Below are 115,343 nucleotides of genomic sequence, written 5' to 3' on the forward strand. Positions count from 1 at the left end.
GCTTAGATGTGTATAGCTCATGGTTGCAATCTCACTTTGGTCGGTGGATAAAAACTTTGATGCTAGCGCATCTAGGTCTTTTTTTCACCTTGCATTTGGTATTGCACTTCATGTGTTAATCTAAGCTTTAATTGGTAGCGCGATATTAGTACCAAAAAACCTAAAAAAATCTATCCCTGCAACCTTCAAAGAGCAATTACAAGTCATTGTAAAACCGCAATTACTACTGGTCTATTTAATGACTATTCTCGGCTATGGCGGTACGTTTACGGCATTTACCTACCTAGCACCTATCTTAGAACAACAAACCAAATTTGCGCCATCAGCCATCGGTATTATCATGCTCGTATATGGCGTGTCCGTTGCTATCGGTAATATCTGGGGCGGCAAACTTGCAGATAAACGTGGCCCTATTAGTGCGCTTAGCATTATATTTAGCGCCTTAAGCATTATTCTTTTATTATTCACCTTTACTATGCAATCCAAGATCGCTGCTGTACTCACTATTTTGGTATGGGGTGCGTTTGCCTTTGGTAATGTACCGGGCCTACAAATCTACGTGGTCAAACAAGCTGAAAAATATACACCGAACGCTGTCGATGTCGCTTCTGGATTGAACATTGCTGCATTTAATATCGGTATTGCACTGGGCTCAGTCATCGGTGGTAGCGTGGTTGAAAATATGTCACTGCAAGATACAGCTTGGATCGGTGCTGTTATCTCTTTAATGGCATTAGCGGTAACACGCTATTCAGGTCTACTTGATAAGCGTGCCCTGCAAACATCATAGAACCTTTCAATGTAAAACTTTTCAATATACAACCTCTCAACATAAGGGTCTCAAACTGTCTATACAGTATGAGACCATATAAGTGTTATGAAAAAGCCGTATCTATATCACTTAACTTATACTGTCGCTGTGTTTGCCATATCTGCGTCATTAAAGGCCGTCTCATCGTTCGAAACCGTTTCGTTTTTTAAGACCGCACTTGGTAAATCGGAAAAATGCAGCGTGTCAATATTGTTAGGCTTCACCGCAGTGACTTGAACCACACCGATGGTACGCTCCAAGAATCCCCCTTCGCAGTAACAGAAATAAAACGCCCATAGGCGGATAAAGGCATCGTCATAGCCAAGCGCCTGAATCTCTGCACGCTGTGCCATAAATGCAGCACGCCAATCACGCAGCGTGTATGCATAATCAAAGCCATAATCATGTAGTTGCTTGATGACCATGTCCGTCTGCTCAGTAAACTGTGTCGTCAGCTCTTGATTGGATAGCAGACAGCCCCCTGGAAAAATATGCGTTTGGATAAAATCGACCGAATCGATATAGTCTTGATAATTCTGATCATTAAAAGTGATGGCCTGCAATACCATAAGACCTGTCGGTTTGAGCAAGCTATTACATTTAGCAAAGAACGTCGGTAAGTACTCATGTCCCACCGCCTCAATCATCTCGATACTGACTAGCTTGTCATATTGACCTGTCAACTCGCGGTAATCTTGTTTGAGTAGCGTGATCTTATCAGACAATCCTGCCGCTTCGACTCGTCGCTTCGCTTCATCATACTGAGCATCAGAGATAGTCGTGGTGGTCACATGGCAGCCATAATGAGTAGCTGCATAAATCGCAAAACCACCCCAGCCTGTACCAATCTCAATGACACTATCATCAGCACTCAGCTGTAAACGTTGGCATATGAGCGACAGTTTGTGCTGCTGAGCATCGCTAAGCGTCACGTCAGGCGTAGGATAGACTGCCGATGAGTACATCATCGTATCATCCAAAAAACGCTGATACATATCATTGCCCAAGTCATAATGCGCTAGGATATTGGATTTAGAACCAGATTTGTCATTACTACGTAGCTGATGCTTTGCTTTCTCAAATGCTTTACTAACGCCCGCAAAACGATTTTCTAATTTATTAAGCACTTCCAAATTACGCGCCGCCAAACGGATCAGGCCCGTCAAATCATCCGTGTCCCATTCGCCATCGATATACCTGTCTGCCAAAGCGATAGAGCCACCAAGCAGCAGTTGACGATAAACCGCACTATCATGAATCTCTAACGTGACGTTTAGAGAATGTCGACCTACTGCTGAACTACTTGCTACCTGAGGAGTGACTTTGCCAAAGCTAGTTGTCTTTGCTGTTTGCTCACCAAAGGTCTCAATCAAAGTAAGACTGCCAAACTGGATATGCTGTAATGCGCGAAATATAAGCTTTCTAGCTAAATGATTCATCCCATCGCTGACGGGTTGTAGTACGGCACTTTCGTTAACCACTTTACTCATGCGAGCGGTTAATTTCTCTAATTTTGTCACTGGTGCTCGGTCGGTCGGTCGTACTGACATCGTATGGTTGTCCTTGTCTAGGTTCTTTTGTTTTGAAATTGACTATATAAAATGTGTTGCTGATTTTTGGATTTCTAGATTATCAATCGTTTAAAGTTTCGCTTTTTAAAGAGGCAGATGTTTTCTGATTACTGTCGGCTAGCTTTTCATCATAATTGATATAAGGCACCTTTTTGATCGCATAGAGTTTAAAGGCTTGCCCATAAATACGTGCTAACGAGGTCATGTTCATCAGTGGGTTTTTTCGCAAGCTATTGCGAACGGTGGTTTCTGTCAGCGGCACCCCTGATATCTTTATACCCGTTTTTAGGACCTCACCGCGCTTATCACTGATATCAATAGCGATACGAACTTGCAAGCCTGTGCTTGGCTGCTTATCTACCGTATGTTGTTGTGTACGTTTTACCGTCACCTGCCAGCGGTATAGCTGATCGATAGGATTAAAAGGTGACACATGAAAGTCCTTGTCATGACAAAACTCAGTCTCTTCTCCTTCTAACAAAAACCCATAGTAATGACGCTTGTCCCAAGGTGTATTGGATACTTCAGCCAATAAGTGCGTCGGCGTCTGCTGCTCATTAAACCCTAAGTAAAAATTGACTGGGCTAAAATACATACCCGCATTACGGCATACGAGTAATCCCACCATATCTCCTGTAGGACTGCTACCTGCATGTTTGATAAATGCTTGGCTCAGACGCTGCTCTAGCGCTTGATTAGATGGTAAGTTGATATCAATATCTTTATTGTCACTTATGTTCTCATTGTCATTTAGGCTCTCATTGTCATTTAGGCTCTCATTACTACTTAGGCTATTGAAACCCTCTAGATAATCATTAGGGCAAAATTGTTGCAGCGCTTTTGTCTTAGCTGAAAATAAAGGCAATCCCTTTGCCAATAACTTCTTTGGTAATATCTTGCTCAGGTGTGATACGCCTAAAACCTTATGCTCACCAAAAGCTGCCGTGTCTATTTCTGGAAGATCCTGTCCTGCCGCCAATGCACTGATATTGATGCCCCAATAGCGATACGGATAAACAAAATTATTCACATTAGGTAGCAACCGACTATGCCATGTCGTGCCCTCAAGCAATTGATGCGCTAATGCAGTAGTATCACAAGCTAGCTCATGACGTAACATATCATTAGTAGGTTTGGTGGACACGGTCATAGACACTCTCTTCGGTAAAGGCACATGATGATAGAAAAATTTGCAATATTGCTCGCAAGGCTATTTGGCTTTACGGCGAGCAAATAAACCACGTTTTTTATTTTGGGAACTATCATGATCCTCACTCTGTAAGCGCTCAGCATAATCAACCAGCTCCTGGTTGGTGGTCGCAGTGTTAATCTGACTCTTATCAAGGGTGCGTGCTTTTGTGTCAGCTTTTACTGGCAAGTCTTTATAACGAAACGGCGTATGTGCGCTATCCGCATTAGGCAAATACGCTGGATCAACCTCGTCTTTTATATCCATATCATGACCGAGCGCCTGACACACACGTAGACCGCTGCGTACGCCATCTTCATGAAAGCCATTAAACCAATATGCTCCGCAAAAATGCGTATGCAACCCTGTGCCAGAGATACTTGACCATTTGGTTTGCGCCTCAATCATCTTTAGATCGAACACTGGATGGCTATAATCAATGCTTTTGACGATTTGCTGATCATCGACTTCATGGTTAAGCGTAACCAAATAATTATGCTTCTTGGTCAGACGCTGCAAGATATTCATATGATACGTTAGCACGGGTTTTGCAGGTGCTTGTGTATTTACGCTAGCTTGATTCTTGTCTGTCACATTGTCTGAAGTCTTTCTATCAATAAGGTAGTTCCAGCTTGCCCATGCCAGTGGCTTCTTGGGTAAGACGCTCGTATCGGTATGCAATATCGCCGTGTTTTCGGTGAAGCGGAAGTGACTCAGCACCTCAGTTTCAGTGGTACTGGCATCTGTTAGAATCTTCAGTGCGGTGTCTGCATGACAGGCAAAAACAACCTCGTCAAATACAAGGTTCTCGATGTTGTTAGCATTACCTTTGTTCTGAACCGTCAACAGCACTTTCTCACCATCACGTGTCACAGACTGTACTGGACTATTGACTCGCACTTTGCCACCCGCTTTGATAAAGCGTGGAATCAGTTTATTAACGTATAGTTTTGAGCCGCCTTTAATCGTGAACCACTGCGGACGATTGACCACATCGAGCAAGCCATGATTGTCAAAAAATTGCGCAAAAAACACCAGTGGGAAATCTTGCACCTCATCCAGACTGGTTGACCAAATGGCAGATACCATGGGCAGTAGATAGTTATCAGTAAACAGCTGACCATAGTTTTTTTGTGCTAGATAACCACCGAGTGTCTGCTCAGTAAATCCGCTAATGTCTTGCCCCGCAGCACGCGCACTATCATACTCTTGACGGAGCTGCTTAATGTGTTTATTAAACTGCAAGATATCTTTGATAAACTGCCAGAACTTTGGATTGAGTACGTTTTTGCGCTGCGATAATAAGGTGTTGAGCGTATGCCCATTGTATTCAAAACGACGTGCGGTATTTTTGACCGAAAAGCTCATATCCGTCGCCTGAAATGGCACTTGCAGATCGTGGAGCAAACGGAAGAAATTGGGATAAGTACGCTCATTAAAAACAATAAAACCGGTATCTATGGCGCTACTCTCTACGTTACTAGTCTTTGCTTTTTTGCCGTCCTGTAGTGCCACATCAATGGTATTTACATGCCCGCCGATATAATCATTGGCCTCAAAAACGGTCACCTCATGTTGCGCGCCTAAGTAATGCGCACAGGTCAGTCCTGACACACCCGAGCCAATAATGGCGATACGTTTTTGCGCTGCCTGATGGTCAGCATTTTTGGCATCATTGCTGTCCGTAGTTTTTTGGTTATTTGCACGCTTGAAACGAATAAACGGCATAAAAGCATTCCCTGTTATATTTTTGCGGTTGTTATCGTGGATGATCTGCTTATCAGTAAGTTATTTCTTATTGAGTTTCTCACTCACTTGCTGCCAGACCAAATCAGGCAATGTGCCCAATGCTTTTAGTGGCATCGTTAATTTTTTGGGGAACTCAATAACCTCGTGCCCGCTTTCTATGCCATCACGGATGGCTTGACTGGCCTGCTTTGGCGTCTGGATAAACGGCATAGGAAAATCATTTTGCTCAGTCATTGGCGTTTCAACAAAACCCGGTACGACCAAGCTCACCGACACATCGTGTGGTGCGAGGCTAATCTGTAATGTTTTCATCAGATAATGGATAGCAGCTTTTGAGCTACCATAAGCTTCAGCACGGGCAAACGGCACGTAAGCAGACGCTGAACCGATACCGACTAGTCGACCTTTAGACGCAATGAGCTTTGGCAATACGCCTTCGATGGCATGAGACAACGTACCCATATTGACTGACATCACTTTCATAAATACCTCGCTATCGAAGTTTGGCATATCTAAATACTCACACATGCCAGCACCGCAAATCGCCAAATCAATGGTGTCGACCTTTTCAAACGCTGCAATGACTTTTTCACGATCCATCAGGTCCAAATCAATCGTCTCTGCGCCGAGCGATTTTAGCTCAGCCAGCGCCTCGTCATCACGGCCGACAGCATACACGGTATGGCCCTCTAGCAGATAATCCTTGGTCAATTGATTGCCAATACCAGAGGTCGCACCAGTAATAAGAATGTGTTGTTTTTCAGCAGAATCTGTCATCGTGAATATCCTTTTTAAATGTTCTTATAATATGAAAAGCGTATCGCTCAACAAAGAGCTGAATAGAGCTGTTTTTAAATTCGGATGCAAGCTTTCATCTGAGCGTATTTGTGCTCTGTTATATGGCTTGTTTTTATTAACCTATACGCCATCTTATTTAACAAACCTAAATAGTTATAGTAGTCGGCTATAGGTTTATTGTTGTGTCTTCGCAATTGCCACAACGAAACCATCTTATCTTTGCTGTGGTCTTCATATTTATACAGTGAGTCATGCTAAAAGACAGTCTGCAATGTTTTGTTATCGGGGTAATAAGACAGCGCTATATCAGCATGCTACAATATTAAAATAGCCGCGCAGACATGGATGAGCGTCTCATTTATGATCGAATTGTGGCTATCTTCACGATAAAATGAGGTGATTGTCTAAACTGCCTGATATCTTGTCCTGATAGTGATAAAAGCGTTATATAATTAATATCGATTTTTACCAATCCCACTTCCATATAAAAAAGGATCTCTCATGAGCGAGTTGCAACTGTCTGACCGCGTCAATAGCATCAAACCCTCTCCTACGCTAGCGATTACCAATAAAGCAAAAGAACTAAAAGCAGCTGGCAAAGACATTATCGGTTTGGGTGCAGGCGAGCCTGATTTTGATACCCCTGACCACATCAAAAAAGCAGCAATCGATGCCATCAATAATGGCTTCACCAAATATACTGCTGTTGATGGTACGCCAGAGCTAAAAACCGCCATCATAGAGAAATTCAAGCGTGACAATGACATCAGCTACGAGCCAAACGAAATCCTAGTATCGGTCGGTGGTAAGCAGTCATTCTTTAACCTTGCCCAAGCGTTTATCAATCCTGGCGACGAAGTCATCATCCCAGCACCATACTGGGTGAGCTATCCTGATATGGTTATCATCGCAGAAGGCGTACCAGTCATCGTAAAATGCCCCGCTGAGCAAGATTTCAAAATCACCGCTGAGCAGCTAGAAGACGCCATCACTGAAAAAACCAAACTGTTGGTATTGAACAGCCCTTCTAACCCGACTGGTATGATTTATACCTTGGATGAGCTAAAAGCCATCGCTGAAGTATTGAAAAAGCATCCACACGTGTATGTGGCATCAGACGACATGTACGAGCACATCCGCTGGACGGGTGATAAGTTCTACAATATCCTCAATGCCGCGCCTGAGCTAAAAGACCGTGCCATTATCCTAAACGGTGTGTCTAAAGCCTATGCGATGACAGGCTGGCGTATTGGCTATGCTGGTGGCCCTGCCAAACTCATCGGCGCGATGAAAAAAGTACAGTCACAGTCTACTTCATGCCCAACCTCCATCAGCCAAGTGGCTGCAGAAGCAGCCATCAGTGGCGATCAGAGCGTACTTGAGCCAATGGTAGCGGCATTTGAGAAGCGCTGCGACCTAGTCGTTAATGGTCTAAACGCCATCAAAGGGATCACTTGCTTGCGCCCTGACGGTGCGTTCTACGTGTATCCTGAAATCAAGCCACTCATCAAAGCCGCTGGCCTATCATCATGTACTGAGTTTTCAGCATGGTTACTAGAAAAAGTCGGTGTCGCGGTCGTACCTGGTGATGCTTTCGGTCTTGGTGGCTATATGCGTATCTCTTACGCGACTGATGAAGCCACATTGCAAGATGCCTTGTCACGTATCGAAAAAGCCATTGCTGACTTGGACGTTGCCGAATAAGTCACAAAGCATCGTTAGCCTTACAAGTGCTTTAACAAAAAAGACGCCGCGTCGTTTCTATGCGGCGTCTTTTTTATGGTTGTTTTTGCTATTTATCCGTAAAAGCCCTCTCCCTCATCATTAAAGTGATATTTTTTACGAGTTATGAAAAAAAACGCTTGACGTATTTTTTATCTTTGCTAGAATACGCCCCACTTAGCAAGAACTCGTTAGAGACTTCTAAGGCTCGTTGTAAGCGATTAGTTACTTACAACCTATTCTCCAATAGCTCAGTTGGTAGAGCAACGGACTGTTAATCCGTGTGTCCCTGGTTCGAGCCCAGGTTGGAGAGCCACATTTTAGTAGTAAACCTTTTGAGTCACTATAGATTCAATTATGGCATTTGCCAAAACCCCCATCAGTTTGATGGGGGTTTTTTTATGGCTTGTATTTGAAAGCAACTCTGCACTGACTCTACTGTCTTAATTAGCTTGGCAGCATAGGCAGCCAAACAACCAAGGCCAAAAGCGTCACTAGTAACACAGGAGGCGTAATCAGCAGGCCTATTTTTATATATTGTCCCCAGCTAATTTTGTAGTTTTTTTCTGCCAATACATGCAACCATAATAACGTCGCAAGACTGCCAATCGGTGTAAACTTAGGGCCCAAATCGTTGCCGATTACATTGGCATAAATCATCAGTTCTCGCGTCGCAGCGGGCACTTGCGCCTGATCAATCGCGAGCGCACCGACCAAAGTCGCTGGCATATTATTCATGATAGACGCGACAATGGCAGATAAAAACCCAGTCCCTACTGTGGCAATGACTGCGCCCTGCCCTCCTAGCCAGTTAAGCACGCGCGCGCCATAGGCGGTAAGACCTGCATTGCCCAAGCCATACACCACCAAATACATACCAATCGAAAACAGGACGATTTGCCAAGGAGCTTTGCGTACGACATCACTGACAGAAATCACCGCGCCGCGTCCGCCTTGCCACAAACGACCAGCGATGGCCATTAGCAACAATGCGATAGCGCCAGTGACAAGTGAAATAGGTAACCCTAGCGGCTCGGTCGCAAAATAAGCAACCAGTAGCAAACCCAACAATGGAAAAGCGGCGCGAAAGACCAATGGATCGGTAATAGCGGATGCAGGGGCACTTAGATTATCGACTGGATAGTGCTTAGGAATATGACGGGCATAGACCATCCACAATACCAGTAGCGTCGCCAATACGGACACAATATTCACGGGCACCATAACTGCCGCATAACGCCCAAAACCAATATCAAAATAATTGGCGCTAACGATATTAACTAAATTTGAGGTGACCAAGGGCAGACTTGCTGTATCAGCGATAAAACCCGTCGCGATGATAAAAGCTAAAGCGGAAGGTGGTGCAAAATTTAGGCGCAGCAAGATCGCAATCACAATGGGCGTCAGTAATAGCGCCGCCCCATCATTGGCAAAAAACGCAGAAATAAACGCACCCAATATAACAATCATCGGAAACAGCAGTCGCCCTTGCCCATTGCCAAGGCGTGCCACATGCAGCGCTGCCCAACCAAAAAATCCTGCTCTATCCAAGATAAGCGAGATGATGATCAGCGCCACAAAAGTAAAGGTCGCATCCCAAACAATATCCCACACGATACCGACATCTGATAGCTGCACGACGCCAAGCGCTAACGCGACCAAGGCGCCGCCCATCGCACTCCAACCGATACCCAACCCTTTCGGTTGCCATATGACCAGCACCAGAGTGACAACAAAAATAGCGAACGCAAGCATGGCACAGCCTTACTTAGATAATAATATTAATGTGATTGTATTGGGGTGACAGTCTTAGCGTATCCGTATCAAAGCGACTTTTGATTGACGCGGTTCGATACTTCTTCAGCGCTCTCGACGCGTTCTGAATAGCGATCGGTAAGATACGCTGAGCGTCCGCGGGTAAGCCAAGTAAATTTCACCAACTCTTCGCAGACATCGACAAGACGCAGATATAACGGCGACATATCCATACGATTGTTATCGTTAAATTCTAAAAAGGCTTTGGGTATAGAGGACTGATTAGGGATAGTGATCATCCGCATCCAACGTCCAAGAATACGCATCTGATTGACCGTATTAAAGCTTTGACTGCCGCCACTGACTTGCATTAGTGCTAAGGTTTTACCCTGTGTTGGACGCACGCCACCCAAAGACAGCGGAATCCAATCGATTTGCGCTTTCATGATACTGGTGATACTGCCATGACGCTCTGGACTCACCCACAGCATCCCTTCTGACCACTGCGCCAACTCGCGCAATTCTTGCACTTTGGGATGATCTGAATCTACATCGTCAGGCAGTGGCAAGCCTGATGGGTCAAACATCCGCACCTCACAACCATACCAGCGTAACAGTCGGCTCGACTCTTCCGCGGCCAATCTAGAGAATGAGCGCGCGCGGACAGAGCCGTACAACACCAATATTTTGGGCGCATGACGTGGGTCATTGGGCGCGATTAACGACTCAATATCGATGGGTTGAATATTGTCGACATCGATATTGGGTAAATCGTCAAAGCTAGAATTTGCTGAAGCAGTAGACTCCATTATTGATGCTGGTTCGGCCTTAGTGTTTGCCATGATAAATGACCTCTCCATCTTCTTTTGTGAAGCTACTGACAGGGTTTGCTAGCAGTTCAAACACGCGCTCTGAAGGACGACATAAGGCCGCACCTTTATCAGTCACCACGATCGGACGATTGATCAAAATAGGATGCGCGATCATGGCATCGATGATGTGATCATCAGAGAGCTCAGGATTGTCTAGGCCAAGCTCATCATTAATCGCCTCTTTGCTTCTTAGCAACTCTCTTGGAGAGATTTGCATTTGGGCTAATAACTCAACTAAGCGTGCTCGTGTTGGTGGGTTTTTTAGATATTCCACCACTTCTGGCGTCTCTCCTGATGCTTTCATAATGGCAAGTGTGTTGCGAGAGGTTCCACAATTAGGGTTATGAAAAATTAAAGGTTTCATCGTCATCTTACCTATTTTATCAGTATGTTTATTGAATCGATTATTGGTTTAATGATTATCTTGCTCAGCAGATTCACTTACCCTGCAGCCACTTAAACTGTCGATGAGTGAGGCACACAATTCTGGATGGCCTGCACAGCAGTCTTGTAGTAAAAACTGAATGACGCTATCCATATGTGAGAGCGACGCCCGATAGATAATTTGCCGACTCTGTCGCTGTGAGACCACCCACCCTGCTCGTGCCAGCACTGCTAGATGCGCCGACATGGTATTGTGCGGCACAGAGAGCTGACGGGCTATTTCACCCGCAGGGAGTCCTTCAGGCTCGTGGCTGACCAACAACCTAAAAGCCTTTAGACGAGTGTCTTGAGAAAGTGCTGCAAAGCTTGCAGTAGCAGTAGTTATTTCCATATGTCCAATTATATAGACATATGGAAATAATTCAATGATTTTTGGATGAAATTTTTTCTTTTGGAAGTATCAAAGAACACTCACCATCGTTCAATGAACCAAACTACTTCTAGCACTAATAGCTATTATCCTTAGGAGTAATACTGGATAAATTGATTGTATTTGTATTTATAGTTACAGCTTATGGGTTATAACAAGCGCGGTATTACCTAACGCTATAACTTACCGCTGATTTGATAGGTTGTATACTCGACCGACATGAATCAAGCTGATCAGCTTGATCAGTGGCTTTATAAGTAGCTGTGCACTACCAAGAATAAACAGCCACGTCCCATCTGTGGTGAGCGACTCTTTTAAAAAGAAAGACCTACCAATCAAAAACTAAATAGCGATAAGTAAATCATTGACTGCGCCCAACGCATCGTAACGTCGCTGTATCACAATATGATCTTGTCCAACCCCTAAATCTAGCTTTTTACTATCACTCAAAATGCATCCCTTATATATCTATATTTATTAGGCAAACAGATATATCAGGCTGCAAATGCCGCTGTCAACAGAAGGCGCTGTAAGGCGTACGAAAATAAAGAGATTAATACCTGCTATGGCTTATTTATCCAATAATTTTAAGACTAATTTTTACTTATATTACATATTACTGAAAATAGTGGCAAAAAGGATTTTCGATTGATGATCGTGCTATCGTGGGTGGCTCATCTGCAATATACCAAAATATGATGACATTAAGCAAAAACACCTAAACACAAAAAAACCCCAAGTAAACTAATACTTGAGGCGAAACTTGCTTAAACTTTACAGTCTAAATTCGTTTTAAATATGGCGCAGCGGACGGGACTCGAACCCGCGACCCCCGGCGTGACAGGCCGGTATTCTAACCAACTGAACTACCGCTGCTTAGGTCGTCTTAGCTTCTTGCTCTTATTTAAAGAGCCCACTTGCTAAAAAGTGGTGGGTGATGACGGATTCGAACCGCCGACATTCTGCGTGTAAGGCAGACGCTCTACCAACTGAGCTAATCACCCTGAGAACCGTTAAAAAATTGCACTGCAATTTTAGGTTCGCAAGAGAAAATTCCTTAAAGGGAATTTTCTGAAGCTTTTAAAGCAATCAAGCTTTTCAACTTCTAAAGCTATCATCAGCTGTCACACTCAATGTTAACTTAATCAGCTGGGCTTATCTAAGTAAGTCCTCTTGCTGTGGGTGTGTATTATATAGATTTACACTTGGCTGTCAAACGCTATTTTTCAATTTTTTAAATATTTTTCAATTTTATATCGAAATTTTTAGCAAGCATATGTTTTTATTGATTTTATATTTTCATAAAAAATCATTTTTTTTAGACTCGATACTTACTTATTGGTTAATGCTTGCTCAATGTCTTTTTTGATGGCATCTGGCTTGGTCGTTGGCGCATAACGATCGATGACCTGCCCTTTGCTATCGATTAAAAACTTGGTGAAATTCCATTTGATGCCATCTGTCAGTAGGCCACCTTTTTGGTCTTTAAGCCAGTCATAGATAGGATGAGCGTCTGCACCATTGACATCAATTTTCGCCATCATAGGAAAGCTGACACCATAGTTTTTTTGACAAAACGCGCCGATCTCGTCATTGCTACCGGGATCTTGGCTGCCAAATTGATTACAAGGAAAGCCGATAACGACTAGCCCTTGATCTTTGTATTGTTGATATAACGATTCTAACCCTTCGAACTGCGGAGTGAATCCACATTTGCTTGCCGTATTAACGATTAGCAATACTTTATCTTTATACTCAGAAAACGCTTGCGAGCTGCCGTCCATACGCTCAGCGGTGAAGTCATAAATAGTACTCATCATCTATCCTTAAATTGAGAATTTTATTATTTGTTTCAATAACGCCGTTTTCTTTATCACATGAATATTAGAAACCCTTGAAAAGGAAGCACTCTGTACTTCCCCTCTCACACTTCTAAAATCAGATAAAGGACTTACTTCTCAGATTTATCCAAATCAATAGATACTGAGTTGATACAATAGCGCATACCTGTCGTCTCACGTGGACCATCAGGGAACACGTGCCCTAAATGTGCACCGCAGTTGCTACAGGTGACTTCGGTACGAATCATACCCAATGAGTTGTCAACATGCTCGTCTATCGCGCTGTTATCAATCCCTTGATCGAAACTTGGCCAACCACAACCCGCATCAAACTTGTTGCTTGAATCAAACAAACTGGCACCGCAGCCTTTGCAGCGATAAACACCATCATCAGTTGCATCGTTATAAACGCCTGTAAATGGACGCTCTGTGCCCTTTTCACGCATCACATGATACTCGTCAGCGCTCAAACGCTCTTTCCAGTCAGCTTCGGTCAATTGGCTGATTTCTTCTTTACTCAATTGATTGTCTTGCATAATGTACCCTTATTCGATTATTTATTATTGATAACTATTTTATCGCCATATTATTATAAAAACGATGAGTTATATGTGAAGGTTCACAACTCACTATTCAAGGCATATTTAAAAAGAGTACTGCCAACGCTATGTGATTTACAGTGCTTTGGGCAGCACCCTTTGAATAAAATACAGTCAATAATATTCGCTTATCTATAGATGTGAGCAAGATATGAGCATCCAGGAAAGGGGAAAAGACACAATATTGCAAGTTATTCTTGCATTTTATAAAAAGCGTTTCTATCTCTTGCAATATGTTTTGCAATGCAATAATATCTTGCATTGGTAAGTTATGAAAACAATATTCAATTTTGTATCATCTATACACGTTCACTGATTGATAAAGGCTCAAATAACAATGTCCGATAGCAATAGTAAAAGCACGCAAGCAGAGCGGCTAGTACAGCTACGCCGAGACAAAGGATTTACCGCAGAGCAGCTAGCACAGGCAATGACAGCCGCTGGTGCAAAGGTCAGTCGCGGCGCTATCTCCAACTGGGAGCGCGGCACTAATGGTATTGTCTCATCCAAGCTACCGACACTGGCTCGTATTTTAGGTTGTAGCGAAGGCTATCTCTTGCGCGGTGATCTTCAAAGTGAAGATACTAATATGTTTTTATCCGAAGACAACTATTTATCTCAAAGTATGGATTTAGAGACAGCTCCCGCTTCAGCTAGCTCATCAGACAATGGGGCAGCTAAGACTCAGCTTGAGACTTTTCCCGACACCGATAAACATTCACAAACCTACCCGACAAAGGGTCACGCTATGAACACCATAAAAAAATCCGATAAATTACAAAACGTCTGCTACGACATTCGCGGCCCCCTACTCCAAACTGCCAATAGAATGGAAGCAGAGGGTAAGCGCATACTGAAGCTAAATGTAGGCAATCCAGCGCCGTTTGGTTTAGAAGCGCCTCATGAAATCTTGCGTGACGTGGCAATGAATTTATCTGAGGCAACGGGTTATTCGGACTCACAAGGGATTTTTTCGGCGCGCAAAGCCATTTTGCAATATTACCAGTCTAAAGGCCTCTTATCAGCAGTTGATGTGCGTGACGTCTATCTGGGTAATGGTGTCTCTGAGTTGATTGTGATGACCATGCAAGCATTAATGAACGATGGCGATGAAGTGCTGATTCCGATGCCAGATTACCCACTTTGGACAGCAGCGGCTAACCTCGCTGGCGGCACCGCTGTGCATTATCGCTGTAATGAAGCGGACAACTGGCATCCTGATGTTGAGGATATTAAATCTAAAATCACTAGCAAAACAAAGGGCATCGTGGTTATCAACCCCAATAACCCGACAGGCTCCCTTTATAGCGATGAGTTATTAAAACAAATTATCGAAGTTGCTAAAGAGCACAACTTAATCATCATGGCGGACGAGATTTACGATCGTATTCTCTATGATGATAATGTACATACACCGATGAGCACCTTGACCGATGAAGTACTGGTACTCTCATACAATGGCTTGTCAAAATCACACCGTATTGCCGGATTTCGCTCAGGCTGGATGATGGTGTCTGGACGCAAGCAACACGCGACTGACTTTATTGAAGGCTTGGATATGCTGGCATCCATGCGCCTTTGCTCGAATGTTCAAGGACAGTATGCCATCCAAACAGCGATGGGCGGTCATCAGAGTATGCAAGACTTGACCTCCGAAACAGGTCGCCTATATAAACAGCGCGAAATGGCGGTTTCACGTCTCAATGCGATTAAAGGCATTTCTTGTACCATGCCGCAAGGTGCGTTTTACTGTTTTCCAAAAATGGATCCAGAGGTTTACCCTATCACGGATGATATGGACTTTATGATGGACTTACTCGTCGAAGAAAACGTGTTGATGGTGCAAGGCACAGGCTTCAACTGGGACAAACCCGATCATTTTCGTTTGGTCTTTTTGCCTAACTTGCTTGATTTAGAAAATGCGATGGATAGATTGGACCGATTTTTTGCAAAAAAACGCCAGCAGTTTGGCACTGAGTAAATATTCATATGACATTAAAAAACGCTTATCGGCATCATGCTGATAAGCGTTTTTTATGGCTCTAGAATAAGCTTTAGTGCAGAGCTCTAGCGCCTTAAGATTAAAAAATATTGCTCAATACAATATAGCTGATTGCTGATAGACCAGCAGCAACTGGCAAGGTGATGACCCATGCCAAACCGATTGGTTTCATGAGCGCCCAATTGGTATCTTTATTGACCATACCAATACCCAATACAGCCCCAACCAAGGTATGCGTGCTTGATACAGGAAGACCCATCGTTGATGCGCCCATAACGACAGCAGCAGCGGCCAGCTCAGCTGAGAATCCAGAAGCTGGATGCATCTTCGCTAGATTGGTACCGACAGTTTGAATGACTTCTTTACCGATAAACCAAAGACCAACAATCAGTGCCACACCAAAAGTCAGCATAACAGCAGGTGGTACAGCCGCTTCGGTCGAGATGCTATTGGTACGAATGACATCCATAATCGCAGCAAAAGGACCAACCGCGTTGGCAATATCGTTTGAGCCGTGACTAAAAGCAAATGCTGACGCGGTAAAGACCTGCATCCAGCTAAACATAATAAAGGTGGCTTTGGTCAGATCCTCTTTGTGCTTGCCGCGGATACTCTTAGTATAAATATAAGTCGCAAGCCATACTAACGCTGCTATCATCCCCATGATTAAAAAGCCTTGCAGCGTCGTCATACCGTTATTGACGTTTTTCAAACCTTTAAAGATAACCAAGGAGGCCATCACTGCACCGCCCGCAGCCGCAATAATAGGCACCCATTGCTTCAATGCTTTTAAGGTATCGAGGTTGCTGCGCTCGTTTTCAAGCTTATAAAGTTCTTTGTAATAATCCGTCTCTAAATCTTCAACCAAGCAATCATCATCTTTATAGATTTCTTGATCTCGTAGCATCGCTGACGTATAAGCCAACTGCTCTGACTCGGTTAGACCATCCAAAAACTCTTTATGGTTTTGCTTTAATACTTTTTTATTGGCTTTTAGCTCAGCAATATGCGCTTCTGTTCTATCATTATATTCAATGATATTTTTATTGATTTGGCCATATAGTAGATAAGACAAAACGCCGCCTAGTAACGGTGATAGAACCCAAGAGATAGCGATAGTGCCAATCTTGCTCCAACTTACCGTTGATAACGCCATTTCAGTACCACCTAACGTGATACCCAACACGATGGAGCTACCCACCACGCCGCCAATAATCGCATGGGTGGTCGACACTGGCAGACCTTTTTTGGTAGCAAATAACAACCAAAACGCAGCAGCAAACAACGCTGAGAGCATGACATAAATAAACTGGTTGGGCTCGACTGAGAGGCCGTCTAAATCGACAATACCGCTTCGGATGGTATCGGTTACTTCACCACCTGCCAGTACGGCGCCCGACACCTCAAATATCGCTGCGATACCCAATGCTTGCGGGATAGTCAGCGTTCCTGCACCCACTGAAGTACCAAAGGAGTTGGCGACATCGTTACCACCGATATTGAATGCCATAAAGACACCAAACGCGGTCGCTATAATAAACAGCGTCGTTTGCTGACGCATGGTGTAATCTAAACCCCACCACAAAAAGTAGATGGTCATCGCAATCAATAAAATGGCAAAAAATAGATTTACTTTCGTAGAGCCGACTGATTGGGTTGGCCCTGTAGAACTGTTGCTAATACCCATACGTTAATACGTCCTGCGTAAGCTGATTGAAATTATATGCGATTAGTAACATTGCGCAGCCATACATGTGAGTTTTAAAACCACACACTAAAGTAGCATGATGATAAATGCGCAACGTGCTTTTTAAACAATGAATGCTAAACGATAATGTTTAGCGGATTTTGCTGCCGTACCTTAGAATCATTCATCTATGCTTGATTCAGGGCGTTGATAGGCTTCTCTGTAAAAACACATCACATATCAAAAAGCCGCAAAGTATATTGCCCAATCATTTGATTACAGCATCTTGCGGCTTATCTTTCTGGTGATGTTACGGTCTTTATCAGTACATTTTTTATCAATAAAGTGTTTATCAATACTTAGATACGGCGATAATGTCTTTTAAATATCTGTACCCATCATAAAATATGCATCTGTCAGCACATTTTATGACAGGGTAAAGACAATTGCGGCCCTATTATATTAAATATAATCACATAATGCATAATGATATTGCAAGATTTGTAACTGTGAGCGTGTCCACAGAACTCATCCTTTATCAATGACAGATTAAATTTCGTATGTTTCCCTAAGCAAAATTGGGAAAAAATGGTTTTTTAAAAGTATAAATAACCTGTAAATCTTAGTTATTTTGTGATAGCTATTTGCCATCAGATGCTTCCGATAACTGCTGTATCGCATGATCTAAGACGTCTAAACGCGCTTGTCGCTTTTCATTGGTCGCGATAATACACCATGGCGCTGTTTTTGTATCGGTGCGTGCCAGCATATCTGCTGCAGATTGCACGTAATCTGACCATTTATCACGATTGCGCCAATCATCATCAGTGAGTTTGAATTGCTTGTGCGGTGTGTCTTTACGAGCTTCAAAACGCTTGAGTTGCTCTTTTTTATCAATCGCCAACCAGTATTTAATGACCAACGTTCCAGCTGTTGTTAAGTCGGATTCAAAACGGTTGATTTCATCATACGCGCGTTGCCACTCCTCATCGGTGGCAAACCCCTCAACACGCTCAACCAATACTCTGCCATACCAAGTGCGATCGAAGATAGCGATACGGCTAACACGGTTGGTTTGTTCATTGGGCAGTTTGGTCCAAAAGCGCCATAAATAAGGGTGCTGAGTCTCGTATAACATTGGTGCGCCAATATTGTAAATTTGATATTCACGTGGATCGAGTGCGGCAACTAGCCTTTTGATTGCGCCTCCTTTCCCAGCCGCATCCATGCCCTCAAAGGCAAAGACAACATGACGACCTTGACGCGCCCGTAGTAATTCAGCGAGACGTGTTTGCTTCTTTGCCAAAGCATCATTATATTCAGACTTACTGATCTTTGAATCATCAATATTGGTCAAGCTTTTCGGTATCTTTACCGGTTCAAACGGCGCCTGTTCAACTTTTGGTTTGGATTTTTTTGTCTTGGACGGTGGTTTTTTTTCTGCAGATTCAGTTGTACTGGTACGACTACTAACGAGCGCCATTTGCATCGCATGTAAGACTTCATGACAAAAATCATCAGCCGCTGCCGATTTATCATCACCATCAATGATGATCCAGTCATCTTGTTGCCGTAAGAGAGTGGCTGCAACCTCATTAAATTTTTCGATCACTGTTTTGCTGTTCCAGTCAATTTGATACAAAAACTGCGGATCAGCCTTACTATCTTGTAGACGGCTATGCAGTGTTTCCATATCCACATGGAACCAGCATTTCAGTAGCCGAGTGTGATTGGCTATAAGATCCTGCTCAAATGCTTTGAGCTCAGCTAACTGCTGCTGTAAATAGGCTTGCCATTTCGCAATAGGAAGCGCATTTTTATCGATATGTTTTTGATTTTTTGACTGCTTCTTTTTATCTTCTTTATCTTCATTATTTGATGTTGCTATGCGCATGACGTTGTATAACAAGTCAGCATACCAATTACCAAAATAAACCATCACATCGCCATGGCGCGGCATCGCGCCGGTATGAACTTGCCAAATAGGCTGATAGCTTAGCGGCGCATGGCCGACGGTTGCCTCAACTTTAAGCAATCTTGGATCGACCCATTGCCTCAATTGCTTAACAGCGGTACCCTTGCCTGCCTGCTCCATCCCATTAACGAGTACCAGCAGCCCCGTTGGTTTATTGAGCGTTGGCGGTGTCTGTTGCCGGGTGGCTCTTAGCGCATACTGCGCCGTAACCAAGGCGAGCCTAAGGGCATCCTTGTCCATAGAAAACTGACTCAAAGGATTGGGCGTTAGGCGCTCCTCGACGACTTGCTCACTAAACTGCGAACTGACCGCTTGTGGTGCCTCTGGTTCAGTAGTATCATTTTTTTGGGACATGATTGGACTCACTGTTATTGTTATTGAATGATATTGTTATTACACTGCTTTGCCATTGAACAATATTAGATACTCTCGCTCGGCAGACTCTTTTTGACACTGCGTTTTATGCTAGAGTAATTTCATAAAGCTATTTCATCATAGCATTGCGCCAATCGAGTAAATAATATTGCTATGTAACAGTTTGGCATTTGTATTCTCATTTATTTTCTTTTATGGTGAACACAATTTTTAATACTTGCTAAAATAGCTATTCAAAAGCCTATGCGGTTAAACAACCACAATAACGCTGCCTCAAATTTTCAATATTATCTATTTTTATTATAGGATTTACTGCCATGACCGCTCTAGCCGACTTGCAACAGCATTTGACACGTTTTTGGGCTCTGCCTCACCATGAAAATGACGTATTGAGAGCCAAGCTCAACGAAGTACAAACATGGCAACAAGTACGTATCCGTCACACCCATCGTGCTCTGTTTGAACAACCCAAAAACCAGCTAATGGCAGATTATTTTTTAACGAAGCTATATGGTGGTGATGAGTTCGAGATACTAGCAAAACAACTGGCCCGTATCCTGCCAAAAGCCAAAAAACTAGAACGTCTTGCCAAAGAGTCTGCATTAGAGGCTGGCAGCATGGGTATTCAAGCAGCAATTTTGGCCATTGAGCTGGATCTACATTTGGCTGAGTGGCTACTCGATCAAAACTTACCAGTGAACGCAGACAATATGCTAGCTGCCTACCGTGCGGTTGATGAGGAAGCTGAACGCCGAGTACAGATTGCCAACCTAAAAGACGTTTGTTACCGCACTGACAAACACTTAAATACCTTTATGCTCAAAAAGGCCTTTGCATTGGCAAAAAGTGCTGCTTATCGCAGCAATTACCAGCCACTTTATGATTTCATCGACGCAGGCTTCAAAGCTATGAAACCTTTAAGTAGTGTAAGCAGTTTTATTGAACCGTTTTGTGAACGTGAACTGCTAATTGTTGATGAAGTACATAATGGCGGTAAGCCAGTAGGGTTTGGTGTATCATAGAATCAATACGCTAAATAGCCAATTAATTCTTGGCATATCTCAGGCTGTACATAGCCTAATAAAAACAAATCTTAGGATAATGTGATGACCGACACATCAAGTAATAACAACGCTCATTTGCAGAACAAATTGGTAAAAGACAGTATCGATCACAACCAAGATATCAGCGCGCAAATATTACGCGCGCAGACAGCTGCATCTAATAAAGATAACAGCAATAATGACTTTACTAAAGTCCAAGACCTACCAACTGGAACGCCACAAGGCCAACAAACGACTATGCCAAATACCGAAAAACCAACCAGCACGGATACTTCAGTACGCACAGAAAGGCAAGCGCTTTTCAATCAGCGTGATGATATCAATAACCCACATACGCCTGAAACTGATGGCAATGAGCAAACTCACTTTGGCTATAAGACGGTCAACAAAGCCGAAAAACAAGCACGTGTGGCTGATGTATTCACCTCTGTCGCCAAAAAATACGACATCATGAATGATTTCATGTCATTTGGTATTCATCGTCTATGGAAGCGCTACGCCATTAGCCTATCAGGGGTTCGTGCCGGTCAGCATGTACTCGATATCGCGGGCGGTACAGGCGACTTAGCCAAAGTATTCAGCCGTGAAGTCGGTAGAAATGGCCATGTTGTATTATCTGATATCAATGCTGCCATGCTAGAAGTGGGCCGCGAGCGCTTAATCAATGCTGGCTGCAATAACGTTGATTTTATATTGGCGAACGCTGAGACGTTGGCACCATTTGATGACAACAGCTTTGATTTGGTCACCATCAGCTTTGGTTTACGTAATGTCACCGACAAAGATGCAGCGCTGCGTGCGATGTACCGTGTCCTAAAGCCGGGTGGTCGCTTATTGATTTTAGAATTCTCAAAGCCCGTGTTTGAGCCATTATCTAAAGCATATGACTTGTATTCATTCACAGCGCTGCCAATGATGGGCAAGCTGATTGCTAATGATTCTGAAAGCTATCAATACTTGGCAGAGTCGATTCGCATGCATCCTGATCAGCAGACGCTCAAACAGATGATGCAACAAGCAGGATTTGAGAACTGTGATTATCATAACTTGACTGCTGGCATTGTCGCTGTACATCGTGGCTTTAAAGCGTAAAGTACGATTAGCAATACTATATTAAACCAAACATACTACGCGCTGACTCAAAGGCGCTCACTTAATGATGCGAGAGCCTTATGCTGACTGTCTTACTATTGGCTGGTGCCGAAAAGCTGATTAACATTGCTATTGCGAGTGACGAGATTACCAAGGCAGGGTTAGCGCCGCTTGCTGGTAAAGTACTGCGTCTCAACATGGGTATGCCTGACATTCATTTGGACGTGTTGTTCACTCATGAACGGTTGCGTTTTGAGCCAGTCACGACAGACAGTGTCTTTGAGCCAAGTGGTCAGATGAATGAGCGCCAAAAAGCCAGTATGGAGCGCGCCCGTTTTGGTCATAGCCGTCCGGACTGTACCATTACAGTCGATAATCCAGCGCAGCTACTCAATCTGATGCGCGGCGCGGAGGGTAACTTACCAATCGCGGGCGATTACAAAATACTGATGCAGCTCAAACAGCTGGTGGCTGGCTTCGATCCTGATTTGGCTGGGCAGCTTGAGCCATTAATCGGCAAACCAATGGCCAGTCAATTACATCTTCTTATCTCTCAGCTTAAAGGTAGCTGGCGTCATAGTGCCAAACGTGCATTTGATGATGTCAGCGATTGGGCTAATGATGTGGCAGGCAATAGCGCGCCTGACCCTATTGAGGTCGCTGAAGTCAACGATCTCAAACAGCAGATTCTAAAGTTGCGTGCTGATGTCGAACGTGAAGAGGCCAAACTTGCGGCTATCAAAGCAGAGCAAGCACTTTCCCACAATAACTCGTTTCACCAGTAGTTTGTTTTATTAGTAGCTTGTCTTATCAATGATGAGCACACGCTATTACTGATAGCATTGTCTATAATGACGCATAGCGCCTACCCTATTTTCGTTTTTGTCCAGAGTACCCAATCCCATGCTATTATCTCACCGCGCCCGTCTACTAGAGCTTTGGCGTATCGCCGCAACTTATCGCCTTGATACCCATTTATCTGTCGAAGAAGCGCCGCAACTGCAACCTTTAGCACGCTTAATTCGTACGCATCCAGCAGCATGGGGTAAAAAGCATCAGCCAAATGGAATCAAGTACGCGCTTGAAGAGATGGGTACACTGTTTCTCAAATTGGGTCAATTACTCTCAACGCGTCGCGACTTGGTACCGCCTGAGATTATCGCTCAGTTAGTACAGCTACAGGATAAAGTTAAACCTTTCGACGCTGATATTGCTGTCGCTCAAATTGAGCATCCAAAACATGGCCTCGGTCAGTCCATCGATACATTGTTTGCACGATTTGATATTAAACCACTAGCGGCAGCCTCTATCGCCCAAGTCCATACTGCAGCTCTGCATGATGGGCGTGAAGTGGTGGTTAAAGTCGTGCGTCCTGATATTCGCACGGTGATTGTCTCTGATTTTGAATTATTGCGAGAACTGGCAAGTTGGGCATCGGCGCGTATCGAAGCGGCGCGTGCTGTTCATATCATCGATATTGTTGAAGACTATCGACAAGTAATGCTCAATGAGCTGGATTTGACCCTTGAGGCGGACAACACTACCCAGATGCGCAATAACTTCTTGGGTTCAGCATTGATGTATGTGCCTGAAGTATATGATGCTGCCAAAAACGTGATGGTCATGGAGCGTATCCAAGGCGTTCCCATCTCACAAGTTGAGGTGTTTGATCAGTTGGGTTATGACCGTGCCGCGCTTGCAGAGAAAGGCTTGACGATATTTTTCACCCAAGTCTTTCGGGATAACTTTTTTCATGCTGATATGCATCCGGGCAATGTGTTTGTTGAGACGCCACCTGTCAAAACATTACATGCAGATATGGCAGCGGTTGATTTGGGTCATCAGCCACGCTATATCGGGCTTGATTGTGCCATCATGGGTACCCTGTCAAAAGATGATCAGCTTATCGTGGCACGTATGTTACTTGCAGTCATGAATAACAACTTTACCGCGGTCGTCGACATCGTTAGCCGTGCAGGTTGGATACCACCAAATGCTGATAAACATGCGCTGATGCGTGATATGAAGCGTACCGTAGGCCCCATGCTACAAAAATCAATCAACGATATCGATTTTGCTGGTGTGCTGATGCAGATTTTAGACATTGCTCGTCGCCATCATATGAGTATCCCGCCGCAGCTGATGCTATTACTCAAAACCTTGGTACATGTAGAAGGGCTCGGTCGTGACCTCTATCCTGATCTTGATATCTGGTCACTTGCCAAACCAATCTTGAGTAGCTGGATTAAAGAGCAGTTAGACCCGATGCGTAACTTACAACAGTTGCGCCAACAGTTACCTGAGCTACTCTTGTCTACTACCGACATTCCAAAGCTACTGGATCAAGGGCTACAAAGCCTTGCCTCACAAGGCTCACGGCAAGACAGCCAACTGCGTGAAATACAACAAATACGCGCCGATATGCTCAACGACCGTCGCCGCGACTGGTTGGCATTGGCAGGATTCGGAATCAATATTGGCATTGCGACTCAAGTAGGCTGGTTTGCACCTTTCTTTTATTTGTTAGCTATTGTGGTGGTCATTTGGCGTATCCTAGCTTAATTACCATAGGACAAATTCCTGTCAATGACACATATTAAATAGATATTGAATATGCTTTAATGCTAAATAGTCGCATTATCTATAGGATTCATCATGTCATCACTACCATTGTCACAGACTCATAATACTATCAAGCCAGATCATAGCTTGGCTATTACAGCCTTACAGGAACGTTTTGGCAAACAACTGAGTGTGAATTCGACAGTGCGTGAGCAGCATGGCCATACAATGACGTGGCTCACCAATCAGCCACCAGATGCAGTATTAACGGTACAGGACAAACAGGAAGTAGCAGCGGCGGTCGAGATTTGTAATCAGTATGAGATGCCAGTGATTGCTTTTGGTATCGGTTCATCTTTGGAAGGCCAGCTCAATGCACCTTATGGTGAGTTATGCATCGACATGCACGCAATGAATGCCATTTTGCAGGTTCATAATGAAGATTTGACCGTTACCGTTCAGCCTGGCGTGACGCGTGAGCAACTGAACCATTATCTGCGCGATGCAGGGCTGTTTTTTCCGATAGATCCCGGCGCCAATGCCAGTATCGTTGGTATGGTCGCCACTCGTGCGTCGGGCACCAATGCGGTACGCTACGGTACCATGAAAGATGTGGTACTCGCACTAGAAGTCGTGACCGCAAGTGGCGATATCGTAAGAACAGGCACACGAGCCAAAAAATCTGCCGCAGGCTATGATTTAACACGGCTGAAATCAAAACATACATAGAGTCAAAGCAATAATCAAAAAAAATGCGCCTGCTTTTAATTAGAAGCAGGCGCATTTTTAATGCTCATTGTCATAACATTTGATCAATTGCCATCTGTGTTAGCACCCGTCCACGAGCAGTACGCAATACATACCCTTGTTGAATAAGGTAAGGCTCAATCACGTCCTCAAGCGTACCTCTATCCTCAGCCATTGCCGCTGCCACGGCTTCGACCCCAGCAGGACCACCATCAAAGCGCTCGTGTAATATCTCTATATAGCGTCTGTCTAGATGATCGAGTCCTCGTCTGTCCACTGCCAACATATCTAGCGCACTACCTGCAATCGCACCATTGATACTACCATCGCCTTTTACCTCAGCATAATCACGCACACGGCGTAACAGGCGGTTAGCAATCCTTGGTGTACCGCGTGCACGGCGGGCAATCTCTATAGCGCCATCCTCACTCATTGGTACACGCATCAAACGTGCTGCTCGGCTCACAATTGTTGTGAGATCCGCAATATTATAGAACTCTAAACGCTGGACAATACCAAAACGATCACGCAGCGGTGAGGTCAATAGCCCTGCTCTGGTAGTTGCTGCCACCAATGTAAACGGTGGCAGGTCAAGTTTAATAGAACGTGCGGCAGGCCCTTCACCAATCATAATATCCAGCTGAAAATCTTCCATCGCTGGATAGAGTATCTCTTCAATGACCGAGCTCAAACGGTGGATCTCATCAATAAATAATACATCACCCTCTTCCAGATTGGTCAGCATAGCAGCCAAATCCCCTGGACGTTCAAGCACAGGCCCTGAGGTAGAGCGCAGATTACCCCCCATTTCACGAGCAATGATATTGGCAAGGGTCGTTTTACCCAGCCCTGGTGGACCAAATATCAGCGTATGATCTAAGGCTTCATCACGGCCTCTCGCCGCACCGATGAACACCTCCATTTGCTCACGTACCACTGGCTGACCAATATACTCAGCCAATAATGCTGGTCGAATATTGGCATCAGGTGCATCATTTGCGCCTTCTAGCGGATTAATTAAGCGATCTTGCATCATAGAATTTATCATTATATTAAAAAATTAGGTAATAAATAGCATAACCAAACGCTGCGCATAAGTCATGCAAAACCTCATAAAGTAGAGGCCAAAACGAAAATAAGCGACACTCAATGTCGCTTATCTGTTAAATGCACTATTTTGTTATTATCGATAGATAACTTTGGAACGTGAGCTTAAAAACCAGATAGCTGTTGCAATGTGGCTTTTAACAACCCCTGAGTGTCTACAAAGGTGTCACCCTTACTTTTAGCCGCTTTGATGGCGAGCTGAGCTTCTTTTTCTTTGTAGCCCAAGCTAATCAGTGCCCCTTCTACTTCAGCAATGATACTGCCGTCGTGAGAAACAGCGGTTTGCTGAGGCATGAGCTCAAACGAACCGTTGTCCACTTCGATATTCTTTAGCTTATCTTTTAGCTCGATAAGTAAACGTTGCGCCGTCTTTTTACCAATACCCGGTATGCGCGTCAATGCCGCCTCTGACTCTTGCTCAACATGCATTTTTAGCTCAGCCGCTGACATTGCAGACAGCATCGCTAGCGCCATTTTTGCCCCAACGCCATTGATCTTAATCAATTGGCGAAAGACATCGCGCTCTTTACGGTCAATAAAACCATAGAGCAGTTGCGCATCCTCACGTACATGAAAATGTGTCCAAATACTCGCCTGCTCGTTAAGGTGCAATTGACAAAATGACGGCAATGGCAGCTCGATATCATAACCCACACCAGCGGTTGTCATGATACAAGCCGTTGGCGCCATTAAGTATTGCACCTGTCCGGTAATCAATCCAATCATCACTCACCTCTGTTGGTTATTATAAAGTTAAGTCCGCTGCCATTCATTATGCAAGACCACCTTTCACTAGCATATTCTATTGATTATATACGCCTAGCCTTATTGGTAAAAATCGACCATGCCTTCGAGGCTAATTGGACGAATTTTATGCGCTTGACCAGCGGAACCAAACGCTTCAAAACGATTGGTGCAGATGTCTGACATCGCGACCATAGAGGCTTTGAAGTATTTACGTGGATCGAATTCGCTTGGATTATTTGCCAAGAACTCACGGATAGCGCCTGTTGATGCTAGACGCAGATCGGTATCGATATTTACTTTACGCACACCATGCTTGATCGCTTCTACGATCTGCTCAACCGGTACACCATACGTTTCGCCAATATCACCGCCGTTTTCATTGATGACTTTTAGCCATTCTTGCGGCACTGATGAAGAGCCATGCATGACAAGATGGGTGTTAGGGATACGGGCATGAATCTCTTTTACACGCTCAATCGACAAAATATCGCCTGTCGGTGGACGCGTGAATTTGTAAGCACCGTGACTCGTACCGATAGCAATCGCTAGCGCGTCAACATTGGTGTCTTTTACAAATTGCTCAGCTTCATCAGCACTGGTCAAAAGCTGCTCGTGATCTAATACGCCTTCTGCGCCAGAGCCATCTTCTTCGCCTGCCATACCGGTCTCAAGGCTACCTAGGCAACCGATTTCGCCTTCTACAGAGACACCGCACGCATGTGCCATTTTGACCACTTCACGAGTGACGCTGGCATTGTAATCATAATCCATTGGCGTTTTGCCATCTTCACCAAGTGAGCCGTCCATCATAACTGATGAGAAACCAAGCTGAATCGAGCGCTGGCAGATAGCTGGTGACATACCGTGATCTTGATGCATCACCACTGGAATGTGTGGCCATTCTTCGATAGCAGCAATAATCAAATGACGCAAAAATGCCGACCCTGCATAGTTACGTGCGCCCGCACTGGCTTGAACAATAACAGGTGAATCACAAGCATCCGCAGCCATCATGATTGCGCGCATTTGCTCTAAGTTATTGACGTTAAAGGCAGGAACACCGTAGTTGTGTTCAGCGGCATGATCTAGAAGTTGACGTAAGGATATTAGGGCCATAAGACGCTCTCTGATTGGATTTTGAATAGTATTTTAAATGCAGCTTTGTAACAATCATTCCGCTATCTGCTCGACCATACTGACTGTATATATATCAGTCAAAGTCTGACTCATTTGGGATATGATTATCACGCGGTGATTATAGCAAAAATTGTGCTGTCTTCGTAGCAGTTGCCTGACTATTTGTCAGTCTAATCAGTCTCTTTCTCTCATTGGTGTCTACGACAACTGAACCATTTTATCTATCATACTCATAGCACAGAACGCAAAAAGCCTTGGCAATCACCAAGGCTTTTCTAGTATTTCGAGGCTTATAGAGCAATGACTATGATAGTGGATGACTTATAATAGTATCCAAAAAGTCAGTCATTTAATTGCTTAGTACTGTTGCTCTGCATCAACTGCAACATCGTTAGCACCATCAGCAACAGCATTGGCACCATCGGCAACTGCTTCAGCAGTATTTTCAACTGCTGTGTTAGTACCTTCAGCGATAGCATCACCAGTGTTCTCTAGAGCCTCTGTTGCAGCTGCACCCGCAGTGTCTGCACTTTCAGCAACTTCAGCACCAGCGTCTTGTGCAGCAGCTTCAGCTTCGGCAGCAGCAGCGTCTACTTCAGCAGCAGCAGCATCAGCGTTTGCAGCAGCATCATCGCCAGCTGACTCAACAGCAGCTTCAGTGTTCTCTTCTGTTTGTTGGCTACATGCAGTAACTGCAAAAGTACCAGCAAGTATGCTAGCAAGTAACAAATGACGTTTTAACATAATAAACCTCTCGTAAATAATGCATGTCAAGATACATGGTCGCGCTATTTTATAGAGTGCGAATGAGACATGCAATAATAATTTTCAGTGTAGAAACAAATAATTACTGCTTAATAATCGATGACTATAAATTTTAGCTATACCGATATAAATAAGCCAAATGAAAGTCAAAATATTATTTTCACAGACTACCTTAGATGTTTACCGTTAGTTGTACGTCTAGTGTTACGAAAATACTGAGTAACGTTAATTAGTTAAGCGTTAATTTGCAACGCAGCAACTGCTGGAAGCACTTTACCTTCTACAAATTCTAAAAATGCACCGCCGCCCGTTGACATATAACTGACGCCATCAGCGACTTGATATTTATCAATAGCCGCCAAGGTATCACCACCACCCGCAATTGAAAAACCGTCGCTGTCTCTTACAGCTGTTGCTAGTATTTGTGTCCCTTGACCAAAAGCATCAACTTCAAAAACACCGACTGGACCATTCCACAAGATGGTTTTTGCATTGATAATAGCATCGGCAAGTTCCTTCGCGCTTTCTGGCGCGATATCCAATATCATGTCGTTATCACCAATAGCATCAACAGACTTGATTGTCGCAATTGCCTTTTGCAATGAACCAGTAAAGTCAGCAAAATCGATGTCGTCTTTATCAGCAACGACCACATACTCAGGTAGTAGTATCTCAGTCTTGGTCATGATATCGCGCGCAGTATCGATCAAATCTGCTTCGTATAGCGACGCGCCCACACTATGCCCTTGCGCCGCTAAGAAAGTATTGGCAATACCGCCACCAACGATAATTTGTGTACAGACTTCAGCTAAGCTATGTAGCACTTCTAACTTGGTAGACACTTTTGAGCCGCCAACAATGGCAAGCATAGGCAGAGCTGGTGTTTCAAGCGCCAGGCTCAAGGCATCAAGCTCAGCTGCCAACAAAGGCCCTGCACAAACAGTTTTTTCTGCTTGACGCATCGCTTGCGTCACGCCTTCTGTTGATGCTTGCGCACGGTGCGCGGTACCAAAGGCATCCATAACAAAGACATCACATAAATCTGCGTACTTCTTCGCTAACGTCGCATCGTTTTTCTTTTCACCATCGTTAAAGCGCACATTCTCTAGTAATACGACTTCGCCAGGTTTTACAGCAGCGCCTTGAGTCAGGTAATCATTATTCAGGCGCACTGGTGACGCTAATTGCGAGCCCAATTTGTCTGTCAAATAATCAGCAACTGGTGCCAATGAATAAATAGACTCAGGATTGCCTTCTGTTGGGCGTCCCAGATGTGAACAAACAATAACAGCAGCACCCTTCTCTAGCGCCATCTCAATAGTAGGTAGACTTGCTTGTAAGCGAGCATCACTGGTGACTTTACCGTCTTTAATAGGGACATTTAAATCTTCTCGGATCAATACCACTTTGTCGGTTAAGTTCAGCTCGCTCATACGCAAAAAATTCATTACCTGCTCCTATGCATCAATATATCTATTAATTTACGATTACTATCATGATTGATATGACGGATAATTTTTTAACTATCATCTACTATATATGCTCTAACAATGAGCCTCATTAGACTGCACACTTGCTATCTTTCTCTGTCTTCATCACTGAGTCTTTATACTAACTATCACACCAAGTTACTGGAACCGATAAGTGAGTAGAAATCAGTGGCGGTGTATTCTATCAGTTTTCTATGAGATGCTCACAAGCAAACTTTCACGATTTTTAAAAACATGAAAATATTGAGTAGGCAATTTTACTCCAGCATTGATAGGAAACGGTTGTAACTGCTAGCTTTGAACTCATTCAATAATCAGTAACATTTCGTGGTGGTACTCAGCAGTCAGGCTCTTTATGATAGAAGCGTTGACAATAACAATAACTTTTTAGGAGAACACAATGAGTATCGACTTAGACACTGCAAAGCAAAATCTATTAAAACTAAAAGATGAGTACGAGTCTCGCATTGACAAAATCGAAGATCATATCCAAAACCCACAAGATGATCTCAATGAGCACTGGGAAGATCAGGCTATATCCTATCGTCAAAATGATATGCGCAAAAATTTAATGAGCGAGGCACGTCAGAGCCTCATCTATGTCGAAAATGCCTTAAGTCGTATCGAAAATGGTACTTATGGCGAGTGCGAGGTTTGCGGTGAACCGATTGAAGAGCAACGTTTAGAAGCGCTGCCCTACGCTACTTTGTGTATGGAACATGCTGAATAGCTAATAAATTTCATCTAGAACACATTTTATACAGCAGGTGTTTTCCATTTAGAAAGTGCCTGCTGCCATTGATAGCAACGCTCGGCGATTTTTTCTACAGGCAAATCCATAATATCGCCTACTACCGCCACAAGCGCAATTGGTATGCCTGCCAGCTCTGAAATATTTTCTGCAGTTAATCCGCCTATCACACATATAGGTATGTCTTGTTGACAGCCTTCAATCAACTTCTGACGCGAGATAATATCAGCATTCGGTTTTGTGGTAGAATTAAATATGGCACCCATCGCAGCGTAGCTTGCGCCATCATCCTTTGCCTCTTTGACTAATTCAATATTCCCATGGCAAGTTCGACCAATTATTTGAGTCGATTCAAGAGACTGCAAAGCATCACCAATTTTGCCATCTGTTTGCCCAAGGTGTACACCAATACCAAGCTTGGCTGCTATTGCAATATCATCATTCATAACGACTGGAACGTCATGTGCTTTGGCCAGCTTAACAATCTGTTTGGCTTCTTCATAAAGCGTTATGTGACCATCTGGCAGACTAAGTGTTTGCTTGCGCCGAATCTGCAACAATGCGATTAGCCCTGTTGATAAGGCGGCATCTAACTTTTGATACAACAATTCAAATTCATCATCATTGGTCAGCAAATATAGCTTGGGTATCGCAGATGAGGTTGATGACTGGTTCATAAGGCAGATCCTTAATCTTAAACTCAACACAATAAAAAGGCTGTTATATGGTATAACAGCCTTTTTTACATATTTAAAACAGCGCGTCTATACGGTACGACGTGTCGCCAAGCTGTTTAGAATGTTTTTAGCATCGCCCCAACGTGTTGCTGAGCTGTTTGCCCCTAGGATGACGATAATTGCAGGGCGATTATTGACTCGCGTTTCCATCACAACACAGCGCCCAGCTTCGTTAATAAAACCTGTTTTTGAGATACCGATTGGGTAATCACCTGCACGAACCAAGCTACTAGTGTTGTTGGCTTTATAAGTGCGATTACCACTTGAGTAGTTTGAAACAAAGAAGTCATAGCTCTTGGTGGTAGAGAAGCGACGAATCACATCGTAGTTGCCAGCAGCACGAACCATTTTTACCAAATCATTCGATGAAGCAACGTTACGCTTATCAAGACCCGTTGGATCACCGAAAAATGCAGTAGTCATACCTAGATCTTGTGCTTTTCTGTTCATCGCACGGATAAAGGCATTGTAGCCGCCTGGATAGTTACGTGCCAAGCTCTTTGCGGCTGGGTTTTCAGACTTCATCAAAGCCATCAATAGCAACTCGGCACGGTTTAAACGATCGCCTGACTTTAAGCGTGAGCTGGCGCGCTTAGGCCCTACAAAGTCTTCTGGATCAAGCGTGATTTCTTCACGCATATCGAGACCTGCATCTAGCACAACCATGGCTGTCATTATTTTAGTAATACTGGCCATAGGACGCGCGATGTCAGCGTCTTTTTCGTAGATAGATTCGCCCGTTTCAGCATCAATCACCGCGACACTGCGCGAGTCTGTACTGATTGGGATCATATCACTGCTACCAAATGCGCCGCGATAAGTCGTATTGTATCGAGCGGTATTGTTACTGCTAGCAAAACTGCTGCTATTTGTAATATTGGTCGTACCATAGCCGTTGTCGACTTTTTTGATAGCAGAGCCACTAGACTTGTACATGATGTTACGCGCTTCAGACAAGCTATCAGCACCGCCCCAACTCAAGCGTGCACTAGAAGCTGTCTCAGTGCTACCATTAATTGTAAGTGCGGCTTGTGCAACACTGCCCAAACTCAATGAAATCATAGCAGCGATCAATTGCTGTTTGGTTAATAGTAGTTGCTTCATTATGCCTCCTGCTGTCGCTATCACGCCAGTTACATACTGCCTGACGCCAAGAACGTACGTAGCGTTTATAGATGTGTTTGTAAGTACTCACATAGAGCTTTTGTATTTTTAGTGTATCATGGTTTACATTTAAGTTTAATCTATCAAACTGATTTAATGATTTTTTTTAGCTTCATTCAAACTTTGATACAACTGATTTATATTTTAGAAACACTGATTAACAATACAGCAATATAACTTAACTTAGAATGTTATGATTCTTTGTACTTTATTATATTAAATGAAGATATTGATACAGCATATTAGCCGTATCCTATGTATTTAAAATAAAAAACTGTATTTAGAATCAAAAAACGGCTGATGCTAACGTTGTTTTTTCTGTTATTTAATCGTTGTAAAAACATTCATTCTGACAAACGATAAAGAGTATGGTTATGATTAAAGTGTTGGTGGTCGATGATCATGATTTAGTACGGATGGGTATTAGCCGTATGTTGTCAGACAGCCCCGATATCGAAGTAGTGGGGGAAGCAGATAGCGGTGATATGGCAATCAAGCAGGCCAAGCAGTTACGTCCTGACGTGGTATTGCTAGATGTCAACATGCCCAATATTGGTGGTCTTGAAGCGACCAAACGCTTGATTCAGCTCGATATGGGTATCAAGATTTTAGCTGTTAGTAGTATGTCTGCACAGCCCTACCCCTCAATGCTCATCAAAGCTGGTGTCAATGGTTATATCACAAAAGGTACGCCGCTTGATGAGATGATACGCGCGGTCAAAAAAATCTATCAAGGTGGTCGCTATTTTAGCCAAGACGTTGCTGAGCAATTGGCGGACGTCTTATTGTCTGATAATGCCAGCTCGCCTTTTGATTTGTTAAGTGATAGAGAAAAGCAAGTGGCTATGATGGTGGTCAATTGCCAAAGCCCGCAGCAGATTGCTGACCAATTATTTGTCAGCGTCAAAACCATCAATACGTATCGCTATCGTATTTATGAAAAAGTTGGCGTTGATAGTGATGTAAAATTAACGCATTTGGCCATTCGCCATGGTTTGATTCAACCATAAGTTGCTTAGTATCTCCTTTGTCATCATGGTCAATTTATGAAACCTGCTGCCACCACCATCATTTCTGCCATCAGTCGCTATTTACACCACGATGATACACTTCCTTTGCCGCAGCTGCGCAGACTAGGCATTATTTACAGCAGTTATCGTTTTGTCGTCAGTATATTTTCTATGTTGATGGTATATATATCTGCACGCGCCGGTGATAGCGCCTCTCTCCCCAGTTTTTTACAGCAAACAGCCCTGAGCTTTTATGTGATGCTGAGCTTGATTTTGCTCGGGCTGTTTTACGTTGTCACAAAGCAGATGCGCCGACAGTTAGCGTTTGGGCTCGTATTAGACGTTATTATATTAAGCTTATTGCTGTATACAGCAGGTGAGCCGGACTTACAACTGACCATGCTCTATATGGTCGTTGTCGCCGCTAGCTTTATGCTATTGCATGGTTCACAAGCGCTAGTTATCACCTTGTTGGCTATTATTTTTGTTATCTATCAGCAGTTTTTTTATGCCATTGCCAATAGTATGAATTTGGCCAATTTGGGTGATGCTTTGCTGATGTCAGCAAGCTTCTTGGCAGTAGGGGGTTTGAGTTGGTCTATCTCACAACGTTTGGTACAGCTTGAGAAAGTTGCACAAAGTCATGCCAAAGAGGTTGAACGACTCAATGTCATCAATCAAGAAGTTATTACACAAATGGTCAATGGTGTGATTGTCATCGATAAACAGAATATCGTCCTTGCAAATCTTGCGGCCCACCAACTGCTCAGTATCACACAAGATTCATCATTGCCTGCATCTAGCACTTCAACCAATATAAAAGAAATGAGAGGCGATACGCCTCATGCCATTCTATCTAACTTTAAACAACAACTTAGCAAACAGCATTCTCAGCTACTCCAAGCTTGCTTGTCAGTGGCAACAGGACAATCGCGTACGTTTACGTACGATGTGCCTGAGGTGGCAAACGCTTCGATATTTGGTAAGCTACGCGTACAAATCATCCCGCTAAAAGATGATAGCAAATTAATCCTATTGGAAGACTTACGCCGTGAGCAGGCCAGCGCCCAACAATTAAAACTGGCGTCGTTAGGACAACTCACTGCCAGTATTGCTCATGAAATTAGAAACCCTCTAGCCGCCATCTCACAAGCCAGCCAACTACTGATGGAAGACTTGACCGAAATTGAGGCAAATGCATCAAATGTCAACATGACGGGCAATCATGAGCTCTATGAAATGATATTTTCACAAACCAAACGCGTCAACCGTATTATTGAAGATATTTTAAAACTGTCTCGTCAGCAAGCGGCCTCTCAGCAAGCCATTGTTTTGGCTGAGTGGATGCCAGTATTTTTGGATAATTATTTTCAAGGGCACGACATTTTTCTGCATCTAAAAACCCAACCAACCATATCATTTGATCCTCACCAGTTAGAACAAATTTTGATTAATTTGATCAACAATGGCTTGCGTTATAGCAGCTATAGCCATCCTCACGCTTACGTAGAAATCGAGATTTACTGTGCAGACAGCGATGTTATAATTGACATATTGGATGATGGTGATGGTATTAAAACTGAGGATTTAAAACATTTGTTTAATCCATTTTTTACAACAGACAAAGCTGGCACGGGCTTGGGACTATATTTATCGCAAGCCTTTTGTGAAGCCAATCAGGCACGTTTGCTCTATATTCCTGAACATGAAAAAACGTGTTTTCGTTTTATTTCGCCTGCTATTGACTCTGAAAATATCTTGCAAGCCGTGGAAGAAAATCTTTATTAATCCCAGTCATAAATCAAAATACTACTTAATCACAAATGTTTGAACATTACCTATTGGTAGCTAATAGCCACCGTACATGATTGATTTACAATTTTTTTTGTAAAAGAAGTTTACCCCTATTTAGACCTAGCTATTAATACTTTGCAGCCATTGAATTTGACGAGATAATGTATGACAACAAGCGCGCTAGTCGTTGATGACGAAGTGGATCTATGCCGATTGATGCAAATCACTTTGACTAAAATGGGCATCAAAAGTGATGTGGCCTATACTTTGGCGCAAGCAAGATCATACTGGCAAGACAATACTTATGATTTTTGCCTCACTGACTTGAAACTACCTGACGGCTCAGGGTTGGAGCTGGTCAAAGAAATCAGCAACAGCTCGAATACACCGATAGCCGTCATCACTGCTCATGGAAGTATGGATCTGGCCATTGAAGCACTGAAGCTTGGTGCTTTTGACTTTGTCAATAAACCACTTGAGCTACCAAGATTACGTCAATTGGTAGAAAACGCTCTAAAGGTTATTCATCAGGATAATGGGGCACAAGCCACGCCTGAATCCTCACCTGAGCAAAAGATGCTGGACGCTAGGCTAATCGGTGATTCTGCGGTCATGCACCCTCTTAAAAACACCATATTAAAATTGGCACGCTCACAAGCGCCTGTTTTTTTATCTGGTGCGTCTGGTACAGGTAAAGAGGTCGTCGCTAGACTGATTCATGATTTAAGTCCGCGACGAGATGGCAGCTTTGTACCAGTAAACTGCGGTGCAATACCTTCTGAGCTGATGGAGTCAGAGTTTTTTGGTCATAAAAAAGGCAGTTTTACAGGGGCTGTGGCTGACAAGCAGGGATTGTTTCAGCAAGCCAATGGCGGTACTTTATTTTTAGATGAGGTGGCAGACTTACCATTAGCGATGCAGGTGAAGCTGTTGCGTGCTATTCAAGAAAAGACCGTGAGGGCTATTGGTGACACCAAAGAAGTACCAGTAGACATCCGCATTTTATCCGCTACTCATAAAGATTTGAGCCGCTTGGTACAGGATGGCGCATTTCGACAAGATTTGTATTATCGTATCAATGTGATTGAGCTTAAGCTACCGACATTGAATGATCGACGTGATGACATCCCTGTATTAGCAGAGCATTTTTTAGCCATGATTTCTGCTGAGTGGCAGCTAGAAATACCCCCATCTCTCACGCGTGAAGCCAGCGAACGTTTGCAGCGTCATGACTTTGCCGGTAACGTTCGTGAACTACGTAATTTACTTGAGCGTGCGGTGACGTTGGCGGAAACTTCGGACATTGATATCAGTCATTTAGGCCTACCTGATGTTAGTCACGACCTTAAAGATACGCAAGCTCACAGCAATGCGCAACAATCTAACCATTACGCAAATGAGCAAAACCAATCTCAACCAACTACCAAAACAATGTCTAAAGCAATAGAAAACCGTGAACAGACTCTTCAATCTGACAGTGAGATAACGGCTGTAAAGCACAAGCAAGAAACAACCAACTTGCACCCTTATCGTACTAATACCCAACACTACCCTTCAATGATACAGCGCTCAGTGCCCAATAATACAGAACCATCAACCAGCTCAAGTGATACGAATGAGAAAGTACCCCTCCATCGTCCTATTCAACCAAAAGAGAATGAGACTACAAGCCTGCAAGAACCGCTTGATGATCAATTGCCAGCCCAAGGGTTGGAGCATTATCTACAGGAACAAGAAAAGCAATTAATCATCACAGCCCTCAAACAAACTGGCTGGAACAAAACCCAAGCAGCAGAACTACTTGGGACGACTTTTCGCTCATTACGTTATCGTATGAAAAAGCTAGAAATTGCAGAAGATCAATCTGAGTAAGTCTTCTATCGGGCCATTGGATTTTTATTTCAGAGATTCAATGGCTGTCTGACGGTATATTGTTAAATCTATCAACAATATACTAATTTGCAGTAGTTTTTCGAATGAAGCGGATGCCAGAATCGAGCGCGCGGGGTTTTAATAAATCCAGCGCCTGCTGCTCCCATGAGCTCTCACTTCCTGACAAAGTAATGTCAGGCTCAACGCCGATGACATCGATCTGCCTGCCTGATGCTGTCATATAGTTAGCTACTGTCAACTTGACTGCTTGCTCGTCATTGAGTGGTATGACTGACTGTACTGAGCCTTTACCATAGCTTACTTCACCGATGATAGTAGCGCGTTTTTGTGCCTGTAAACTACTGGCCAAAACCTCTGCCGCTGATGCCGAGTAGCGATTTTGTAGAACAACCATAGGTAGAGGCTTAAGTATCGCATCCCCTTGGGTGGTTAGTACGCGCGATTCGTCTTGACGTGCTTGTACTTGTACCACATCGGTATCATTCATAAATAAACTGGCAACGCTCACCGCCGATGTAAGAACACCGCCCGGATTGTCACGCAAATCAAGTAAAATACCTGAGATAGGTGCATCTAAATTAATCAAACCTTCCAACAGCTTTTCACGGCTATTGTTCTGGAATGCAGGTAGTTTAACAATCGCAATGCCATCGACGAGTTTTGTCTCGACAATTTGAGGGTGACTGTTATTCCGCTGCAATGTCGTTGTATGCTTACGGCGACCCGCTTTAGAAGTGATGATATCTACTTGGGTACCAGCAATCCCTGTTAATAGCTGCTCAACGTCATTACTTTGCCGATTTTCGTCAAGTTTGAATTCACCAACTTGGTGTAAATAATCGCCCACTGCGATGCCTTTTTTATCTGCAGGCGAATCATCAATAACTTCTGTGATGATCCAATAGCCTACCTCTGGCTCATAAGTAACTTGGATACCGATATCACCTACGTCCCCTTCGGTAAAAGCACGTAGGTTTTCATAGGCCTCCGCATCCAAAAACTCAGCATGGCTATCGAGCTTAGTTAACATACCGCTCATTGCATTATTAAATAACTCCTCATCATTGACCGCGTCAACATACTGACGGCGCACTAAATCAACAACAGCAACAAAGGTCTTTAATGTCTGAGGAGAAATTGCATTCAATGATACTTGCGCAACCTCTGATGGAATACTGGTATCGATATTATCATCATCGTCCATTACCGCACTCTCGTCTGGCATACTGTCTATTGAGTCATATGATTCGTCGGCAGCATTCAGCATCTCAGTATCATCTTCAGCCACTATATCATCGGCATTCAAACTGATAAGCTGTAGGCTTGATGTCGGACTAGCATCATCGACTGAGGGCACTGCTGCTTGCGCGTCCATACTGACAACACACAATCCAAGCAAACCTATTGCTAGACTGAGCTTAAAGCCTATAAACTTGAAGTATACGGGTTTGGACATAATGGTCGCTAGCGACGACTTCATCACTCGTTGGCCTAATTGTTTAGACAAAGATGCGCACACAAAAGAGATAGGATGCATAAAAAACTCATTTAAATAATAGAATGTATAAAGTTATTGTTATGTATTACCGTATAAGTTAACACCAAAGGCCTCTCTCAAACTAGGGCAGTTTTGCAACTCATCAAGCAAAATCCATCATAAAAAAAGGGAAAGGTAATAGCTACCCCTCCCTTTTCTAGTTTATATCATTCATCTAACAAGCCATGTCTTTACAGATTATCCGATGTACGGATAATCTGAGACAACTGGCTTAAGATGCTGAAACCAATAAACTCTCACCAGTCATTTCGGTGGGTGCATCAACATTCATTAGTGCCAAAATAGTCGGTGCCACATCACTGAGCTTACCGCCACGACGTACCTGTAGTTTTTGTGTGCCTACGTAAATCAGCGGTACATGCTCTGTCGTATGCTGAGTATGTACTTGACCACTTTCGTAGTCTTGCATTTGCTCACAGTTACCGTGATCAGCTGTGATCAGCATATCGCCGCCAGCCGCTTTTACTGCCGACTCGACACGGCCTACACAGACATCCAACGCTTCGACCGCCTTTACCGCAGCATCGAAAACCCCTGTATGACCTACCATATCTCCATTGGCATAATTGACAACGAGCACATCATATTGGCCAGATTCAATCGCTTCTACTAATTTATCCGTCACTTCAGGCGCGCTCATCTCAGGCTTCAAATCATAAGTGGCAACATCTGGAGAAGGTACTAGGATACGCGTTTCGCCTTCATACTCTTCTTCACGGCCACCACTGAAGAAAAACGTCACATGCGCATACTTCTCAGTTTCCGCGATACGTAGCTGTGTTTTACCTTGATCCTGCAGATACTCTCCCAAGGTATTGGCCAAAGACGTTGGATAGTAAGCGATGCTGGTTTTTGGATTATCCGCCAATACATCAGAATACTTGGTCAACATCACAAAGGCGGCAAGTTTTGGCTGCTTTTGACGGGCAAAACCTGAAAACTCATGATCAGGTAAAACAAAGGCTTGGGCAAGCTCACGGGCACGGTCGGCACGGAAGTTCATAAATATCAGCGCATCATTGTCTTCGACGGTATAAGGCACCTCATCACGTCCGATGACAGTCGTCGGGCTGATAAATTCGTCAGTCTCACGTGCCTTATAAGCCGCTTGGACAGCACCGTCCGCACGTGTCGACAAGCGATCTGCCTTACCTTCAGTGATCAGCTCATAAGCTTTTTGTACGCGATCCCAGCGGTTATCGCGATCCATTGCATAGTAGCGACCAATAATGCTGGCAATCTGTACGCGCCCGCCTTCATAATGAGCATTCAATTTATCGATATAATCGCGCAAACGATTGATGTATTTATCTGCAGATTTAGGCGGGGTATCACGGCCGTCTAAGAAGCAATGGATAAAGACGTTTTTGGCACCATGAACCAATGCTGAATGACACATACCCTCGATATGGTCTTGATGTGAGTGAACACCGCCATCAGAGAGCAGACCCATAATATGTACGTTGCCGCCAAGCTCATTGGCCGCTTTTACTGCGTCAACCAATGCTTCGTTTTTGTAGAATTCGCGATTGGCAAGCTCATTTGAGATGCGAGTCGAGTCTTGATAAAGAACACGGCCAGCACCCAAATTCATGTGGCCAACTTCTGAGTTACCAAACTGACCATCTGGCAGACCCACATCTTCTCCTGAAGCAGAAATCAGTCCATGAGGGTATTTTTGGTAAATCCTATCTAGATTTGGCATATTTGCCGCAGCAATGGCGTTATCTTTATCTTCTTCACGATAACCAAAGCCGTCTAATATCATTAAGACATGCGGCGTTTTTTTATTCTGTGCGCCGTCTTCTTGCTTACTGCTGAGCTGCTGCGCCTGATTGTCGCCAATAGATTCTGATGCTTGCTGGGTACTGGTCATATATTACCGCTCCTCGAGTGAATGAACGCCTTCAATGCTATGTTAGGGTATGGAAAGCCCTATATATTAACACATATCTTAAAATAGCTGAAAAACTGACAATTTTTCACTAAAAAATGATGGGGTTTGTATCGTTATCAAAAGCTCAAAACCTACCACAGATACTAGGTAACAATACTGCGTATCAATCTGTAAATCCTACTTGCAATCATTCATCTCATTGGTTAAGATGAGTCTATTCTGAAGTGTTGGCTAGTAGATGTTTATTCCCTGAGCCGATAATGCTTTACCAGGATGTGGTACCTATCGTCTCATTGTGTATGCCTGCACCGCTTGCGGTGTATCAGGAAACCTGCAGAGAGGATGACGCATCCGCCCTGAACTTCACGGTTCATGGGTCACCATCTTACAGCGGCACTTCGGTTGTTTTATTCGGTTTGTAAATATGTTCTTTATAATTAATGTATTTACTGCCACCAAAAAGCCCCTTTCGTTATTAGCGAAAGGGGCTTTTTCTATGCCTAATGAATGACTAAATCATCGTTACTCGTCATTAGCAGATTTGGTAATTTTTTTCACATCTTTAGGGATGTTTTTGGCCGTACCATCAACAGTCGTATGCTGTTTAAATACGTCACCAAACGGGTTTTGCTGTTGCTGACCAAATGGATTTTGGTTATTCATACCGCCTACGCCACCGAATGGATTCTGACCACCCATTCCACCAAATGGATTTTGGCCGCCCATTTGACCACCCATCTGTTTTGCCATCATTTCCATCATTTTTTGCTGATTGTTCATGACATAGTTATTGGCAAAGTCCTTGAGTTTCTTTTGTACTGGTGGCAAGATCACGAGTAGTGCGAGCACATCACTCAACACACCTGGAATAAGTAGCAAGATACCCGCGACTGCCATGGCTATGCTCTTAATCATGGTAGACTCTGGTGGACGCATTGCAGGATTCATCATACCACCTGCTTTCATCTGCTGAGCCATTGGATTCAAAGAAGCCATACCTTTACGCACAAGAGAAATACCGATCACTGCTGCGACAATAAACCACATGAATACCCACCAGCCGCTCATGAATTGAGCAAGCAAATACCACAGTAGCATCTCGATAATAAACCAAACGATGGCTATACCAACTATCTGACCCATAAAGTGTCGTCCTATAAAATAAAAACCAATAAATTGAGCGCCATGCAAATTAAAATGGCTAACATATGATGTATATGGGGATTGGTTGCTATACTATCAAACTTACGGCTGATTTTTAAGCCATAAAACAAAATGTAAGCAAGACGGAATACTATGGCAATTATTATCGGGATCGACCCAGGGTCACGCATGACGGGTTATGGAATAGTCCAGCAGACGGGTGATAAGCTCACTTATATCGATGCAGGCACGATTCGCACAGATACCAAAGAGATGCCTGAACGCCTTAAGCGTATTTTTAATGGATTGACCCGCATTACGCAGCATCATTTAAAATACGCTGACGAGCCTATCTATACGGCGATTGAACAAGTCTTTATGGCAGAAAACCCTGATTCTGCACTCAAGCTTGGGCAAGCACGAGGCGCGGCTATTGCAGCGATGGTCGCCTTGGATTTAGAAGTGTCAGAGTATACTGCTCGGCAGATCAAACAAGCGGTGTGCGGCTATGGTGCTGCTGCTAAAGAGCAAGTGCAGGAGATGGTTTGCCGCATACTACAGTTAGAAGTCGTACCACAGCAGGATGCAGCCGATGGTCTTGCCTGTGCTATTTGTCATGCGCACTCAAGCCATTCTATGAATAAAATACTACTTAATAGCTCTATGCGAGGACGCGGTGGCTCTAAGAAAAAAGGTCGTTGGCGTTTGACCGAAGAAGATTTGGGTAACTTGCGTTAAAGATAGGCGTTAAAGCAGACAAGCTTTAAAACCAATAGGCATTAAAATAGTGAGACAATAAAAAAACACGCTATTCGATGCGTGTTTTTTTATGAGTACCAGCACTGTCACTTTATCATTTGCAAGACGAAATTATAGCGGACTACTCTACAACTGCACTTTCAATGACAGCATCGAGTACATATGCATACTTTTCATCATCATTATCATTTTCTGTTGTCTCATCTGACTCTATTAATTCGTTAGTCTCTAATCGGTAGCGCTGCAATCTTAGTACTTCTTCGTGCATACCGTCATGCTGGTATCCATCTATTTCTCCCGCAAATACTCTCCACTTCCCTTCACGAACTTTGACACCTTGGTCGTTGTAAGTGACGGGCCTAACTTGGAGACACTGCTTTTCACCATTCATATCACAATTGACTTCTTTGGCATTCACTGCCCAAAATACCGTCTCGCCCTTACTATTGTATTTCGCTTGAGGTGTGAGTTTGCCACTCCATACCAAAGTGACATTATCGTTGGTAAACTGAGTCAATACTGGGCTGTCACCTTGCTCTATTTTTAACTCACTATTTCCTAGCATCAATGCATACAATTTATTTTCTGCCATATCAAGATCGCTACAAGACATTTTGGTGCTCATTCCTTCCTCGATACTCAATGTATGTCCTTGCAGCTGATAAGCAGCGCTTATTGTATTACAACCGACACTATAGATAAGTGTTTCTGGATTAAATACCAGAGTCCCCTGACCATCGATATCTGTAAGCTCACTTATAGGCTGCTCATTGGCATCCGTTGCCCTAACCAAGCTCCAACGATGACGAGACAAAGTATTCATCAGCTTTTCTTCGGGAGTAAATGTCGTCGAGCCAGATTCAGTAGTTGCTGAGTTGGTATCCGAGGCCCTATCCTCAATCGCTAGTGAGTCTATTTTTTCACCGGTATTGGAGATACCTGATCCTTCATTGTCGTGAGCCGTGTTTTCTTTTTGACAAGCGCCTAGTATGAGGCTCACCGCCACAATACTTGGCAATAAAAACGTTGTCAGTGCTGATTTTTTGGCTCTACCTACCATATTACGAACCTCTTAGTAAGCGTATATCAATTTTCTCGATTACTTATTTCTATATACTTTCTGGTCTTGCATGTTTTGAAAAAACATTTAATTAACTGTTCTGGAATATCGTTATTATAATCACGTTAAATTAACCACTATAGACCGAGCATTATTAGCTTATGTAATAAAATGTTGATTTTTATTATGTTTGAAATTCTTTTATTACTCTGCTATCTAATGTCGTTAATTTCATGGACAAAAAAAGGATAGCTAATACATATTAGCTATCCCCGATATTATCTTTAATGAGCAAGCATCTAAAAACAATAGAACTTGCGATGTATCTCTTTATCTAATCATTGATTTCCGCAGGCTTAGCTTTAGCCATGTTTTTGATACTAAAGCGCTCGTTCATCATTTGATAAAAACGGGCTAGGTTTTTGCCTTGCTCATTCGGATCAACTTTGAGCACTTTACCAAAATCTAAGCCCAAATATAGCACGATATCTGCAAAGCTTAGCTGCTCACCCACCAGATACTCACGACCTTCTAGGATTGTCTCAAAATACTCCATGGCTTTGACAGCACGGGCAATTGATGGCGCAACAAATTCTGGCACTTGTTCAACACGCTGGGCTTTAGACGGATGACTGTGCTGAAACGCTAGCATTAAATTATACATCACCTCAAACTCAGCAATACGGCGCATCGAGCACACTTGGGCACGCTGTATCACGTCATTGCCCATAACAGAACGCTCACCATAGACGCGATCCAGATACTCGCAGACTGCTTGTGAGTCATTGAGCACGGTGCCATCGTCTAGTGTTAAGACAGGCACTGTCTGCATCGGATTTATTTTGGTAAATTCGTCTGACATCTGCTCATTTTTGGCAAAATCAATATCAATCACATCAATGTCATCCATATCATCAACATCAATCCCTTTTGATGCCAATAAAATAAGGGCTTTGCGCGGGTTGGGTGCTATACGGGTGACGTATAATTTTTTCATGATGAACTCCTTGTAAGAATGATTGAATAGAAATTTAGCGCTGATACGCCTTATTATGATGGTGGCACTAATGAGCACCCTATCTATTGATACTCCATACCATAGTTATAGCCTACTCTGACCGTCATGGCAAAGGCTTATTACTCATGAGGTAAAAATAGCAAAAGCCCCATAACTTTAAGTCACGGGGCTTTATTTAATCATATTTATGCAACCAGTCCAGTTATTTATTAGGGGCTGGGGTCGTACGTAGGTACGGCTTGATTTCTTTATGACCTTTTGGGTATTTGGCAGCAATATCTTCGTTTTTGACACTTGGTGGAATGATTACGTCATCACCGTCCTTCCAATCTACAGGCGTCGCGATGTTATATTCATCCGATAGTTGTAGCGCATCAATAACACGGATAATTTCATCGAAGTTACGACCACAGCTGGCCGGATACGTCAGTGTTAGACGCACCTTTTTATTTGGATCAATGATAAACACGCTGCGAACTGTCGCGGTGTTATCAGCATTTGGGTGAATCATATCATACAAATCCGCAACCGTGCGATCAGAGTCTGCAATGATAGGGAATTTCACCGCAGCGCCTTGTGTCTCTTCGATGTCGCTGACCCAGCCTTTGTGATCTTCTAAGCCGTCCACTGACAAAGCAATCGGCTTGACATTGCGTTTTTGGAACTCACCGCCCAATGCAGCGGTGCGGCCAAGCTCAGTAGTACAAACTGGCGTATAGTCGGCAGGATGCGAAAACAATACCACCCAGCTATCACCCGCCCAATCATAAAAATTAATATCACCCTCTGTGGTGCTTGCATCAAAGTTTGGTGCGGTGTCGCCTAAACGTAAATGTGCCATACTAAATTCCTTATTTATATGAATGATGAGCGCTGAGCTTACTGTCTTATGCGCACTATTATTATAAACCGATTATTGCAATGTGCGAGACGGTTTGATCATTTGCTTATCCCGTCTAGTGCATCAATAAAACTCACTTTATAGTACCAAACTGGTTATGAATGTCTTGTGAAGGATTGTAATGCGTTTATTCCATTTATCACTAAATAAACCAGTATATAGGTAGCATAGCGCATTAAACTACCATGCCTGTATCCCACAAGCAAAGTTCATAAAAAACCCACCCCTAGCGCACTAGAGATGGGTGAGTATAAAAGAACAATGATTTGACATAATAATTTGACGTTAAGCCCTAAGGGCAAGCTCAAAGGCTATGCATTAAGCTGGCTTATAACTATCGCGCAAGCTAACGATTTGGTTAAAGACTGGCTTATCCGTGCTATGATCTTCACTATCGGTGATAAAGTACCCTTCACGCTCAAACTGGAAACGCGTACCAGCATCAGCATGGGCTAAAGATGGCTCAACGACAGCATCCAGCTCAGTGAGCGAGTCCGGGTTTAGTGCTTGATGGACATCAGCGACGCCACTTGGGTCTTCAGCACTGAATAGCTGCTCATACATGCGCACGGTCGCTGGTACACCTTGACTGGCTGATACCCAATGAATCACCCCTTTCACCTTACGGCCTTCAGGATTGTTGCCTAGCGTTGCGGGATCAATTGTCGCTTTTAACTCAACAACATTGCCATTTTCATCAGTGATATGCTCAGTGACGGCTAGCACGTAAGTGTTACGCAAACGAATCTCTGGCTTTTCTGGAGACAGACGCTTGTAGCCTGCTGGCGGTTCAATCTCGTAATCACCTTGATCGATATACAAAGTCTCGGTAAACGGAATCTCACGCTCACCCATATCGACGTTAGGATGGTTCGGCTGCGTCAACCAAAGGGTCTGCGTGGCATCGTCAAAACGCGCATTAACACTATCGGCTTTTTGCGACTCCCAGCTACTAACCGCCTCGCTAAAGTTAGTAATCGTCACTTTTAATGGCTTTAGTACCGCCATGCCGCGACCAGTAGTCGTCTCTAACGATTGACGAACGCTAAACTCTAGTAAACGGAAATCAACCACGCTATCGGCTTTGGTCACGCCCACACGCTCACAAAAGTCACGCAAGCCCGCTGGCGTATAACCACGGCGGCGCATACCAGCGATAGTCGGCATACGGGGATCGTCCCAACCACTCACGATACCTTCATCAACGAGCTGCTTGAGTTTACGCTTACTGGTCAATGTGTGATCCACGTTTAAGCGGCTAAACTCATATTGGTGTGGCGGTACATCAAAGCCGATCTTGGCGATGACCCAATCATAGAATGGACGATGGTCTTCAAACTCAAGCGTACATAGTGAATGGGTAATACCTTCGAGCGCATCAGAGAGTGGATGCGCAAAGTCATACATCGGATAAATGCACCATTTATCACCAGTCTGATGATGAGATTGATGCATCACGCGGTAAATGACAGGGTCACGCAGGTTCATGTTCGGGCTTGCCATATCTATCTTGGCGCGCAATACCGCCTTACCTTCAGCGTACTTACCGTCTTTCATATCATTAAAAAGGGCTAGGTTTTCCTCGACACTGGCATCACGCTGCGGAGATGGCGTTCCCGCTTCATTGAATGAACCACGGTTATCGCGAATCTGCTCAGGCGTTTGCAAATCGACATAGGCATCGCCTTGCTCGATTAACTGTATTGCCCATGCATGTAGCTGATCAAAATAACTTGACGCGTGATACGCCTCGCCTGCCCACTCAAAACCGAGCCATTTCACATCATTTTCGATATTGTCAATATAATCTTGTTTTTCTGCAGTTGGGTTGGTGTCATCAAAACGCAGGTTACACACACCGCCGAACTCTTTGGCCACACCAAAGTTTAGGCAGATAGATTTTACGTGACCTAAGTGCAAGTAGCCATTTGGCTCAGGCGGAAAACGTGTGACAATTTGCTGGTATCTTTGCGCATTGACATCGTCACGAATGATATTACGAATAAAGTCGTTTTTTACTTCGTCTTTTTGTGCATTGTTGCTTGAGTGCTCACTCATCGGATATTGCTCCTAACGCAAATTGTCAATTTGTGATACGTGCCATCACGCATCACAAAACGTTCAAAATAAATTATTAAAATAAATTGGGATATAAAAACTCAGATAACGCGTCCGCATTATCACAATTTGTCAAAGCTGATCAAAAATGGCTAAAGTTGCGTTATTCTATCAGCTTTTGCAAACGCATTAACAGCCTGATACATGACACGGGATAAAAAAGCCGTTAGACTACCCGTAACTTTTTAACAACCAACTTTTAACCACCACTTGACAGCGTCATTTAAGGCGCTGCAATCAAAAAGGAATATCCCATGGTAGACATGCCACCAGTAGTAGAACTTGACACCAATATGGGTGCGATCGTTATCGAACTCAACGAAGAAAAAGCGCCAAAGACCGTAGAAAACTTTTTGAACTACGTAAAATCTGGTCAGTATGACGGTACGATTTTCCATCGCATTATTGATGGTTTCATGATTCAAGGCGGCGGAATGGACGCTGAGATGAATGAAAAACCAACCAACGCGCCTATCGAAAACGAAGCGGACAATGGTTTGAAAAACGACAAAGGTACTATCGCAATGGCGCGTACCCAAGATCCGCATTCAGCGACTAGCCAGTTCTTCATCAACGTAAAAGACAATGATTTCTTAAACCACACTGGCAAAAACATGCAAGGTTGGGGTTACACTGTATTTGGTAAAGTCACCAGCGGTATGGATGTGATCGAAAAAATGAAAGGCGTCCCAACTGGTCGTTTCGGCATGCATGCTGATGTGCCAAAAGAGCCAGTTGTTATCAACTCAGCAACCATCATTACTCAGTAATAGTCATTCAATAGCAGCTAGTCAGTAGTCAGTAATAGTTACTTAGCGATAGCTGTGAATGAGCGAGCATTTTCTAGTAGAACTTACTAAGTAATGCTCGCCATACGATAAGTCACGAGGATCAAGATAAATGCAACGTTTTAATCACTTAATCACGACCCGCCCTCATCAAGTGCGGCAAGTATTGATTAGCGATTTGCATTTATCGCCTCAGGAGCCTGCCTTAGTGCAGGCTTTTTTGGCGCTGCTCGATGACTGTCTTGCTCTGCCTGCGCTTACACGCCTCTTTATATTGGGCGACTGGTTTGAGGTATGGCTGGGTGATGATATGTATTTGTCCCTATTAAAAGGAAAAAGGTCAGAAGACGAGCAGATGGCGCATTGGCTAACCCCATTGATTGCAAAGCTAAAACAGCTACGTATCAATGGCTGTGAAATATTAGTCATGCACGGCAATCGCGATTTTTTGTTAGGACAGCCGTTTTGCAATCTGTTCGGTGGTGAGCTGATAAGCGAGCCGTATACTTTGACTGTTGGTCAGCAGAATTATCGTTTAGAGCACGGTGACGCACTCTGTACCGATGATAAGAAATATCAACTCTTTCGCAAAATTATGCGCAACCGCCTGACTCAGTGGTATCTGCTTAATAAGTCGTTAGAGAAACGCTTAGCCATCGCAGACAACATGCGCAAAAAAAGCCAGCAGAACAATGCTACTAAAGCGGCTTATATCATGGATGTGAATGATGAGGCCGTACGTCAGGCCATTACTGACAGCGATGCTTTATTGCACGGACATACGCATCGTCCAGATATTCATCAGGCGACTGCTGATAAAAAGCGCTACGTGCTTGGTGATTGGCGCTTGCTAGATAAAGACACTCGCCAGCCGAAAGTAAGCGCTGTAATTGGTGCAGTGACAGACGACGAGTATTCAAATGACCGTTTGAATAGTAATAATTTAAGCAGTGATGATGCTGAGTTTGGATTATTTGAGTTTGAATTTTTTATTCGCTGAATGGCGTTTTAGACAACGTATCTTAAGAAATATCTCTTCAGTTAAAAAAGGGTCTGTTGATAGTTCAACAGACCCTTTTTACGTTTACTACAATCTTGAACTGCTTATCGCTCGCTATCTAATCCATCAATTTAAAGAAATGCTGACGATAATGCTTTAGCTCACGAATAGAGTCGCGAATATCATCCAATGCTAAATGACTGCCCCCTTTTTCAAAGTTCTTTAAGATATCAGGACGCCAGCGGAAACACAGCTCTTTAATTGACGATACATCAAGGTTACGATAATGAAAGAAGCGCTCAAGCTCTGGCATTTGGCGCGCCATAAAGCGGCGATCTTGACAGATAGAGTTGCCGCACATTGGCGATTTACCACTATCGACCCATTTACTCAGAAACTTGATGGTTTCAGCTTCCGCTTCCGCCAATGTCATCGTGCTACGACGCACACGGTCGACCAATCCTGACTGACCATGTTGCTTGGTATTCCAGTCATCCATCTTATTTAAGACTTGATCCGATACCTTGATCGCAAACACAGGCCCTTCAGCAAGCACATTCAAATCTTCGTCAGTCACGACAGTGGCAATCTCGATAATCTCATCGTTTAAGGTATCAAGTCCGGTCATTTCTAAATCAATCCACACCAGCCCTTTTTTGCCTTGATTTTTGATTTTAATCTTATTGGGATGGTCACCGGTAGCCATAAAGTATCCTATCATTCATAATTTTGAAAAAACAACTTTAAAAAAAACAACTTTAGAAAAACTATTGAAAAAACGTATTACACGTAGACACCCGTGCTCAGACAGTATTGCAACACGCTACTTGGTTTAGAAAACCTATAAAGTCGTACAATATTACAAAACCCCTGTCTGCCGCAGACGCTTTAGGCTGTATGTTAGCAAATTTTCACGCTACACTTAGCAATATTTTTATAATAGGTCAAAACCCATGGCATTAATCCGGCAACGCAAACTGACCAAACAACAGATTCGTCGCATCGACAAGCAGCAATTGTTAAGTCAAGACAGCATCGATGACAGCTTGATGGATGGCGTGGTCATGGCGCATTACGGTAAGCAACTAGAAGTACAAGTCACAAGCCTACCTGCGGTGATACCTGAGCAGCCAGAGATTGCGCCTGATGATCCAGAGCCATTTTGGCAAGCGCTTGCGCTCGGCGATATTTGGCGCTGCCATGTACGCACTAACTTGCCGATGCTAGCCGCTGGTGACCAAGTGCGCTGGAGTGCCGACTCCAACACAGGCTTTGGCCGTATCGAAGCCGTCAAACCGCGTACCTCATTGGTCTCTCGCCCTGACCGTTATCATAAGCTCAAACCTGTTGCCGCCAATGTTGATATTCTGGCCATCGTCTTTGCGCCATTGCCTGCCGCCGCTCCTACTTTGATCGATCGCTATCTGGTCGTCTGCCATCACGCGGGCGTCAAACCACTGCTCGTCCTCAACAAAGCCGATCTGTTGGCACAAGAAAACGGCGTCGATACGAGTGAATTATTGGCACAATATGCTGCGCTCGGTTATGAAAGTGTTCTGACGTCGGTCGATTGCCCTGAAAATATCGCCGAGAGTGACGAGCAAGAAGGCCTCGATGAGCTAAAACGCTACATAGACAAAAAGCTGGTCATCTTTGCAGGGCAGTCTGGTGTTGGCAAAAGCAGCCTTATTAACGCCCTACTTCCTGAGTCTGGTCAAAGCGTCAATATCATCTCGCAAAACTCTAAGCTTGGTCAGCACACCACGACAACTAGTAGACTGCTGCCATTTAACCCCGAGGATTTGACGCAAGGTGGTATCGTCGATACACCAGGTATTCGCGAATATGGTATTTGGCACCTCACACCTGACGATATCATCTCAGGCTTTATTGAGCTGGCGCCACTAGCTGGCAGTTGCCAATTCCGTGACTGTCGTCATACCCATAACAGCAAAGGCTGCGCGCTGTGGCAAGCCGTGGCTGACGGTACCGTATTACAGCGCCGCGTTGAAAATCTCGTGACGCTACGAGAGGAAGCTGATACTAAGCTTTATTAAGCTCAATTAACATCATTTCAAAGGCAAAATGATAGATTGATTATTGACCGTGTCATCGCCCGTTTACTATAGATGACCTTATCGGTATAATAGCGCCTTGTTCACTATCATTGGGCTGGCTTCTCAGCTCAATAGAACACCTATTTTTTTGGAGGTATGGTTTGGATCGTGCGCTGGAATTTGTGGGCAACCACCCGTTTTTATTTGGTATATTAGCCGTACTTGCTATCCTGTTTTTTACCATTGAAAACAAACGTAGCGGTAGAAAAATATCGCCCAACACCCTTGGCATGATGGTCAACTCTCAGAACGCGCAGCTGATCGATATTCGCGCCAAGAAGAAGTTTGAATCAGGCTATATTCAAGGCAGCCGCAACATACCGTTCACTGATCTCAAAGACCGCTTAGCAGAGATTCGTGCGATTGAGCAGCCAGTGATTATTATCTGCGATATGGGTGTGCAAGCAGGCGCTGCGATTCAGATGATTGGTAAAGACAGTGTTTATCGCTTAGAGGGCGGTATTGGCGGCTGGCAAGGCGCTGGTATGCCATTGGTTGGTGTAAAAGACGCTAAATCAAAAAACAAAGCTAAGACCAAGCCTAGTTTAAGCAAATAATAGATTGGCTAAAATATAGCTTCTGACTAAAAAAAGCATCCGATTAACGATAGCAAAATAAAAAGACACCTTAGCAATAGGTGTCTTTTTTTATATCCTGTTTATACTGCTACTGAGGGTTTTAAACTAAGACGGCTTGAATTTGTCATGCTCATCCCCACTGTAGTAATGAGCACAGTTGAATACATGTGCACTTTACTCATTGATAACAGATTCTATCAATACTTAGACTATGATAATTTATCAGGCTATCTATAATAAGTTTGTTATCTCATAAATTTATAAATAAGGATTTACCATGACTGTATCTGTTAAAGTTTATACGACCCCTATCTGCCCATACTGCTCAAACGCCAAACAACTACTAAAAACCAAAGGCGTTGATTACGAAGAAATCAGCATGCATGACATGAGTAGTGAAGATCGTCAAGCGCTGATGAAAAAAACCAATAACTATCGCACTGTGCCACAAATTTTCGTTGGTGAAACCTTTGTAGGTGGCTTTGATGAGCTCAACCAAATGAACCAGCAAGGCAAACTTGACGAGCTATTAGCGGGTTAATCTGCTACCTTGCTTTACTGTCTGTCTTTATTGGTTTGAAGATGGACAGTGGCAGACTCAAAAGCCATAGTGAGACGTAACCATAAAAAACATCGAGATTTGATCTTGGTTTATATTACAATGCTTTTTTAAAATCGTAGTTTGACCCATTATTTGATTTAATTTTAGAGGATTTATCATGGCTGAAGAACAAGCACAACCACAATTGGCACTAGAGCGTATCTATGTAAAAGATATGTCACTTGAAGTACCAGGCGCAAGCGTATTCACCAAAGAGTGGAACCCAGAGCTTGATATCAATTTGTCTAGCAATGCTGAAAAATTAGATGACGATCATTACCAAATCGTCCTAACCGTTAGCGTCACGGCAAAAAATGCTGAAGAAGCGGCATTTATCGCTGAAGTACATCAAGCAGGTATCTTCTTGTTAAAAGACATCCCAGAAGATCAAATCGGTCAAATCTTGGGTGCATACTGCCCTAACGTGCTGTTTCCATATGCCCGTGAAGTCATCAGCGACATTGTAACGCGCGGTAGCTTCCCGCAATTGCTACTAGCCCCTGTCAACTTTGATCAAGCGTACGCGCAAAGCCAGCAACAAGCACAAGTTGATGCCCAAGGTAATGCGTAAGGGATACTTGAAGGTATATGAGCCTATTGCGTCATATATTTTGATGAGAAAACCGTTTACTTATAATGAGTAAGCGGTTTTTTTGTGGGTGATTTTCAATCATGAGTCAGCAATATGCTGAATGCTTTTTATAGAAGATAAAATTATCCAATATATAAATATTAGCCATAAAAAAACCCTGCTATTAAACAGGGTCTTCAACGACCACATCGACTGGCTAAATTAATTAGCTAAAATCGAACATTAGCCTTTTAACGCAGACAAAATCTGCTGCTTAACCTCTTCGATATCTTGCGTGCCATCAAACTTATCGTAGTTTGGTGAATCTGCGCCCTCGGCGGCTTTTTCTTGATAAAAACCAACCAATGCAGAGGTTTGCTCATGGTAAGTCGACAGACGGTCGCGAATGGTCGCTTCTTGATCGTCTTCACGCTGGATAAGTGCTTCGCCCGTTACGTCATCTATGCCCTCAACCTTTGGTGGGTTGTGCTGCACATGATATACACGGCCTGAACCTGGATGTTGACGACGACCAGACAGACGATTAACGATCTCATCATCGGGCACACTAATCTCTACCACGTGATCGATGGCAACATCAGCATCGGCAAGGGCTTGCGCTTGAGGAATCGTACGTGGAAAACCATCAAAGATACACCCGTTGGCACAATCAGGCTTTGCAATACGCTCTTTTACGAGATTGATAATGAGGTCATCAGAAACCAGACCACCAGCATTCATGATATCTTTGGCTTTTTTGCCAAGCTCGCTGCCTTCTTTGATAGCAGCACGTAGCATATCACCCGTCGATATCTGCGGAATATCATATTCCTGAGAAATAAACTGGGCTTGAGTACCTTTACCGGCGCCTGGTGGACCTAGCAAAATAATACGCATCATTACACGACTCTCCTGAATTCAATGGGATTTTGGGATTACTACAACTTAGGGATTAACTGATTGCCAAGACACCTTACCTTGTGACCTGACAAACCTCAAGTTTTTTTCTAATTAAGGTCATAAGCTGCCATGACTTATCTTTCCATATAACACTGCTAAGCCTTTTGTGGCCAACAGCATTTATATGAAAAATACTCACAATAACTAACCCTAATACTAGGGAATTTGTTGATTGATTTCTACATTGACCTGATTTTGGTCAGCACGAATCACAACAGGATTACCTGATAAATCTCCTGACTCTGCGATAGCTGTACCGCTGTGACTAATGTGCGCAATGACAGCCAACTCAACCTTATCAGAACGGGCTGATCTTAGGGTACGCTCTGGCATCATCGCATCAATATCGCTTAGGCTAATAGTAGCCTCGCCCTGCTTAATCGCACTAATTGGCAAACGCTTGGCAGCAAATGGCGGGCCACCATTCACATCACGAATCGCCACAAACAGCACGTCATCCGCTTTGACCAATGGCAGTAGGCTTGAGTTGATCTTAACGGTCACCTCAATGCCCTCAGACGCTTGTTGCTGCTGCATAGTCACATTGGCACTGAGCTCATCTAGACTGGATAGCGCCTGCGTATGGTCGCCTGGTTTGGCAGAAATACTGTCACGCAAGCGTTTGATCCAGCCTTGTGCTTGATCAAAGTTATTTGCTCGCGCCTCACCCATTGCCATGAGCATTTGCGCGCCTTCATGCTGTGGGTTTTTGGCCAATACAGTTTCTAGCACTCGGCGACTATTTTCGTCTAGCTGACCCTTATTAGCAAAGAAATTAATCTGCGCGTAAGTAATCGCAATCTCTTCATTATCAGGTGACAAACGATAAGCACGTGATAAGGCCTCTAGTGCTGAATCGGTCGCCTCTAATGATAAGAACAACTCTGATAGGCGCATCCAACGATTGTAATCGTACGCATGGCGATAGACGTTGGTCTGCATGGCACTAATCAGCTGATTGCCATCTTCAATCGCCCAAGCAGGTGGCTGGTCAATCTTGCCAGTTAATAAGTCATCCGCCACTTGACCTACTTTGTCTTCGCTTGCCCAAAGCTCAAAAACAGGCGTGCGATCTCCGACCATCAAGTACGCCATGGCAGACAGCACAGGTACCCAAAAGACAATGATCAATCGGCTTTTGATACCAGGCGTGACCATAGGTGCGACTTCACGCTGAGCATCCAAAAGCTGGCGTTCAAGCTCAAGTTTTTGGTTTTGATAGTGATGCTCATCAATGATGCCACTGTCTTTATCTGTTTTCAGCTCTGCTAAGCGCTCACGAAATACAGCAACGTTGATACCTAATAGCTGATTGTCCAAAGGCTTACTATGCGTACGCGGTGCTCTCAACCATGGTTTGATAGCTATAACAGCAAGCAATAAGGCGGTCAGTAAGCTCAGCGCAATAAATAAGCCAACCGTAGAAAATATGGTCATTTTTTGCCCCCAAGGCTTGTAATATCGTGAACGTCTTTATTATCAGCACGTGACAATAAGCGCTCAAGCTCCGCTTTTTCGGCAACAGATAGCGCCTCAGCGGTATTATCTGCTGTCATGCCGCTTGCACCACTGGCAACAAGCTGACGTCGTTTACTTTGCCAAAACCAACCTACTAACAAGATGATGAGCAATAATGGTGGGAAAAACCATAAGATCCATGTTGAAGGACGCACTGGTGGCTTATAGCTGATAAAGTCGCCATAACGTTCCTGCATATAGGCACGAATCTCACCATCGCTACGACCATCTTTGACCAAATCGTAGGTTTTTTGCTTTAAGTCTTGGGCAATTGGGGCATCAGAGCCTGCTAGGTTTTGGTTCTGGCATTTTGGACAGCGCAGCTCTTCGATAAGACCACGATACTGTGCCTCTTGCTGTACAGAGTCAAAATCATAGACATCAATAGCAGCAAAACTGGCCATACTGAATAGACAAGCGATAAGCAAGCTTGCTAACTTTATCGTAACGGATTTTATTTGATATGCTATCATTGACACGCCTCCTCAACCTGACTTGGCTCTAAACTGACGCCATTATTATTGGCATCATTAAGCACCATCAAGCAAGGCGCAATACGGCTTTGCCAGTTGCTCTCATTGACCTCACCGATAATATGCTGACGAATAATCCCTTCACCATCGACGACAAAAGTCTCAGGCGCGCCAGTCAGTCCCAAATCTAAAGCAAACTGCCCCGATAGATCCTGAATAGACATCGAAAACGGGTCGCCGCCTTTATTCAAATATCCTAAGGCATCCCCAATATCATCTTTATAGTTGACACCGACCAAATTGACACCGCGCTCCTCCAATTTCATTAAGAAAGGATGCTCGATGATGCAAGTAGGACACCATGATCCCCAGATATTCATCAAGAACGGCTCATCAGGCAGGTTATCATTGGTCATGATACGACTGGTATCTGACAATAGCGGCAACTCAAAAGCCGGTACTGGGCGCTCAAGTGCTGTGTTCGTCACGATATCCGTCGGTTTGCCCAAGCGCATATACAGCATGGCAACCAGACCAATAAAAATCACCAGCGGAATCAAAAAACCTAATTTAAGCGACTTTTTGCGTTTGGTATTCTTATTGCTTTGCTGAGCCTGTTTATCAGGTGCATTGTTTGAGGTCGTCATATTACTGATCCCCTGTCTTGATAGCTTGCGATTCCAAATCTGCCACCGTAGCAAAGCCTGATTTTTTGGCAGCGATTTGCGCAGGTGTTCTGGTTTTCTTAATACGGTAACGATTGTCTAGCATACTGAGCAATGCACCAAATGCCATAATCAGCGCACCTAGCCATATCCAGCGAATGAGCGGTTTGACATAGATACGAAATGCCCATTCGTTGCTGTTTTCGGCGATCGGCTCACCAAGAGCGACATACACATCACGCATAAGACTGGCATCAATCGCCGCCTCAGTCATCGGCATCATACTGATAATATAGTTACGTTTTTCAGGATGTAGCGTCGTCACCGTTTGACCGTTTTTACTGACCGTAACCTCAGCTTGTGTGGCGTCAAAGTTACTGCCTTTTACTTCGCTAAAACCTTTTACGGTAAAGTCATACCCTTGGACATTGACACTATCATTTGGTCCCAGCGCCACATCACGCTCAATACTGAGCGTACTGGTAAAGGCTACCCCAATAACTGCAACGATGACCCCAATATGGGCGATTTGTTGACCCCAATAGCTCAAACGCAGCTGACGTAATCCGTTTAATCGACTCGGTGCATTTTTGGTTTTATCTTTAAAATCGATCCCCATCCATAATAGCACCCAAAAGCTCACTGCCAACGTGACGCCAATATTTAGCATCGCTGATGGACTCGTAAAATAGGCAATAATCGCCGCCAACACCAGACTGCTCACAGCGATAACCATGCCAGCACCTAATAATGGGCGGCTGTCTTGTTTCCAGCGAATATTAGAGCCCATACCCATCGCCACGAGCAAAAGCCACGTTAAGGGTACAAATAGCGCGTTGAAATAGGGAGGGCCAACAGATACCTGACCTAAATTGAAAGAGTCGGCAATAATAGGATATAGCGTGCCAAGCAATACCACCAAAGTCGAAATCAAAATAATAACGTTATTAATCACCAAGAATGACTCGCGTGAGATCAGTCGATATTGACTCTCAACCGTCAAACGCCAACCACGTACCGCAAACATCAGCAGACCACCGCCGATAATGACGCCTAGAATGGCTAGAATAACGAGACCACGCGTCGGGTCAGCAGCAAATGAATGGACTGAAGTGATCACCCCTGAACGTACAAGGAATGTACCTAGCAAACTAAGTGCGAAGGCAAAAATGGCAAGCATGATCGTCCATGCTTTGAACACACCGCGCTTCTCAGTGACCGCAAGTGAGTGTAGCAATGCCGTACCTGCCAGCCATGGCATCAGTGAGGCGTTCTCTACTGGATCCCAAAACCACCAGCCGCCCCAGCCAAGCTCATAATAAGCCCACCATGAGCCAAGTGCGATACCAACCGTCAAGAAACCCCAAGCAGCTAGCGCCCACGGACGCGACCAGCGTGTCCACACCGCATCCAAGCGCCCTTCCCACAACGCTGCCATACAAAAAGCAAATGGCACGACCATGCCTACGTAGCCCATGTAGAGCATCGGCGGATGAATAATCAAACCAAAATCTTGCAAGACAGGGTTTAGATCCGCGCCATCAACTGGCAAATTGGGCAAGGTACGATCAAATGGTGACGAGGTAAAGATCAGCATCGCTAGCATCATCATCTGCACGCCTGCCAATATCACAAGAACACGCGCACGCATGGATAGCGGTAATCCGCGGCTAAAATAAGACACCAGCGCACACCAAGTGGCCATAATGGTCATCCAAAGCAGCAATGACCCTTCATGACCGCCCCACGTTGCAGATAGCTTATAATACCAAGGCAGTAACGTATTGGAATGCTGCGTGACGTAGACGAGGCTAAAGTCATTGTAATAAAAGCCTGCCATCAGCGCAGCAAATGATGTGACCATGGCCGCAAATTGCGCCCATGCAAGACTTGGTGCTAGACGCTGCCAAGCGACGTGGTCGCGCATGACACCGATGGTTGGTAGTACCACCTGCAAAATCGCCAGTATAAAAGCGGCCAGCAAGGCAAAATAACCCAATTCTGTGATTAACATACGGTCTAACCTTGTTTACCTTGGATACCATTAAGGGTTCACCGATGGCATCGCTAGCCACTGGCAAACGCTAAATAGTCCCTTTATGCGGTCATAGTTTACGGTTAAAAACTGAGGTTTCGATAGCTGTAGAAGCACCTAAAACCCGCTACTATCATTGTGACGTATCAATCTGAATGATTGATACAAAATGCTGACCTATCATTGGCCTTGCATTGTTTTATTGACTCAAACTGTATGAGATATTGTTGTTTTTGACTATTTGAAAATACTGATTATCGTGTTATTGCTTACGGCATCGAGGGGAAAAATACCAATACCAGATGTAACCACCCTGCCACAAACCCAGTCAGACCACCCAAGATAATCAGCGTCATCTCATCCTCACGAAAAGCAGGACGCAGCAGATTCTGAAACTCACTGGGCGTCAGCGCCCTTATTCTATCGCGAAACAGACCAAAAATCTTACTGGCGCGACTTTCATTGAGCTCAGGATCTCGCAGTGGCACCATAGTCGCCACAATCGACTTATCAATAATAGTGTTTTTGAGCTGTCCATAATCGCGGCGACCCAGCCCCACACGCAATGTCGTACTAATAACTGGTGACTCAAGCACCGTATATAGATGCGACTTCATCAGCTCACGAGTTTGCGCTGAGCGATCACCATACATCATCTCGTTCATGATGTTCTCAAGGGTAACCAAATCTTTTACCACAATCTCAGCAAATACTTCAGACACTTCCTCTTGGCGCTTCATAAAGCCGCCCTGCAGACGATACCTTGCGATATGAGGCATGACTGGCTTGATAAAGGGGAAGCGGCTCTGCACCGAAAAAAGCTTTAAATACGGGATAAAATGCGGCTCTACTGGGTTAAATACCATCCAAATGGCAATCCAATTGGTCAAAAATCCCCAAATCGCAGCAAAAAATGGCACCGTCCAATGCTGCGGCACCACTAAAAATATAAACATCTGGATAATACCAAATACCAAACCAATCAAAGCACTGATGTGCCAGATAAAATTGATCTCTTTTTGCCCAACCTTCAAGAACATATTGACCATCAAACGACGATCGTTCTCCATCGTATTGACGATCATCTTGCGCATATCGACCAAATCTTCGACATGATACGTCAAATCTGTCACTAGCGACTGCATGATGCTAGGCAGTTCTTTATGGGCTTGGGCATAGACACGGCGCTTTAGGGCATAAGGCAGGTTACCCCATAGTGCGGGTGAATGATCCAGCATAATCTCATCAATCAATGGCTCAAGGTTTTTGTCAACCGTATCAGTGACAAATAGCGCCATTTGCTCAGGTTCCATCGCTTTAAAAAACTCATCTAATGAGCCGAGCTTTGACAATGTCTGATCAACGATAACCCCTGATATTTTGCCTGCCTTGCGTGGGACGATACCTTGCCAGCCGATACCTGGTAACCCAAAAAATGGAAAATTTGGAATACGAATACCCCAAAACTTAATGGGATAAAACAGCATCTTGAGCGCCATCCATACATGCACCCACGTAACAAATGCCGTCACTGGTGGAATAGTTAGCATGGCAAAAAACTCTGGGTGCTCAGCGATCGTCTGCCACAATGAATTTATGTCCATGACTTTTCTAGTTCCTGACAGGTTGATTGTCGTTGCTAATATGGTCGCGACTGATAACAAGCCGCTAGCAAAATTGAAACGTCTCAAAAAGACGCTCTGTCTCTAACCACTACTATAAAATAAATCGCCTGATTTTAGCATACTTGCCATTTTTTAGCACATGGACACCCTTGGCAAGTTGTGACTAAAGATAACATCTTTTAAATCCTATATTGAGCCATAAATATACTGAGATAGCGCATCGCTTATGCAATATATGACCACAACAAAATAAGCATCTGAGTACTGCGCCTACTCATTTGTTCTGTTATAATTTGTAGTCAAACGATAGACACCATCTACGTACAAATCAATGCGCGTTGATTTTAGATCATATAGCGCTATGTGATTGAAATCCTTTGTATTATCCTTTAGACTCACCGCGTTTTGGTTAACCAACCTGCCCTTTTACCTCTTTATTATTGACTCACTGACCGATTGGGCTCTGATTTTCTATGAATAAACCACTAACTCCCAATACCGAACAGGTCAACAGTACCTTTACCAACCGTATTATTATCTTTGGAATTTTAATATTGCTGGGTTTGGGCGGCCTGATAACGCGTTATGGTTATTTGCAAGTCTATGCCCATGATAAGTACACCACCCAGTCAGACAATAACCGCATTAAACTGATATCTGCACCGCCTAGCCGCGGTTATATTTATGATCGTAACGGGATAATTTTGGCGGATAACCAGCCAGTTTTTACCGCCATGCTAAGCCCTGATGAGGTTGACAACCCTGAGCGCACGCTCAGCTTGCTGGCGCCTATTTTTGATTTGACAGCAGAAGACATCACAGATATTTTGGCGCGCTTGAACAAAAACAAAAACGACCCTGTGACCATCAAAATCGACTTAACAGAGGCACAGCTGGCTCAGTTCAGTGAGCGTAAGCCATTCTTTCGCGGTGTTTCTATCCAAAGTAAGCTGACGCGTGATTATCCTTATGATGAGCTATTTGCTCATGTGATCGGTTACGTTGGTCGTATTAACGATAAAGAGTCTAAGCGTATTGATAAGGACCGCTATGCAGGTACTGATCTGATCGGTAAGATTGGTATTGAAGACTATTACGAAGATATTTTGCTTGGGCAACCAGGCTATCAGTCGGTAGAAACAGACGCTCACGGCAATATCCTACGTCAATTGGATACCAAACCGCCTACCTCAGGCAACGATATCACGTTGAGCTTAGATTATGGGCTGCAAAAGGTCGCCCAACAACAACTAGATGGACGCCGCGGTGCCATCGTAGCGATAGATCCCAAAAACGGCGACGTGCTGGCATTTGTCAGTAACCCAAGCTATGACCCAAATCCTTTTATCTCAGGGATTTCGTTTAAAGACTATGATGCGCTGCGGGAAGACCTTGATCAGCCGCTATACAATCGCGCCCTCCAAGGGACCTATCCACCTGGCTCGACCATCAAACCATTTGAGGGTCTAGGTGGCATTCACTATGGCTTGCGAGATTGGAACAGCACTATTTATGATCCTGGCTATTTCAGTTTACCAGGAGACAGCCATCGTTTCCGTGACTGGAAGCGCGGGGGTCATGGTACGGTTGATTTAAAGAAATCTATCCAAATGTCGGTTGATACTTACTATTATAAGCTGGCCTATGAGATGGGTATTCAGCGTCTACACGACTGGATGGTGCGCTTTGGTTTTGGGGACAAGACTGGTATTGATCTTCCTAACGAAAAATCAGGCATCATGCCATCACCGAAATGGAAAAAAGACACGTATGATAAAGACTGGCTACCGGGTGAAACCATCTCTGTCAGTATTGGACAAGGCTATTTCTTAGCCACGCCACTACAGATTGCTAATGCCACTGCCATGACCGCCAGTAAAGGTAAACATATTACCCCGCATTTGCTCAAGAGCAGTGACGGTGCAGCAGAAGTCAAAATCATCGACAAACCTGATGGTAAAATCGACTATAACGGTCAGCCTTCTGACTGGTTACGTATGCATGATGCAATGGAAAGCGTGGTAGAAAACGGTACTGGACGCGGTATCTATACCCCGCGCTATCGTATCGCTGGCAAGACAGGAACAGCACAGGTAAAGTCTATCGCTCAAGGCAAACGCTATGATAAATCAGCGATTGACAAACGTCACTGGGATCATGCGTGGTTCAATGGTTTTGCCCCTGTCGAAGACCCTCAAATCGCGCTGGCGGTCTTGGTCGAAAACGGTGGCGGTGGTAGTACGACTGCCGCGCCTATCGGCCGTGCCCTATTTGACTACTGGATGCTACAACGCAAAACTGATCCGGTACTGCCGCCGTCCGCTGATGAGCTCAAAGTCATCAAGCGCCAAAAGGCCTTTGAGAAAGCCTTGAAGGATGCCTTGCGTGAAAAAGAAGCAAAAGCGTTAGCAGAACAAGAAGCGGCAGAGGCACAAGCAGCAGCAGCCACCTCTGAATAGCGACATTTTGATAGACATCTCTAACCATTACCCGTCATGTCTAATAAGTAGAGATGCCTCAAAAAAAAGATAATAAAAGAGACACGAGCATGAAAAAACCCTCACGCGGACGCACAGCGAAAAAGAACCCTAAAGCAAAAAGTGCCGCAGCCGGTGATGTTCGTATCATCGGTGGGCAGTTCAAGCGCCGTATTGTCAGCTTCATCGAGGCAGATGGCCTGCGCCCAACACCCGACCGCCTGCGAGAGACATTATTTAACTGGTTATTGGCCGATATTCACGGTGCACGCGTACTCGATAGCTGTGCAGGCAGTGGCGTATTAGGGTTTGAGGCGTTGTCCCGCGGCGCAGCTCACACCACTTTTATTGAAGTTAATACGGCACAAAGCAACATGCTACGTCAAAGTGCTGAGCAATTACGCCTTGATACCGCAGCTTACACGGTTATCACTGGCACGGCTGAGGAAGTACTGAGTCAACACCAGCCGATTGAGCACCCGTTTGACATCGTCTTCATCGATCCCCCTTATGCTCAGGATCTATGGCAGCCTATTTTGAGTACGCTGATTACCAATGCATTGATTGACCAATCAACGCTAATTTATTTAGAAGCGGATAAAGATTTAACACCTCAGCTTGAGCAGCTAGAAGAGCAGCTTAATGAAAATCGCGACGCCCAACTAGAGACAACTCAGCAAATGATATGCTTTGAATGCGTAAAGCAAACCAAAGTTGGACAAGTTGTCGCTGGACTTTATCGGCTGTCACCGTCATAATTACACCCTAATTGCTAAGCGCATCATTAGCAGTTATTTGTTAAGCAATATTTAGTAAACCCTTCAATACCTGTAAAAATGTTTAAAACCGCTTAAAAACTGGCCAAACGCTGCAGTTTAATGTATAAAGGCGAAAATAAACCCCAATGCAGCTTGCAAGCGTAGGCGCTACTGCTTATAATGTGCAGTCTGTTTTTTGAGAGCCCCGTTCCCAGCTAAACTCTCAACGAATTCTAATTTTAAGGTTTTATCATGAAAACACTTAGTGCAAAACCAGCTGAAGTGACCCATGACTGGTATGTCGTAGATGCTGACGGCAAAACCCTTGGTCGCTTAGCCACTCAAATCGCAACTCGCTTACGTGGCAAGCACAAGCCTTCTTATACTCCGCACGTAGATACTGGTGACTTCATTGTTGTCATCAACGCAGAAAAAATCGCAGTAACGGGTAAGAAAGCGCAAGACAAAAAGTACTATCGTCACAGTGGCTACCCAGGTGGTATTAAAGAAACCAACTTCACAAAGCTGATTGCACATAAGCCCGAAGATGTTCTATACAAAGCAGTTAAGGGTATGCTTCCAAAGGGCCCTCTTGGCTATGCGATGATCAAGAAGCTGAAACTATATGCGGGTACTGAACATCCACATACTGCACAGCAACCTAAAGAACTAGACATCTAAGGATATACTTATGGAACGCAATTACGGAACTGGTCGCCGCAAGACGTCTACTGCTCGTGTCTTTTTATCAAAAGGTACTGGTAGTATTGTTGTTAACGGTAAGCCACTAGACGAATACTTCAGCCGTGAAACTTCACGCATGGTTGTTCGTCAGCCATTAGAACTACTAGACTCTGCTAACCAGTATGACTTATATGTCACTGTTGCAGGCGGTGGTATCAGTGGCCAAGCTGGCGCAATCCGCCACGGCATCACACGTGCATTGATCGAAGCTGACGAAACTTTGAAGCCTGCCCTAAAAGCAGCTGGTTTTGTTACTCGTGATTCACGTCAAGTTGAACGTAAGAAACTGGGTCTACGTAAAGCACGTAAACGTCCACAGTTCTCAAAACGTTAATCAAAGCACTTTCTTATCTTTTTGCTGCTGTTGTCTTTTTCTCGGAGCGATGGTAGCAAACTCAAATAAGAGAAGCGTTTTGCAAAACCTTATAAGCTGGTCACAGCTTATAAGGTTTTTTTATGCCTGCTGATTGGCCTATAGGTAGTGTGGCTATAGTAGAACCTCAATAAAATTGATACAGCATAGGAAACGCGCTCGAACGCTACTTTTCTTGCTTGCTGTGACTGCGTCTCCAGAGGCTGCGAAAAATAGCGTTTAATCTTGCTATACCATTTTTATAATGGTTTCACTATATCTCTCATTGCAATAGCTATCGATATACGTACTTTATATTAGCACTGCAAATTAAGAACCTTATAAACATTCTCACTTGCAAAGCATTTGAGCCTACCCCATCATATCAATAACTTTTCATCATTAGCTGCAATGTGATACACGGTGCGGCAGAAGGATATTATGAAAGCGCCAGAACAATACGATCCTAGCAAACCCTCCAACACTAACGGCATACCATCATCCAGTAGGCAGCAATCCAATAAGTCGCCTGCTATACCTGCTGGCACCCCAACGATTACGCAAAATCAAAAGCGTACCGCGCAAGCAGAAAACAAGCCCTTTCAATGGCAGTTTTTATTGCCAAAGTATTGGGGTATCTGGTTGTTGTTTTTGGTGATGTTACCCATGATATATTTGCCACTGCGTTGGCAGTTTTGGCTAGGTCGTAAGCTCGGCATATTGATTTATAAAGCTGCAGGCTCACGTAGGCGTGACACTCTGATTAATCTAAAGCTGGCGTTTCCAGAAAAGCCAGAAGCTGAGCGTGAATTGATGGCCAAGCAAGTTTTTGTCAATCAAGGTATTGGGGTGTTTGAAACCCTATGTGCTTGGTTCCGTCCAAATATATTTACTAGAACGGTATCTATTTCGGGATTACAGCATCTTGTTAATGCGCAAAACGAGCAGCGTCCGGTTATTCTATTGGGTGCGCATTATACGATGCTGGATTTGGGCGGCTTACTGTGTTCTCAATTCTTCCCTGTCGATTGTATGTACCGTACGCAAAACAACCCTTTACTGGACTGGTTTATCTATAATGGTCGTACCAATATATTCGGTAAGCAAATCTCCAGCCGTGACATGCGAAGCCTAGTCACCTCTATCAAAGCAGGTCATGTGATTTGGTATTCCCCCGATCAGGACTATGGTCTAAAACAAGGGGTTATGGCGCCATTCTTTGGCGTGCCAGCAGCGACCATCACCGCGTCACGCCGTATGGCAAAATTAGGCAGCAAAACGCATCCACCCGCCGTGATGGCGCTACACACCTATCGGCAGACACCAGATAATCTACCACGTGGTAAGCGACCTCATTATCACTTGACCATCACCCCAGAGCTTGAGAACTACCCAAGTCAAGATGAGGTTGCGGATGCTACTCGGGTTAATGAAGTTTTAGAGGGACTCATACGTATTGATCCGACTCAGTGGATGTGGTTTCATCGGCGCTTTAAACATGGGCCAAATGGTCGTACGGATATCTATAAGTAGGCCTTTATTTTCAAAAGGGCTGATAAAATTTGCTATACTTTGCAACTGCTATTTTGTACTTTTAATCACGCATTATAATAACTTGACAAACAAAACAACGGATTTTTCATGAGCGACAATCACAGTTCTGGACAAGCAGCCCCACATAAACGCATTTTGACAGGGATCAAACCCACAGGTATTCCGCATCTTGGTAACTATGTTGGCGCGATTCGTCCGGCCATCCAGTCTATTCAAAACAGCGATAGCGACGCTTTTTTCTTTTTAGCGGATTATCACAGTATTATTGGTTGCCATGATCCTGCGATCATTCACGAGTCAACCAAAGCCATTGCCGCGACATGGCTCGCCTGTGGTCTCGATCCTGAGCGCGTGACTTTTTATCGTCAGTCAGATGTGCCTGAGATTTTGGAGTTGTCATGGATTTTGAGCTCCTCATGTGCCAAAGGCCTCATGAACCGCGCTCATGCCTACAAAGCAGCGGTCGATGCTAATATGGAAAAAGAAGACGTTGATCCTGACCAAGGGATTAACATGGGGTTGTTTGGCTACCCTGTGTTGATGGCTGCTGATATTTTGATGTTTAATGCCACGCATGTACCTGTTGGCCGTGACCAAATTCAGCACATTGAAATGGCGCGTGATATAGCAGGTACATTTAATCATCGTTACAAGCCATTGTTCACTGAGCCTGAGGCCCTGGTCGACGACAACACGCCGCTACTCACAGGTCTCGATGGTCGCAAAATGAGCAAAAGCTATAACAACGTGATTCCGTTGTTTGGCGAGTTTAATAGCCAAGCCGATCCTGAAAAAATGATGCGTAAGGCCATCATGCGTATTGTGACCAACTCACAATTGCCAGAAGAGCCAAAAGATCCTGACGCGTCAGCAATTTTTGAGATTTATAAAGCGTTTGCTACGCCTGAAGAAATTGCTAATTTGCGTGCGCAGTATGAATCAGGTATTGGCTGGGGAGACGCCAAAGAGCAGTTGTTCCAACAAATCAATAACGAGATTGCCCCTTTCCGCGCGCGCTATCAAGAATTGATGGCAAATCCAAAAGAGCTGGAAGAAATCTTGCAAATGGGCGCAGATAAAGCCCGTCGTCATAGCCGTAAGCAGCTGGATAAAGCCCGCCGTGCCATTGGTATTCGCCCACTAGCGAAGCTTAAATAAATGACTTCTGATCGTTTATAATGCCGACATTTAATCCAAGCCATTTTTTATCTTACTGTCAGTCTTTATACGAGGCTGACAGTACGTATGACTCTGAACAATCCAATCGGCTGGCTCGTCATCGCCATGTCGAACCAGATGCGGCGCAGTTTTTGGCCAATATTGCCACGATCAGACAGCCCAAAAAGGTACTAGAGGTTGGTACCTCGACGGGCTTTTCGACATTGTGGCTGGCGTATGGTCTGCGGCATCAGGCTGAATGTGACTTTACATCGCTAGACATCGACAAAAACCGCAGTGAAGCTGCTCGCCAGCATCTGCAAAATACGCGGCTGTCTGACTCTGTTCGACTCATCGTACAAGACGCCTTTATTTTTTTCAATAGCAATGAAGACGTCTTTGACTTGGTATTTTTGGATGCAGAGCGGCAATTCTATATCGATTATATCCGAGGTCTGCATAACGCATTGGACGTCGGTAGTGTACTTATTGTCGATAATGTCATCTCTCATCGTGATGAGGTGAGCGAGTTCTTGGCAGAATTCACCAACGACTCTCGTTATCTTTGTCACACGTTAGATGTTGGTGCTGGACTATTTATGGCAGTGCGCCAGGAACATTAAGTATTATGGATACATCCAACACGACTGCGCTGCGCATCTATCAGACGCCAGTACAGCATCTACCAGACGATCTTTATGTTCCGCCACAAGCGTTTGCGATTTGGCTAGAGCAGTTTGCTGGGCCACTAGATTTTTTATTATATTTGGTCAAAAAGAACAACGTTGATTTGACCCAAATGCCGATTCTACCCATCACTGAGCAGTATCTTGCCTATATCAGTGAGTTAGATACTGAGCATTTTGAATTGGCAGGTGATTATCTGCTGATGGCGTCGACGCTGATTGCTATTAAAACCGAATTACTATTGCCTACCCCTGACACGCCTACCGATGAGCGCGATCCAAAAGCCGAGCTGATTGAACGCCTAGAAGAGTACGCACAAATCAAAGCCGCCAGTCAGCGCTTAGACAATCTGATACGTTTAGAGCGTGATGTGTTCTTAGCCATGGTAAGTATGCCCAGTCAAGACGTTATGAATGCTGAGCTGCCCAACTACTCGCCTACTCTGCTGATCGATAGCTTGTTTAAAATGCAGCTACAGCCAGACTATCAAATGCATACCATCAAAACTGATATCGTGCCGCTTTCTGATCGTATCGCTAGCATTAGTCGGCAACTGAGTACTGATGGTGCCCGCTCCTTTTATGAGCTACTAGACAAAGCACAGGGGAAAATAGGCGTGGTCGTGAGCTTTGTCGCCGTACTTGAACTGATTAAGCGGCAATTAGTTGGTGTGGTCTATACAGAACCCAATAATGATGCAAGCACGTTAATGAAATATGATACCGATCCATCCGATATAGACAATCAATCCCAAGAACTAACACTACAGTGGTTGGCCTAACCAGCATCAGGTTAGCCGCCAAACCTGCTATTGATCCCATGATATTAAAACAAGAGCACATTTTAGATGGTAGATATTGACGACTCAAAGCAGCCTAGTAAAGCCGAAACTACAGGCACCGCTACAGCTTCCTCTATTGGGGCAAATCAGGCGTCTCTTGAAGATGTGAGCAAGCACATCGAGGTGCTGCTGCATGCATCAGAGGCGCCGCTGACAGCTCACGCGTTAAGAAAACATTTATCATTATCTACTAAGGAATTAAAGCAAGCCTTAGAGGTGCTAGAGCGACGGTTAGAGACCGGTGTGCTGAACCTACATGAGACAGCTAGCGGCTATCGATTGCAAATTTCCGATGCCTATAGCGGCTTGATTCAGCAGACTTTCCCGCAGCGTCAAGAGCGTTTGAGCCAAGCGTTACTTGAGACGTTAAGCGTTATTGCGTATAAGCAACCTGTGACACGGAGTGACATCGAGCAAGTGCGCGGTGTGACGTTATCAAGCAATATACTACGCCAGCTATTTGATAAGGGGTGGATCATTGAAAAAGGCTTTAAGGAGACCTTAGGCCGCCCAGCGCTCCTTCACACCACCGCACAATTTTTGGATGCATTTGGGCTGAGTCATTTAGACGAGCTACCACCAATGCCAGATATGGACTCCATACGAGCTATGTCTTAATTTTTCTGCTGACCAAACTATCATTACGCTCATAAAAAAGGACAGATCATATAGGATCTGTCCTTTTTATTTGGCTATTACTCTTAGGGGTTGTCACTCTTAGAGGCTTTCAACCTTAGATAAATAGCAAAGCATCATAATCTGCTTCATCAATTAGCTCGTCCTTATTGATTGATAACATCAACACCTTTTGGTGGAGTGAACTTAAACTGACTGCTGCCGATGCTTGGATTCATTTTGATACTACTAAACTTAATAGAGGTCGTTTGACCTAGCGTATCGTTTAGTACCATCATCACAGGTTTGCCGCCACTAAAGCTCATGGATAGGCTCTTAAAGCTGGCATTATCAGATTTTGGGTACAACACATAGTAGTTCTTATTGCTATACGGCTGAGTGATTTTAAAGTTTTGATCAATCTTGCTTGGATCACCTGACAATAACAGTGCTGGCGTATTGCCTACTTGGCTATCCACATTTTGTTTAGTCGCTTGCTCTAGATCTTTGTCATAGATCCACATAGAGTTGCCATTGGCAACGATCAATTGCTCTGAGGGCGATTTGGTTTCCCAGCGGAAGTTATTGGGACGTTGGACACTCATAGAGCCTTTAAACGTACCACTGCTCGCGCCTTTGGTTGTCTGGCTAAAATTAGCCGTCATACTCTTGGTATTGGTCAGCAATTTGTTCAAACGTTTAGCAGCTGTTAGGTTATCAGCAGGAGCTGCTGTGGCTGTTTGAGTCAATGCCATCATTGGCGCTGCGATACCTAACGATGTCATTAATACACCTGCTAAAGCACCACTCATCATCTTCTGTTTGGTTGATTTTTTCGTAGATAAGTTCATCATAAATCCTCTCTAAAAAAGCACAATCGCTTTAAAAATAGTCGCTTAAAAATAGAATAGCTTATTAAAATTTTTTCTGTTGATACCAATCTCAACACTGCAAAACAGGTATCGATCAGCAATGGCAACAGTGTGCCAGTTTTTTTATTACGCGCCTAGTCATGATTTGCAATCTTTACTACGGCTGCCATACACGCTTGTAACCAATGCAGTTACACGGTAAAAGTTTGCATTTATCATGATAAATTATTAACACTGTGCTCATAAAGAGCCAGTGAGCTAAGTGTGACGAGTATTTATGCTATATAAAATTGCTGACCAAACTGCTAACAAAAACCAATCTCTAACAAAAGCCAATATTAATTGATGAGGTCTTATAAACGTAAAAAGCCCCTACTACCATAAGGCAGTAAGGGCTTTTTTAATTATCCAATCGTTTTATTCAAAGAATAAAATGACCTAAATAGATAATTATGCGTTTTCAACCGTTACATAACGACGGTTAAATTTACCTTTAGTCTCAAACTTTACCACACCATCATTTAATGCAAATAAAGTATGGTCACGACCCATGCCAACGCCTTCGCCTGCGTGGAATTCTGTACCACGTTGACGAACGATGATGTTACCAGCTGTGATAGCTTGGCCACCAAAGATTTTTACGCCTAGCATTTTTGGGTTTGAATCACGACCGTTACGGCTTGAACCGGCAGCTTTTTTATGTGCCATGAGAAAATCTCCTTGTTAATGTGACTTATCGCTTATGCGACAACTCTTAAGCATTTAGTGCGCTATTTAGCAAACATTGCTAAACGGGTAATTAGGCATTAATGGCTTTGATTTTTAACAAGGTGTACCATTGGCGGTGACCTTGCTCTTTGTGATAGTGCTTACGACGGTTGTGCTTGATGATACGGATTTTTTCGCCGCGACCATGCTCAACCACTTCAACTTCTACGCTAGCGCCTTCAACAACAGGCTGACCGATTTTGACGTCATCGCCGTCAACAACCATCAACACGTCTTCAAATTTGATTGTTTCGCCTTTTTCTGCTTTTAGCAATTCAACTTTAAGCAATTCATCGACGACTACACGGTGCTGCTTACCACCAGTTTTAATTACTGCGTACATTGTATGACTCCGTTTAACCCGTGTGCCGTGGTAGATATTATACCTACGCTTCAATAACGAACACGACAGGGAAAAATTAAAGGCAAGATTTTACGGCTTTTTGCTTATAAAAGCAAGCCGCGCGTCTTGTTTTTGCAAGGTGGTTACACGAAATCACCATCATCTGCATTGTTATATACGCTACAGATTATTAGACCGTCGTAGACGACAATACTGATAAAAGCAGCATAACAATGGTTATAAATGATGGTTTGAGCCTAACGGGGGCTATTATAACTTATACAATCAGTTACTTACAGCCTTTTATCTATCATTTATGTGACGACAAAACCTCGTGATAAGTTAACATTCTTACCATCAAATTATTGAACGCTTTCATCAGTTTGCCCTGCCTTCTATGCATGATAATAGGCGCACAAGCGACCTCTGAGCTACCCTTATGGTGTACTTTAACCAACAATTTTCAAAGGCAGCTATGTTATGATAAGCGAAACCATACCTTACCTATAGATAGATAAAGTCAAGGTTATACCAACTCTCTTTATTCTTATTAATATGACTATTTATTATGACTAGTACCTCTTTAAATAATACCGTGCCTGCCTTTCAATCGACGCCTAGCTATGCAGATATTCAAAGTATTGTAGCCAATGATTTTGAGGTAATGGACAAGCAAGTATTTGGTAGTCTCAACTCAAAAGTACAGCTCGTCATGAGCGTCTCTCAGCATGTAATCAATGCCGGTGGTAAGCGTATGCGCCCGCTGATTACGCTATTGTGTGCCCGTATGTTTGACGACAATCCATCAGAAAAAGCGATGCACCTAGCAGCCATTACTGAGATGCTACATACTGCCACCTTAGTGCATGACGATGTGATCGATGAGTCAGGACAGCGCCGCGGTAAACCGACGGCAAACGCCACATGGGACAATGCCACAGCCGTATTGGTCGGTGACTATCTGATTGCCCGTGCTTTTAATCTTTTGGTTGGTTTTCAGAGCTTGCCATTGTTGCAAGTATTCTCAGACGGGACTTGTGATATTGCTGAAGGCGAAGTATTGCAGCTACAACATCAGCATAACCCTGCCGCAACAGAAGAAGACTACTTACGCATTATCGATGGCAAAACCTCTCGCCTGTTTATGATGGCGACTCAAGGCGCGGCTATTTTGCAAGACAAAACTGAGTATATGGCGGCATTAGGCGACTTTGGACAGCACTTTGGTAATGCGTTTCAAATTATTGATGATGTCCTTGATTATAGTGGCGATAGCGACGTAATGGGCAAAAACCTAGGCGACGATCTTGCTGAAGGTAAACCTACTCTGCCAACTATCAAAGCACTCGAACTACTAAAAGACAGTGACAATGAAGGTTATGAGCAGCTAAGAATTGCGGTACAAACGGGTAAAACACCGAATGCTGAGCAGCTGATTGAGTTGGTACGCAGTTCCGGCGCATTAGATTACTGTAAACAGCGTGCACTAGAGGAGACGAGATTGGCCCAGCAAGCACTGGGCACACTGCCTGACAACCGTTATCGTCAAGGCTTGTACCAACTGACAGAATTGGCCAGCGCGCGATTGGTATAATGACATATGAATCGTCTGTGTTATTAGCTAATTGAGACGGCTCATTTTTTAGCAGCGTTTTTGAGCAACCGAGCCATAAATATTCATTGATCAAAAGCAACAGTCTCTAAAAAGACACCCTCTTAAAACGGGTGTGTCAGCCAAATAGTTACCTTTCTTTAAGTTTCATAAATCCTGACGGCACTATAATTGTGTCAGGATTTTTTAATGGTTAAATACTGATTGACCACGCTCATTAGAGGCTACTGACTGGTTTAAGTCGCTATACTTTAAAGGTCATAATTAGGGGTTGATAAATTAGTCAATTTGTTGACAAAGCAGACTTTTGGCGGTTTTAAAACCTCAATAACACTATGGCTTTACAATTATAACAAAAAATTACAATAAATTTGCATAGCGGGTTGTATATCTTCTTATTAGCTGCTGGTTGGTGTAGCGGTTACTATGGCGGGATTTTATTTACTCAGCGAGCACAGTGCGGTCAGTTTTTGTCAGCTTTCCTATCGTGAATCACTTGACTGCGGGGTAAACCCTATAGTTTATAATAACACCTTAAATTTACTTGACGTCCTATAACTAGCTAGCGGTACTGCCCTATTTATCAATTTTATCAATAGCTTCTTATTTTTTGGCTATAAACTTCTATAAAGTTTATTATTGCTCTTCGAAAAATAAGCTATTTTTTGATTATGATACGCTCTACCTCTATACCATTTATTCTATATTTTACTACTCTACCGAGGACCTTGATGAAGCATTCTTATCTTGCGCTTGTAATAGCATCTGTACTATCGGCTACAGTACTGGTCGGCTGTGACAATAAAGAAGACGCCGCTGCGGGTGAAAACGCTCAGCAGCAGATGCCGCCCGCTGTCGTCAACGTCCAAACTGTCAGCTTCGATACTGTGCCTCAAGTTCAGACTTTCTCTGGTCGTACTGCCGCTTATCAGACGGCTGATGTACGCCCTCAAGTCAGCGGCGTAATTGACGAAGTACTGTTCCGTGAAGGCAGTAACGTCAAAAAAGGCCAGCCGCTTTATCGTATCAATACTGACAACTACACGACCTCGGTCGCTAGTGGTCAAGCGGCGGTCGCGCAAGCACAGGCTAATCGCCAAACCGCTATCGCCAATAATGCCAATGCTAAAGCAGAGCTAGCCAGTCGCCAAGCCTCATTAGCACAAGCGATAAATGACTTTCAGCGTCTAAAAGGCTTGGTTGAGATTGACGCTATCTCCAAGCAGCAATATGACCAAGCGCAAACTCAAGTGCGTACAGCGCAAGCGGCTCTAGAGAGTGCTCGCGCTGCAGTCGGACAAACTGAAGCGAGCATTAGAAGCGCTGAGGCTGGGATTAAAACCGCGCAATCAAACTTAGATGCTAGCGCTTTGGATCTCAATCGTACTATCGTCCGTGCACCGTTGACTGGTCGTAGTGACCGCTCAAGCGTTACTGCAGGAACCTTAGTTAACGCTAGTCAATCTGAGCCTTTAGTGACGATTTCGCGCTTAGACCCTATCTATGTCGATATCAGTCAGTCATCATCTGAGCTATTGCAGCTTCGTCAGCAGATAGCTGAAGGTAAAGCGCAGGCGGGTATGAATTCTGTCGAGCTGGTCCTAGAAGATGGCTCAGTGTATCCAGTGCGTGGCAAGCTTGCGCTGTCTGAAGCTAAAGTCGATCAATCTACTGGCGCGGTGACTCTACGAGCTATTTTCCCAAATCCTAATAACGTGCTACTGCCAGGTATGTATGTCTCAGCGCGTCTGACTCAAAGCGTCATTCCTAATGCAGCCTTAGTGCCGCAAAGCGCTGTAATGCGTACGCCTAAAGGCGATTCACAAGTCTACATCGTTGATGAAAACAATCAAATCCAAGTCCGTCCCGTTACCATTAATGGTACTTATGATGGTCAATGGGTGGTCACCGATGGCTTAAGTAGTGGCGATAAGCTAGTGGTTATAGGCGGCTCTAAAGTTAAGCCTGAGCAGGAGGTCGTGGTCAAGCCGTTAGAAAACGCTAATGGTGCATCTGCAACGCCTACCGCCAAAACACCACAGCAAGCTGCGAAAACGGTAGCTGATGACACTTCTGAGCAGGACACTGCTACCACCACTAACTAATTCCATTCAAAGATAGGAAGACCTAGGGATATACTATGTCACGTTTTTTTATTGATCGCCCTATTTTTGCATGGGTGTTGGCCATTTTGGTCATGCTTATCGGGGTAATCTCGGTTGTTAATTTGCCGATTGAGCAGTATCCGCGTATCGCACCGCCCACCGTTTCTGTTAGTGCCACTTATCCTGGTGCAAACGCACAAACGGTCGAAAACTCTGTGGTGCAAATCATTGAACAACGTATGAAGGGGCTAGATGGCTTGATGTACATGTCATCATCGAGTTCTTCAAATGGTGGTGCATCGGTCACGCTAACCTTTGAAAATGGCACAGACCCTGATACCGCGCAAGTACAAGTACAAAACAAACTACAAGCAGCGATGAGCTCGTTGCCTGAATCAGTACAGCGCCAAGGCGTCAACGTCAATAAATCGTCTAGCAGCTTTTTGATGGTGCAGGCATTTATTTCTGAAGACGGTAGTATGGATCGGGCCGATATTGCCGATTATATCAACTCCAATGTGCTTGACTCGATCAGTCGTGTTGAAGGTGTGGGTGAAGTGCAAGTGTTTGGCTCCTCTTACGCCATGCGTATCTGGCTAGATCCTGCACGCCTACGTAGCTATAACATGGTGCCCTCTGATGTTGTCAATGCCGTACGAGCACAGAACGCTCAGGTATCTGCAGGTCAGCTAGGACAAGCACCTGCTGACACAGATCAGCAGGTTATCAATGCCACCGTCAGTGTACAAAGCTACCTGCAGACTCCAGAAGAGTTTAGAAACATTCTACTAAAGACAGACAGCTCAGGCGCGCAGGTACGTCTCGGTGATGTCGCAGACGTAGAGATTGGTAGTGAAAACTATAGCGTCAACTCCTTGTATAACGGTCAAGAAGCGGCAGGTCTAGGTATCTCATTGGCTGCAGGCGCAAACGCGCTAGAGACCCGTGAGGCGGTCGGCGCACGTATGGCCGAGCTAGAAACCAACTTTCCAGCAGGCCTAAGCTCTGTTGTGCCTTATGACACAACGCCTTTCGTGAAGCTTTCTATCGAGCAAGTCGTGAATACGCTTATTGAGGCTATTGTCTTGGTGTTTATCGTCATGTTCATTTTCTTGCAGAACTGGCGCGCCACCATCATTCCTACTCTTGCCGTTCCAGTGGTCTTGCTAGGTACTTTTGCTGTGCTTTATATCGCAGGCTTTAGTATCAACGTCTTGACGATGTTTGCAATGGTACTCTCCATCGGTCTACTGGTTGATGATGCGATCGTTGTTGTCGAAAACGTCGAGCGAATATTAGAAGAAAACCCTGATATTTCGGTCAAAGATGCAACCGTTCAGTCGATGGGCGAGATCAGTAAGATCGTTATTGGTATTGCGCTGATTTTGTCTGCCGTATTTGTACCGATGGCCTTCTTTGGCGGCTCAACAGGTGTTATTTATCGTCAGTTCTCTATCACCTTGATCACGAGCATGGCGCTGTCAGCCATGGTGGCTCTAATCTTCACCCCTGCCCTATGTGTGACCTTGCTAAAACGTGGTAAGAGCCATGAAAAAGGCAGTACTGAACAACAAAAAGGCTTCTTTGGCTGGTTCAACCGCGGGTTCTTTAAGCTAAGCCGCTCTTATGAAAACTTCGTCGGCAAAAGTATTCGTTTTAAGTGGTTGTACCTGATCGGCTATGCCGCCATCATCGGTATTATGGCAGTGGTGTTCTTGCGTATTCCAGGTTCGTTTTTGCCAGAAGAAGACCAAGGTATTATGTTCACCTTAGTCCAGCTTCCTGCAGGCTCTACGCTAGATGAGACGCAGGATGTACTGGATAAAGTCAGAAATTATTACGACACACAAGAGACGGACAATATTGCCTCTGTCTTTACCATTGCTGGTTTTAGTTTTGCAGGTCAAGGCCAAAACATGGGTCTGGCATTCGTTCGACTGTCAGATTGGGAAGAGCGCTCAGGCGATGAAAACACCGCGCAAGCCGTTGCTGGTCGTGCCATGGGTTATTTCTTTACCCAGTTAAATGAAGCGCAAGTTTTTGCTATCGTACCGCCTGCGATTACTGAGCTTGGTAATGCCAGTGGTTTTGATTTGATGCTACAAGATGTGGGTAACCTTGGACACGAAGGGTTACTTGAAGCCCGTAATATGCTGCTAGGTATGGCTGCACAAAACGAAAATGTGGCAGGCGTACGTCCTAATGGTCAAGAAGATGCACCGCAGCTCAAAGTCAATATCAATCAAGAACAAGCCGCCGCTTATGGTCTATCTTTAGGCAGTATCAATAGCGTTATCTCGACCGCCTGGGGCTCAAGCTACGTCAACGACTTTATCGATCGTGGCCGTATCAAGCGTGTCTATGTTCAAGGTGAAGCCAGTAGCCGTACCAATCCTGATGACATCGGCAAGTGGTATGTGCGCGGCGAAACCGGTAACATGGTCTCTTTCGATGCTTTCTCAAGTAGCGAATGGCAGTCAGGCTCACCGCGTTTGACTCGTTATAACAGCTTACCTTCGATGAATATTCAAGGTAATGCGGCACCTGGTCTTAGTACTGGTGAAGCCATGTCAGCTATGGAGAACATGATCAGTCAGCTCCCTGAAGGTATCGGTTACGAATGGACTGGGTTATCACTTGAAGAACAAAAATCAGGCTCGCAAGCTCCTATGCTTTATGCGCTATCGATTCTAGTTGTCTTCTTATGTCTAGCTGCGCTTTATGAGAGCTGGTCTATCCCCTTCTCTGTCCTATTGGTTATTCCACTTGGGGTATTGGGTGCGGTGATATTTACGTGGTTACGCGGTTTTGCTAACGACATCTACTTGCAAGTGGGTCTACTCACCGTCGTTGGTTTGTCCGCCAAAAACGCCATCTTGATTATTGAATTTGCCAAAGAGCACCAAGAAGAAGGCTATAGTCTCAGAGAGGCCGTCATGACCGCAGCGCGACAACGTCTACGTCCAATTATTATGACCTCGCTTGCCTTTGGTATCGGTGTTGTGCCATTAGCCATAGCTACTGGCGCAGGGTCAGGCAGCCAAACTGCTATTGGTACCAGTGTCGTAGGTGGTGTGGTTAGTGCCACTTTACTAGGTATCTTCTTTATTCCGATGTTCTATATTTGGGTGCGTGGTATGTTCCCGTATAAATATAAGAACAACAAGCCAGATGATAAAGATGATGACCCACAGAATCCAACTCCCTCTGAGAGTTATCAGCCTGTAAGCTTTGGAGATAATACACAATGAGTTCTTTATTCTTAACCTCTAACTCAGCCGTAAGAGCGATAAGCTCTAAAGCTTTACTAGCTACTGGTAAATCATCGCGCCTACTTGGCCTGAGCTTTTTGGCTCTGAGTATGGCCGCTTGTAATACTATCCCTAAAGCAGATACAAGCCCCGTTCTCGCTGAGCCTAACCTGCCGATTGAGCAAGCTTATGGCGCTTTTGGTGATGAGACTGTCAGCACCTCTGAGCAGCCAAGTATCGCAGGACAGCGCTGGCAGGATTTTTATAGCGATGAGCGTCTTAAAAGGTTAATCGCTTTAGGTCTTAGCAATAATAAAGACTTTGAGAGTGCCCGTTTGGCTATCGAAAAAGCGCGCGCGCAGTATCGTATTACCGATATCAACGACTTGCCAACTATCAATGGTCAAGCAGAATACTCACGCCAAAGCCAATCCTCTCCGCGCGTTGAGACGCCTTTTGGCAGTACTGGCGGTAGACAGACGACAGATAGCTACAGTGTCAATCTCGGTTTGGCAAGCTATGAGCTGGACTTTTGGGGCCGAATCGATAGCCTAAAAGATCAAGCGTTGCAGAGATTTTTGTCAACGACGGCAGCCAAAGACTCTATTCAAATTAGTCTGATTAGTAACATCGCGCAGAGCTACGCGAATCTTAGCTATAGCTTAGCGCAGCTCAAACTCGCCGAGGCAACTGTTGAGAGCCGTGAGCGCTCGTTGTTTATTGCGCAAGAGCGCTTTAAAGCCGGTATTGATCCTAAGCTGCCTTCCTTGCAATCTGCAGCAGCTTTAGAGAGTGCAAGACTTGCGGTACTACGTGCGCAAAGCAGTATTTTGACCTCCAGAAATGCTCTGCAGTTCTTATTAGGAGCGCCGGTACCTACTGAGCTTATCCCAGCACCCGCTGTCAGCAATATCACCAATCACGAGGTGTTTAGTGCCGGCTTGCCAAGCGAGCTGCTACGCTATCGCCCTGATGTATTACAAGCGGAATACGATCTAAAAGCCGCGGGCGCAAATATCGCTGTCGCCCGTGCCGCTTATTTCCCAACGATAAGCTTAGCCAGTAGCGTTGGTGTCCGTAGCGATGGCTTGAGCGACTTGTTCGATAATGATGCAGTCGGCTGGTCATTTGGCCCTAATATCAGCGTACCCATCTTTGATGCTGGGCGTTTGGATGCAAACTACGATGTCGCACAAATCGAGCGCGAACAAACGCTTGCCAGCTATGAGCGCTCAATTCAAACGGCGTTCCGTGAGGTCTCCGATGTGCTCGCTACTCGCGCAACTCTAGGCGAGCAGCTCGCAGCTCAGTACCGCCTGCAAGATAACTTTGATCAGACTTATGAGATTGCTGATGCGCGCTTTAAAGCTGGTATCTCAAACTATCTCGATGTCCTTGATGCTCAGCGCTCATTGTTTGACACTCAACAAGGCATTCTAGATTTAGAGCTACAAAAAATCATCAGTCAAATCGAGCTATATCAAGCGCTTGGCGGCGGTGCCAATCTCGATACACCTGTCGCGATTCCGGTTCCGCAATATACTAACTTGGCCCAAGTTGGTACTTTATTAACCAAAGATGCCGAGTCGCAAGCGGCCTATGCTATCGACGCTGCTAGCTCAGCGCGAGTAGCTGCAGCACCAGAAGCCGCCGCTATCAAACAAGCACAGACGCCTGTGAAGGTTGACTTTAAGCCGACTGCGATTGTCGATATCGATAATGACAACGACGCTGATGCAGCGGTTGGGGTATTGACTGAAGAGACACCTACTGAGCAAGTACCAGTGCCACAGATTGTCACTCCATAAAGATGGTTATATAACATTTGATAACTAGCTAGCGTATTATTTTTATAACAATTAGCTCTACCTTCTTGGTGGGGCTTTTTGTTGTTATGTGCTACCTTTAGTAGTTATATATAAATAGTAGCTATATATAAAAGCTAAAAATTTTAGCTGCATCTGATGCTTTACTTATTTAATGATTACCCCTCAAACCCTCAAACCCTCAAACCCTCAAACTCACTAAAACTAATAATAAGGAAAAAACAATGTCTTATACGTTTAATCGTCAATTCCCTGAGACTCGCCTGCGCCGCTTGCGCTATAACGATAATGTCCGTGCTATGATTCGTGAAGTCGAGCTTCACCCCAAACATTTCATAGCCCCAGTATTTGTATTAGAAGGTAGTAATCAGCGCGAGGCCATCGCCAGTATGCCGGGCGTTGAGCGCTTATCGATAGACCTATTGATTAATTATGCCAAAGAGCTTTTAAGCGAGGGCGTGACGACTATCGATATTTTCCCTGTTATCGACAACTCGCTAAAAACTCCTGATGGCAAAGCGGCCTATGATGAGAATGGACTAAGCGCGCGTGCCGTAGCAGCACTAAAAGACGCAGTGCCTGAGATGGTGGTGATGACCGATGTGGCGCTCGACCCTTATACGTCACACGGTCAAGACGGCTTGCTTGATGACAGTGGTTATGTGGTCAATGATGACACCGTTGAGGTGCTGGTCAAGCAAGCACTCGTCCATGCTAGAGCTGGCGCTGATATCATCTCTCCAAGTGATATGATGGATGGCCGTATCAAAGCCATGCGTGATGCCTTTGAAAGCGAAGGTCTTGTCAATACCGCTATCATGGCTTACTCTGCCAAATACGCTTCTGCTTATTATGGGCCGTTCCGTGATGCAGTCGGTAGCGCCGGCAACCTAAAAGGCGGTCATAAAAAACAATATCAGATGGACTTTGGTAACCGCGCTGAAGCTTTGCACGAAGTGGCGATGGACATCAATGAGGGCGCAGATATGGTGATGATTAAGCCTGGTCAGCCCTATCTCGATCTGATCCGTGAAGTCAAAGACACCTTTGGCGTACCGACTTTTGCCTATCAAGTCTCCGGCGAATACGCGATGCACATGGCAGCTATTCAAAACGGCTGGCTGACTGATGCGGTGATCCTAGAATCGCTTATTGGTTTTCGCCGCGCCGGTGCCGATGGTATCTTGACTTACTTTGCACTTGAGGCAGCTCGGCAGTTAAATAATGGTTAATATCAATTAAAATGCCTTTTACATTGTAAAACACCCCAGCTGCTTCCCAGCTGCTTCATAGTCGCTGGGGTGTTTTTTATTGAAATTCTATTTATGCTTAGCCTTTTTTGTTCACATGTATAAAGCAAACATGTCTATAGCTGATCACGATGATGGGCTGTCGTAAAATCAATAGCAGGGCCAATAGGGATGATACGAGTGGGGTTGATATTGGCGTGGCTGGTGTAATAGTGCTGCTTGATGTGCTCCATATTTACTGTCTCAGCGATACCAGGCACTTGGTATAGATCACGCAGATAGCCCCACAGGTTTGGATAGTCGATAATGCGGCGTAGGTTGCATTTAAAATGCCCAACATAGACCGCGTCAAAACGAACTAAGGTGGTAAACAGTCGCCAATCCGCTTCGGTGATAGTGCTCCCTGTGAGGTAACGCTTATCTGCTAGGCGCGCTTCCAGTGTATCTAGCGCGGCAAACAGCTCAATCACCGCCTCTTCATAAGCCTCTTGTGTGGTCGAAAATCCAGCCTTGTACACCCCATTATTAATCGTCGTATAGACAAACGCATTGATATCATCGATTTCTGGCAATAACGATGCTGGCGAGAAATCGCCTGCTAGTGCGCCAACGTCGTCAAAAGCTGAATTGAACATCCGAATGATCTCTGATGATTCATTACTCACAATCGTATTGGTCTTTTTGTCCCATAAAATCGGAACAGTAACCCGTCCCGTATAATTGGGTTTTGCTTTAATATAAAGCTCATAAGCATAATCTGCATGGATAAGCGGATCAGGGATTACTCCCTCGCCCTCTGCAAACGTCCAACCATTATCTCCCATGTAAGGGTTGACCACAGAGATCGGAATGATCTGCTCCAAACCTTTGAGCTTACGATAAATTAAAGTACGGTGTGCCCAAGGACAGGCTAGCGACACGTACAGGTGATAGCGATCAGGCTCAGCCTTAAACCCGCCTACGCCCGTAGGACCTGCACTACCATCTGCGGTGATCCAGTTCCTAAACCCGGCATCTTCACGCTCAAATCGCCCGCCGTTTTCTTCCGTGTCGTACCATTTGTCTTGCCACTTACCATCTACCAATAAGCCCATGTCATCCTCCGACTAGTTCTAATTTTCGTTGAATACCTAGTTGACACAAATGACTTTACATCATTGCTCTTATGACAACCACATTCGTTAGAGGAATATGATATCAGTTATAAGAGCTTACTCATTAATTTTTACGCTGTTATTAACAATAAAAACTAAACTGGTTAAAATAAATATTTAGAAAATATACATAAAAAGCATACTGTAGTATTTGATAATAACGCGTGACGTCAAATATTATGATAATAAAATAAGATAATTATAAAAAAGGCTTGCAAAGTCTGAAAAACTTGCTAAAATGCATGGCCTAAATAGGCGTATAGCTCAGTTGGTTAGAGCGCTACCTTGACATGGTAGAGGTCGTTGGTTCGAATCCGATTACGCCTACCAGATTCGAAAAGCCCCAATCTTAAGATTGGGGCTTTTTTTATGCCCGTAATATAAGGGCTGTGGCGGAATAGATAGATTAATATTAATTAGACTTTAGACCTTTCTACATTTAAACAATTAGCACTGAAAAATCTGTGTGCCCAAAATGTGCCCAAGTTGCGCCTTCCCTTAATTTTTCCTATTTATCAATATAGTCTTTTTGACCTCTACTCTAGTTGTTCTAAAACCACCCTAAAACTAATTTACTTTTCTTCATCTAGCGACTCGTTAGGTACATAAGTAAATAAGTCGCCTACGCCAATATCTAATGCTTCACAAATCTTATCCATAGTCTCGAAATCGATTCTTGATGTTTGCTCATTATAGATCTTGTGCATAGTCGACTTGCTAATTCCTGTCATTCTTATCAAATCTGCCACTTTCATACGCCGTTCAGCTAGTAGTACCGGTAAATTACATAAAATCATCAATAATTCCTTAATAGACTAAAAAAGTACTTGCATTGAATTACTATAACTAGTAAAGTACTTCTATCGAATAACAAATTACTTTTATGAAATTATTTGTTATAGCGATAAAACAATCTAGTTGTCTAATTAACTTACAAGGAATTTATTATGTCACATACCTACCTAACTACCCAAGAGCTTTCTGAGCTCATTAAGTATAACCCTCGTACGATACGTAATGAGCTCAAAGATACTGTGCTTATCGAAGGTATTCATTACATCCGGCCGTTTGGTGGTCGTAAGATTTTGTACATTTGGGAGGAGATTGAAAAAGATATGCGTACTGGTATCGCCGGTAGCGTCAACGCCATGGCACTACAATAAGGAGAAATATGATGGCTAGTATCAGAAGGCGCAAAGGGAGCAATATGCTATTTGTCGATTTTTATTATATGGGTATACGCTGTCGGGAGACGACAAACCTAACAGACACACCAGCGAATCGCAAGAAGCTTGAGAAAGTGGCTGAGAAAATGAAAGCAGAAATCATCTTAGGACTGTTCAATTACGCTAAGTACTTTCCAAAAAGTGACAAAGCGGCACAGATGGTAGCGTTAAACGATCGCAAGGAATGTATTAATACCGATACGCCCTCTTTTGAACAGTTTGCAGAATTATGGTTCTCTGAAAAAGAAATTGAATGGCGCGATACCTATAAGCGTAAAATAAAGGAGATTATTGATATGTACTTGATTGCTAAGTTTGGGACTAAACCCATTCATCTCATAAAAAAGACAGATGTATTAGCCTTCCGTTCATCGCTCGCCAAAGTAACGTACGGAAAAGCTAACAAACATCTGTCAGCGGCACGCATCAATTCGATCATGGTACCTTTAGGTATGATACTAAAAGAAGCAGCTAAACGCTATAAATTTGATAATCCTTACTACGATATCAATGCGCTCAAACAGCCCAAAACGGATATTCAACCATTCACACTAGATGAGGTTTGGAAATTTATTAATGGTGTAAGAGCAGACTATCGCAATTATTATCTAGTACGTTTTTTTACAGGGATGCGTACGAGTGAAATTGATGGATTGACTTGGGAGAACATTGACTTTAATCGACGTGAGATTGTGATCAAACAAGCTTATGTTAAAGGCAAAATTGTTCCTCCTAAGACTCAAGAGTCTTACCGTGCGATTCAAATGTCACCTTGGGTCTACGATGCTCTGAAGGAACAGCAGACCATCACTTATAAGCGATCTGACTATGTATTTTGCGCGCATACGGGTGAGCCACTTGATTACAACAACGTGAATAAACGTGTTTGGCACCCTACTCTTAAGATTTTAGGTCTCAAAAAGCGTAATGCTTATCAGACTCGTCATACCGCAGCGACGCTATGGTTGGCTGCTGGCGAAAGTCCTGAGTGGATTGCCAGTCAAATGGGGCACGCTACGACCAAGATGCTATTCAACACCTATAGTCGTTATGTACCGAATATGACTCGGCAGGATGGTAGTGCATTTGAAGCATTGGTCAATCGCAGTCAGATTGCTCAGGTATCTACAGATAAGGGGCCTCACAATGAAGATGATTGATTACGATATATTGCATGCGACGTTTAAACCTAGTGGCTATGTCAGTAATGGCGCAGATAATATTGCTAACTACCTCATTTGTGAGCTCTGTATTCAGTCAGGTACTGGTTTGGCTAGGTTCCTAAGTATTGATAGTTGCTTTGATAATTATATGGCGCTGCGCATATGGGTTCAGACGCGCTTAGATGTCAATCCTGACTATGTCGTTGATGATATGTGTAGTCAGCTACAGAGTGAGCTCTACGAGCTACTACCACAAACTGGCTATGGATACTAAGGAGGGTATTATGAGCATGAACTTCGTCTTTGATTCAGCTTTTGATGATACAAAAAAGCGTTTGTGCCTTGAGTATTGGTCCTATGTGTCGCCCAGTGATTATATAGCGCATTTAGAATTGCTTTGTTATGACCACAACATGGAGATTGATGAATTGTTTACCGAACTTGCGAAATGTCAGGTTTATTTAGACGACGTACACTGTGAGTACTGCGGCCTTCCCTATCAATTAGATGTACCAGCAGATATCCCTCATGCAAGGAAATTAAAATCTTGGTTCTGTGAAGGATGTATCAGTTTTTCTGGTGGACAGCTTATTGTAGATAGATAAGTTTTTAGAAGTAACTTATTGCCAGATAACTTAGGTTGTCTGGTTTTTTATTGCCTTTTAAACCTTCAACGACATCCGTTGTCGTAAATGTTTTATTTCTGTGTTGTTATCCTGATCAAATTAGGCTATTGTCTATTAAATAAATTAAAAACTCTTGTTTGGATTTAAAATCATGGAAGACATGGAAATTCAAAAAAAGCAGTCCAATACTGATAGGCAGAAATTTATTGCGCATGTGCGTCAGAGTGATGGTAGCGAACAACTACTCTATGACCATTTAACAGGTACGGCAGAGATAAGTAAAGCACTAGCAGCCAAAATTGGTTTACCCCTCTCAGGTGAGTTGATTGGACTGGTACATGATCTTGGCAAATACAGCACGGCGTTTCAAGAGTATATAAAAGAGTGTGTCATCCATGCTAACTATAAAGAATTGGGTTTAGATGAAGATGAAGAGGCTGAAATATTACGTAGAGGGAAACCAACTAAAGGCTCAGTGGACCACTCTACAGCGGGCGCTATTTATCTTAAAGAGCAGTTTGAAAAATTAGGCTCAAGTTATCTAAAAGCACATACACAACAAAAAATCTGCCGCTATGAAGGACAGCTGCTTGCGGATATGCTATTTATCTGTGTGGCATCACATCATAGTGGGCTTGTTAATGTCGTCGGACAAAATGCCCAGCCATATTTACTCAACCGCAAAAACAAACCTGAAAAAGACACGCATTATACCCAAGCACTAGAGCGTGCCCAACAAGAGCAGCTGTTTGCGCAATTGGGTGACAGCTTTAAAAAAGACACGCTTAAAGAGTTTCAAGGCATTGTCAAAAAAATCATGGTAGATAGCCGCGCTACGGACAAGCAAAAAGACTTTTATTTGGGGTTTTTGACTCGCTTGCTGTTTAGCTGTCTGATTGATGCTGACCGTAGCAACAGCATCGCTTTCGAACACCCAAACCAAGCCCATCTTTTAGATGACACGCGACCAGACTGGCAAATCGCGATAGATAAAATCGAAACCCTCTATCAAGGCTTCGCTGATAAAGCAGCGCATAGCCCGCCAAACCCAATCAATGAACAGCGCAACCATATCGCCCAAACTTGCCTACACGCTGCACAGTCTGACCAAGGTATTTTTACCCTAACCGTACCGACAGGGGGCGGCAAGACACTCGCCAGCCTGCGCTTTGCTGTGCAACATGCCAAAAGGCATAACCTTGACCGCATCATTTACATTATTCCTTTTACCAGCATCATTGAGCAGAATGCTGCTGAGGTGCGTAAGATTTTGGAAGAAGAAAGCCCTGACGGCATCTTTGATGGTCAATGGGTGTTAGAACAACATTCAAACCTAGAGCCTGACGTACAGACGTGGCAAAGCAAACTGATTATGGATAATTGGAACGCACCCATTGTGTTTACCACCATGGTACAGTTTTTAGAAAGCTGCTTTGGCGGCGGCACTAAAGGCGTTAGACGTTTGCATCAGTTAAGTCGTGCGGTGCTCATTTTTGATGAGATACAGACTTTACCAATGAATTGCTACTACCTATTTTGTAGCGCGCTCAATTTTTTGACCACTCACGCCAACTCAAGCGCTGTGCTGTGCACCGCCACCCAGCCCGTACTGGACAACTTACCGATAGCACATAATGGCAGCTTGAACTCTGCTACCGAAATCATTGGCGAGCGCGCTCAGCTACATACCCTATTCGATACTTTGCAGCGCGTCGATACTCATGACCATACTAAAAACCCTCAAGATTTAGATGGTTTGACAAATTATGTTAGAGATAACTTTGCTCAATTTAGCAGCACTTTGGTCATCGTGAATACCAAGACGTGGGCCAGTCAGCTTTATCAAAAACTATCAGACACCGTGCCTGAAAACGAGCTATATCATTTGAGTACATCCCAATGCGCTCGCCATCGTAAAGACCTATTAAACCAAATTAGAAACCGTTTAAAACAAGGCTTACCAACTTTGGTAATCTCAACTCAGCTTATTGAAGCTGGCGTGGATGTATCGTTTCGTTCCGTCGTGCGCTTTTTGGCAGGGCTTGACAGTATCGCACAGGCGGCGGGACGCTGTAACCGTCATGGCGAGATGCGTGACGACCAAGACAAGCCTGTTAAAGGGCAAGTATTTATCGTACGTCCAGAGAGCGAAAACCTGAATAAACTGCCTACCATCGCTCAAGGAAAGGCCATCATGAGCAATATTCTGTCCCAATGGGCGCATAGCACATATGGCGATGTACATTTGCTGCACCCCGACATTATGCAGCAGTTTTTCCATCATTACTATCAGACCGAGCACGGTATAAAAGAAATGGCATACCCCATTAAGGACAGCAAGGGTAAGTCTACAGGTACAGAAACCTTATATAGCTGGCTGAGCAGTAACAGCACCAATCCATTGACTAATAACAACAATATACAGCGGCATCAAGCTGAGCAGTTTCCGCAGCTTTGGCAGTCCTTTATGGACGCAGGGCGCACCTTTAAAGCCATTGACGCACCAACCAAAGCCATTATTGTGCCGTACCTTGAGGAAGGACGGCACCTGATTAGTGCCCTTTGTAATACAAGCGTGAGTGACAGCCACTTTTATCAGCTGGTGCGAGACGCGCAGCAATACAGTATCAATGTCTTTGCGCATACTTTTAACGCTCTATTTACCGCAGGCGCGTTACATACTGTCAGAGACACAGGTATTTTTATCTTATCTGAGACATTTTATGACGCGCAGATGGGACTTAATATTGAAGGAACGAGTGAATTGGATTTATTAGCGTTTTAGGACAGACAGACATTGCGCCCTATCAAAATACAAAGTAAAAGGAGAAACTGTGAAAAACCAAATTGAATTTTTACTTACAGGGCGTCATGCCCTGTTTACCGACCCCATCACCCGTATTGGTGGCGAAAAAACCAGCTATCATCTGCCAACTTATGAGGCGTTAAAGGGGGTTTGTAAATCTATTTACTGGAAACCTTCCATCATCTGGTATATCGACAGAGTGCGCGTTATCAATCCTATCCGTACACAGACCAAAGGCGTCAAGCCGATTAAGTTTAATGAAAGCGGCAACGATTTAGCGTATTACACTTATTTGCATGATGTCGCCTATCAAGTGCAAGCGCACTTTGAATGGAACATGCACCGCCCCGAGTTGGCCGCTGACCGCATCGATGGCAAACATTACAGTATTGCCCAGCGTATGCTGGATAAAGGCGGACGCCAAGATATATTTTTAGGTACACGCGAGTGTCAAGGCTATGTCGAGCCTTGCGAGTTTGGTAGCGGCACAGGGGCTTATGATGACGTTGATGAGCTGGGTTATGGCTTGATGTTTCATAGTTTCGCCTACCCTGACGAGACAGGCTTGGACGCACTGCATAGCAGATTTTGGCAAGCCATTATGCGCTTTGGCATTGTTGATTTTCCAAAGCCTACAGACAACTTAACGCTAGATGCCCAAAACGGAATGCCAAACCGCTTTGTTCGCACTATGAGCGCCAAAGACTTTGCGCTTGATAATAACATGCAGTCAGTAAGTCAGACGGAGGCCTCTTTATGAGCTGGTTACAACGACTTTACCAAACCTATGAAGCTGCCAGTCAAAACGCCGACATCCAAGCGCAAGACCAGAAGCTGATGCCTTATTATCATGTCAATCAAAACGTGCAAATTGTCATCACCATTAATGACAGAGGCGATTTTGTCCGCGCTGAGGTGTGCCGCGATGACAATGGCAAAGTCAAATCAAAATACCTTGCCATTCCTGCGACCAATGATTCTGCCACACGTGCAGGACAAATACCTCCACCTCACCCCTTATCTGATAAAGTCCAGTATTTAGCTGGTGATTATTTTGAAGGGTATGCTGTTAACCCCAAACGAGACTTTTACCAACCCTACATAGAGTTATTAACTAGTTGGTGCGAATCACAATGCGTTCACCCCAAAGCACAAGCCGTCTTAACTTACGTCAAAAAAGGCACGCTGGTCAAAGATTTAATCGACGCTCATGTTTTGATTATTGACCCTAATGACAAAAGCAAGCTTGCCTACCCTGAACAAGCCAGCGATTATCCCGATAGCCTTTTATCAGCACTCAATAAAAACAAAGGCGTCTTCGATCAAGGGGCAGCCTTTATCGCGTGGAATGTCATTGCCAGTAGTTTAGACACCCCTACTCAGCACGTCACCGAGACATGGCGTGATGACAGCTTGTTTGCCGCATGGCAGCAGTTCTACGCCACTTTAGACAGTATCGATGGCTTTTGTTACATCACTGGCGGCACCAGTCCGCTCGCCAGCAAGCACCCCAACCGCATCTTACGCAGCGCGACCAATGCCAAACTCATCTCTGCTAATGATGCGACAGGCTACACGTTTCGTGGTCGCTTTACCGATGCAACAGGTATGCAGGCAGCAGGTATTAGCGCCGTGGTTACCGAAAAGGCGCACGCCGCGCTATCATGGCTGCTGTCACGACAAGGACGCGAAGAAGCGGGACAAGCCATCGTTGCATGGTCAATATCAGGTATTGAAGTGCCGCAACCAACCAGCGTCGCCGCACCGCTGGACGTACTAGACGCATCTAAGACATCTGACAATGACGATGATGACTTTGAAGAATATGACGATGACGAAGCATCAGGTACAGAACCTACGTTTCAGCATCTTAACGACTTGGGTTATCGTTTTGCCACACATTTACGCAATACTTTACAGGGCTATCGCCAAAAGCTTGAAGCGCATGACCAAATCTCTATTATCACCTTAGAAGCTGCAACTCCTGGACGTATGGCAGTGACGTACTACCATGAAAGTATGCCCAGTGAATATATAGACGCCTTACAAGCATGGTATACGCAGTTTGCGTGGTATCACACTTATAGAGATGATGACAGCAATCAGCAACGACTGGGTATTCAATCGCCTACCCCAAAACAGATTGCGCAGGTTGCCTATGGTGCACGTCTGTCCGATGCGCTAAAAAAACAAGTGGTCGCTCAAGTATTGCCCTGTATCGTTGAGGGAGAAGCACGCCGCTTTCCTAGACAGCTGGTCGAGCTGTGCATCAAACGCGCTTGTAACCCGCTGGCACTTGAGCACTGGGAATGGGAACAAGCGCTAAGTACGGCGTGCGCCTTATACCGTGGCTATTATTTAAGACAATCAGACGATAAAAAAAGGAGCTATACCGTGGCACTACAACCTGAGCTTACCAGCCGAGACTATTTGTATGGACGTTTATTGGCAGTTGCTGAAGATATTGAAAGCCTCGCGCTATATGTCGCTGGAGAAAAGCGCAACACCACCGCCCAGCGCTATATGCAACAGTTCGCCAATCGACCTTTTACCACATGGCGCAACATTGAGCTGGCACTAAAGCCTTATGAAAACCGCCTAAAGTCCAATCGCGGTGGCTACTTGGCTAAAAAACAGCAGCTGATTGATGAAATCATGAGTGCGTTTACCAGCGACCGTTTTACCGATGATTCGGCATTATCGGGAGAATTTTTATTAGGGTATCACAGCCAAAAAATGCAATTTAAATTAGACAAAGAGCACGCGAAAGCCGAAGTAGAAAATGATAGCGATGCTGCATAATCCAGTCAACACCTAGCGACAACCTATTTTCAATGATAAATAAGAGGAAACCTCATGAGCGCCAACGAAAATACCTTAAACCATAAAATTGACTTTGCCATCATTATCGCAGTGAATAATGCCAATCCAAACGGCGACCCCCTAAACGGTAACCGTCCTCGTACTGACTTTGCAGGGAATGGCGAGATTACTGATGTGTGTCTAAAACGCAAAATCCGTGACCGACTACAAGAGGCGGGTGAAACTATTTTTGTACAGTCGGATGAAAAAAAAACTGATGGCATGACCAGCTTAAAAAATCGTGCTTATGACGAAGACGTTGGTTTAGGCAAAAATGCTTTTGAAGCCAACAAAAAAGAAAACATTGAAGCCAAACGTGATGAAACAGCGCAAAAAGCTTGTGAAAAATGGTTCGATGTACGTGCCTTTGGTCAAGTGTTTGCCTTTAAAGCAGATGCTAAAAATGCTGATGGTGTCTCTATCCCTATCCGTGGTCCTGTCAGTATTCAATCTGCCTTTAGCTTACAGCCTGTTGATATCACCAGTACCCAAATCACCAAAAGCGTCAGTGGTGAAGGCGATGGTACGAAAAAAGGCAGCGATACGATGGGTATGAAGCACCGCGTGGATAAAGGCATCTATGTGACTTATGGTGCGATTACGCCGCAACTGGCGGAACGTACAGGTTTTAGTGATGCTGATGCCGACAAGATCAAAGAGATACTCCCTAAGCTGTTCGAAGGTGACGCTTCCTCTGCTCGTCCTGAAGGCAGCATGCAGGTCAAAAAGGTCATTTGGTGGGAACATAGCAGCAAATCAGGGCAACACTCATCTGCTAAGGTGCATCGCAGTTTAAAGGAATTGCTTGATAATCACGGCGCATTTGATGAAGACGCGTTAAAGTCAGCTTTAGCAGAATTAGAGCCTAATATTATTGAAGGGTTTTAACCTTTAACTTTTCGTATCGTCATAGATATTGAGCAGGCGTAAACGATAAGCGCTTGCTCACCTTTTTAATTAAAAAGGCGGACACAAATGCAAACCCTCTACCTATCCCGCTTGCAGCATTACTTATTCTGTCCGCGTCAGTTTGCGCTGATTGAGCTTGAGTGCGCGTGGGCGGAGAATGTCTTTACTGCCGAAGGGCAAGTCATGCACGAAAAGGTCAACAGTGGCGGACACGATACGCGTGGCAATATAAAGACCGTGCGCACGCTACCGCTTGGCCATCGCGCACTTGGATTAGAGGGGGTTGCTGATGTGGTCGAATATCACACCGATGATACAGGCGCACAAATTCCGTTTCCTATCGAATACAAACGCGGTAAGCCCAAATCACATCGTGCGGATGAAGTGCAATTGTGCGCGCAAGCACTATGCTTAGAAGATATGCATGATTGCACCGTCAGTGAGGGCGCGCTGTTTTATGGTAAAACCCGTCGCCGTCATACGGTAGGTTTTGATGAGGAGCTGCGGCAAATTACCTTAGATGCGATTAACGAGTGTCGGCATATTATTGAATCTAAGCAGACGCCAAAGCCAAGTTATAGTACCAGTAAATGCCGAAATTGTTCACTCAAAGACATCTGCCATCCTAAGGTTTTTAATAAAAATGCCAAGGCTTGGTTAAACAAAAAAATAGTGACCAGTTTAGAAGAAACGGATCACTAATTTATTAATGTATTTGCATAAAGCAGTGAAGCTATTAATCCTTTTGTTGCGGCTGCGCATCATTCTTCGGCTGTTGTGGATTTAACTGCTTGCCTTTATTACCTTGATTCTGGTCATAGGCTTTGTTAGTACCGTCAGACCCTTTGTTAGGATTTTGCATATCAGCTTCGTTATTGGAGTAACTCATGTTTTATTCCTTGATAATAGTTGAGAAGTAGTCCATTTAACCTAGCACAATAAAGAGCTATATTCAAAAATACACAGCTGAACGCTAGAAAATAATGATTAGGAAACCCTATGCGCTCATTAAAAAATACCTTATTCGTGCAAACCCAAGGCGCATGGCTCAATAAACAGGGCGAAAACGTCGTTATGAATATCGACTATGAGGTCAAAGGTCGCGTCCCTATTCATAAGCTCGATGCGATTGTCTGCTTTGGGCAAGTGTCGATATCACCTGCACTGATGGCGCACTGTACCGAAAACGCCATTACCATCACTCATCTGAATCAATATGGTAAGTTCCAAGCGCGTATCGAAGGTGCGGTCAGTGGCAATGTACTCCTTCGCCGTGAGCAATATCGCATCAGTGACGACCCTAAGCGCGTACAGCCAATCTGTCATAGTATTATCTTAGGTAAAGTCCATAATCAACGCCAAGTCATTCGCCGCTATCTGCGCGATTATAAAAGCCAGCTAGATGAGTCTACAATTAAAAGCTTGGACTCAGCGCAGCAGCGCTTAGAGCGCGGTCTCAATAAAATATTGACTACGCAAAACTTGCCTGACCTGTTAGGTCGTGAGGGTGAGATGGCGAGCGTTTACTTTAGTGTGTTTCCACAATTTATTCGCAACCCTGATTTTAGCTTTGCTAAACGCACTCGCAATCCGCCGACCGACGCCGTCAACGCCCTACTTTCTTTTACTTATACCTTAATGACTCATGACTGCCGTAGTGCACTTGAGACCGTAGGACTTGATCCGTCTTGCGGGGTATTCCATCAACTACGCCCTGGGCGCCCTTCACTTGCATTAGATTTAGTTGAAGAGTTTCGTCCTATCGTCGATCGCTTTGTATTATCACTTATTAATAAAAAGCAGCTGGGTAAATCAGACTTTAAGACTGAAGCGAATGGCGCAGTTTGGCTTAAGGATGAGGCTAGGCAAACCTTTTTTAAGGCATGGCATGACCGTAAGCAGCAAACCATTTATCATGAATGGTTTGAGGAAACCGTACCCTTTGGTTTACTACCGCATTTGCAGGCGACAATTATGGCGCGTCATATTAGGGGCGATATTGATGCTTATATTCCTTTTTTATGGAAATAAATTGCTGCATAAAGAATAAATAAACAAGGAAGGTTATTATGATGGTATTGGTCACTTACGATATCAGCTCAGAGGGTGCATCGAGTGCCAAACGTCTGCGCCACATTGCTAAGCATTGTTTGAACTATGGGCAACGGGTACAATACTCAGTATTTGAAATTGAGGTCAATCCAGCTGAGTGGGCAATGCTTAGAGCCAAGCTTGAAGATATTATCGATCATAGCGTTGATAGTTTGCGCTATTACTATCTTGGTAAAAACTGGCAAAGTAAAGTAGAGCACGTAGGAGCAAAACCTGTGCTAGACTTAAACGATGTATTGCTGTTTTAGCCGCTATCATTATAAATAATCACTTTTAAACCTACTATTTGACTGTCATAAGGTCGATGCGAACCTATAGTGTACATAAAATCTCTAGGAGACTCGCAAAGGGATCGCAATGCTATTTAACAACTTGATTTCACTATCTTTATTTTCTCACATTAAAAACTTGGTAAGCAAGATGTTTGCCAAATTCGCTCATGGTTTAGACGTTCGCATATTCCAAGGTTTTTCCTTAACCTTATTAGCGACTTAAACTAGGGGCTTTCGCACCCATCACGGGTGCGTGGATTGAAACACTCTCTCTTAAGTTATGGTAGCTCTCTACCGTTCGCACCCATCACGGGTGCGTGGATTGAAACTTTGGGTGTTAGAGTCACAACCATATCATCACCTTCGCACCCATCACGGGTGCGTGGATTGAAACAAGCTAGCTGGGCATCTTGGCATGACAGTCGCTTCGCACCCATCACGGGTGCGTGGATTGAAACCAGTGACTAGGGGAATGACTGACGATCAGATGTTCGCACCCATCACGGGTGCGTGGATTGAAACCGGTGGTAATAGGTGGCAGTAAAAACCGCTCAACCTTCGCACCCATCACGGGTGCGTGGATTGAAACATAAGGGTAAAACCACTGCTCGCGGATACCAAGTTCGCACCCATCACGGGTGCGTGGATTGAAACACCATAAGTGGCTGACCGAGGTAGCGACACAGAATTCGCACCCATCACGGGTGCGTGGATTGAAACATTAGATTGATGCCGCGCTTGGATAACTTTAATTTTCGCACCCATCACGGGTGCGTGGATTGAAACCAGCATACGTTAAATCTACACCAGATAAAAAATTCGCACCCATCACGGGTGCGTGGATTGAAACGTTAGCTGGAAACGACTTTTTAAAAACAAAATCTTCGCACCCATCACGGGTGCGTGGATTGAAACTTCAACAATCGCATCATCAAAATAATCACAAAACTTCGCACCCATCACGGGTGCGTGGATTGAAACATAGAGCTGTTGTGATCCTGAGTGGATAGATATTCGCACCCATCACGGGTGCGTGGATTGAAACGACAGCCATGTAGTAGGCTGGCAAGGCTGGCTTTCGCACCCATCACGGGTGCGTGGATTGAAACTCAACAATCAATGTTCTAGCGGTCGCCCTAAAGCTTCGCACCCATCACGGGTGCGTGGATTGAAACCTTATGAGCAAGATGACTTTCGATGCGCTTAATTCGCACCCATCACGGGTGCGTGGATTGAAACAAGCCCCACACGTTAGTGTAGGGCTTTTTTTTTTCGCACCCATCACGGGTGCGTGGATTGAAACTAGTGGGTACGGTAGGGCGTTTGATCCAACACATTCGCACCCATCACGGGTGCGTGGATTGAAACGATGCGCTTAACGAAATTGTAGATATATGGGCGATTCGCACCCATCACGGGTGCGTGGATTGAAACAGACTGAATGAGGCAACACTCTACTACGGAGTCTTCGCACCCATCACGGGTGCGTGGATTGAAACTGTCTCAAGCGGTCAGCTGCTCTATGCCCCATGTTCGCACCCATCACGGGTGCGTGGATTGAAACATCATGAAGATGATAGGCCAGCGGCTCTGAAATTCGCACCCATCACGGGTGCGTGGATTGAAACTGGATAACACCACCACCGCGATAATCCCAACCTTCGCACCCATCACGGGTGCGTGGATTGAAACAAGACGCTTACAACAATCCGAAACTGGTATCTGCTTTCGCACCCATCACGGGTGCGTGGATTGAAACTCCTTTTTAGGCGCGTCGTTGATCAAAGAATTATTCGCACCCATCACGGGTGCGTGGATTGAAACTGATTGTCTTGCGTCTGCGATATGCTGTGCCAGTTCGCACCCATCACGGGTGCGTGGATTGAAACATTCACATCGTACTGGTGCTAATCGTGCTAGTGTTCGCACCCATCACGGGTGCGTGGATTGAAACCATTTTGTTTAATATCAACTAAACAAAATGAATTTCGCACCCATCACGGGTGCGTGGATTGAAACTGTAACCTTTGATGTTTTCAAACTCACAAGACCTTCGCACCCATCACGGGTGCGTGGATTGAAACCCTATCACCTCGCGCACACCATGAGTGATAGTTTTCGCACCCATCACGGGTGCGTGGATTGAAACGTCATCGAAGCCGACAACTATGCGAGTTTCAATCTTCGCACCCATCACGGGTGCGTGGATTGAAACTTGTCAAACTCAACAATACCACTTGAGCTGGATCTTCGCACCCATCACGGGTGCGTGGATTGAAACAAGTTAACCCTGTCTGGCTAGCTACTGGCGATGTTCGCACCCATCACGGGTGCGTGGATTGAAACGAGTACAGGCCTTGAGAACGCTTGGGGTGAAGTTCGCACCCATCACGGGTGCGTGGATTGAAACATGCCGTGGTTATCGGCTAGATTAGCCACACTTTCGCACCCATCACGGGTGCGTGGATTGAAACCTGGTGGACACAAAGGCGCAACCAGTATCGCTTTCGCACCCATCACGGGTGCGTGGATTGAAACGATAAAAATAAACTGGGTTATCTTTCTTGTTTACTTCGCACCCATCACGGGTGCGTGGATTGAAACACTTTGACGGCCAGTTTTAACTTTTTGGAATCTTCGCACCCATCACGGGTGCGTGGATTGAAACATCGATAGTAAATGTGCCTTTATCAATCATGTCTTCGCACCCATCACGGGTGCGTGGATTGAAACATAAGTTTATTGAGTTTCGGAAGGTCGCATCAGGCTTCGCACCCATCACGGGTGCGTGGATTGAAACATTGAGCCGTGACAGCGCAGGACTTGTGATATTTTCGCACCCATCACGGGTGCGTGGATTGAAACAACAGCAACAAGAGATCTATACCGCGCTAGACATTCGCACCCATCACGGGTGCGTGGATTGAAACCGCAATGGCGCTAATACTCCAACCTTGCCAATATTCGCACCCATCACGGGTGCGTGGATTGAAACGCATCAATCGCAGATGGGCTGACCTAGAAGCGCAATTCGCACCCATCACGGGTGCGTGGATTGAAACACATATTCGACACGGACGGCCACAAGCGCGGATTCGCACCCATCACGGGTGCGTGGATTGAAACTAAGAGCTGCGAGCGAGGAGTACCGCGAAGCATTTCGCACCCATCACGGGTGCGTGGATTGAAACCGAAACAGACGTGGCTGGCTGAATGTGCTTTGTTCGCACCCATCACGGGTGCGTGGATTGAAACCGCCCTCTTTGCTCGATAACGGCGTAGAGGCAATTCGCACCCATCACGGGTGCGTGGATTGAAACGCGCCATGCCTAAAAAACTCGAGCCAGCACCATTTCGCACCCATCACGGGTGCGTGGATTGAAACACCCACTCATCATCAAGCACAGCAAACACGTCTTTCGCACCCATCACGGGTGCGTGGATTGAAACGGTACATTCATCGGTTAGGACGGTTTAAAAGGCATTCGCACCCATCACGGGTGCGTGGATTGAAACAGCATGTCAGCGGTCGTGATGTCAATCTCACCACCTTCGCACCCATCACGGGTGCGTGGATTGAAACTCTCGTTGTTCTAGCTCGGTCAACGGCTGTCTGATTTCGCACCCATCACGGGTGCGTGGATTGAAACAGCAGCTCAGCGCGCCCATCGCGGCATTGCAGCATTCGCACCCATCACGGGTGCGTGGATTGAAACGTGATACCTGAGTTAGAACCCCAACATGACCAGGTTCGCACCCATCACGGGTGCGTGGATTGAAACAGTGGGTCAATGACAAACGAGTAAAGCCAAGTGTTCGCACCCATCACGGGTGCGTGGATTGAAACCAGTGACTAGGGGTATGACTGATGAGCAGATGTTCGCACCCATCACGGGTGCGTGGATTGAAACCGTCCTGTCTGCCTGACTTAAGCCTTCAAACATTTCGCACCCATCACGGGTGCGTGGATTGAAACTAACTGCGCTGGTGAGTTTTTGCCAAGTGCATAGTTCGCACCCATCACGGGTGCGTGGATTGAAACCAGTGACTAGGGGTATGACTGATGAGCAGATGTTCGCACCCATCACGGGTGCGTGGATTGAAACTGATCGTTTTTGCTGTGCTTTTTCAATAGCTTCTTTCGCACCCATCACGGGTGCGTGGATTGAAACACGGTTGAGGTTGACGAGAACGGGCGCGTAGTTTTCGCACCCATCACGGGTGCGTGGATTGAAACTTTCGTTGCATCATCATCTAGCCTTGACGCATTTCGCACCCATCACGGGTGCGTGGATTGAAACATGTCTCTTACTCGTAGCATTGCAAAACCATCTATTCGCACCCATCACGGGTGCGTGGATTGAAACCAGCGAAAGAAGCAAACTATTTAATACGCCTCTTCGCACCCATCACGGGTGCGTGGATTGAAACAACAACTAAGCAAGCATAGGAGCTTACAAGGATTCGCACCCATCACGGGTGCGTGGATTGAAACTTTGAATGAAAATCACAAAACTAGACAACTTTTTCGCACCCATCACGGGTGCGTGGATTGAAACGAATTGTCTGCCAATGTCACCGTCCCACTGTGTTCGCACCCATCACGGGTGCGTGGATTGAAACTCTTTACCGTCGTAAACGTCCTGCAATACCTGACTTCGCACCCATCACGGGTGCGTGGATTGAAACAACAGCGGGCGGTCTATGTGCGGCTTTTGTCAATTCGCACCCATCACGGGTGCGTGGATTGAAACTCAACCATATTGTCGGCAAACACCATCATCACCGTTCGCACCCATCACGGGTGCGTGGATTGAAACTATGTCACCAACTATTGAAGATGGTCAGGTGCTGTTCGCACCCATCACGGGTGCGTGGATTGAAACGTCAAGTTTGGATATAGCAATCGCCCTAGCAAATTCGCACCCATCACGGGTGCGTGGATTGAAACGCAAGGACGGCAAATCAGGTAATTGCAAAGAGTGCTTCGCACCCATCACGGGTGCGTGGATTGAAACTTGGCTCGGTAATCACATACTCATGCAATGCGCTTCGCACCCATCACGGGTGCGTGGATTGAAACTTTTTATCACTATTTGGGCAATGCTTGGTGCGTTTCGCACCCATCACGGGTGCGTGGATTGAAACGCCTTACTTAGATGGTTAGTGCTATAATAACCTTCGCACCCATCACGGGTGCGTGGATTGAAACATAAGGAATAAGACGATGAGCGAATTAACGACATTCGCACCCATCACGGGTGCGTGGATTGAAACTTTTATTCTGTACAAGAACCCGAATCGTCCAGATTTCGCACCCATCACGGGTGCGTGGATTGAAACAAAAGCTCGCAGCCGGTGCGGCAAGATACGGCTTCGCACCCATCACGGGTGCGTGGATTGAAACTTTACCCATGCCTCAGCTAATGCTTTTTTACTAAATTCGCACCCATCACGGGTGCGTGGATTGAAACTCTGATGCGATAAGTTTAGGCGCATCAGGTAGTGTTCGCACCCATCACGGGTGCGTGGATTGAAACCATCTGCACCAATGGCCAGTCGGCTTCTTATATTATTCGCACCCATCACGGGTGCGTGGATTGAAACAACAGCAGGTAGTCCAACATCAGCTCTAGCTTTTCGCACCCATCACGGGTGCGTGGATTGAAACTCACCGTATGCTTTGGTGTTTACTGGTGCTAGTTTCGCACCCATCACGGGTGCGTGGATTGAAACTCGCACTAGGACGCACAGAGACAGCCAGTAACTTTCGCACCCATCACGGGTGCGTGGATTGAAACACAGCAAGCAAAATCCATAGGTTATTAAAACAGTTCGCACCCATCACGGGTGCGTGGATTGAAACCGCGCCTGATTTGGTCATAATGCCTGCAATCTTTTCGCACCCATCACGGGTGCGTGGATTGAAACCGCTAAAGTAAACGGCTTTTCTGCTGCGGCTTTTCGCACCCATCACGGGTGCGTGGATTGAAACAACAAAGCAAAGATGAAAGCGCACGATTTGTCCTTCGCACCCATCACGGGTGCGTGGATTGAAACCCTATTGAACGATGGGAAGATGTAAAGGCCGCTTTCGCACCCATCACGGGTGCGTGGATTGAAACAATCCCGCTAACAATATTGAGTCATACCAAGGTTTCGCACCCATCACGGGTGCGTGGATTGAAACATGGGTAGCGGAACAACAGGTGCAATGGCAGTTTTCGCACCCATCACGGGTGCGTGGATTGAAACGATGGGTATATGAAGATTTACTTACACGATGATTTCGCACCCATCACGGGTGCGTGGATTGAAACTTTGTCGTGCGATCACCATCGCGTCTAATGCGTTCGCACCCATCACGGGTGCGTGGATTGAAACTTTAAAGAAAACTATAGAGAAAAAAAGTAAACCTTCGCACCCATCACGGGTGCGTGGATTGAAACTGACGGTTGATAGCGACCTAAACATCACTATCTTCGCACCCATCACGGGTGCGTGGATTGAAACACTACCTGCGCCCATGCGCATTTATACAGTGTCTTCGCACCCATCACGGGTGCGTGGATTGAAACGCTGTCTCCTTTTTTGTAAGCTGTGTCAATTTTGTTCGCACCCATCACGGGTGCGTGGATTGAAACTTATTCATAGTCTCAATCCTCATCAATAAATATTCGCACCCATCACGGGTGCGTGGATTGAAACTCTTTTTAAATTATTGCTAGCCAAATCCTTAGTTTTCGCACCCATCACGGGTGCGTGGATTGAAACTCGACAATCTCTTTGTTTGTGTACCGATACTTTTTCGCACCCATCACGGGTGCGTGGATTGAAACAGTTCCGCGAAACGCATCACAAGAGTTTTCGTCTTCGCACCCATCACGGGTGCGTGGATTGAAACATAAGTATCGTTTGATTTATGAGCGTGAAGCTCTTCGCACCCATCACGGGTGCGTGGATTGAAACAGACCGCGCAAAGTCACCGAAAGCCGCTAGTTTTCGCACCCATCACGGGTGCGTGGATTGAAACTGATAGGGCTTTTATAGTTAATATTTTAGGCTTTTCGCACCCATCACGGGTGCGTGGATTGAAACAACCATCCAAGCAAGACTGACAGATACCTACTCTTCGCACCCATCACGGGTGCGTGGATTGAAACCACGACCCTTTAGCATCTGTATCACTAGATATTTCGCACCCATCACGGGTGCGTGGATTGAAACTTTTGACCGCATCGTGACGACTGCCGACCAACTTCGCACCCATCACGGGTGCGTGGATTGAAACCTGCTCGTTAGCAGGTTCAGGCTCGTCATCTTCTTTCGCACCCATCACGGGTGCGTGGATTGAAACAAATCGTACCGATGGCAAAAGCGCCTAATCAGCTTTCGCACCCATCACGGGTGCGTGGATTGAAACAGTACGAGTCGCCGCAAAGCAGCGTGGCGCCTATTCGCACCCATCACGGGTGCGTGGATTGAAACGCTATTGGCAGGTCTATTTAGTGCGCCATTGGTGGTTCGCACCCATCACGGGTGCGTGGATTGAAACCTACTACATTGAAGTTCAATTGCCAGCTCAAGGTTCGCACCCATCACGGGTGCGTGGATTGAAACGGTTGTCTGATTGATAGACAGTGATACCACTACGTTCGCACCCATCACGGGTGCGTGGATTGAAACTATTGGTGACGACGGCGCAGGTAATCCAGTGTTTATTCGCACCCATCACGGGTGCGTGGATTGAAACACTCAATCCGCGAAGACAGTTTTAGCGAGTATTTCGCACCCATCACGGGTGCGTGGATTGAAACGAGTCCGACCACTGAATACACTTAATCAAGCATTCGCACCCATCACGGGTGCGTGGATTGAAACACGTTAGCGTTAAGGTCTATCGTTTGATTACTTTTCGCACCCATCACGGGTGCGTGGATTGAAACAATCATGCGCTCAGCCTCTTTTAGCATCAACCTTCGCACCCATCACGGGTGCGTGGATTGAAACTCGTAAATCGTTGAGCGTGGCAAAGCTACCTTTTCGCACCCATCACGGGTGCGTGGATTGAAACAGCACGTTTCTTGCGAGCATCAGCTAAAGATAATTCGCACCCATCACGGGTGCGTGGATTGAAACCGCTAACATGTCCTTACGTCTGGAATCTGTATTTCGCACCCATCACGGGTGCGTGGATTGAAACCAGACGGTTGAAAAATCAAACATTACTTTGTCTTCGCACCCATCACGGGTGCGTGGATTGAAACAATGCGCCTTCAATGTCAAAGCCCATCATATAAGTTCGCACCCATCACGGGTGCGTGGATTGAAACAAATAGCAGCTTCGCCGTCCCTGTTTCGCCGTTTCGCACCCATCACGGGTGCGTGGATTGAAACTGAGACAGCGTGCTCTTCGCCCGTAGCTGTGCCATTCGCACCCATCACGGGTGCGTGGATTGAAACATTGAACAAGAAAATTGGAATGATTTTGTAGCTTCGCACCCATCACGGGTGCGTGGATTGAAACTTCAAAATACTCAGTATGGGTAAACGGAACTTTTTCGCACCCATCACGGGTGCGTGGATTGAAACTTGTCCGGCTCACCAAGTCGAGTCTTTTTAATTTCGCACCCATCACGGGTGCGTGGATTGAAACAATGCTCTCCGACTCTGTTTCGAGATACCTATTTCGCACCCATCACGGGTGCGTGGATTGAAACAGTGATTGACGGCATGATAATGTCACGCATACCTTCGCACCCATCACGGGTGCGTGGATTGAAACACGGTCGGGGTTTGGCCAAGCGCAAAGAAACCATTCGCACCCATCACGGGTGCGTGGATTGAAACGTAGTATCTTATCCACCGATCTTGACCGTTTAATTCGCACCCATCACGGGTGCGTGGATTGAAACTTTTGCTTGCTCAATCAATGTTTCGTCGTACTCATTCGCACCCATCACGGGTGCGTGGATTGAAACCTCTGGTTCTTTGGCCTGACATAGCTCCTCATGAGTTCGCACCCATCACGGGTGCGTGGATTGAAACGCAGGCACAAAAAAACCGCCCATTAAGGACGGTTTCGCACCCATCACGGGTGCGTGGATTGAAACAAGCAATTAGTAAATTTAACAGTACCGGGCGGCGACTTCGCACCCATCACGGGTGCGTGGATTGAAACAAGCTCTAGCGTCGCAATCTTTGAGGTTGCATCTTCGCACCCATCACGGGTGCGTGGATTGAAACCAGCGCTGCTTGATGCTCTTGCTTGTTGCTATTTCGCACCCATCACGGGTGCGTGGATTGAAACTTTATCGCTCATGAGTCCGCCTAGACCGCCGATGTTCGCACCCATCACGGGTGCGTGGATTGAAACCTGTATCCCAGTTAATAGGGCCAAACGTCTGCGTTCGCACCCATCACGGGTGCGTGGATTGAAACTTGCCAGCAACCGGCTTGTTTTGGCATGGCTTTTCGCACCCATCACGGGTGCGTGGATTGAAACCATCTGATTGATTTTTGGTCAATCAGATGGATTTTCGCACCCATCACGGGTGCGTGGATTGAAACTTTGCCTTGTGAGGTTGAGCTTGAGCTTGGTACGATTCGCACCCATCACGGGTGCGTGGATTGAAACATGGCCTACACTCCTTCTTTGTCCGTGACCATTTTCGCACCCATCACGGGTGCGTGGATTGAAACCAAACACCAAAACCGCCTTTAAATGATTGACTGTTTCGCACCCATCACGGGTGCGTGGATTGAAACTTCTTCTGTCTTGATATGCTTAGGCTTGCCTGTTCGCACCCATCACGGGTGCGTGGATTGAAACACCAGCCGCTACCAAAGCAGGCGCTACAGACTTACTTTCGCACCCATCACGGGTGCGTGGATTGAAACTCATCAGTTGTTGCAACTAAGGTATCAATACTACTTCGCACCCATCACGGGTGCGTGGATTGAAACAGGGGTGATATGACTTACTGCCATAGCGCCGTAGCTTCGCACCCATCACGGGTGCGTGGATTGAAACCTGATGGTAGTGTTGATTTGATACTGACAGACCTTCGCACCCATCACGGGTGCGTGGATTGAAACAAAACCAAAACTCACAGCAACACTACCACCTTCATTCGCACCCATCACGGGTGCGTGGATTGAAACCTCCAGTTTCTAAGTTTAATTTGGCGTTGGTCTTCGCACCCATCACGGGTGCGTGGATTGAAACTGCTAGTACGCCTGAGCTACCAACTACTGAGGGTTCGCACCCATCACGGGTGCGTGGATTGAAACGTCCATAAGGTCCTGCCAATCTTTGGGCGAAGGCTTCGCTTCGCACCCATCACGGGTGCGTGGATTGAAACATTAGAACGCCGTTTTAACCCATTTAAAGACTTTATTCGCACCCATCACGGGTGCGTGGATTGAAACACGAAAGTTTTAGACAATCAGCACTGATAGACTTCGCACCCATCACGGGTGCGTGGATTGAAACGCAGGTGGTAAAACTTACGAAGTACCAGTTAAGTTCGCACCCATCACGGGTGCGTGGATTGAAACGATGAGCCGCGCCGCTACTGGTTAATGATTATGTTCGCACCCATCACGGGTGCGTGGATTGAAACGCTGGCAAGTTGTAGGCCGTAATAGCGCTCGTCCAATTCGCACCCATCACGGGTGCGTGGATTGAAACCAGAAGTAGAAATGCCCGACTACTGGAAAGGTTTCGCACCCATCACGGGTGCGTGGATTGAAACACTAATCCGCATTTTGTGAAAGGTAAGCGGATGTTCGCACCCATCACGGGTGCGTGGATTGAAACTCAGTATAGCGATAGTCTGGACTACCAAAACTTTCGCACCCATCACGGGTGCGTGGATTGAAACACTAATCCGCATTTTGTGAAAGGTAAGCGGATGTTCGCACCCATCACGGGTGCGTGGATTGAAACCCTGCATTGCTGCGTGTTGCACGGTTGTACGTATTCGCACCCATCACGGGTGCGTGGATTGAAACACCATTAGATGGTGAATCTAATTCACTACCTATTCGCACCCATCACGGGTGCGTGGATTGAAACACAGCCATGCAGTCGCTATCGCAGGAAACATCTTCGCACCCATCACGGGTGCGTGGATTGAAACATCATAATGACGAACGGTAATGAATCTAAGAATTTCGCACCCATCACGGGTGCGTGGATTGAAACGCCATATTCGCCGCGACCCGTACTGGTGAGCTGTTCGCACCCATTACGGGTGCGTGGATTGAAACTAACGCCAAGCCTTTATTAATCATCTTTGCGTTTCGCACCCATCACGGGTGCGTGGATTGAAACCTGGTTGCCGCGATGCGGTAGGATGTGATCGACGTCGCACCCATCACGGGTGCGTGGATTGAAACTACTATGTCTCCTTAAACCCTCACGACAACCATCGTCGTCTACCCTTTATTCGCTCTTGAATTTTCAAGCACGCTGTCTCTACAATCAAAGGCATCTCTAATCACGTAAATACTCGTGATTGGATATGCCTTTCTTTATGCCATCCATCTACTGAGACAGCCATGTATGCGCTTGTTGATTGCAATAGCTTCTATGCCAACTGTGAGAAGCTCTTTCGCCCTGATCTAAGAGGTAAGGCAGTGGTCGTACTGTCTAACAATGATGGCTGCGTGGTCGCTCGCTCCAGTGAGGCAAAACAGCTCGGTATCAAGATGGGTGTGCCGTACTTTCAGGTTAAAGAGTTCTGCGAGAAGAACGACGTTACCGTCTTTAGTTCAAACTACACTTTATATGCTGATATGTCTCACAGAGTCATGAGCACCCTCGAGAAACTGTGTCCTACCGTTGAAGTCTATTCTATAGATGAAGCCTTTTTATACTTAGCCGATTATCCTACTGCGATGACTGATCTTGATAGCTATGGGCGTAAGCTCAAAAGCATCGTTGAGCAGTACACCGGCATTCCAGTATGTGTGGGTATGGGCAGTACTAAGACCATGGCAAAGCTTGCCAATTATGCTGCTAAAAAGCACCCCGCTACTAAAGGCGTCTGCGTGCTAGATAATCTTCGATGGATCAGACGTATCATGCAGATCACCGATGTCGGTGAGGTATGGGGCGTGGGTCGTCGTTACAAGGTCAGACTCAATAAGATGGGTATTCATACGGTCTATCAGCTCGCCGTCTGTGAGCCTGCGAAAATAAGGCAGCACTTCGGGGTGGTACTCGAGCGCACCTGCTTAGAGCTTAATGGTCAAAGCTGTCTTGGTATTGAGGCGGTAGAGGCTAAGAAGCAGATCATCTCTTCTCGTTCTTTCTCCTCTCGTATTACTTGCCCTGATGAGCTGAGCCAAGCGGTCTGTAGTCATGCGGCAAAAGCGGCAAGCAAGCTGCGCAAACAAGACAGTGTTTGTCATTACTTAAGCGTCTTTGCTAAGAATAGCTCGTTTAGTCAAACAGAGAGTTATACCTCTATATCCGGACAATGTCAGTTTATAACCCCAACCGCTGATACTAGAGTGATGGTAGCCGCTGCTCGGCAAATACTGACGCAAATATTTAAAAAAGATGTTCGCTACGCTAAAGCAGGCGTTATGCTCTTTGATATCTGCCCGCATGATGAGGTTCAGCCTGACTTGTTTGCAGACGATAGTAGCGACAATCAAACCAACCAACAAAGTACCTCAAAGAGCGCAGAGGTTATTGCCGTTATGGATCAGCTTAATAAAAGATATGGTCAAAACAGTAATCAGCAGTCTGCTGTGTTTATCGCAAGCGAAGGCATCAAAGACAAGCAGTCATGGCAAATGAGCCGGGATATGCTATCGCCTTGCTATACCACGAATATTAACCAAATACCCAAAGTAGATTAAACCAGAGGTGGACTCAATGACGGTTAAGATAATAGGAAGGCTCACCGATGAAGGTGAGACGGTATTGCTCTCGCTTTATAGCGATAGAGTCAAAGCAGGCTTTCCAAGCCCAGCGACGGACTATGTGCAAAACCGCATTGATCTAAACACACTGCTTATTCACAGTCCAACGACAACCTACTTGGTAGAAGTCGAAGGCGATAGCATGATCGATATGGGTATCTACCCCAATGATATCTTGATTGTAGATCGCTCATTAAGCGCTAGGAATAAAGATATCGTGATTGCACTAGTCGATGACGGCTTTACCGCCAAGCAGCTGATACTCGGTGAGCATATTATCTTACGAGCTCACAATGAGAACTATGCAGATATCGTGGTGAAAGGCTCGCTTGAGCTGTTTGGGGTGGTGGTGAGTAGTGTTAGGCGGTTTAAGAGGTGAGAAATAATAAAAAATTCTTTTTATGTCCTAAGATCAGATATCAATCTGCATCCATGTCATATAAGCTCTTGATCCTAATATTTAAGCAGCACACTGGTAAATCTCTATCTAAGATCCGTAAGCCGTTGTCCTAGAATTCCACTCTGTCTACCCTATCCACGTGCTTGCTAACTCTAGCTCATTTCTAAAGCGCTTCAGAGCAAATTATCATTGCTCTTCTATAAGTAACTCTAAAAGTAAAATGATGCGTCACGTATTGTCGTCTAGTTGACGAGGTGGGATCTAATTGATAGCAAGTAATAGTAAGATAAGAGTAGAGGTCAATAAATGAAGCATATCGACCACATTAGATCATTATCTTAGTGGAGTGTTTATGAATCCATCAAAATCATTAACAGTTGCCAAGCTGCAGACAACTCCTGTGCTCATATTTGAAGGCGTTCTTGAACTATATAATCTTTATACCTGTCATATCAGACCCTTCATTAGTGAAGCCTTTAAACTTAAGCATAGCGCTGCTTGGACTAAAACCACATTATTTATCAAAGAAGACAAAAGATGGTTTTTAGTCAATAATTTTGAGCTTTTTCACTTGATCAAAAGTCCTGATGTTGATTTTAATGTACTCGGACAAAAAGTGTCTGTGAGATATATCCCAAAAGATCAGTTTAATTTCGACATCAGTTTTTACGAGCTTATTGATCTCATCGCAAAATACAATAAAGAAATAGATATCAAGCTCATTTACACGCAGCTAAACGAGATCTTGGATCAAGAGATAAACCAAAAATTATTTGGCAAAAATATTTTTGCTATTACTACATTTTGTCGGCTTATAAATATAAGTGAGCAAACCTATTACAAGCGACCTTCTGAGGGTGTTTTATGACTGAGAATGCTCATGAAGAGCTAGAATGGCTTGATACGCCAGCATTAACAGAAATCATTAAAAAAATTGATAATGACCAGAATTTTATATATCCAGAAGCAGTATCGACTGCCATATCTGAGATCACTTTAGCAGTACACAATAGCTATAGCCAGCCAGATGATAATCCCCAAAATCTACTAAGATTAATATTACAGGTATTACAAAGAAGGCCAGTTCCTCGGCTTTCTATGACTATTAGTAGATCAGAATTAGCAAAAAAACCACTCATCATGCAATTGCTTATTCTCATGCAACATTCTATCAATGAACATCAGCATGACTACCTACAGAAACGGTTAATTTGGCTAGCCATAGCAATGCACACCAGTGTGATACTGATGCAGCATAGTACAAAACAACACACCAAAAATATACTGATGCAATTTAAACAGGCGCAGTTTTCAAGATCTTCTAGACGAACATGGATTTGGCGTGAACTACCTGATTTACCTCAAATGACCATGAGTTTGGAAAGCATACTCACCATTTTCACTGATCTATTAGAGCAGCAAAAAAGTGCATATGAATTGTTAAATGATAAGCAAGCTACTCATGCCGAAGAAAAGAAAGTGGCAAAAGATAAACTGAGCCAAATAGAGAAAATAACGACTGCCTATCAACACGCGCACGTGCCACAGAAGCCAAAACCTAAGCGTAAAAAGCTACCTAAGAACATTAAAGTTAAAGCTATCAACCTAGCAGATAACACATCAAAATATCCTGTAGACACCACTGCAACTAGGCATAACTGGAATACTACGTCCAGCAATGATGCATGGGGTAGCACACGTGACGATATAGAACACAGTGCTATCGCCATAGATCTTGCATTTTTAGACCCTAATACAGAAACCTATGAAGATCTAACTACTAGCTTTGAAGAGCGTATTGATCACCATGAGGCACCCTATGTCAGCTATGGCGAATATCCAAACCCGTTAATCAAATACTCTATACCGCTCCAAACTATAGATTTATCGCTACAGCAAAACTATATGTCTCAGCGCAATCTCGCGCTTAACTCTAACACGCGCTTACTCTCCCTTGCCGGCTACCAAGCGTTATTTGCTGCGCTCAACCAAGATGCAAGCACCTTACCAGAAACAGAGACTGATAAAACCTGTGCTGGTATTTTATTGTTATCTATGATTACTGGGTTGCCAGTTAAATCCTTACTAATACCCGGCTATATCGGTCATCCTAATATTTTCAAAATCAAAGGTAAAAAATACTACATTGAACACAGTTTAGGTATTACTAAAAGATCGACAAGCCAAACATTGCCCGAAAAGGATTATGAAAATACTTCTGATACCATCAAAGTTCCACTACCATCATGGCTTATAGATGATTTACTTGCTTGCGAGTTGCCGTCAAAAGAAGATTTTACGGCTTATCTTGCCGCCTTGCGTAGCAGCCTTGGATTGCCGTACCTGTCCGTCAATCGTATAGAGACCGCACTACATGTCGTGCTCTCTCGTTATACACCTAATTGCCATGCGCATATCGCCGATATCATCTGTCGCACGCCTGCGTCCCATGCTCCTGCGATGTACTATAGTAGCCACACTAGCGAAGCACTTATGGCTCACTATAAATCAGCACTGAACATATTTAATAGCAATAGTAATTTTGACCTGACTTATATCTCCGCCTGGCATAAATATACGGTGGGGTCAGGGTTTGCGTTGAAGATTGAAACAGTTTGCGACATCATAAATGAGATGAAGTACTGGACCGATCAAAGTTCAAACGATGAGGAGCACTTTAACAGAACCAGTATTTTTGTATGGTTTGTCTTTTGCCTTTTAACCGGCGTGCGACCAAACAACGGTCTTGGCAGAATGTACGATATTGATCTTGATATGGGTTGGCTGCTCATCAATGACAAGCCTGTTAAGAAGGTCAAAAGTGATCGTCTCATTCCGCTATGCCCGACACTGATACGCCATCTAACAGACTATAGAGCGTATTTGATTAATTATCAGGCAAAGCATCAAGGTTATCATGACATCAGCGCTATCATTGACAATATCCGTTTGGGTAATGATGAAACACTATTAAAGCTGTTGTATGAACGAGCTCCTAGTGCTAACTCCCCTACTCTTAAAGACATTAAGCGTGGCGATGCTTATCATATGACCAAACACATCATTGACGCCAACCCCTATTGGACACGCCACTTTGTTCGTACGCAGCTTGAAAATCTTGGCGTTTCCTTATCGCTGATTAACACAGTTATTGGTCATGAAAAAGCTCGTCAAGAAGTATTGGGACGTTTCTCATCAAGTAGTAAAGCAGATATTAAGCGTGTAGCGTCCGTGTTTGAACAGATCGCAGCACAGCTTGGGTTATCAGATATCACAATCAATCATTATCCTAATTCAAATCATGTCGGCACAAGCACTGCAGAGGTTGATCATGCTAATAAATGAAATAAAGCTGCCAAAAATTATTGATGACTTAGCAAAGTTTGATGGTAGAAAAAAGCGCTACGTGCCTTACCCATCTATACTCAAAGACAGTGACACGGCAAGGACACGTGAGATAAAGCTACTCGCCGACTTACAAACCGAATGGGAGTCGTTGAAAAGGGTTCATCCTGGAAGTATCGGATTCATACAGTCTTTTAATAAATACTACCAACAAGCGCTTTGGCCCAATGAGCGCATCTTTTCATTTTCGCCAAGCTCTAGCGATTATTTTGATTTGTCATGGCTATCTTGGAGTCAATCTTTAAGCCAGTTTCAGATAGAGCTTTACAGGCAATTGGAGCCATTGTCCCAAGAGGGATTTGATGAGTTTCAGTCAATCATTGAAAATAAAATAGCAAAAGCTTACGAGTCATCTAGAACACTCAAACATGTTTGGCAAATCATCGTCAAGTTCATTGACTATCAAAATAAGCACTATATGCTTGCTGAGCATCACTATCCTAAGATAATCGCGCCACAGCCTACTAAAATCAATCCACTAATTACAAATACAGCTTGGTTAAAAGACGGTAAGGCGCTGGTCAAAATTATTCGCGCAGTAGAGCATCATTGGGAGCAGAACACCAATTACAGCCAAGAGCAGATTATAGGCTGGCTGATATTCTCAGGAATTGTGTATGGCGGCATCAACGAGGTACAAATGCTTCAAGGGTGGCTTATCTCATTGCTCACCAAAGAATATCAGCCATTCATCAAAGAAAGGATAATGGTCTCGCCGCGTTTTGTACAAAAGCACTTTGGTAACGAGCGCGAAGAAGGTAGTGACAAGCTTTATAACACCAAGCAAATCATTGTAGATGTGGTCAGTCAGTGTTGGCTGATGCGTTATCATAAAAACAGCAGTCAAGCAGAAACCACACATATCATTGCCAAGCTGTCAGAAGATAAGATAAAGCGATACTTGACCGTGGCTTTGTCTGACGTGATCAAGCCTTTAGGTATTAAACCACTTCCCTTTTCAAGGTTTTTATATTACGCCAGTTATTACTGGGAGGATTTCGATGACGCTAGTATCGACCATGCTTCAGTTGGGGTGCTGCGAGGTATGCATAATACTGCAGGATTAAGTACGCAAGACTTTGGTCGGTTCTTGAACCAAAAATATCAGTATAAAGAGGAGCCGTATAATCTAGAACATATTTTGACGCTGTCTATCAGCAAAAGCTCTGTTAATCAAAACGAGACATCTAGTAGTAGTTCTACCAAAAAGATAGAGGTTAGAAAGTCTGATTTAATTATGAATCTGACTAAAGACTTCAAAACGGATGAAAAACAGAAAAAGAAAAAAACCAGCAAAAAGCCGCCTACTCTTATTGAAAGAGTACAAAAACGTTATAAGCAATACGATGACTTAAGTGAAAAAATTTTATTAGATTGGGTGTTGAATTTACTCAATCGAAAAGAATCAAAATCGCTTAGCAATGAGTCTATTTTGAAATATATTAGAACCATAGGCTATGAATGGTTATATTTCACAACGGCTCAGCCGCTTGATATTTGGTCAGAGGAAGAGTTTGAAGAGCTCTATGAAGACATCTTAGAATACAAAGCTGTCGTACGAAACAATACTGACATTGGATACTCTGCCAATTTATTAAAGAGTATGCACAACTTTGCTAAGAGCAAATACAACCTACCCTCCGTGAACTTCCAGCAGTCCAAAAATGGTCGGCGTGTACGTGCGGAGCTGATATCACCGCAAGCGTACCAAGCCATTATTACGCAGATACTGGGTTCTGTAGATATATTGGAGCGGGAGATGTTCGCGCTTTTATTTATCTTAGTCTATCGTACTGGGATGCGCAAAAAAGAGCTGTTGGGTCTTAAGTATAATGACATCGAAGGCTTAAAAACAGCTGTACCATCAGTGGTGATAAGGCCCAATAGCTACCGTCCAACTAAGACTCAAAGTAGTATTCGCCGCGTTCCCTTATTTGCTCTCCTCAAACCTAATGAGCTGAATTTTTTTATTAATTTTGTGCAGAGTAATATTGGCGACAGTTCAAACAAATTTATCTTTACCTTATCATCGGATCAGCGCCCTATTGATGACCATGTTCCGTTGCAGTTACTCAAACGAGTCTTAAAAGACATATCGGTAGATGATAATGTAGCAGAGCATACTTTTCATGGGTTTAGGCATACGGCAGTGAGCAACCTATCTTTAGCGCTAGTAGGCCATTCAGATCTCGTAGAAGCACTCACCGATTATGACGAAAGCGACGTATTGCGTATAAAAGAAGGCCTACTCGGGGAGCATATCAATGCACAAGATCGCTGGTACGCTCTATCAGGTATTATGGGGCACTTATCGCCTGAGCGGAGCTTTGAGTATTACAACCATTTTGCCACGCTGATGGCGACCTATGCGCTTAGTAAAGCAGATATAACATTGCCAGAACGTACGCTGTATAACGTAACAGGTTTTACGAACAAAAAGCTTAAGGAGAATAATGCAACTGTTAGTAATAGTAGCGTCAGTATACCTAGTATTCGTACACTTTTATTTAAAAATATTATAGAAGGCAAACGCAAGTCACCGAAGTTTACGGTCGAAAACTGTGATAAGAAACTCCTCTTGAGTACCAATACGCCAGTCACTAATGAGCTGTTTGGTCGTTATGGTCTAAACCGAGTACAACTGCTACTACAGACCTATGATAAAGAGATGCCTTTAAGTAAAGCAGCCCAGTTAGCAAATATCTCTATTCACGATGCAAAGGTTCTAATAGAACGTGCGAGCGAGGTTGCCGCTATCACTACCAAACGCGGCAAACCTCGCTTTGTTAAGCTATCAGATTCAAAGAATTCCGTACTGAGTCCACTGAACATTCAATACCAAAGTGATTTAAGGTTGCTATCGTTTTTGTTAAGTAATGCCTATCGTCTACGAGAAAAATCAGAGACTGATTGGACTTGGTTTATTGAGATATGTCGTGAAAAACTCTCTAGTAGCCGAGCATACCTACCATTTGGAAAAAGAGATGAGAAAGAGTTGCAGCGTTTCATTGACATTGGTAAGAAACTGCTGCCTTTGAAACATTGGCTGAT

Annotated in this window: 88 protein-coding genes, 4 tRNA genes, 1 other RNA gene, 1 pseudogene and 1 CRISPR repeat array (1 of these 95 running past the window's edge); of the genes and pseudogenes, 52 read left to right on the forward strand and 42 right to left on the reverse strand. The window is 44.6% G+C overall.

The genetic code is table 11. The features are described 5' to 3' along the window. The first annotated feature begins 172 nt into the window (after nt 1-172). Nucleotides 173-790: an MFS transporter gene (locus HL061_RS03915; protein ID WP_355457210.1), complete on the forward strand. Its 618-nt coding sequence runs from the start codon at nt 173-175 to the stop codon at nt 788-790. Between the two features lie 116 nt (nt 791-906). Here the strand turns inward: HL061_RS03915 and HL061_RS03920 are convergent, their stop codons facing one another. The 4 genes from HL061_RS03920 to HL061_RS03935 form a co-directional block, all read right to left on the reverse strand. Next, nucleotides 907-2,361, reverse strand: a complete 1,455-nt coding sequence (locus HL061_RS03920; protein WP_083328843.1) for a cyclopropane-fatty-acyl-phospholipid synthase family protein — start codon at nt 2,359-2,361, stop codon at nt 907-909. Nucleotides 2,362-2,443: 82 nt separating this feature from the next. Continuing rightward, the gene (locus tag HL061_RS03925; RefSeq protein WP_212564348.1) at nt 2,444-3,532 is read right to left on the reverse strand and encodes a DUF1365 family protein; all 1,089 of its coding nucleotides are present in this window, start codon (nt 3,530-3,532) and stop codon (nt 2,444-2,446) included. Nucleotides 3,533-3,592: 60 nt separating this feature from the next. Then, nucleotides 3,593-5,299, reverse strand: coding sequence for an FAD-dependent oxidoreductase (locus HL061_RS03930; protein ID WP_252962543.1), 1,707 nt, complete (start codon nt 5,297-5,299; stop codon nt 3,593-3,595). 60 nt (nt 5,300-5,359) lie between these two features. Further along, the gene (locus tag HL061_RS03935; RefSeq protein WP_093068775.1) at nt 5,360-6,097 is read right to left on the reverse strand and encodes an SDR family NAD(P)-dependent oxidoreductase; all 738 of its coding nucleotides are present in this window, start codon (nt 6,095-6,097) and stop codon (nt 5,360-5,362) included. Nucleotides 6,098-6,619: 522 nt separating this feature from the next. On the opposite strand from HL061_RS03935, the gene HL061_RS03940 reads away from it, so the two are divergent. After that, nucleotides 6,620-7,822, forward strand: a complete 1,203-nt coding sequence (locus tag HL061_RS03940; protein ID WP_071001946.1) for a pyridoxal phosphate-dependent aminotransferase — start codon at nt 6,620-6,622, stop codon at nt 7,820-7,822. Nucleotides 7,823-8,080: 258 nt separating this feature from the next. Further along, nucleotides 8,081-8,156, forward strand: a tRNA-Asn gene (locus HL061_RS03945). A 131-nt stretch (nt 8,157-8,287) separates the two neighbouring features. On the opposite strand, the gene HL061_RS03950 is transcribed toward HL061_RS03945, so the two are convergent. From HL061_RS03950 to msrB, 9 genes are all read right to left on the reverse strand, one after another. Beyond that, nucleotides 8,288-9,595, reverse strand: a complete 1,308-nt coding sequence (locus tag HL061_RS03950; protein ID WP_071001947.1) for an arsenic transporter — start codon at nt 9,593-9,595, stop codon at nt 8,288-8,290. A gap of 68 nt (nt 9,596-9,663) precedes the next feature. Then, the gene (gene arsH / locus HL061_RS03955; protein ID WP_071003651.1) at nt 9,664-10,404 is read right to left on the reverse strand and encodes an arsenical resistance protein ArsH; all 741 of its coding nucleotides are present in this window, start codon (nt 10,402-10,404) and stop codon (nt 9,664-9,666) included. Nucleotides 10,405-10,423: 19 nt separating this feature from the next. Beyond that, a complete protein-coding gene (arsC, locus tag HL061_RS03960; protein ID WP_071001948.1) occupies nt 10,424-10,831 on the reverse strand; it encodes an arsenate reductase (glutaredoxin) in 408 nt (135 codons plus the stop codon). A gap of 48 nt (nt 10,832-10,879) precedes the next feature. Then, nucleotides 10,880-11,242 carry a metalloregulator ArsR/SmtB family transcription factor gene (locus HL061_RS03965; RefSeq protein WP_071001949.1) on the reverse strand — a complete coding sequence of 121 codons (363 nt, stop codon included), beginning with the start codon at nt 11,240-11,242 and terminating at the stop codon, nt 10,880-10,882. Nucleotides 11,243-11,464: 222 nt separating this feature from the next. After that, the gene (locus tag HL061_RS14025) at nt 11,465-11,620 is read right to left on the reverse strand and encodes a YrhK family protein (RefSeq protein WP_197496725.1); all 156 of its coding nucleotides are present in this window, start codon (nt 11,618-11,620) and stop codon (nt 11,465-11,467) included. 460 nt (nt 11,621-12,080) lie between these two features. Further along, nucleotides 12,081-12,157: transfer RNA gene (locus tag HL061_RS03970), tRNA-Asp, on the reverse strand. Nucleotides 12,158-12,209: 52 nt separating this feature from the next. Further along, nucleotides 12,210-12,285 (reverse strand) — tRNA-Val (locus HL061_RS03975). 327 nt (nt 12,286-12,612) lie between these two features. Further along, nucleotides 12,613-13,098 carry a glutathione peroxidase gene (locus HL061_RS03980; protein WP_071001950.1) on the reverse strand — a complete coding sequence of 162 codons (486 nt, stop codon included), beginning with the start codon at nt 13,096-13,098 and terminating at the stop codon, nt 12,613-12,615. 134 nt (nt 13,099-13,232) lie between these two features. Further along, nucleotides 13,233-13,658, reverse strand: a complete 426-nt coding sequence (msrB, locus tag HL061_RS03985; RefSeq protein WP_058025889.1) for a peptide-methionine (R)-S-oxide reductase MsrB — start codon at nt 13,656-13,658, stop codon at nt 13,233-13,235. Between the two features lie 400 nt (nt 13,659-14,058). On the opposite strand from msrB, the gene HL061_RS03995 reads away from it, so the two are divergent. After that, the gene (locus tag HL061_RS03995; RefSeq protein ID WP_212564346.1) at nt 14,059-15,702 is read left to right on the forward strand and encodes an aminotransferase class I/II-fold pyridoxal phosphate-dependent enzyme; all 1,644 of its coding nucleotides are present in this window, start codon (nt 14,059-14,061) and stop codon (nt 15,700-15,702) included. Nucleotides 15,703-15,802: 100 nt separating this feature from the next. Here HL061_RS03995 and HL061_RS04000 read toward each other — a convergent pair whose 3' ends face one another. Both HL061_RS04000 and HL061_RS04005 read right to left on the reverse strand, forming a co-directional pair. Continuing rightward, complete coding sequence (locus tag HL061_RS04000) at nt 15,803-17,410, reverse strand: inorganic phosphate transporter (protein WP_071001953.1); 1,608 nt, start codon at nt 17,408-17,410, stop codon at nt 15,803-15,805. Between the two features lie 640 nt (nt 17,411-18,050). Further along, entirely contained in the window at nt 18,051-19,739 is a 1,689-nt protein-coding gene (locus HL061_RS04005; RefSeq protein WP_071001954.1) for an ATPase, read from the reverse strand. A 338-nt stretch (nt 19,740-20,077) separates the two neighbouring features. Here HL061_RS04005 and HL061_RS04010 point away from each other — a divergent pair, with 338 nt between their 5' ends. From HL061_RS04010 to HL061_RS04030, 5 genes and pseudogenes are all read left to right on the forward strand, one after another. After that, nucleotides 20,078-20,782 (forward strand): hypothetical protein, encoded by a 705-nt coding sequence (locus HL061_RS04010; RefSeq protein ID WP_071001955.1) that lies wholly within the window; start codon nt 20,078-20,080, stop codon nt 20,780-20,782. Nucleotides 20,783-20,866: 84 nt separating this feature from the next. Then, nucleotides 20,867-21,916: a bifunctional demethylmenaquinone methyltransferase/2-methoxy-6-polyprenyl-1,4-benzoquinol methylase UbiE gene (gene ubiE / locus HL061_RS04015; RefSeq protein ID WP_071001956.1), complete on the forward strand. Its 1,050-nt coding sequence runs from the start codon at nt 20,867-20,869 to the stop codon at nt 21,914-21,916. A gap of 80 nt (nt 21,917-21,996) precedes the next feature. Continuing rightward, complete coding sequence (locus tag HL061_RS04020) at nt 21,997-22,701, forward strand: hypothetical protein (protein ID WP_071001957.1); 705 nt, start codon at nt 21,997-21,999, stop codon at nt 22,699-22,701. A 118-nt stretch (nt 22,702-22,819) separates the two neighbouring features. Beyond that, complete coding sequence (locus HL061_RS04025) at nt 22,820-24,478, forward strand: AarF/UbiB family protein (protein ID WP_071001958.1); 1,659 nt, start codon at nt 22,820-22,822, stop codon at nt 24,476-24,478. Between the two features lie 93 nt (nt 24,479-24,571). Further along, nucleotides 24,572-25,189: pseudogene (locus tag HL061_RS04030) on the forward strand (FAD-binding protein); the annotation flags it as partial. Nucleotides 25,190-25,277: 88 nt separating this feature from the next. Here the strand turns inward: HL061_RS04030 and ruvB are convergent. The 5 genes from ruvB to HL061_RS04055 all read right to left on the reverse strand — a co-directional run bounded on the left by ruvB (nt 25,278) and on the right by HL061_RS04055 (nt 30,429). Next, nucleotides 25,278-26,258 (reverse strand): Holliday junction branch migration DNA helicase RuvB, encoded by a 981-nt coding sequence (gene ruvB / locus HL061_RS04035; RefSeq protein ID WP_071003652.1) that lies wholly within the window; start codon nt 26,256-26,258, stop codon nt 25,278-25,280. A gap of 179 nt (nt 26,259-26,437) precedes the next feature. Continuing rightward, nucleotides 26,438-27,058 (reverse strand): Holliday junction branch migration protein RuvA, encoded by a 621-nt coding sequence (ruvA, locus tag HL061_RS04040; protein ID WP_071001959.1) that lies wholly within the window; start codon nt 27,056-27,058, stop codon nt 26,438-26,440. 99 nt (nt 27,059-27,157) lie between these two features. Further along, nucleotides 27,158-28,195, reverse strand: a complete 1,038-nt coding sequence (fba, locus tag HL061_RS04045; RefSeq protein ID WP_071001960.1) for a class II fructose-bisphosphate aldolase — start codon at nt 28,193-28,195, stop codon at nt 27,158-27,160. Nucleotides 28,196-28,573: 378 nt separating this feature from the next. Then, the gene (locus HL061_RS04050) at nt 28,574-28,960 is read right to left on the reverse strand and encodes a hypothetical protein (RefSeq protein WP_071001961.1); all 387 of its coding nucleotides are present in this window, start codon (nt 28,958-28,960) and stop codon (nt 28,574-28,576) included. A 254-nt stretch (nt 28,961-29,214) separates the two neighbouring features. Continuing rightward, complete coding sequence (locus HL061_RS04055) at nt 29,215-30,429, reverse strand: phosphoglycerate kinase (protein ID WP_071001962.1); 1,215 nt, start codon at nt 30,427-30,429, stop codon at nt 29,215-29,217. A 442-nt stretch (nt 30,430-30,871) separates the two neighbouring features. On the opposite strand from HL061_RS04055, the gene HL061_RS04060 reads away from it, so the two are divergent. After that, on the forward strand, nt 30,872-31,201 hold the full coding sequence (locus HL061_RS04060; protein WP_058025902.1) for a TraR/DksA C4-type zinc finger protein: 330 nt from the start codon (nt 30,872-30,874) through the stop codon (nt 31,199-31,201). Nucleotides 31,202-31,227: 26 nt separating this feature from the next. Here the strand turns inward: HL061_RS04060 and HL061_RS04065 are convergent, their stop codons facing one another. Beyond that, entirely contained in the window at nt 31,228-31,899 is a 672-nt protein-coding gene (locus HL061_RS04065) for a thiamine phosphate synthase (RefSeq protein WP_071001963.1), read from the reverse strand. A gap of 87 nt (nt 31,900-31,986) precedes the next feature. After that, a complete protein-coding gene (locus tag HL061_RS04070; protein ID WP_071001964.1) occupies nt 31,987-33,063 on the reverse strand; it encodes a serine hydrolase in 1,077 nt (358 codons plus the stop codon). A 434-nt stretch (nt 33,064-33,497) separates the two neighbouring features. Here HL061_RS04070 and HL061_RS04075 point away from each other — a divergent pair, with 434 nt between their 5' ends. From HL061_RS04075 to HL061_RS04085, 3 genes are all read left to right on the forward strand, one after another. Then, nucleotides 33,498-34,133: a response regulator gene (locus tag HL061_RS04075; protein WP_058025905.1), complete on the forward strand. Its 636-nt coding sequence runs from the start codon at nt 33,498-33,500 to the stop codon at nt 34,131-34,133. Between the two features lie 36 nt (nt 34,134-34,169). Continuing rightward, nucleotides 34,170-35,921: an ATP-binding protein gene (locus HL061_RS04080; RefSeq protein ID WP_071001965.1), complete on the forward strand. Its 1,752-nt coding sequence runs from the start codon at nt 34,170-34,172 to the stop codon at nt 35,919-35,921. Between the two features lie 171 nt (nt 35,922-36,092). After that, nucleotides 36,093-37,799 carry a sigma-54 dependent transcriptional regulator gene (locus HL061_RS04085; protein ID WP_290127438.1) on the forward strand — a complete coding sequence of 569 codons (1,707 nt, stop codon included), beginning with the start codon at nt 36,093-36,095 and terminating at the stop codon, nt 37,797-37,799. A gap of 82 nt (nt 37,800-37,881) precedes the next feature. Here HL061_RS04085 and HL061_RS04095 read toward each other — a convergent pair whose 3' ends face one another. Continuing rightward, nucleotides 37,882-39,276 carry a S41 family peptidase gene (locus HL061_RS04095; protein ID WP_071003653.1) on the reverse strand — a complete coding sequence of 465 codons (1,395 nt, stop codon included), beginning with the start codon at nt 39,274-39,276 and terminating at the stop codon, nt 37,882-37,884. Between the two features lie 313 nt (nt 39,277-39,589). Beyond that, nucleotides 39,590-41,254 (reverse strand): 2,3-bisphosphoglycerate-independent phosphoglycerate mutase, encoded by a 1,665-nt coding sequence (gene gpmI, locus HL061_RS04100; protein WP_083328846.1) that lies wholly within the window; start codon nt 41,252-41,254, stop codon nt 39,590-39,592. 234 nt (nt 41,255-41,488) lie between these two features. Here gpmI and ssrS point away from each other — a divergent pair. Continuing rightward, nucleotides 41,489-41,684: non-coding RNA, 6S RNA (ssrS, locus tag HL061_RS04105), on the forward strand. Nucleotides 41,685-41,797: 113 nt separating this feature from the next. Here ssrS and HL061_RS04110 read toward each other — a convergent pair. Next, a complete protein-coding gene (locus HL061_RS04110; RefSeq protein WP_071001967.1) occupies nt 41,798-42,418 on the reverse strand; it encodes an FxsA family protein in 621 nt (206 codons plus the stop codon). A gap of 153 nt (nt 42,419-42,571) precedes the next feature. Between HL061_RS04110 and ruvC the strand changes: the two genes are divergently transcribed. Further along, on the forward strand, nt 42,572-43,156 hold the full coding sequence (gene ruvC, locus HL061_RS04115) for a crossover junction endodeoxyribonuclease RuvC (protein ID WP_071001968.1): 585 nt from the start codon (nt 42,572-42,574) through the stop codon (nt 43,154-43,156). 142 nt (nt 43,157-43,298) lie between these two features. Here ruvC and HL061_RS04120 read toward each other — a convergent pair whose 3' ends face one another. The 4 genes from HL061_RS04120 to HL061_RS04135 all read right to left on the reverse strand — a co-directional run bounded on the left by HL061_RS04120 (nt 43,299) and on the right by HL061_RS04135 (nt 48,214). After that, nucleotides 43,299-44,237: an META domain-containing protein gene (locus tag HL061_RS04120; RefSeq protein ID WP_071001969.1), complete on the reverse strand. Its 939-nt coding sequence runs from the start codon at nt 44,235-44,237 to the stop codon at nt 43,299-43,301. Between the two features lie 334 nt (nt 44,238-44,571). After that, nucleotides 44,572-45,234, reverse strand: a complete 663-nt coding sequence (locus HL061_RS04125; protein ID WP_071001970.1) for a glutathione S-transferase family protein — start codon at nt 45,232-45,234, stop codon at nt 44,572-44,574. Nucleotides 45,235-45,457: 223 nt separating this feature from the next. Beyond that, nucleotides 45,458-46,096, reverse strand: coding sequence for a peroxiredoxin (locus HL061_RS04130; protein WP_071001971.1), 639 nt, complete (start codon nt 46,094-46,096; stop codon nt 45,458-45,460). Between the two features lie 378 nt (nt 46,097-46,474). Next, nucleotides 46,475-48,214, reverse strand: a complete 1,740-nt coding sequence (locus tag HL061_RS04135; RefSeq protein WP_071001972.1) for a glutamine--tRNA ligase/YqeY domain fusion protein — start codon at nt 48,212-48,214, stop codon at nt 46,475-46,477. A gap of 314 nt (nt 48,215-48,528) precedes the next feature. Between HL061_RS04135 and HL061_RS04140 the strand changes: the two genes are divergently transcribed. Continuing rightward, nucleotides 48,529-49,044 (forward strand): peptidylprolyl isomerase, encoded by a 516-nt coding sequence (locus HL061_RS04140; protein WP_087040198.1) that lies wholly within the window; start codon nt 48,529-48,531, stop codon nt 49,042-49,044. Nucleotides 49,045-49,174: 130 nt separating this feature from the next. Continuing rightward, nucleotides 49,175-50,062 carry a UDP-2,3-diacylglucosamine diphosphatase gene (locus tag HL061_RS04145; RefSeq protein ID WP_252962544.1) on the forward strand — a complete coding sequence of 296 codons (888 nt, stop codon included), beginning with the start codon at nt 49,175-49,177 and terminating at the stop codon, nt 50,060-50,062. 118 nt (nt 50,063-50,180) lie between these two features. On the opposite strand, the gene orn is transcribed toward HL061_RS04145, so the two are convergent. Continuing rightward, a complete protein-coding gene (gene orn, locus HL061_RS04150) occupies nt 50,181-50,768 on the reverse strand; it encodes an oligoribonuclease (RefSeq protein ID WP_240366149.1) in 588 nt (195 codons plus the stop codon). A 247-nt stretch (nt 50,769-51,015) separates the two neighbouring features. On the opposite strand from orn, the gene rsgA reads away from it, so the two are divergent. The 4 genes from rsgA (at nt 51,016) to secB (ending at nt 53,929) form a co-directional block, all read left to right on the forward strand. Next, the gene (rsgA, locus tag HL061_RS04155) at nt 51,016-52,119 is read left to right on the forward strand and encodes a ribosome small subunit-dependent GTPase A (RefSeq protein ID WP_240366148.1); all 1,104 of its coding nucleotides are present in this window, start codon (nt 51,016-51,018) and stop codon (nt 52,117-52,119) included. A gap of 161 nt (nt 52,120-52,280) precedes the next feature. Then, on the forward strand, nt 52,281-52,736 hold the full coding sequence (locus tag HL061_RS04160; protein ID WP_223333057.1) for a rhodanese-like domain-containing protein: 456 nt from the start codon (nt 52,281-52,283) through the stop codon (nt 52,734-52,736). Nucleotides 52,737-53,034: 298 nt separating this feature from the next. After that, on the forward strand, nt 53,035-53,298 hold the full coding sequence (gene grxC, locus HL061_RS04165) for a glutaredoxin 3 (RefSeq protein ID WP_058025920.1): 264 nt from the start codon (nt 53,035-53,037) through the stop codon (nt 53,296-53,298). A gap of 178 nt (nt 53,299-53,476) precedes the next feature. Further along, nucleotides 53,477-53,929 (forward strand): protein-export chaperone SecB, encoded by a 453-nt coding sequence (secB, locus tag HL061_RS04170; RefSeq protein WP_058025921.1) that lies wholly within the window; start codon nt 53,477-53,479, stop codon nt 53,927-53,929. Between the two features lie 243 nt (nt 53,930-54,172). On the opposite strand, the gene adk is transcribed toward secB, so the two are convergent. The 6 genes from adk to HL061_RS04200 all read right to left on the reverse strand — a co-directional run bounded on the left by adk (nt 54,173) and on the right by HL061_RS04200 (nt 61,184). Further along, nucleotides 54,173-54,829 carry an adenylate kinase gene (adk, locus tag HL061_RS04175; protein WP_071001977.1) on the reverse strand — a complete coding sequence of 219 codons (657 nt, stop codon included), beginning with the start codon at nt 54,827-54,829 and terminating at the stop codon, nt 54,173-54,175. A 216-nt stretch (nt 54,830-55,045) separates the two neighbouring features. Next, nucleotides 55,046-56,326 (reverse strand): c-type cytochrome biogenesis protein CcmI, encoded by a 1,281-nt coding sequence (gene ccmI, locus HL061_RS04180; protein ID WP_093068713.1) that lies wholly within the window; start codon nt 56,324-56,326, stop codon nt 55,046-55,048. Beyond that, nucleotides 56,323-56,880 (reverse strand): cytochrome c-type biogenesis protein, encoded by a 558-nt coding sequence (locus HL061_RS04185; protein WP_083328847.1) that lies wholly within the window; start codon nt 56,878-56,880, stop codon nt 56,323-56,325. The genes ccmI and HL061_RS04185 overlap by 4 nt, the downstream gene beginning before the upstream one ends. Next, on the reverse strand, nt 56,877-57,527 hold the full coding sequence (locus HL061_RS04190) for a DsbE family thiol:disulfide interchange protein (protein ID WP_083328848.1): 651 nt from the start codon (nt 57,525-57,527) through the stop codon (nt 56,877-56,879). Before HL061_RS04190 ends, HL061_RS04185 begins: the two co-directional genes overlap by 4 nt. A gap of 1 nt (nt 57,528) precedes the next feature. Further along, nucleotides 57,529-59,559 carry a heme lyase CcmF/NrfE family subunit gene (locus tag HL061_RS04195; protein ID WP_252962545.1) on the reverse strand — a complete coding sequence of 677 codons (2,031 nt, stop codon included), beginning with the start codon at nt 59,557-59,559 and terminating at the stop codon, nt 57,529-57,531. Nucleotides 59,560-59,849: 290 nt separating this feature from the next. Then, nucleotides 59,850-61,184: a hypothetical protein gene (locus tag HL061_RS04200; RefSeq protein WP_252962546.1), complete on the reverse strand. Its 1,335-nt coding sequence runs from the start codon at nt 61,182-61,184 to the stop codon at nt 59,850-59,852. Nucleotides 61,185-61,678: 494 nt separating this feature from the next. Between HL061_RS04200 and mrdA the strand changes: the two genes are divergently transcribed. From mrdA to scpB, 9 genes are all read left to right on the forward strand, one after another. Beyond that, the gene (mrdA, locus tag HL061_RS04205; RefSeq protein ID WP_071001981.1) at nt 61,679-63,664 is read left to right on the forward strand and encodes a penicillin-binding protein 2; all 1,986 of its coding nucleotides are present in this window, start codon (nt 61,679-61,681) and stop codon (nt 63,662-63,664) included. A gap of 89 nt (nt 63,665-63,753) precedes the next feature. Then, complete coding sequence (rsmD, locus tag HL061_RS04210; protein ID WP_071001982.1) at nt 63,754-64,440, forward strand: 16S rRNA (guanine(966)-N(2))-methyltransferase RsmD; 687 nt, start codon at nt 63,754-63,756, stop codon at nt 64,438-64,440. Between the two features lie 252 nt (nt 64,441-64,692). Further along, nucleotides 64,693-65,121 (forward strand): 50S ribosomal protein L13, encoded by a 429-nt coding sequence (rplM, locus tag HL061_RS04215; protein WP_071001983.1) that lies wholly within the window; start codon nt 64,693-64,695, stop codon nt 65,119-65,121. 10 nt (nt 65,122-65,131) lie between these two features. Continuing rightward, nucleotides 65,132-65,518, forward strand: coding sequence for a 30S ribosomal protein S9 (gene rpsI / locus HL061_RS04220; protein ID WP_058025929.1), 387 nt, complete (start codon nt 65,132-65,134; stop codon nt 65,516-65,518). A gap of 459 nt (nt 65,519-65,977) precedes the next feature. After that, a complete protein-coding gene (locus tag HL061_RS04225; protein WP_071001984.1) occupies nt 65,978-67,069 on the forward strand; it encodes a lipid A biosynthesis acyltransferase in 1,092 nt (363 codons plus the stop codon). A 108-nt stretch (nt 67,070-67,177) separates the two neighbouring features. After that, the gene (locus HL061_RS04230) at nt 67,178-68,248 is read left to right on the forward strand and encodes a tryptophan--tRNA ligase (RefSeq protein ID WP_093068706.1); all 1,071 of its coding nucleotides are present in this window, start codon (nt 67,178-67,180) and stop codon (nt 68,246-68,248) included. A gap of 20 nt (nt 68,249-68,268) precedes the next feature. Continuing rightward, the gene (locus HL061_RS04235) at nt 68,269-68,871 is read left to right on the forward strand and encodes a class I SAM-dependent methyltransferase (RefSeq protein WP_186474112.1); all 603 of its coding nucleotides are present in this window, start codon (nt 68,269-68,271) and stop codon (nt 68,869-68,871) included. A 5-nt stretch (nt 68,872-68,876) separates the two neighbouring features. Further along, nucleotides 68,877-69,716, forward strand: coding sequence for a segregation/condensation protein A (locus HL061_RS04240; protein ID WP_186474110.1), 840 nt, complete (start codon nt 68,877-68,879; stop codon nt 69,714-69,716). A 66-nt stretch (nt 69,717-69,782) separates the two neighbouring features. Then, nucleotides 69,783-70,394: an SMC-Scp complex subunit ScpB gene (gene scpB, locus HL061_RS04245; RefSeq protein ID WP_071001988.1), complete on the forward strand. Its 612-nt coding sequence runs from the start codon at nt 69,783-69,785 to the stop codon at nt 70,392-70,394. Between the two features lie 164 nt (nt 70,395-70,558). On the opposite strand, the gene lolA is transcribed toward scpB, so the two are convergent. The 3 genes from lolA to rplU form a co-directional block, all read right to left on the reverse strand. Beyond that, complete coding sequence (gene lolA, locus HL061_RS04250; RefSeq protein ID WP_071001989.1) at nt 70,559-71,245, reverse strand: outer membrane lipoprotein chaperone LolA; 687 nt, start codon at nt 71,243-71,245, stop codon at nt 70,559-70,561. A 468-nt stretch (nt 71,246-71,713) separates the two neighbouring features. Next, nucleotides 71,714-71,971, reverse strand: a complete 258-nt coding sequence (gene rpmA, locus HL061_RS04255; RefSeq protein WP_058025936.1) for a 50S ribosomal protein L27 — start codon at nt 71,969-71,971, stop codon at nt 71,714-71,716. 91 nt (nt 71,972-72,062) lie between these two features. After that, on the reverse strand, nt 72,063-72,374 hold the full coding sequence (gene rplU, locus HL061_RS04260; protein ID WP_071001990.1) for a 50S ribosomal protein L21: 312 nt from the start codon (nt 72,372-72,374) through the stop codon (nt 72,063-72,065). Nucleotides 72,375-72,942: 568 nt separating this feature from the next. Here rplU and HL061_RS04265 point away from each other — a divergent pair. From HL061_RS04265 to hemB, 5 genes are all read left to right on the forward strand, one after another. After that, nucleotides 72,943-73,968 carry a polyprenyl synthetase family protein gene (locus HL061_RS04265; protein WP_071001991.1) on the forward strand — a complete coding sequence of 342 codons (1,026 nt, stop codon included), beginning with the start codon at nt 72,943-72,945 and terminating at the stop codon, nt 73,966-73,968. Between the two features lie 749 nt (nt 73,969-74,717). Continuing rightward, on the forward strand, nt 74,718-76,091 hold the full coding sequence (locus HL061_RS04270; protein ID WP_071001992.1) for an efflux RND transporter periplasmic adaptor subunit: 1,374 nt from the start codon (nt 74,718-74,720) through the stop codon (nt 76,089-76,091). A gap of 35 nt (nt 76,092-76,126) precedes the next feature. Continuing rightward, on the forward strand, nt 76,127-79,342 hold the full coding sequence (locus HL061_RS04275) for an efflux RND transporter permease subunit (protein ID WP_252962547.1): 3,216 nt from the start codon (nt 76,127-76,129) through the stop codon (nt 79,340-79,342). Further along, nucleotides 79,339-81,150 (forward strand): efflux transporter outer membrane subunit, encoded by a 1,812-nt coding sequence (locus tag HL061_RS04280; protein ID WP_093068684.1) that lies wholly within the window; start codon nt 79,339-79,341, stop codon nt 81,148-81,150. Before HL061_RS04275 ends, HL061_RS04280 begins: the two co-directional genes overlap by 4 nt. Nucleotides 81,151-81,392: 242 nt before the next feature. Continuing rightward, nucleotides 81,393-82,400 carry a porphobilinogen synthase gene (hemB, locus tag HL061_RS04285; RefSeq protein WP_252962548.1) on the forward strand — a complete coding sequence of 336 codons (1,008 nt, stop codon included), beginning with the start codon at nt 81,393-81,395 and terminating at the stop codon, nt 82,398-82,400. Nucleotides 82,401-82,534: 134 nt separating this feature from the next. Here the strand turns inward: hemB and HL061_RS04290 are convergent, their stop codons facing one another. Further along, on the reverse strand, nt 82,535-83,512 hold the full coding sequence (locus tag HL061_RS04290; protein WP_071001996.1) for a glutathione S-transferase family protein: 978 nt from the start codon (nt 83,510-83,512) through the stop codon (nt 82,535-82,537). Nucleotides 83,513-83,825: 313 nt separating this feature from the next. On the opposite strand from HL061_RS04290, the gene HL061_RS04295 reads away from it, so the two are divergent. Further along, nucleotides 83,826-83,902 (forward strand) — tRNA-Val (locus tag HL061_RS04295). Between the two features lie 242 nt (nt 83,903-84,144). Here HL061_RS04295 and HL061_RS04300 read toward each other — a convergent pair. After that, on the reverse strand, nt 84,145-84,369 hold the full coding sequence (locus HL061_RS04300) for a helix-turn-helix transcriptional regulator (RefSeq protein ID WP_071001997.1): 225 nt from the start codon (nt 84,367-84,369) through the stop codon (nt 84,145-84,147). A gap of 150 nt (nt 84,370-84,519) precedes the next feature. Here HL061_RS04300 and HL061_RS04305 point away from each other — a divergent pair, with 150 nt between their 5' ends. From HL061_RS04305 to cas4, 9 genes are all read left to right on the forward strand, one after another. Next, nucleotides 84,520-84,735, forward strand: coding sequence for a hypothetical protein (locus HL061_RS04305; RefSeq protein WP_071001998.1), 216 nt, complete (start codon nt 84,520-84,522; stop codon nt 84,733-84,735). Between the two features lie 11 nt (nt 84,736-84,746). Next, nucleotides 84,747-85,958, forward strand: coding sequence for a DUF3596 domain-containing protein (locus HL061_RS04310; RefSeq protein ID WP_071001999.1), 1,212 nt, complete (start codon nt 84,747-84,749; stop codon nt 85,956-85,958). Continuing rightward, nucleotides 85,945-86,235 carry a hypothetical protein gene (locus HL061_RS04315; protein WP_071002000.1) on the forward strand — a complete coding sequence of 97 codons (291 nt, stop codon included), beginning with the start codon at nt 85,945-85,947 and terminating at the stop codon, nt 86,233-86,235. The genes HL061_RS04310 and HL061_RS04315 overlap by 14 nt, the downstream gene beginning before the upstream one ends. Nucleotides 86,236-86,245: 10 nt before the next feature. Next, nucleotides 86,246-86,566 carry a hypothetical protein gene (locus HL061_RS04320; RefSeq protein ID WP_252962549.1) on the forward strand — a complete coding sequence of 107 codons (321 nt, stop codon included), beginning with the start codon at nt 86,246-86,248 and terminating at the stop codon, nt 86,564-86,566. A 172-nt stretch (nt 86,567-86,738) separates the two neighbouring features. After that, nucleotides 86,739-89,372, forward strand: coding sequence for a CRISPR-associated helicase Cas3' (gene cas3 / locus HL061_RS04325; RefSeq protein ID WP_238036737.1), 2,634 nt, complete (start codon nt 86,739-86,741; stop codon nt 89,370-89,372). 49 nt (nt 89,373-89,421) lie between these two features. Beyond that, nucleotides 89,422-90,153 carry a type I-C CRISPR-associated protein Cas5c gene (gene cas5c, locus HL061_RS04330; RefSeq protein ID WP_238036735.1) on the forward strand — a complete coding sequence of 244 codons (732 nt, stop codon included), beginning with the start codon at nt 89,422-89,424 and terminating at the stop codon, nt 90,151-90,153. Further along, nucleotides 90,150-92,195 carry a type I-C CRISPR-associated protein Cas8c/Csd1 gene (gene cas8c / locus HL061_RS04335; RefSeq protein WP_252962550.1) on the forward strand — a complete coding sequence of 682 codons (2,046 nt, stop codon included), beginning with the start codon at nt 90,150-90,152 and terminating at the stop codon, nt 92,193-92,195. Before cas5c ends, cas8c begins: the two co-directional genes overlap by 4 nt. A gap of 54 nt (nt 92,196-92,249) precedes the next feature. Then, entirely contained in the window at nt 92,250-93,143 is an 894-nt protein-coding gene (gene cas7c / locus HL061_RS04340) for a type I-C CRISPR-associated protein Cas7/Csd2 (protein ID WP_252962551.1), read from the forward strand. Nucleotides 93,144-93,230: 87 nt separating this feature from the next. Then, nucleotides 93,231-93,866 (forward strand): CRISPR-associated protein Cas4, encoded by a 636-nt coding sequence (cas4, locus tag HL061_RS04345; RefSeq protein ID WP_071002007.1) that lies wholly within the window; start codon nt 93,231-93,233, stop codon nt 93,864-93,866. Between the two features lie 34 nt (nt 93,867-93,900). Here cas4 and HL061_RS04350 read toward each other — a convergent pair whose 3' ends face one another. Next, nucleotides 93,901-94,053 carry a hypothetical protein gene (locus HL061_RS04350; protein WP_197496727.1) on the reverse strand — a complete coding sequence of 51 codons (153 nt, stop codon included), beginning with the start codon at nt 94,051-94,053 and terminating at the stop codon, nt 93,901-93,903. Nucleotides 94,054-94,163: 110 nt separating this feature from the next. Here HL061_RS04350 and cas1c point away from each other — a divergent pair, with 110 nt between their 5' ends. The 7 genes from cas1c to HL061_RS04385 form a co-directional block, all read left to right on the forward strand. Beyond that, nucleotides 94,164-95,195, forward strand: coding sequence for a type I-C CRISPR-associated endonuclease Cas1c (gene cas1c, locus HL061_RS04355; protein ID WP_071002008.1), 1,032 nt, complete (start codon nt 94,164-94,166; stop codon nt 95,193-95,195). A 38-nt stretch (nt 95,196-95,233) separates the two neighbouring features. Next, nucleotides 95,234-95,524: a CRISPR-associated endonuclease Cas2 gene (gene cas2, locus HL061_RS04360; protein WP_212564314.1), complete on the forward strand. Its 291-nt coding sequence runs from the start codon at nt 95,234-95,236 to the stop codon at nt 95,522-95,524. 257 nt (nt 95,525-95,781) lie between these two features. After that, nucleotides 95,782-106,951: a CRISPR direct-repeat array (repeat unit 32 nt; unit sequence TTCGCACCCATCACGGGTGCGTGGATTGAAAC). 162 nt (nt 106,952-107,113) lie between these two features. Beyond that, a complete protein-coding gene (locus HL061_RS04365) occupies nt 107,114-108,424 on the forward strand; it encodes a Y-family DNA polymerase (protein WP_071002010.1) in 1,311 nt (436 codons plus the stop codon). A 16-nt stretch (nt 108,425-108,440) separates the two neighbouring features. Next, on the forward strand, nt 108,441-108,866 hold the full coding sequence (gene umuD / locus HL061_RS04370; protein WP_025645154.1) for a translesion error-prone DNA polymerase V autoproteolytic subunit: 426 nt from the start codon (nt 108,441-108,443) through the stop codon (nt 108,864-108,866). A 373-nt stretch (nt 108,867-109,239) separates the two neighbouring features. Continuing rightward, entirely contained in the window at nt 109,240-109,755 is a 516-nt protein-coding gene (locus tag HL061_RS04375) for a hypothetical protein (protein WP_071002011.1), read from the forward strand. Next, entirely contained in the window at nt 109,752-112,232 is a 2,481-nt protein-coding gene (locus HL061_RS04380) for a hypothetical protein (RefSeq protein ID WP_071002012.1), read from the forward strand. Before HL061_RS04375 ends, HL061_RS04380 begins: the two co-directional genes overlap by 4 nt. Then, nucleotides 112,219-115,343, forward strand: partial view of a tyrosine-type recombinase/integrase gene (locus HL061_RS04385; protein ID WP_252962552.1) — the 5' portion only. The gene runs 214 nt beyond the window's last position; only the first 3,125 of its 3,339 coding nucleotides appear in the window; the start codon lies at nt 112,219-112,221; its stop codon lies beyond the right edge, outside the window. Before HL061_RS04380 ends, HL061_RS04385 begins: the two co-directional genes overlap by 14 nt.

Origin of the sequence: Psychrobacter sp. PSP (assembly GCF_024085615.1) — a bacterium.
GTDB lineage: Bacteria > Pseudomonadota > Gammaproteobacteria > Pseudomonadales > Moraxellaceae > Psychrobacter > Psychrobacter pacificensis.

Bases quoted from the DNA above. Each gene is read 5' to 3' on its own strand.
- HL061_RS04235 (WP_186474112.1), top strand. From the start codon at position 68,269: ATGCCGACATTTAATCCAAGCCATTTTTTATCTTACTGTCAGTCTTTA.
- HL061_RS04290 (WP_071001996.1), bottom strand. From the start codon at position 83,512: ATGGGCTTATTGGTAGATGGTAAGTGGCAAGACAAATGGTACGACACG.
- HL061_RS04230 (WP_093068706.1), top strand. From the start codon at position 67,178: ATGAGCGACAATCACAGTTCTGGACAAGCAGCCCCACATAAACGCATT.
- HL061_RS04270 (WP_071001992.1), top strand. From the start codon at position 74,718: ATGAAGCATTCTTATCTTGCGCTTGTAATAGCATCTGTACTATCGGCT.
- ccmI (WP_093068713.1), bottom strand. From the start codon at position 56,326: ATGACCATATTTTCTACGGTTGGCTTATTTATTGCGCTGAGCTTACTG.
- HL061_RS04200 (WP_252962546.1), bottom strand. From the start codon at position 61,184: ATGGACATAAATTCATTGTGGCAGACGATCGCTGAGCACCCAGAGTTT.
- HL061_RS04070 (WP_071001964.1), bottom strand. From the start codon at position 33,063: ATGAAGCAACTACTATTAACCAAACAGCAATTGATCGCTGCTATGATT.
- HL061_RS04065 (WP_071001963.1), bottom strand. From the start codon at position 31,899: ATGAACCAGTCATCAACCTCATCTGCGATACCCAAGCTATATTTGCTG.
- HL061_RS04140 (WP_087040198.1), top strand. From the start codon at position 48,529: ATGGTAGACATGCCACCAGTAGTAGAACTTGACACCAATATGGGTGCG.
- HL061_RS04300 (WP_071001997.1), bottom strand. From the start codon at position 84,369: ATGATTTTATGTAATTTACCGGTACTACTAGCTGAACGGCGTATGAAA.
- HL061_RS04375 (WP_071002011.1), top strand. From the start codon at position 109,240: ATGAATCCATCAAAATCATTAACAGTTGCCAAGCTGCAGACAACTCCT.
- rpsI (WP_058025929.1), top strand. From the start codon at position 65,132: ATGGAACGCAATTACGGAACTGGTCGCCGCAAGACGTCTACTGCTCGT.
- rpmA (WP_058025936.1), bottom strand. From the start codon at position 71,971: ATGGCACATAAAAAAGCTGCCGGTTCAAGCCGTAACGGTCGTGATTCA.
- HL061_RS03995 (WP_212564346.1), top strand. From the start codon at position 14,059: ATGTCCGATAGCAATAGTAAAAGCACGCAAGCAGAGCGGCTAGTACAG.
- HL061_RS04135 (WP_071001972.1), bottom strand. From the start codon at position 48,214: ATGAGTGAGCACTCAAGCAACAATGCACAAAAAGACGAAGTAAAAAAC.
- HL061_RS04095 (WP_071003653.1), bottom strand. From the start codon at position 39,276: ATGTCCAAACCCGTATACTTCAAGTTTATAGGCTTTAAGCTCAGTCTA.
- HL061_RS04110 (WP_071001967.1), bottom strand. From the start codon at position 42,418: ATGGGTCAGATAGTTGGTATAGCCATCGTTTGGTTTATTATCGAGATG.
- gpmI (WP_083328846.1), bottom strand. From the start codon at position 41,254: ATGACCAGTACCCAGCAAGCATCAGAATCTATTGGCGACAATCAGGCG.
- HL061_RS04125 (WP_071001970.1), bottom strand. From the start codon at position 45,234: ATGAAAAAATTATACGTCACCCGTATAGCACCCAACCCGCGCAAAGCC.
- fba (WP_071001960.1), bottom strand. From the start codon at position 28,195: ATGGCCCTAATATCCTTACGTCAACTTCTAGATCATGCCGCTGAACAC.
- HL061_RS04305 (WP_071001998.1), top strand. From the start codon at position 84,520: ATGTCACATACCTACCTAACTACCCAAGAGCTTTCTGAGCTCATTAAG.
- HL061_RS04020 (WP_071001957.1), top strand. From the start codon at position 21,997: ATGCTGACTGTCTTACTATTGGCTGGTGCCGAAAAGCTGATTAACATT.
- HL061_RS04085 (WP_290127438.1), top strand. From the start codon at position 36,093: ATGACAACAAGCGCGCTAGTCGTTGATGACGAAGTGGATCTATGCCGA.
- secB (WP_058025921.1), top strand. From the start codon at position 53,477: ATGGCTGAAGAACAAGCACAACCACAATTGGCACTAGAGCGTATCTAT.
- rsmD (WP_071001982.1), top strand. From the start codon at position 63,754: ATGAAAAAACCCTCACGCGGACGCACAGCGAAAAAGAACCCTAAAGCA.
- cas1c (WP_071002008.1), top strand. From the start codon at position 94,164: ATGCGCTCATTAAAAAATACCTTATTCGTGCAAACCCAAGGCGCATGG.
- HL061_RS04265 (WP_071001991.1), top strand. From the start codon at position 72,943: ATGACTAGTACCTCTTTAAATAATACCGTGCCTGCCTTTCAATCGACG.
- HL061_RS04195 (WP_252962545.1), bottom strand. From the start codon at position 59,559: ATGTTAATCACAGAATTGGGTTATTTTGCCTTGCTGGCCGCTTTTATA.
- HL061_RS04075 (WP_058025905.1), top strand. From the start codon at position 33,498: ATGATTAAAGTGTTGGTGGTCGATGATCATGATTTAGTACGGATGGGT.
- msrB (WP_058025889.1), bottom strand. From the start codon at position 13,658: ATGCAAGACAATCAATTGAGTAAAGAAGAAATCAGCCAATTGACCGAA.
- hemB (WP_252962548.1), top strand. From the start codon at position 81,393: ATGTCTTATACGTTTAATCGTCAATTCCCTGAGACTCGCCTGCGCCGC.
- HL061_RS04185 (WP_083328847.1), bottom strand. From the start codon at position 56,880: ATGATAGCATATCAAATAAAATCCGTTACGATAAAGTTAGCAAGCTTG.
- HL061_RS04240 (WP_186474110.1), top strand. From the start codon at position 68,877: ATGGATACATCCAACACGACTGCGCTGCGCATCTATCAGACGCCAGTA.
- HL061_RS03980 (WP_071001950.1), bottom strand. From the start codon at position 13,098: ATGAGTACTATTTATGACTTCACCGCTGAGCGTATGGACGGCAGCTCG.
- scpB (WP_071001988.1), top strand. From the start codon at position 69,783: ATGGTAGATATTGACGACTCAAAGCAGCCTAGTAAAGCCGAAACTACA.
- ruvA (WP_071001959.1), bottom strand. From the start codon at position 27,058: ATGATTGGATTGATTACCGGACAGGTGCAATACTTAATGGCGCCAACG.
- HL061_RS03965 (WP_071001949.1), bottom strand. From the start codon at position 11,242: ATGGAAATAACTACTGCTACTGCAAGCTTTGCAGCACTTTCTCAAGAC.
- ubiE (WP_071001956.1), top strand. From the start codon at position 20,867: ATGACCGACACATCAAGTAATAACAACGCTCATTTGCAGAACAAATTG.
- HL061_RS04005 (WP_071001954.1), bottom strand. From the start codon at position 19,739: ATGTCCCAAAAAAATGATACTACTGAACCAGAGGCACCACAAGCGGTC.
- HL061_RS03925 (WP_212564348.1), bottom strand. From the start codon at position 3,532: ATGACCGTGTCCACCAAACCTACTAATGATATGTTACGTCATGAGCTA.
- cas2 (WP_212564314.1), top strand. From the start codon at position 95,234: ATGATGGTATTGGTCACTTACGATATCAGCTCAGAGGGTGCATCGAGT.
- HL061_RS04010 (WP_071001955.1), top strand. From the start codon at position 20,078: ATGACCGCTCTAGCCGACTTGCAACAGCATTTGACACGTTTTTGGGCT.
- HL061_RS03950 (WP_071001947.1), bottom strand. From the start codon at position 9,595: ATGCTTGCGTTCGCTATTTTTGTTGTCACTCTGGTGCTGGTCATATGG.
- HL061_RS04225 (WP_071001984.1), top strand. From the start codon at position 65,978: ATGAAAGCGCCAGAACAATACGATCCTAGCAAACCCTCCAACACTAAC.
- arsH (WP_071003651.1), bottom strand. From the start codon at position 10,404: ATGGAGTCTACTGCTTCAGCAAATTCTAGCTTTGACGATTTACCCAAT.
- arsC (WP_071001948.1), bottom strand. From the start codon at position 10,831: ATGAAACCTTTAATTTTTCATAACCCTAATTGTGGAACCTCTCGCAAC.
- HL061_RS03930 (WP_252962543.1), bottom strand. From the start codon at position 5,299: ATGCCGTTTATTCGTTTCAAGCGTGCAAATAACCAAAAAACTACGGAC.
- HL061_RS04380 (WP_071002012.1), top strand. From the start codon at position 109,752: ATGACTGAGAATGCTCATGAAGAGCTAGAATGGCTTGATACGCCAGCA.
- HL061_RS04050 (WP_071001961.1), bottom strand. From the start codon at position 28,960: ATGTTAAAACGTCATTTGTTACTTGCTAGCATACTTGCTGGTACTTTT.
- HL061_RS04280 (WP_093068684.1), top strand. From the start codon at position 79,339: ATGAGTTCTTTATTCTTAACCTCTAACTCAGCCGTAAGAGCGATAAGC.
- HL061_RS03940 (WP_071001946.1), top strand. From the start codon at position 6,620: ATGAGCGAGTTGCAACTGTCTGACCGCGTCAATAGCATCAAACCCTCT.
- lolA (WP_071001989.1), bottom strand. From the start codon at position 71,245: ATGATGAACTTATCTACGAAAAAATCAACCAAACAGAAGATGATGAGT.
- adk (WP_071001977.1), bottom strand. From the start codon at position 54,829: ATGATGCGTATTATTTTGCTAGGTCCACCAGGCGCCGGTAAAGGTACT.
- HL061_RS04315 (WP_071002000.1), top strand. From the start codon at position 85,945: ATGAAGATGATTGATTACGATATATTGCATGCGACGTTTAAACCTAGT.
- ruvC (WP_071001968.1), top strand. From the start codon at position 42,572: ATGGCAATTATTATCGGGATCGACCCAGGGTCACGCATGACGGGTTAT.
- rplM (WP_071001983.1), top strand. From the start codon at position 64,693: ATGAAAACACTTAGTGCAAAACCAGCTGAAGTGACCCATGACTGGTAT.
- cas8c (WP_252962550.1), top strand. From the start codon at position 90,150: ATGAGCTGGTTACAACGACTTTACCAAACCTATGAAGCTGCCAGTCAA.
- HL061_RS04025 (WP_071001958.1), top strand. From the start codon at position 22,820: ATGCTATTATCTCACCGCGCCCGTCTACTAGAGCTTTGGCGTATCGCC.
- umuD (WP_025645154.1), top strand. From the start codon at position 108,441: ATGACGGTTAAGATAATAGGAAGGCTCACCGATGAAGGTGAGACGGTA.
- cas3 (WP_238036737.1), top strand. From the start codon at position 86,739: ATGGAAGACATGGAAATTCAAAAAAAGCAGTCCAATACTGATAGGCAG.
- HL061_RS04120 (WP_071001969.1), bottom strand. From the start codon at position 44,237: ATGGTAGGTAGAGCCAAAAAATCAGCACTGACAACGTTTTTATTGCCA.
- HL061_RS04190 (WP_083328848.1), bottom strand. From the start codon at position 57,527: ATGACGACCTCAAACAATGCACCTGATAAACAGGCTCAGCAAAGCAAT.
- HL061_RS04130 (WP_071001971.1), bottom strand. From the start codon at position 46,096: ATGGCACATTTACGTTTAGGCGACACCGCACCAAACTTTGATGCAAGC.
- HL061_RS04320 (WP_252962549.1), top strand. From the start codon at position 86,246: ATGAGCATGAACTTCGTCTTTGATTCAGCTTTTGATGATACAAAAAAG.
- HL061_RS04310 (WP_071001999.1), top strand. From the start codon at position 84,747: ATGGCTAGTATCAGAAGGCGCAAAGGGAGCAATATGCTATTTGTCGAT.
- HL061_RS04365 (WP_071002010.1), top strand. From the start codon at position 107,114: ATGTATGCGCTTGTTGATTGCAATAGCTTCTATGCCAACTGTGAGAAG.
- orn (WP_240366149.1), bottom strand. From the start codon at position 50,768: ATGGCTACCGGTGACCATCCCAATAAGATTAAAATCAAAAATCAAGGC.
- HL061_RS03935 (WP_093068775.1), bottom strand. From the start codon at position 6,097: ATGACAGATTCTGCTGAAAAACAACACATTCTTATTACTGGTGCGACC.
- cas4 (WP_071002007.1), top strand. From the start codon at position 93,231: ATGCAAACCCTCTACCTATCCCGCTTGCAGCATTACTTATTCTGTCCG.
- HL061_RS04060 (WP_058025902.1), top strand. From the start codon at position 30,872: ATGAGTATCGACTTAGACACTGCAAAGCAAAATCTATTAAAACTAAAA.
- HL061_RS04275 (WP_252962547.1), top strand. From the start codon at position 76,127: ATGTCACGTTTTTTTATTGATCGCCCTATTTTTGCATGGGTGTTGGCC.
- HL061_RS04000 (WP_071001953.1), bottom strand. From the start codon at position 17,410: ATGGGTATTAGCAACAGTTCTACAGGGCCAACCCAATCAGTCGGCTCT.
- rsgA (WP_240366148.1), top strand. From the start codon at position 51,016: ATGGCATTAATCCGGCAACGCAAACTGACCAAACAACAGATTCGTCGC.
- cas7c (WP_252962551.1), top strand. From the start codon at position 92,250: ATGAGCGCCAACGAAAATACCTTAAACCATAAAATTGACTTTGCCATC.
- rplU (WP_071001990.1), bottom strand. From the start codon at position 72,374: ATGTACGCAGTAATTAAAACTGGTGGTAAGCAGCACCGTGTAGTCGTC.
- HL061_RS04350 (WP_197496727.1), bottom strand. From the start codon at position 94,053: ATGAGTTACTCCAATAACGAAGCTGATATGCAAAATCCTAACAAAGGG.
- HL061_RS04080 (WP_071001965.1), top strand. From the start codon at position 34,170: ATGAAACCTGCTGCCACCACCATCATTTCTGCCATCAGTCGCTATTTA.
- HL061_RS04145 (WP_252962544.1), top strand. From the start codon at position 49,175: ATGCAACGTTTTAATCACTTAATCACGACCCGCCCTCATCAAGTGCGG.
- HL061_RS03920 (WP_083328843.1), bottom strand. From the start codon at position 2,361: ATGTCAGTACGACCGACCGACCGAGCACCAGTGACAAAATTAGAGAAA.
- mrdA (WP_071001981.1), top strand. From the start codon at position 61,679: ATGAATAAACCACTAACTCCCAATACCGAACAGGTCAACAGTACCTTT.
- grxC (WP_058025920.1), top strand. From the start codon at position 53,035: ATGACTGTATCTGTTAAAGTTTATACGACCCCTATCTGCCCATACTGC.
- HL061_RS04055 (WP_071001962.1), bottom strand. From the start codon at position 30,429: ATGAATTTTTTGCGTATGAGCGAGCTGAACTTAACCGACAAAGTGGTA.
- ruvB (WP_071003652.1), bottom strand. From the start codon at position 26,258: ATGCAAGATCGCTTAATTAATCCGCTAGAAGGCGCAAATGATGCACCT.